Genomic DNA, 109695 nt, shown 5'->3' on the forward strand with positions numbered 1-109695 from the left:
GCGCCGGCGCTTCGCGGAGTTCTCCCCGCACTTTCCCGCCATGGAGCTGCTGGAGAAGGAGCAGATCGCCGCCTGGGAGCCCGCGGTGGCCCTGGTGGACGGAGTTCCCAGGCCGGAGGAGCTGGTGGCGATCGGCATCCGGCGCACCGAGACCGCCGTCGACTACGAAGCGCTCTCGGAGGCCTTTCTGGACCAGGCCCGGGCAGCGATCCTGGGGAGTGATCGCCAGCTGGATCTCCTGCTGGGCACCACAGTGACCCGCATCACACCGGAGGGGGACACCTTCCGGGTGGACCTCCAGCCCAGCACTCGGGGCCCCGGGGCGTCCGGACACCAGGTCCGCGCCCACCATGTGGTGGTGTGCGCCGGCGCCCACAGCCTGCTGATGGCCCAACGGATGGGCCACGGGCTGCAGTACTCCTGCCTGCCGGTGGCGGGCAGCTTCTACTTCACCCCCGACCTCCTGCGCGGCAAGGTCTACACCGTCCAGAACGACAAGCTGCCCTTCGCCGCCGTGCATGGTGACCCGGATGTGCGGGAAGCGGGCAAGACCCGCTTCGGTCCCACGGCCCTGCCGCTGCCGCTGCTGGAGCGCTACCGCCCGGCTTCGTTCTGGGAATTCCTGCAGGTGCTGCGTCTGGACGGGGCCGTGCTGGCGGTCTTCTGGCAGCTGCTGCGGGTGGCTGACCTGCGCGCCTACATCCTGCGCAACCTGCTGTTTGAGGTGCCCTGGCTGCGGCGGCGCCTGTTCCTGCGCGACGCGCGCAAGATCGTGCCAGGGCTGAAGCTGGAGGACCTGCGTGTCGCCGAGGGCTACGGCGGCGTGCGGCCCCAGCTCATCGACAAGCCGCAGCGCAGGCTGATGCTGGGGGAGGCCCGCATCCAGCCCGCCCCTGGGCTGGTCTTCAACGTCACCCCATCCCCCGGGGGCACCTGCTGCCTGGGCAACGCGGCCACCGACCTGGGCGAGATCGTGGCCCGGCTGGGCTGCGGCTTCGATCGGGCCCGCTTCGAGCGGGAGCTCTACGGCGAAGGGGCGGTGGCCGGACGGAACAGATGATCGTGGCCTGACCAGTAGAGCCGGGAGCGGGCCTGGGCCGGAGCCGCCAGGGCCGGACTCACCACGTACAGCGTGGTGCGAATCAGACCCCGCTCGCGGCTGACGGCCGCCATCCGCTCGAGGGGCACCACCGTGAGCCACTGGTCGGGCCAGCTGACGCGATAGCCGATCGCCACAGGGGTCTCGGCGGGGTAGTGCTCCAGCAGCACCTGCTGGGTCTCCTCCACGTGACGGGCGCTGAGGTAGAGGCAGAGGGAGGCGCGCAGGGCCGCCAGCCGGCTGAGGGCTTCCCGCTCGGGAACCCCGGTGCGGCCGGCGGCACGGCTGAGCACGATGGTCTGCACCAGGCCCGGAATGGTGAGTTCGGCCGTGAGGGCGGCCGCGGTGGCCTGGTAGGCGCTGAGGCCCGGCACCACCTCCACCGCCAGGTCGGCCGCGACCAGCCGGCCGACCTGCTCAGCCAAGGCCCCGAACAGACAGGGGTCCCCATCATGCAGGCGCACGACCCGGCGGCCGGCGCGGGATCGATCGATCAGCACCTCCATCACCTGCTCGAGCGTGAGGGTGCTGGTGCGGATGCGCTCGCAGTCCGCCGGCGCCAGCGCGGCGATCTGGGGAGACACCAGCGAGTCGGTCCAGACGAGCACCTCGGCGGCCTCAATGGCGCGCAGGGCCCGCACGGTCATCAGATCGGGCGCACCGGGGCCCGCTCCCACGATCAGAACAGGGGTCACGGGGGAGAACTTCCAGGGGAGGCGGGCAGACCGGAGGGGCCCGGCAAGGGCTGACCACGGCCATAGAGAACCCAGAGGCCGAAGGCGCCGAAGCCGATCAGCAGCAGACTCATCAGCTGGGCCATCCGCAGCCCCCCCTCACAGAAGGGTGGGGTCGAGAACAGGCAGAGGGGATCGATCCGCAGGCCTTCGATCCAGAACCGGCCCAGGCTGTAGCCGATCAGATAGACGCAGCTGAGGGCCCCGGCCGGCAGCTTGATGCGTCCCTTCAGCCCCAGCCGAAACAGCACGAGCAGCAGGGCGAACACCCCGAGATTCCAGAGCGACTCGTAGAGAAAAGTGGGATGGAAGAACTGCTGGTCGATGAAGGGATCGGGCCGGTTGAACACCGGGATGTAGAGCTTCCAGGGCAGGTCGGTGGGCAGCCCGAAGGCTTCTGAATTGAAGAAGTTGCCCCAGCGGCCGATCGCCTGGCCCAGCACCACCGAGGGCACCAGCACGTCGAGCAGGGTCCAGAACGGAAGCTTCCGCCGCCTGCAGAAGAGAATCAGGCAAAGGGTGCCCCCGAGCAGGGCGCCATGGATGGCGATGCCGCCATGCCAGATGGCCAGCACCTCAATCCAGTTCAGCCGGAACTGCCGCCACTCCAGCAGCACGTAATAGAGCCGGGCCCCCACGATCGCCCAGAGCACCAGCTGGGGCAGCAGATCGGCGATGACTCCCGGATCGATGCCCCGCTGGCGGCCCAGTCTCATGGCCAGCAGCAGACCGACCAGGACCGCCGCGGCGATCAGCAGGCCATACCAGCGCAGGGTGAGCCCCAGCAGGCTGGTCACCACCGGCCCCGGGGAGGTGAACAGGGCCAGGAGGGCAGCGGACAAGGAAGGCGCCAACGGAACGATGTGCGCGAAGGGCAGAGCTGGCAGCGATCAGATGCCTTCGGCGGCCTGCACCTTCTCGACCTGTTTCTTCTTGAGCACCAGGAGAATCTGGGCCAGGGCCACGGCGGCGAAGAACGCCAGCATGCCGTAGATCCTCACGGGATTCTGCAGCACGATCTCGGTGTCCAGCTGACCGAAGCCCCCCACGTTGGGGTCATCGGTGAGGAGGGCGCCGGCCTCAAGGATGTCGCCGACGGCGACGGTGACCGTGGGGCCCGCCGGGATGGGATCGCTGACGCTCCCCCCGTCAGCGGTGCGGATCTCCACCACCGAGCCACCCCCGTCGGCAGGGGTCACCGCTGTGACGGTGCCGGCGACGGAGGCGTTGAACGCGCCGTTGTTGCTCTTCTCACCAGTGGGATAGACCTGGCCCCGGCCCCGGTTTCCGCCCACGTGGATGGAGGACTTGCCGAAGTGGATGGCGCTGTCGGTGGCGGGATCGGGGGAGAGGATCGGGAAGACGATCTCCTGGTGCTGATCCCCGGGCAGGGGGCCCACCAGCAGGATGCCGGGATCGGTTTCGCTGTAGGTGGTGTAGTAGATCCCTGCGGTTTCCTCCTTGAGTTCCTCGCTGAGGCGGTCCTGGGGGGCCAGGGTGAAGCCGTCGGGGAGCATCACCACCGCCCCCACGTTGAGGCCTGTGCGGCTGCCGTCAGCCCCCACCTGCTGGAGATCGGTGTCGTAAGGGATCTTCACAACCGCCTTGAACACCGTGTCGGGCATCACCGCCTGCGGCACCTCGATGCGGGTGGCCATCTTGGCCAGGTGGCAGTTGGCGCAGACAAGCTTGCCGGTGGCTTCGCGTGGGCTTTCGTAGTTCTGCTGGGCCCAGAACGGATAGGCCCAGCTGGCCTGGGGAGCCAGCAGCAGGGCAGCGGACACGAGCAGGGAGCTCAGCAGCAGGGAGAAGGAGCGGCGCATGGGGGATGGGCGAGCGGGCGACGGGGGGAGGACTGGGCGGACGGATCAGGCCCACCACGGCTTGTCGCCGGTGCGGAAATCGGTATCGCTCCACTGGCTGAGGAACACGGTGTCGTTCTCGACCGTGACGTTCGCCAGGGCCAGGGACAGGGGTGCGGGGCCGCGCACCACCTTGCCGGTGGCGTCGTACTGGCTGCCGTGGCAGGGGCAGATGAACTTGTTGGAGCCGCTGTTCCAGGGCACGACGCAGCCCAGGTGGGTGCAGATGGCATTGATGCCGTAGCTGCCGATCGCCTCGGAGCCTTCCACCAGCAGATAGGTGGGATCGCCCTTCAGCCCCTGGACCAGGCTGCGGTCACCTTCCTTGTGGGTGCTGAGCCAGCCGCTGGCGGTGACAGTGTTGCCCAGTTCGTCCCTGGCGGTGGTGCCGCCGCCACCCCCGGCCGGCCGGGGCGGGATGAAGTAGTTGACGACCGGATAGAGGGCACCGAGGGCCACGCCGGTGACCGAGCCGAAGGTGAGCAGATTCATGAACTGCCGACGACCCATTCCGGGCACATCGCTCACAGGGATCTGGGTCATACGAGGCGTTCCTTGGTGCCGAAGCGACGTGGCGACATTATGACCGTTGCCCTTCCCGCCACGCTTGGCCACGACAGGGGTCTCATCCGGCGGCGCAACATGCTGTCGTGAGGCGCCCCGGAGCCGCTCCCCGATCCCGCCGTGTCCCCCATGCCGCAGCCTCTCCGGTTCGAGGAAGTGCTGGAGCTGCTGCGCTCCCGCTGGCAGGCCTCCTATGACCTGCAGATCGTGCAGCGCCGCGGCCGGCTCTACCTCCAGGTGATGTGGGCCTACCTGGAGCAGCAGTCGTTTCCGCTTGACGCCAGCGCCTACGAGGCGCGGCTGCGGGAGCTGCTCGAGGTGCTCAATGAGCTGGGGGTGGAGGAGCAGGTGCGCCAGTGGTTGCGCACCACCCGCGAGAAGCCGCGCCTCGGCAAGGCGATGAGCCTGGCCCTGGAGCCCTCCAAGGGGGGCCGCACCAGTGAGTTCCTGCTCTGAACCGGGCTGGCCGGGTCCGGGCGAGGGTCAGCTACCGCCTCAGGCCGGTCGGGGCCGCAGGCGCTCCGCCAGGGCCACCAGCGCCACACCCACCAGGAAGAGGGCGGTGATCGCCCCGGTGAGCAGGAGCATCGTGACCGGATCAGTGGAGGGGGTCAGCACCGCTCCAGCCAGTGCCGCCACCAGCACCACCCAGCGCCAGGCGGCCAGCATGGCGCGTGAGTCGATGAGGCCGAAGGCACCGAGCAGCAACTGCAGCACCGGCAGCTGGAAGGCCAGACCGGTGGCCACCATCAACAGCAGCACGAAGTCGAGGTAGCGCTCGATCGACCAGATCGGCTCCACCACATCGGCGCCATAGCTGACCAGAAAACGCAGCGCCGCCGGCACCAGGGCCCACCAGGCAAAGGCCAGCCCCGCCATGAACAGCACGGCCGAAGCGCCCACCGCCGGGGCCACCAGGCGGCGCTCGCGGCGGGTGAGGCCCGGCAGCACAAACGCCAGCAACTCGTAGAGCACGTAGGGCAGGGCCAGGGTCAGGCCGGCATAGCCCGCCACCTTCAGCGAGACGAACAGAAACTCCCCCGGTGCCAGCTGCAGAAAGCGCATCCCCACCGCCGGAACCTGCAGCAGCCGCACCAGGGGGCGGACCACGGCCAGGCAGACGCCTGCCGACACCAACACCACCAGCAGACTGCGCAGCACGCGCCGGCGCAGTTCTTCGAGGTGCTCCACCAGGCTCATCTCCACTTCGCCGGGGAACTCCTCGGCCGGGGGGGGCAGGGGGATCCGGATCGGCGGCGGTGGGGCCGCGGCTGGGGACTCGATGGGGTCGCTCATGGCCCTGGCTCCACGGGGAGGCTAGGCCGGGCGGGGCCCTCGGGGAGGAGCCGGCTGGCCCGCTGGGGCCGGGCCCAGACCACCTCACCGCCCCGATGGCTCACGGTGCCGGGGCCGGCTCCGGCGATCCGCTGCAGCTGCTCGCTCGGCACCATCATCACCGCCACCCGCCCATTGGCGCGGGCGCGGCTGAAATGCGCCGCCAGATCCGCCGCCGCCTGCAGGTCCTCCTCGCTGGCCGCCGCCTCCGAGGCCTTGAGCATCACATGGGAGCCCGGACATTCCTGGGCGTGGAACCAGAGATCGCCGCGGCGGGCCTGGCGCAGGCTGATCCATTCGTTCTGCCGGTGGTTGCGTCCCACCTGCACCCTCAGCCCGCCCGGGGTGCGCAGTTCCAGGGGCATGGGACGGGCCGGCGGCTGAGCCGGGGGGCGGCGCCGGCGGGCCTGGCGGCCCCCACCCCCCCCGCCGGGAGCGGAGCGGCCGAACAGCTCCTCCGCCTCCGATTCGAGCTGCTCAAGCCCTTCCGGGCCCGGTCCGTCCTGCTGCAGGGCCAGGAAGGCCAGGCTGGCCTCGATCGCCTCGAGTTGGTGGCGCTGCAGCTCCAGACGGGGCGCGATCGCCGCCACCGAACGGCGCAGGCGGCGGGCCCGCTTGTAGAGCGCCTGCGCTTCAGCGACCTGGCCACGGCTGGGGGAGGCCAGGCAGAGCAGGGCATCCGCCTGGCGCTGCAGGGCGTCACTGTTCTCCACCTGGTCGAGCAGGGCCTGCTGCCGGGCGCACTGGCGGCGCTGGCGCTCCCGGGCCTCCAGGAGCCGCTGCTCCAGCTGCCGGCGACGCTGCCGCAGCTCCTCCTGGCCCAGATGCTCGGCGTAATAGGCCTCCAGGGCGGCGCAGAGCGGGCCCGGCGGCTCCACGCCCCAGCAACGGAAGGCTGTGGCGCCACCGGGGGCGAAGCCGAACCGCTCGCTCTCGAGGTCAGAGAGCCAGCGCTGCCAGTGAACCCAGAGTTCCAGCCAGTCGCCTTCGCTGATCGCGGTGACCGGTTGCTCGAGCAGGAGCCGGGAACGCTCGGGCCGGTCTCCGGCCAGCTGCAGGGCCAGGGCCGGACTGATGCCCTGATAGCACTCCTGAAGCGCCTGGCGCAGGCTCACCGGAACCAGCTCCAGCCGGCGCCGCCAGGGCGCCCACGCCTCCTGGCGCTGGGGTGGGTGGCCGCCCAGGGGGGGTGGGGGGCTGTAGGTGTCGCCGCTGCCGATCGGGCGCAGCCGCGACTGCCCCGGCCGCACCTGGCGGGCCAGGGCCACGATCCGCCCGCCACCCTCGAGCAGAAACAGATTGCTGTGGCGCCCCATCAGCTCCACCATCAGCCAGCGGCTGACCGGGTCGCCGGGCCGGGCGGCGAAGCGGAGCTCCACCACCCGCTCCCAGCCGCTCCGCTCGATCGCCACCAGGGCCAGCCCCTGGAGCCCGTGCTGGAACTGCAGGGCCAGGGTGCTGCCGTCCCCCTGCCGGGGGGGCGGAGCGATCCCCAGCAGCCTGGGCGCCCGGGCCAGCCAGCTGATCTCCAGCCAATGGAGGCCGTCCAGCCCGCGCAGTGCGAGTTGCAGAGTGTGGGGGGAGGGCTGCTGGGCCTTCTCGAACCGGCTGGGCACCAGCTGGGGCCGCAACTCGGCCAGCACCCCCCGCAGGGTGGTGACGTCCATGGCCTGGAGGGCCGGGAGGGCCTGGGGCGGCGGGGAATCCATCGGGCTGGGTGGGCGGCCCTCAGTGGACGCGGCTTCTACTCTGCTGGCCAACGCTCACCTCTTCCCATGGCTTCGGCAGCCGGGCCCGTGCGGCTCAGCGTGATCAGCGGGCCCAGTGGCGTCGGCAAGGGCACCCTGGTGCGGAAACTGCTGCGTCGGCACCCCCGGCTCTGGCTGTCGGTGTCCGCCACCACCCGGACGCCCCGTCCCGGTGAGCTGGAGGGGGAGCAGTATTTCTTCCGGAGCCGGGAAGGCTTCGAGCGGGACGTGCGCGAGGGCGGTCTGCTCGAGTGGGCCGAATTCGCCGGAAACCTCTACGGCACGCCCAGAGGACCGGTGGAACAGCACCTGAACGGGGGGAGACCCGTGCTGCTGGAGATCGAACTGGAGGGGGCGCGGCAGGTGCGCCGCAGTTGCCCGCAGGGCTTCCAGATCTTTCTCAAACCCCCCAGCTTCGAGGAACTGGAACGGCGGATCCGCGGCCGGGGCACCGACACGGAGGCGGCGATTCAGCGCCGGCTCGCCCGGGCCGCCGAGGAACTGAAGGCGGAGGGAGAGTTCGACGCCGTGGTGGTGAACGGGGATCTGGCCGTGGCCCTGGCGGAACTCGAAGGGCTGCTCGGCCTGGTCGGCCCCGGCTGATCGGGGCACCCATGACAAAGCGACCCCGAAGGGTCGCCATCGTGCCGGGACCAGGACCCGGTGCCGTGGTGAAGCACCCCGGACGGGGTCCTGTTCAGGCGGTGCACCTCGGCCAACGGGCCTGAGGGAGCCGGCCTGGACTCTGCGGGTCAGAGGGGATGAAAGATCAGATCGGGGAAGAAGCGAAAAATCTCGATGGTGATGCCGGCCGTGAGGGTGAACCAGACAGCGGCCACGACGGGTGCGGTGGTGAGGAATTTCTTCATGGTTTCAGGAATCAGCGGGGGGAAACGGTCACTTTGGAGTCGGCTTCCACCATGGTTCCGCCGGCGAAATCCTTGAAGGCTGCCAGGGGCCAGGCGGCGGCGGACAGAGTGGATTTGAACGCCAGGGGCAGATCAATCTGGATTTCACGCATGGTGGCGTCCTTGCTGCCGCGGATGGCCATCAGGTATGCGCGGCCGGCCCAGCCGATCGTGCCAGCGATGTAGAGGAAGAGGAGGCCCGGGATCAGGAAATCACCGGCATGGCTGAAGCGGCCATCGACGATCAGACGGGGCAGTCCATCGGTGCCACAGAGGGCCTGGCTGTAGCTCGAGAACCGGGCCTTGGCCTGGTCGGTGGTGGCTTGGCTCGCCCGCTGCTGGAAGCGGGGGCTCTCAGCACAGGGGGTCAACCCCGCCACATCGGCGTACGCCACGGGGGCGAAGCCGACGATCAGCAGGGCGGAAAGCAGAACGGCGAAGAGTCGGCGCATCGTGTCCGGGTCCTGAAAAGGCCTGCCAGGGGGCAGGATGTCTCGTGCGGACAGTAGAAGAGAACACCGGAGCCCATGCCCACGGTTCTGGCCGTCGAAACAAGTTGTGACGAGTCCGCCGCCGCCGTCGTGCGGGGCCGCGAGGTGCTCGCCAGCGCCGTGGCATCCCAGATGGAGGAGCACGCCCGCTGGGGTGGCGTGGTCCCGGAAATCGCCTCCCGGCGGCACGTGGAGGCCCTGCCCCAGCTGATCACCACCGTGATGGGCCGCGCCGGGCTGACCTACGGCGACCTGGACGGAATCGCCGCGACAGTGGCTCCTGGACTGGTGGGCGCCCTGCTGGTGGGGTCGATCACCGGCCGCACCCTGGCTCGCCTGCACGATCGCCCCTTCCTGGGGGTGCATCACCTCGAAGGCCACCTCTGCTCGGTGCAGCTCGGCGATCCCCTCCCCGAGGGGCCCTATCTGGTGCTGCTGGTCAGTGGCGGGCACACCGAACTGGTACGGGTGGACGGGGAGGGCGCCTACCGCCGGCTGGGCCACAGCCACGACGATGCCGCCGGGGAGGCCTTCGACAAGGTGGCCCGGCTGCTGGGCCTGGGCTATCCGGGCGGACCCGCCGTCGAGGCGGCCGCCACCACGGGCGATCCGCACCGGTTCCTGCTGCCGAAGGGCCGGATCTCGCGGCCCGGGGGTGGATTCGAGCCCTATGCCTTCAGCTTCAGCGGACTCAAGACCGCCGTGCTGCGGCTGGCCCAGAGCTTTCCGGCCGCCGGCAAGCCGCTGCCGGTGGCCGACATCGCCGCCAGTTTTGAGCAGGTGGTGGCGGAGGTGCTGGTGGAGCGCAGCTGCCGCTGTGCCAGGGATCAGGGGCTCGGCACCCTCGTGCTGGTCGGGGGTGTGGCTGCCAATCGCCGCCTGCGGGCGCGCCTGGCCGAGCAGTGCGAAGCCCTGGGGCTGCACTGGCGAGTGGCGCCGCTCGCCTTCTGCACCGACAACGCGGCCATGATCGGGGTGGCCGCCGCCCAGCGGCTGGCCGGGGGAGCCCGCAGTCCGGCCGACCTGGGAGTGGCGGCACGGCTGCCGCTTGAGCAGGCCGGCCAGCTCTATGGGACACGTTCCTGCTTTTGATTCTCGTATGGTGATGGAACTTCCCCTATCGGGTTGGCCCGATGGCCCCAGCAGAGATCGGCGAGAACTGCCTTGAGCCCGCTCCGGTAGAGCCGGATGAGCTCAACGCCTGGCGGCGTGGGTTCACCCCCCAGGCCGAGATCTGGAACGGGCGTCTCGCCATGCTGGGGCTCTCCCTGGGGCTGGCCAGTCTTGTGCTGATCCGGCTCGCCACCCGCTCCTGACCGCGGCCCCGCTCCCCAACGACGGACGGCGGCTCACGGCACCCGGCCCCGCAGGGTCTGGGCCAGTTCATTCGGCCTGAGGCTGTGCCGGAGGGCTTCCTCGGGCCTGACCCGTCCCTCCCCCACGAGCGCCGCCAGGGACTGGTTGCTGGTCATCATGCCCTCGAAACCGCTGCGGGCCATGATCTCCTCGACCTCATCGAGCTCGCCGCGCTCGAGATAGTCCCGGCAGGCATCGTTGTTGATCAGCAGGTCGTGGTAGGCCGCCCGTCCCCCGTCCAGGGTTCTGATCAGGCCCTGGGAAATCACGGCGACCAGGGATTCGGCCAGATCCTTGCGGATCCGCTCCTTGTCCTGGGGAGGGAACATCCCCATGGCCCGGGTCACGGCCTTCACAGCCGAGTTGGTGTGCAGGGTGCCCAGCACGAGGTGACCGGTCTGGGACGCCTCCAGGGCTGTGGCCAGGGTGTCACGGTCGCGGATCTCACCGATGTGGATCACGTCGGGATCCTCCCGAAGCGCAGCTCGCAATGCCGTGTGGAAATCCCGGGTGTGGCGCCCCACTTCCCGCTGCCGGATCAGGGAGCGGCGGCTGTCGTGCAGAAACTCCACCGGATCCTCGATGGTGACGATGTGTTTCGCCGCCGTGGTGTTGATCCAGTCGAGCATCGCCGCCAGCGTGGTGGTCTTGCCTGAGCCGGTGGGCCCCGTCATCAGGATGAGCCCCTTGGGGACCTCCACCAGCCGCTTGAGCACGGCGGGCATCCCCAGAGCATCGAGGCTGGGAATGCTCAGGGGGATGAGGCGCAGCACGAGGGCCGAGCCCTCCATGGTTTCGAGCAAGTTGATGCGCACCCGCACGAAGGGATAGGCAAAGGAGCCGTCGTACTCGCGCTCGCGGGCGAACCGATCCAGCTCCTCGGGCTGCAGGATCTCCCCCAGCCAGCGGCGGAACTGATCTGGATCGGTGAGCGGCCAGTGGGTGCTCACGATCGAGCCCCTGGCGCGGAAGCGGGGGCGTTCACCCACGCCCAGGTGAACGTCGGAGAAGTGGCGATCGGTGGCGATCCGGACAATCTCCTCCAGATCGGCGGGCACGGGCTCCTCCAGGACGGGCTCAGGTTCCACCGGCTCGGGCGCCGCCGCCGGGGGACCGCCGGGCTCCTCCCCCGGCGGGGGCAGGTCGGGACCGGACGGGACCGGATCACCCGGTCCCCCGGCCTCGGCCGGGATGGCCTCACCCTGGCCAGGAGAGGCCGAAGCCCAGGCCGGGGCCCCGCCCAGGCCGCTGGCTCCGCCCAGATCCATGGTCGAGCCGGGAGGCGGGGGCAATCCGGGGGGCGGGGGCGGTGGGGACCCGGAGTGCACGGTGCCGCGGCAGTGGAACCGGCTCAGGATCCCGTGCAGCGAGGGTCCTGTCACCTCCCTCCGGCCTCGGCGATGGACGGTCCGAAAGGCGTGAGGGAGGGCCCCGGGGCTCCCTAGGATCCGGGCCACTGCTCCGGGCCCTTGATCGGCACCGCACCGCTCGTCAGCATCGTGCTCGGCACCCGGCCTGAAGCGATCAAGCTGGCCCCGGTGATCCGGGCCTTCCAGAGCGCGAGCGGCTTCCGCACCCGCGTCGTGCTCACCGGCCAGCACCGGGAGATGGTGGCGCAGGTGATGGGGCTGTTCGATCTGGTGGCCGACCGGGATCTGGCCCTGATGGCCCCCCGCCAGACCCTCACCCATGTGACCTGCGCCGCCCTCCAGGGCCTCCGTGGGGAATTCAGCGAACACCGGCCCGATCTGGTGCTGGTCCAGGGCGACACGACCACCGCCTTCGCCTCCGCCCTGGCGGCCTTCTACGAGCAGATCCCGGTGGGCCACGTGGAGGCGGGCCTGCGCACCGACAACCTGCTTGATCCCTTCCCCGAGGAAGCCAACCGCCGCCTGATCTCCCAGCTGGGCCAGCTGCATTTCGCGCCCACCACCCTCTCGGAGGCGAATCTGCGGGCCTCCGGGGTGGTGGGGCGCGTGCTGGTGACGGGTAACACGGTGATCGACGCCCTGCTGCTGATGGCCGCAACCGCCCCCCTGCCCCGGATGGGCGGCCTCGACTGGGCGCGCCAGCGCGTCATTCTGGCCACGGTGCATCGCCGCGAGAACTGGGGTGAACGCCTCCTCTCGATCGGCCGGGGCTTCCTGGAGCTGCTCGAGCGCCATCCCGACACGGCCCTGCTGCTGCCCCTCCATCGCAACCCCACCGTGCGGGAGCCCCTGCAGGAGCTGCTGGGGTCCCACCCCCGCGCCGTCCTGACCGAGCCGCTGGACTACGACCAGCTGGTGGGAGCCATCCGCGGCTGCACCCTGCTGCTCACCGATTCCGGCGGCCTCCAGGAGGAGGCCCCGGCCCTGGGCAAGCCCGTGCTGGTGCTGCGCCGCACCACCGAACGGCCGGAGGCCGTGTCGGCGGGCACTGCCCGGTTGATCGGCACCGACAGCGCGGCGATCGTGCGGGAAGCCAGTCTGCTGCTTGACGATGCCGCTGCCTACGCGGCCATGGCCCAGGCCCGCAATCCCTTCGGTGATGGCCAGGCCAGCGGTCGCATTCTGGCGGCCAGCCGGGAGTTCCTCGCCGAACGCGCGGCGGAGGTGGCGAAGGAGGCGGCGAAGGAGCCGGACGTCTGAGGCCGGTTCACTCCTGCCGGCGGCGGGCCCAGGGCGGAAGGTCGATGAACACCCGGGTGCCCTCCTCAAGGCCCTCGAGGATCTGGGTGTCGCGGCCGCTGCTGGAGCCCAGCGTCACCGGCTGGAAGCTGGGCTGGTTGTCCTTGCCCACGAGCAGCACACCGGGACGGCCCTGCTCCGTCACCACTGCCACGGTGGGCACCAGGGTCTGGGTGGCCAGACGACCGGTCTGGAAGTCGATGTCGGCGGTCATGCCGATGCGCAGGACGCTGTTGGGATCGTTCAGCGTCAGCTTCACCTCGAAGGAGGTCACGTTGTTGGTCTTGACCGCCCGCGGGGCAATCTGCCGCACCGTGGCGGCGAAGCGGCGGTCCGGGAAGGCATCCACCCTGACGCTGGCGGGCTGGCCGTTGCTGATGCGGGCGATGTCGCTCTCGGGGACGTTCGCCACCACCTCCAGCCCCTGGGAAAGCTCCACCACCGAGGAACTGGAGGCCCCCGCATTGGCGGAGGCGGAGGTGGTGGGAGTCACGAAGGCGCCGGGATCGGCAAAGCGCTGGGTGATCACCCCATCAAAGGGGGCGCGGATGGTGAGTTCCTCGCGTTCCACGTTGCGCTGGCCGACCCGCTTGCGGGCTGCCTCCAGGAATGACTGGGCCGTGAGGAAGCTGGTGCGGAAGGAGACGATGTCGTCCTGGCTGATGGCGCCCTGCTCGAAGAGCTTGCGGCGACGCTCGTAATCGGAGCGGGCCCGGACGTATTCGGCCTCGGCCTGGCGCACCTGGGCCTCAAGCTCCAGTTCCCGCTGGAGCAGATCGCCGTCGTCCATGCGGGCGATCGCCTGGCCGCGGCGCACCCGGTCGCCCTCGTCGACCTGGAGCGACTCCAGCACACCGCTTCGCTTCGGACTGACGTTGACGCTGCGGGCCGCCTCCAGCTCACCACTGGCCGTCACCACCCCCGGCAGGGTGCCCCGCTGGGCCAGCACCGTGAACGTGTCCAGATTCTTCGCTTTGCCGGCGCTGCGCTGCCGCTGCCAGAGCAGCGCCCCACCGGCCGCCACCACCAGGGCCAGGGCCCCGGCCAGCAGGCGGATGCGGCGGCCGGACGGTGGACGCGGCGGACGCGGAGCGGACGGACGCGCGTCTCCCACCAGTGGGGTCACCGGTTCCGACGGGGTCCGGGATGGAAGGTCGAGCATGCGGGAGGCCATGGCCCTGCCCTCGGATCTCGCTCCAGTCTTCCTGGTTGCGGGAGGAAACGTGGCCGCCGGAAGGGCCCCAGGGCCCCCCGACTAGATTCCGGACCATGCTCAAAGCCGGAATCGTGGGTCTGCCCAACGTGGGCAAGTCGACCCTGTTCAACGCCCTGGTGGCCAACGCCCAGGCCCAGGCAGCCAATTTCCCCTTCTGCACGATCGAGCCGAATGTGGGCGTCGTGGCGGTGCCCGACCCGCGCCTGAAGATGCTCTCGGATGTGTCCAGCTCCCGCGAGATCATCCCCACCCGGGTGGAGTTCGTCGACATCGCCGGCCTGGTGAAGGGGGCCAGCCAGGGGGAGGGCCTGGGCAACAAGTTCCTCGCCACCATCCGCGAGGTGGACGCGATCGTGCACGTGGTGCGCTGCTTCGAAGACGACGACGTGATCCACGTGTCCGGGGAGGTGGATCCGGTGCGGGACGCCGAGGTGATCAACCTGGAGCTGGGCCTGGCGGATCTGGGCCAGATCGAGAAGCGCCGCGAGCGGTTGAAGAAGCAGGCGCGCACCAGCAAGGAGGCCCAGGCCGAGGATGCCGCCCTGGCCCGGATCCAGGCGGAACTCGAGCAGGGGGGGGCCGCCCGCAACGTGGCCCTGGGGGAGGAGGAGGCGCCCATGCTGAAGCCCCTGGGGCTGCTCTCCGCCAAGCCGATCATCTACGCCACCAACGTCTCGGAAGACGACCTGGCCGGCGGCAATGCCCTCAGCCGGGCCGTGGAGGAGCTGGCGCGCCGGGAAGGCGCCGGTGCGGTGCGCATCTCGGCCCAGGTGGAGGCGGAACTGATCGAGCTGGGCGAGGCCGAACGGGCCGATTACCTGGAGGGCCTGGGGGTGAGCGAAGGGGGGCTGCGCAGCCTGATCCGCGCCACCTACCGCCTGCTGGGCCTGCGCACCTACTTCACCACTGGTGAGAAGGAGACCCGCGCCTGGACGATCACCGCCGGCATGACCGCCCCCCAGGCCGCCGGGGTGATCCACACCGATTTCGAGCGGGGCTTCATCCGCGCCCAGACGGTGGGCTGCAGCCAGCTGCTGGAGGCGGGCTCCCTGGCGGAGGCCCGGAATCGGGGCTGGCTGCGCAGCGAGGGCAAGGAGTACGTGGTGGAGGAAGGCGACGTGATGGAGTTCCTCTTTAACGTCTAAGGAGTTGTCGGTTTCAGGGGCTGCCGGGCATCGGCGAGAATCGAAGTCGATGCGGAGCCCTGCCATGTGCCTATCCCAGGAGCCCTCCCCGACCCGGCCCGGCTTGGGGACCGCCGCCGGCGGGGCCGATCCCGCCCCCACGGCGGACCACCCGCACAACTTTGATCTGCAGAAGGACCTGCACCAGAAGATCCGCAACGACCCCGACTACGACGACTGGGAGTACGGCACCGAGCCCCTCCCCCACGAATCGGAGGCCTGGATCGCGGAGCGCTCGCCGGCGGACCCGCTCAACTGAGGCGGATGGTGCGGGGATGGGGGTGAAAGCGGGCGATCTGGGCCACCAGCAGGAGCCCCAGCAGGCACAGACCCCCCATCAACAGCCAGAGGCCCGCCCCATGGCCCTGGCTGTCGAGCATCCAGCCGCCCAGCAGCGGCGCCACCAGGGCACTGATCGCGAAGCACTGGGAGAAGAGCGCCATCGCCAGTCCCTGATGGGCGGGGGGCGTGACCTCGATCACCGCCTCGCTGGCGGTGGGCAGGAAGGCCGCCGCCGCCGCCGCCAGGGGAAGCTGGGCCAGCAGCAACAGGCCCAGACTGTGCCAGCCCAGGCTGGAGAGGGCCAGCAGCAGGGTGCCGGCGGAGAACCCCACCAGGCTCCAGCCCAGACCCACGGCCACCGGTCGCGTCGCCAGGGCGCGACCGAGCGGCCACTGGACCAGCACCAGCAGGGTCAGCTGCAGTCCCAGCAGCAGGGCCCCCAGACTGCCGGGCAGCGGCTCCCGCGCCAGCCCGCCCCGCACCAGATCCAGCGGCAGGGCGCTCTGAAGCAGCGCCACCATGCCGGTGGCGAGCAGCGTGACGGCCAGCAGGGGCAGCAGCGGTCGCACCCAGAGCCACCAGGACAGCCGCCGTTCGGCCGCCAGGGGGGAGGCAGCACAGGGGAGGGCACGGCGCTGCAGCAGGGCGATTACGCCCAGCACGGCGGCCATGTCCACCAGGTAGATGCCCCGCAGCCGGCCCCAGCCGGCCAGCGCCGCCCCCAGCAGCACTCCGAAGGCGATTCCGCAGGCATCGGCGGTGCGAACCAGGGCGTAGCCCCGGCTGGAGCGGATGGGGGGAGAGCTCAGCGGCACCGCCAGTTCGATCGCGGGCCAGTAGATGCCCATCGCCAGGCCGAGCAGGATCTGCCCCAGCAGAAAGGCGGCGAAGGACTGGGCGCTCAACAGCCGGGCGTCCGCCAGCAGGGACAGCAGGGCGGCCAGCAGCACCGGCCGGCCGGTGGCCAGGCCCCGATCCAGCCAGCAGCCGCACAGCAGCCTCCCCACGGTGCCGGCCAGGGCGGCACCCGCCAGACCCTGGCCCACCAGCAGGGCGGAGAACTGGGCCTGGTGGAACACCACCGGAGTGAGATACAGCACGCCTCCGCCTCCGATGCTCCCCACCAGACGGATCAGGGACAGATGCCGAAGCGGCACGGGAAACTGGGCCCACCAGCTCTGGCCCGTTGCTCCCGCGTGAGGCTGTGACAAACCGATCGCCCTGGCTGTGGATTCTGCTCACCAGTCTGCTGCTGGGGGGGAGCCGGGCCCGGGCGTCGGAGCAGCTGGAGGTGCGGCTCGATGGCCTCTCGATTCCCCTCGAGCTGCGTCAGCTGGAGGCCTGGAGCCGCAATCCGGCCGGGAGCCGCACCGAGCTGGCGATCTGGCTCGAACTCCTCGACGAAGCCAGCCGCAGGGACCTCAGAGCCCTGCTGAGAACCCCCCTGCTGCCGGATCGGGACCTGGCGCTGCAACTGCTGCAGAGCTGGGCCGGGCGGCAGGTGCTGGAGGAGGTGGGCGAAGTGCTCGGCACGAACGGGAGCGGCAGTGGTCTGCTGCTGCTCTCCACCCTGCGGGAGCTGCTGCAGGGGGAAGAACCCTTCAGCGTGCTGGATCTGCTGCTGGCGGTGCCCGCCCCGCGCCTCACCCTCGATCTGGACGCGCTGACCCAGCTGGCCGGACGCTGGCGGCAACAACTGGAGGATCAGGCGTTCGCCCTGCGCCGGTTGCGCTCGCTGGGCCTTCCCGGCCAGGCGGGCGCCGGGATCGGCCGCTCCCTCGCCGCCCTAGCCCCGCCACCCCATCCCCGACCGCTGCGGCTGACGGTCGCCCACCGGGACGAGCCCCTGGACCTGCAGCTCTGGCCGGGGGACAATCCGCGCCAGCGCTCCTGGGTGCTGCTGATGCCCGGCCTGGGCGGCAGCGGGGCCCAGCTCGCCTGGCTGGCCCGCGGGCTAGCGGAGCGGGGTTGGTCGGTGCTGGTGGTCGAGCATCCCGACAGCGACGAGGCGGCGGTGCGGCAGCTGCTCGACGGGCGGCGCGCCCCCCCGGGGGCCGAGACCCTGCCCGGACGGCTGGCCGATGTGGAGGCGGTGCTCCGCGCCGAGCGGAGCGGGGCACTGCCGCCCCTGGGCGAATCGGTCGTGCTGATGGGCCATTCGCTGGGCGGCCTCTCGGCCCTGCTGGCCAGCGGACTGCGGCCCTCGCCAGGACTGGAGCAGCGCTGTGATCGGGCCCTCGACGGCATCCCCCTGACCAACCTCTCCCGCCTGCTGCAGTGCCAGCTCACGGAAGTGCCCCTGCAGGCGCCTTCCGCTTCCGATCCCGTCGGGCGGCTGCAGGCGGTGGTGAGCCTCAACGGGTTCGGAAGCCTGCTCTGGCCCTCCGGCGCCCTGGAGCACCTGCCGGCGCCGATGCTGCTGGTGGGCGGCAGCCTGGACCTGGTCACGCCACCGGTGAGCGAGCAGCTGGGACTCTTCCTGCAGCACCGGGATCCCCGCAGCCGCCTGGTGGTGGTGGACGGGGGGAGTCACTTCTCGGCGGTGCGGATGGTGGGGCCCCAGACGCCCTTGCTGCAGCTGGGCGATGGGCTGGTGGGGGTGGAGCCCCTGAAGGTACAGGAGCTCCTGCTGGATCTGATCGGCGCCTTCCTGTTCGGCCTCGAGACCGACGGCAGGCTGCCGGCCCAGCATCGGCTGCGCCAGGGCGTGATGGCCTATGTGCTGGACCGGCCCAGCGCCCTGCGCTGGAGCCGCGAGCTGCGGCACTGAGGGGGGGACCCGGCCGCCGGCTCAGAACCGGATGCGGGGATCCAGCAGGGCCACCAGCACGTCCACCGTGACACTCACGAGCACCACCAGGGCCGCCACCACCACCACGATCCCCTGCACCAGGGGATAATCCCGCTGGCCGATGGCCTCCTGCAGCCGGAAGGCGATGCCGGGCCAGGAATAGGTGACCTCGATCAGCAGGGCCCCGCCGATCAGGGAGGCCACCGTGATGCCCGTGATCGTCAGCACCGGCAGCAGGGCATTGGGCAGGGCGTGGCGGAGCACCACCCGAGTCTCGCTGAGGCCACGGCTGCGGGCGGCCTCCACGTAATCGGAGCGCAGCACCCGGCGAAGGTTGAGCCGCAGCGCGTTGGCGAAGATGCCGCTCAGCAGCAGGCCAAGGGTGGAGGCGGGCAGCACCAGATGGCGCAGGCTGCCGGAAAGCTGCTGCAGGCTGCCGGCCCGCAGGCTGTCGAGCAGGTAGAAGCCGCTGCCGCTGGGAGGCATCAGGGTGGCCGGGAAGCGCCCCCCCACCGGAAACCAGCCGAGCCAGACGGCGAACACCAGCTGCACCACCATCGCCGCCCAGAAGGGCGGCAGGGCATAGGTGCCGATGCCATAGAGACGGCCGGCCAGGTCGAGCCGGCCCTCCGGGCGGGCAATGCCGCTGAACCCCACCGCCAGACCCAGCACGGCCGCCAGCAGCAGGGCGCAGAGGCCCAGCTCCAGGCTGGCTGGGAGACTCTGGCCGATCACCTGGGAGACCGGTGTCTCGTTTGTGAGGGAGGCCCCCAGATCACCCCGCAGCAGCCCCGTGAGGAAATGGGCGTACTGGTGCAGCAGGGGCTGGTCGAGGCCGAGCTGGACCCGCAGCGCCTGCCGGGCAGCCTCCGGGGCACGGGTGCCCAGCAGGGCATCGATCGGATCCCCGGGGGCGAGCCGCAGCAGCAGGAACACCAGGGTGGCGATCAGCCACAGCATCAGGGGCGCCAGCAGCACTCGGCTGGCCAGATAGCGAAGCAGCTGCCGGCGCCGGCTCATGGGGCGGTCGCGGGGGAGACCTGGCGCAGACGGCTGAGCACCAGGCGCCCCGAACCATCAAAGCTCGGCGTGACCAGCCCGGGGCGGGCCCAGGCCCGCGGTGCCACCAGCCAGACGGGGATGTAGGGGGCGGCGGCGGCCGTTTCCCGCTGGATGCTCCGCAGCAGGGCCTCCCGCTCCGCACCCTCAAGGCTCTCCGTGCGGCGGAGCTGGTCGCTCAGGCCGGGACGGGTCCAGAAACTGCCGCTGGCGGCACTGGCACCCTCCAGGCAGCGGTTGCCCTCCCCCTTGTCGCAGCCGAGCAGGGGAATCAGGTAGTTGTCGGCGTCGGGGAAGTCGCCCATCCACTCCAGCAGGATCGAGGCGAACGCCCCCTCGCCGAGCTGACGGTAGGCCGTGGTGGACTCCATGCCGCTCACCTCCAGGGTGATGCAGTCACCCAGGTCACGCTGCAGTTGCTCCTGCCAGACCAGGGCGAAGAGCTTGTCGGCAGGGATGTTGGAGCGGAACGTGAACGGCAGGCTGAGGCGGCGGCCCGAGCAGTAGCCCGCCTGGGAAAACAGCCGGCGGGCCCGGGCCGGGTCGTAGCGGGGCCACGCCTCGGGATCGGAGCCCGGCAGGCCGGGAGGCACCAGGTCCCGCAGGGGCGGGCGCAGGCCATGGGTGACGCGCAGGCTGATCAGCTCGCGATCGAGACTGTGGGCAATGGCCTGCCGCACCAGCGGATCTTCGAGCGGAGGCTGGTCGGAGAGCAGGGTCAGGTAGCCGATCTCCAGGGCCGGCCCCACCCCCTCCCGCAGCTCTCCGGCGGCGGCGGCGCGATGCAGGGAGTTCTGCTGGTCCCCTTCCAGGCTGGTGGAGAGCAGCACGTCCACCTCGCCGCTACGCAGGGCGCCGTAGAGGGCGGTGGAGTTGCTCAGATTGACCAGATCGAGGCCACCGTTCTCCGGCGGTGGCCCCCAGTACCCGGCGAAGGGCTCGAGCCGCTGCTGCTGATCGGTGAAGAAGGTGAGCCGGTAGGGGCCGGTGCCCACGAAGCGGTCGTTGAGGAAGCTGCCGGCATGGGCGCGGTACGCGGTGGGCGAGAGGGGCGTCAGGTTGGTGGCGCTGAGCAGCTGGGGCAGGGCCGTGAACGGGCGTCGCAGCGTCAGTTCCAGCTCGTGGCTACCGCTGGCCCGTACCGCGGCGATCCGGTCCCCCAGCAGGTAGCTGAGCTTGCCGATCCTGAGGAACCGCTCCAGGGTGAACACCATGGCGGCGGCGTCGAACGGGGTGCCGTCGTGGAAGCGCACGCCCTGGCGCAGCGGCACCCAGGCCGTGAGCCGATCGGGACTGAGGCGAGGCGGACCACTGGCCAGGCGGGGTTCCAGCCGCCCGCTGCGATCGATCGTGTAGAGCGGATCTCCGAGGGCGCTGATCAGCTGCATGGCGCCGAAGCTGAAGCTGGCCGCCGGATCGACCGAATCGATGCGGGTGCGGCTGGCCACCACAAGGCGGCCGTCGGGGCGGGCGGGCTGACAGCCGAGCAGCGTGCTCAGCAGGGCACCGAGCAGGGAGAGGATCAGCAGCCGGTTCAGAACGGGCAAGGCAGGCGGGACAGGACCCGGGGCTCAGTGGCGCCCATTCAAGACCGGGCCTGCCGGGCCTGGACACGGCCGGGGTGGAGGAGCCGTACCTGCCCCAGGGACACCTCGAACACCGGCGAACCCTGACGGGCGAGGGGCCAGCGGCGCACCCAGCAGCGATCACGGGCACCATCCACGCCGATCACCTGATAGAGCCGCTCATCGGAGCCGACTCGGTCCTGGGCATGGCTGCCGGCCACGGAGTTGAGCTGGACACACTCTCCCTGGGCCGGGAGTGAAGCCCCGCCGGCAGGACCTGGAACGGCGCATTGAGGGGGGTGGAACGTCATCCGGGCGCGGGGGATCGGGGCGGGACGGGACGCAGACGGAACGGTCGCTGGAGATGCCCCAAGGGTTCCGTGGCCGGGGCCCGCCGGGCGTTCGCCGTGGACCAGGTCAGGACCGGGTCAGGGGATGCCCATCGGGGCCATGGGTCTCGAATTGTGTTCATCCTGCACCATCCGGGACCCCGGCCGGCCCTGGGGCCCTGCCGGTCAGGACCGCTCAGAGCGTCCGCAGGCAGGCGGCCACACTCCGGACGTCCGGCAGGGTTTCGATCGCGCTGAGGGCGGCGCGGAAACGGGCTTCGGTCACCTCATGGGTGATCACCACGATCTCGGCGCATCCTCCGCTGGCTTCCAGCTGCACGATCGACTGGATCGAGACCTCTTCGGCGCCGAAGCAGCTGCCGATCCGCCCGATCACTCCGGCCTGATCCCCGGTCCGGAAGCGGACGTAGTTGCGGTGGCGGGTGAGGGCGGGGTCCACCAGCCGGCAGCGCCGCCAGCGGCTGGCGGCGAGCAGCGGGTCCAATCCGGCGCCGGGCTCCACCACCTGACGGATGCCGGCGATGTTGAGGATGTCGGCCACCACGGCGGACGCGGTGGGACCGGCCCCGGCGCCCGGGCCATAGAACATCACCCGTCCCACCGGATCCCCTTCGACCAGGATCGCGTTATTGACCCCATGCACCCCCGCTAGGGGATGGTCACGGGGCACCAGGGTGGGATGGACCCGCACATCGAGTTGCTCGGTGCCGTCGGGGTCCGATCCCAGCCGCTGCGCCACCGCCAGCAGCTTGAGGCCATAGCCGAGCCTGGCGGCGTAGTCCACGTCGAGGGCATCCAGAGCGCTGATGCCCTCGGTGGGAATCGCCTCCCGTTCCACGGCGCCGCCATAGGCGAGGCCGGCAAGGATGGCGATCTTGTCGGCGGCGTCCCCCCCCTCCACATCGGCGGCCGGATCGGCTTCGGCGTAACCCAGGCGCTGGGCGTCGGCCAGCACATCGCCGTAGGCCGCGCCCTCATCGGCCATGCGGCTGAGGATGTAGTTGGTGGTGCCGTTGATGATCCCGCTCACCCGTTCGATGCGATTGCCGCCCAGCGATTGCTTCAGGGGTTCGATGATCGGGATTCCGCCTCCCACCGCCGCTTCGATCAGCACATAGACGCCTCGGGCGGCGGCGGCGGCGGTGATCTCCTCTCCGTGGCGGGCGATCACCGCCTTGTTGGCGGTGACCACTGATTTACCGGCGGCGATCGCAGACAGGATCAGGGTTCGGGCCGGCTCAAGGCCGCCGATCACCTCCACGACGATCTCGACGCCCGGATCCTGAATCACCTGCTCCGGGTCGGTGGTGAGCAGCTCCGGCTGGATCGTCACCGGGCGCGGACGCTGGAGATCCCGCACCGCCACCCGTCTCAGACGCAGGTCCGCCACCAGCGGATGGCGCCCGTCGGGGCTGGTGAGGATGGCCGCCACTCCGGCTCCCACCGTCCCCAGCCCGAGCAAACCGATGCCGATGGTCATGCCGGGGGCGCCACGAAACCACTGATCCTAGAAATCACCCCTCCCCCGGGCCCAGGGCTCTGGCCTGGGACTGCATCATCCGCAGAATGTTGAGGAATCCGTTCGCCCGGGAGGGGGTGAGGCTGGCCTGCAGACCCGTCTCGGCCAGGAAGGCGGGATCGAGGGCGGCGGCCTGGGTGGGGGTGAGGCCCTCGAGACCGGCGATCAGCAGGGCCAGCAGACCCTTGGTGATCTGGGCGTCGGAATCTCCCTGCCAGTGGAGCCGGCCGTCCACCAGCTGCCCCACGACGTACACCTGGGAGACGCACCCCCTGACCTTGAAGGGCTCCTGACGGAACTCATCGGGGAGGGGCTCAAGCTTGCGGGCCAGCCAGAGGACGTACTCGTAGCGGCGCTTCGGGTCGGAGGTGCTCCGCAGGCGCTCCACCATCCCGTCGAGAACTTCACTGCCGGTGCTCATGGGCCTGGCTGGAACTCGCAGCTGCCAGTGTGGCGCTCGCCCGGCCGGGGCCGTGGGCCCGGGGTGGCCGCGGGCGCCCCCCCGGCGGGTTCAGGGGCGGCGACCCCGGCGATGGCCCAGTGGGCCCAGAGTCCCGAGGCCGGCCACCACACCGATGAGGCTGCCGAGCCCGCCGATCACCAGGGCACCCAGCAGCAGGGGGGAGGACCAGGCGGACGCCAGGGCGGTGGCCAGCACCGGGGGCTGGCCCGCCGGGCCGGACTGGCTCACCTGATCGAGGAGCGGCTGACCCTGCTGGATCGGCACCTCGAGGAAGTCACGGTGGCCCGGACCGGCGTCCACCTGGAGTTCCCAGCTGCCGTCGGCACCCTGGGGCAGCTGGAAGCCCAGCCGACCGCTGGCATCCATCCGGCCCACCTCCACCGCCTCGCCGCCACCGGGGGGCAGCAGCCGGACCACGGCACCGTCGACGGGTTCACCGTTGGAGAAGTGACTCTCAAGCACCAGGCTCTCCCGCAGCGATTCCAGCCGCATCAGGCTGGACTCGATCGCATGGGCCTCGGCCGGGGCGGGAGCGAGGGTCGCCACAGCACCGAGGCTGCCCAGCAGGGCCAGGGCAAGCCGGGTGTGGCGCCTGGGGCGGTGGATCGTGAGGGGCCTGGGGGGCATGGGAACCTCAAGCGGGGATCGGTTCCTCGGGTCTGCGGAACCGGCGGCACCGAGGATAGGCGTCCTTCAGGAGGCCGACCAGCGGCTGCCCGCCGCCTGGGCCCGGCCGGCCTGCACCATCCGCACCATCGAGCTCACCATCATCGAGAGGGCTTCGCTGGGTTGTTCCCGCTGGCGGAGTTCGGCGGCCATGACCCGCTCGGGGAGGGTGCCACCGCCGAGGGGAGCCCCGCTGGCCCGGGTGGCGGGAGAGGGGCGGGAGCCGGTGGAGCGCTCCGCCTGCCGCCGCCGCCGATCGGTGGAAAGTGGAGACTGATCCGGGGAAAGATCCACGTCGGCTGGGATTCGCACCGGGCGATCCTGGCAAATGGATGGCGGAACCGCCCTCAGCGGGGCTCCACCTCAACAGGTTGCAACCATTCCAGCCCCCGCTCGGTCAACCAGCCATCAAAGGGAATGTCCCAGGGATCGGCGGGCAGCCGTTCCACCGCGCAGCGGGCCGGGGCCACGATCAGGGCCGGCACCGATCGCCAGGCGGGGTCTCCACGCAGCCGGTCGAACCAGCCGCCACCGGAGCCCAGCCGGATGCCCCAGCGGTCGAACGCCAGCGCCGGCACCAGGAGGAGGCCGAGGTCGGCGGGATCCAGACCCGCCATCCCCCCCCGGGCCGCCGCCGGGGCCGGAACGCCACAGGCATCGGGGACCAGGGGCTGGCCGGGGCGCCAGCTCTCGTAGCCGAGCCGGCGGGCGGCCCCCTCTCCCCGGATCGCCGGCAGGGCCAGCCGGTCGGCCAGTCGCTCCCCGAGATCACGCAGGTCGGGCTCCCCCGCCAACGGCCAGTAGAGCCCCAGCCGGCGGCCAGGCAGCGGCTCCAGCAGCGGGGGCACCAGCTCCAGGGCCCGCCGGAGCAGCAACGCCCGCCCGGCGGCCGGCTGCTCCCGGCGGCGGCGGCGGCCGATCTCGCGCCAGCGCGGCTTGGTGCCGCCGGAGGAGGCGCCCTCCATCAGCGCTGGAACCAGCCGGTGAGCGCCACCGCCAGGGCGTCGGCGGCATCGTCGGGGCGGGGGGGACGGTCCAGATCGAGCTCCCGCATCACGGCATCGAGCACCGCATCCTTGTCGGCATGGCCCGAACCGGTGAGGGCGAGCTTGACCTGCATGGGTTTCACCTCCACCACCGGCACCCGCAGCCGGGCCAGGGTCATCATCACCACCCCACGGGCCTGCACCACCGCGATCGTGGTGCTGGAGCGGTAGAAGAAGAACTGCTCCACCGAGGCCAGCTGGGGCCGCCAGTGGCGGACCAGCTGGCGCAGATCACGGCCGATCTCCACCAGCCGCAGGCCTTCGGGGGTGCAGGGATCGGTGCGGATCATGCCGCAGTCGAGCAGGCGCTGGGGCGGTCCGGTGTCGATCACGCCGTAGCCGACGCGGGCCAGGCCGGGATCGATGCCGAGGACCCGCAAGCCGGCTAGCCCGCCAGGGCCAGCTGGAAGGCCCCCCGGTCGACCTCACCACGCTCGAACACCCGGCAGAACACCCGGATGACCCGATCCCCGGAATCGATCTGCTCGAGGGGGTCCTTGCGCAGCCGGTGGCGCAGGCAGCAGGCCACCACCCGGGCCACATCGTCGTCGTCGACCTCGGTACGCCCCTCGAAGGCCGCCAGGGCCCGCGCCGCCCGGTTGGTCACGATGTCGCCGCGCAGGCCATCGACATCGAGCTCACCGCAGACCGAGGAGATCCGCAGACGCAGTTCGTTGTCGATCGTCACGGCGGCGAGGCGGTGCTGGGCCTCCACCACCCGGGCCTGCAGACTGTCTTGGCTGGCTTGATGCTGCTGGCCGAAGCCATCGGGATCGGCATCGAAGCCAGTGCGCTGGTCCACCACCTGAACCCGCAGCTCCGGATCCCGCACGGTGCGCACCTCCACGCTCATGCCGAAGCGATCCAGCAGTTGGGGCCGGAGCTCGCCCTCCTCGGGATTGCCCGATCCGATCAGCACGAAGCGGGCCGGATGGCGCACCGAAACCCCCTCCCGCTCCACCGTGTTCCAGCCCGAGGCGGCCGAATCCAGCAGCACGTCGACCAGGTGATCATCGAGCAGGTTCACCTCATCGACATAGAGCAGACCGCGGTTGGCCTTGGCCAGCAACCCCGGCTCAAAGGCCCGCACGCCCTCGCTGAGGGCCTTTTCGATGTCGATGGTGCCGCACAGGCGGTCTTCGGTGGCCCCCAGGGGGAGATCCACCATCGGCACCTGCCGCGGCTCCACCGGCAGGACCTCGCCGGCCTCGGCCCGCTGGCGCACCTCCAGGCTCTGGAGATCGGGATCGGTGGGGGAACTGTTGTAGGGGTCAGCTGCCACCACATCGATCTCCGGCAGGAGATCGGCCAGGGCGCGGATCGCAGTGGACTTGCCGGTGCCCCGATCGCCCATGATCATCACCCCGCCGATGCGGGGATCGATCACATTCAGCAGCAGGGCCAGCTTCATCTCCTCCTGCCCGACGATGGCCGTGAAGGGGAACGCCCTGCGCTTGCGGATCTGACTCACGGACGGGGGGCCGGCACAGATCCGGATTGTTTCACAGCTGCCGGTGGCGCCGGCCGGGCGTCCCTGGAGGTCCCGGCGGGGGCAGGCAACAGGCTGAGCACCTGGGGCGGGGTGGCATCGGCCGGATAGATCAGCCGCACCCGCACCTGGCGACGCTGCCCCGGCTCCAGGGTGATGCGGCCCAGGGCAGGACCCTGCTGGCCCTGGCGCTGCACCAGATGGAACCAGCGGCGACCGGCGGGGCGGCCCCCCTCCCCATCGAGCCCGCTCACCTCCACGGTGCCGCGGAACATGACCGAGCGGGGCGGCTCCGCATTGAACTGCAGGCCGCCGAGGGGGCGATCGGTCTTGCGCGGAGACTCCAGGGCCAGCTCGAGGGCCACTGGAGCGGTGGTGTCGTTGACCAGCGGCAGCACCAGGTCGTACTCCACCCCGTAGTTGCCGTGGGCGGCCCAGGCGGTTCCCGGATAGAAGGCCTTCAGCTCCGCCGTCTGCACCTGGGCGGAGCCCAGGCTGCCGCGCTCGAGGGAGGCGATCGGCCAGGACACGGGCGCCCGGCTCACCGACAGCACCGGAGCGCCGGGATCGGTGAGGGTGGCGCGCCAGCGGCGCCCCTCCTGCACCCCACTCACCCGTGAATAGATGATGCCGCCCGTGCTGCCCCGGGGCGTGGGGGTGTGTTCCTTGGAGCTGAGGCCACCCCGCAGCAGCTCGAGCCAGACCCCGGCCTCGGGCGGCCGTTCCCCGCCGAAGGCCGCCAGGGTGGCCAGTTGCACCGGCCCGTCACTCTCGAGCCGCAGCTGCAGGTTGCGGCCATTCAGGAGGGGATCGAGTCCCTTCACCGGGATCGGCAGAACCAGCAGAGTGGAGAGCTGGCCGGGCGGAAGCTCCCAGTCGGTCGGGATGCCGCTGCCGCGCAGGTTCTGGAGCAGCTCGGCGGCCACGCGGCTGCCCGGACCGGCGAAGGCGGTGGTGCCGTCGTGGGGCAGCAGGGGGGGGAGCGGCAGGAAGGGTGCCGAGGGCTGGGAGGGATCGGTGGCCTGGGAGAGGGCCGTGGAGCCGGCCAGCACCCGCAGCCGGACCGGCTTGTCCCCCCGGGGGGCGGCCACCACCCCAAGCCACAGCACCGAATCGATCGTTTCGGGCCGGCCGGCGTAGACGTGGTGGCTGAACAGGTCGAAGCGTCCCTGCAGCGGCACGTCGAGATGGGCCGACGGCACACCCAGGGGTTGCCCCCCTGGGCTGGAGCGGCCATCGAAGGTGGAGAGAAGGATGCCCGGGGTGGTGATCAGCTCCGGGTTGTTGTCGTTCACCATCAGCACCCGGTCGAGGGCACCGGGAAGGGGGAGCACCTGCTGGGGGCGCAGCAGCACGGCCGGGGCCGGAGTCTGGGCCCGGGATGGGGCCGACAGCAGGGCCGGACATCCGGCCGCCGTGAGGGCCAGGGCGGCGGCCAGTAGCGGATGCGTCATCAGCGGGGGGTCGGCGGAGTACTGCTGCGCCCCACCAGGGTTTCACTGACGGCGGCGGCCATCGATCGGATCAGATCGGTGGAACGGGGATCGTTGAACGGTCCCTTGACCATGAACGCTGCCACAGCCCGCTGGCCGTTGGGCAGTTCAATCAGACCGGCGTCGGCATAGGCGATGCCGATGTCGCCCGTCTTGTTCAGCACCGTCAGGCCCCTGGCCATCAGTTCGGGGTCGGGGTTGCTCGACTCCTGGCCCAGGCCCTTGAGCAGCCCGGCCGGCAGCAGGGTGTTGGTGCGGGACGTGCCCATGATCGTGCGGAAATGATCACGGGCCCGGGGGCTGAGCTTCTCGCCGATCTCCACCAAGGCGATGGAGCGGGCCAGATCACGGGGACTGGTGGTATTGGTGCCCTCCAGATCCGGTAACCAGTTGTTCACCACCGTGCTGGGCAGGCCCATGGCCTGGAAGTGGGCATTGGTGCCCGCCTTGCCGCCCAGCCGCTGGATCAGCAGATTGGTGGCGCTGTTGTCACTCACCCGGATCATCTCGGTGGCCGCCTCATAGAACGGAAACCGGGTTCCGATCGGCCGGCTGGCCATCCAGCCGGCCCCCCCGCCCACCAGCTCCTTGGTGAGCGGCAGGGGTTCGTTCCAGCGGAACTTACCGGCATCGAGGTCGTCGAGGGCGGCCAGCAGGATCGGGGTCTTGATCGAACTGGCCGCCGGCAGCGGCTTGTCGGCGTTGAACTGGGCAAAGCGGCCGTCGTCGAGGACCAGCAGAAAGCCCCCCACCTGGAGATCTTTCTGGGCGGCGGCCAGGGCGGCCCAGCGCTTGCTGAGCTCAGGCAGCTCCCGCCGCGATTCGAACCGTCCCAGGTCCAGGGTTGTTCTGGGGGCGGACGCCGGGGCCGAGGCGTCCTCCGGCTTCGCGGCCTCGATCGCTCCGATGGCCATCCGCGGAGCCAGCTGCTTCAGCACCGTGCCGGTCAGCACCCCCAGCCCGAGGCCCAGCACGAGCAGGCGCAGGATCAGCAGGATGGGCTGAAACCAGCCGGTGGCACCGGCACGGGGAGGGCGACCCGAAGGCACGGCGGGGCGGGGCGGCACAGGGATGGAGCGACCTTAGGGGGTTCCGCGGAGGCTGGCCCAGCGCAGCTGGCGGACCATGCCCCGCAGCAGGGCCAGCTCGCCATCGCCGATCTGGGCCCGCTGCAGCAGGCCCCGCAGCTTGGCCATGCGGGCATGGGCGGTATGGGGCAGCAGAAAACCCACCGCCAGCAGCAGATCCTCGGCGTCAGCCAGGGTGTCCTCCAGGGCCGCGCGGCCCACCGGTTCAGGCCATCCGGAGGAACCGGCGGCGACGGGCACCGAGGGCGGGCCGGCGGCGCAGCGGCGCCATTCATGCAGGGCCACCGCCACCGCATGGGACAGGTTGAGGGAGGGATAGCCGTCGTCGGTGTCGATTCGCAGGATGCGGCCGGCCTGGCGCAGTTCGTCGTTGCTCAGTCCCCGGTCCTCACGGCCGAACACCAGCGCGGCAGGTCCCCCCCCCGGCGGTGCGTCCCGCAGCCAGCCCAGGGCCTGCTCGGGACCGTCCACCGGCAACGGCTCGGCCTCCCTGCGGCCGCTGGTGGCCACCACCCGGCGGCAGTCCGCGATCGCCGCGGCCAGATCCGGGAAGATCCCGGCGCGCTCGAGCAGCGGCCCGGCATGAACCGCCATGCGGCGGGCCTCCCCGTCGCCCGGATCACATCGGGGCTGCACCAGCCGCAGCTCGGCCAGGCCGAAATTGGCACAAAGCCTGGCGACGCTGCCCAGATTGAGGGGGCCGGCCGGCTCCACCAGCACCAGCACCAGAGCGGTGCCGGTCCCGGTGCCCTGGTCGGGTCTCCTCCCGGCGCTCACGCCAGGCCGTGCAGATGGGCGAGCAGGTCGGCCATGGCGCTGGGTTCGGGCTGGAAGCGAGGCATGGGGGGGGTGCGGCCGCTCACCACCTGGCGGATCAGCTGGCGGTCATTGCGGCGCTGGCTCACCCCGATCAGGCTGGGACCCACCAGACCCTGGGCGGCGATGCCATGGCAGCCGGCGCAGTTGATGCGGAACAGGCGGGCTCCGTTCTCGGGGGAACCGACCAGTTCGAGGGTGCGTCGGGTGTAGGGATCGCTGCGGGCTGCCGGCAGCACGAACAGCAGCAGGAGGATGCAGGCGCTGGCTCCGAGCACCACGAGAGCCGGGATGAGCTTCTGGCGCGACGGGGGGAAGGCGACCCCCCCACCTGGGACGGCCTGGGGGTCGGCCTGGGAGTTGGCCTGCAGGACGGAGGAGGGCTCGCCGGTCACGGAACGTTCAGGAGTCCCCCCAGCCTGCCTTGGCCATGGAACAATTGCGTGAAGCGTGCCCCAAGCCCTTTCCCCGAATGATCGAACCCCTGCTCTGCGGCATCGTGCTCGGACTCGTTCCCATCACCATCGTCGGCCTGTTCGTGGCGGCCTGGAACCAGTACCGCCGGGGCAGCGCCCTGGGGGGCTGAGTCTCACCGGCGCAGCAGCACCAGCCCGGAGCCGCCGTAGCGACGCCGGTCCTCCTCATGCCAGTCCGCCGGCAGCTCGGGCCAGGCCCCACTGGAGCATTCCCAGATCAGCCGCCCGCCCGGAGCCAGCCATTGACCCGCCGCCAGCGCCGTGGTGATCGGGGCGTGCAGACCGGAGGTATAGGGCGGATCCAGGTAGATCAGATCAAACGGGCCGGCTGCGGATCGGGCCAGCCAGGTGGGCAGGTCGGCACTCACCACCTCCGCTGTGGTCGGGTGGTTCAGGCCCTGACGCACGGCCTCCAGATTCGCCCGGGCCGTCGCCGCCATGCGCCGATCCCGGTCCACCGCCAGCACGGCGGCGGCCCCCCGCTGCAGGGCCTCACAACCCATCACGCCGCTGCCACAGCAGAGATCCAGCCAGCGGGCCCCGGCCACATCGTCCGCCAGCAGATTCATCACCGCCAGCCGCACCCGCGCCGTGGTGGGCCGGGCCGTCTGGCCCGGCGGGCTGCGCAGCTTGCGCCCGCCGCTGAGTCGCAGGCTCACGCGGTCTGCCCGGCCACCCAGTCGAGCCAGCGGCCCAGCATCCGCTGGCCCTGGGGGCCGGATTTCTCGGGGTGGAACTGGCAGGCGGCGATCGGGCCCTGCCAGACCGCCGCCGTCACCGCCGTGTCCCCGAAGGCGACCCGGGCCGTGCAGCAGGACGGATCGCTCGGATCGGCGGCATAGGAATGCACGAAGTAGACCCAGGCGGCCCGATGGCCCTCCGGCAGCAGGGGGCTGGCGGTGGCGGCCTGCAGCGGTGCCCAGCCCATGTGGGGAATCGGGTGGCCGGGGGTGCGCGGCAGGGCACGCACCGTGCCGGCGAGCAGGCCCAGGCCCGGCGCCCCCCCTTCCTCGCTGGCTTCGAAGAGCAGCTGCAGGCCCAGGCAGATGCCGAGCAGGGGCCGCTGCCGCTCGCTCCAGCTCCGCAGCGGGTCGGCCAGACCGGAGCGCTCCAGCCGCTCCATGGCGGGATCAAAGGCCCCGACCCCCGGCAGGATGAGGGCGTGGCACGACTCCATCGCCGCCGGCTCGGCCACCGGCACCAGCTCGGCCCCGAGCCGCTCAATGGCCCGGGCCACGGAGTGGAGGTTGCCCATCCCGTAATCGATCAGACCGATTCGACTCACGACGCCGCCAGGGGGAGGGACGTGTCGGGGCAGCTGCGCTGCTCCGGATGCTCCAGATCGGGGCCGCGCGGCAGATCCAGGCCGTTGAGGTGATCGATCAGTTCATAGAGCCGGCCGACCCGGCGCTGATCGAAATCGAACTGCAGGGAGGGACGCGGACGGTCATGGTCGTCGCAGCTCTCACCGGTGTCGAACCGACCGCTCGAGAGCAGATCATCGAAACGAGCCTGGATCTCGCTGAGTTCGGCCTCACCGAGGGGAGCGTGCAGCAGCAGCGACAACCCTCCCTCCCGCTGCTGGCTGGTGTGGAACACCCGGTAGAAGCGGCGGATCACGGCCATGGCCCCCGCCGCGGTGCGGGCCTCGCGCAGCAGCTGGCCATCCTCGGGGGCGATCAGACCCTGCCCCGCCAGCCCCACCAGCAGGTCCCGCCGCCAGGATTCCCAGAATTCGTCGCCTGAGGGAGCCAGCAGAACCACCGGGATCGGCGGCGTGCGGCCCGTCTGGATGAGGGTGAGCGCTTCGAACAACTCATCGAGGGTTCCGAATCCTCCCGGCAACACCACCAGCGCATCGCTCTCCCGCAGGAAGAACAGTTTGCGGGTGAAGAAATAGCGAAAATGAATGAGCCGATCGTCCGTGGCTGTGACGAACGGATTGGGATGCTGCTCGTAGGGCAGTTGAACGTTGAGGCCGAAGCTGCGCTCGGGACCGGCCCCCCGATTGGCGGCCTCCATCACACCGGCACCGGCGCCGGTGAGCACGTCGAAACCGGCGGTCGTGGCCTCCCTGGCCAGCTCCTGGGCCAGCTGACAGGCCGGACTGCTGGCGTCGCTGCGGGCCGAGCCGAACACGGTGACCTTGCGGGTGAAGCGATGGGAGTGGAAGGCGCCCAGGGCGTCCTCCAGATCCAGCAGGGTGCCGCAGATCAGCCGCCAGTCGTCCGTGTCATGGGTGATCCGGCTGAGATCCAGCACCGCCGCCAGGGAACGCTCAATGAGCAGGCGATGGGGGTGAACAGCCAGAAGTTCCGCCAGGTGATCCAGCGGGCCCCCGGTTGACGGGGGCGTAGCGGCAGGGGCAGCGGGGGTGCTCAGAGGTATTTGGAGATCGTTCCAGCCAGGGTGGTCTTGGGAACCGCACCCACGACCGTGTCGACCTTCTGGCCGCCCTTGAAGATCATCAGGGTGGGAATGCTGCGAATGCCGTACTGGCTGGCGACGTTGGGGTTCTCGTCAGTGTTGAGCTTGTAGACCTTGAGCTTTCCTTCAAACTCCTTGGCGATCTCATCGACGATGGGGGCGACCATGCGGCAGGGACCGCACCAGGGAGCCCAGAAATCCACCAGCACGGGCACATCACTCTTGAGCACATCCTGCTCGAAGGAAGCGTCGGTGACGGCGGTGGCGCTGGACATCCGAGGGAGGGAGAAGGTCTGCGGAATCTAGCAACGGGTGCCGAGCCCCCCCAGGGCCGTCGGCCGCGAACGTAGGAAGACAAAATGCCCGGACGCGCCGGGCGGGATGGTGTGAGGAGTGTGCGAGCCGGAGCCCCCACAACCTGAGGTTAGCTCCCGTCTCGCCCGGCCTGGGCCAGTCTCAGGGTTGGATCAACCTCCCGGGGATTCTCCTATTTCCCCATGCCCAGCTGCTGGGCCTTCTGATACACCTTTCCTTCCGTGAGCAGGGAAGGGGCCACCACCACCTCCACCCGCTGCATCTCCCGCAGGCTGCGGGCCCCGAGGGTGCCCATCGATGTGCGCAGCGCCCCGAGCAGGTTCTGGGTGCCGTCATCCAGGCCGGCCGGGCCCCGCAGGATGGTCTCCAGGCTGCCGGTGGTGCCCACCTGGATGCGGGTGCCCCGCGGCAGCACCGGGCTGGGGGTGGCCATCCCCCAGTGGAAGCCCCGCCCGGGGGCCTCGGCCGCCCGGGCGATCGGGGAGCCAATCATCACGGCATCGGCCCCGCAGGCGATGCACTTGCAGATATCCCCTCCCGTCACGATGCCGCCGTCGGCGACCACCGGCACGCGGATCCCGCTCTCCCGTTCGTGCTCATCGCGGGCGGCGGCGCAGTCGGCCACCGCGGTGGCCTGGGGAATCCCGACGCCGAGCACCCCCCGGGAGGTGCAGGCGGCCCCGGGACCGATGCCCACCATGACCGCCGCCGCTCCGGCCCGCATCAGCTCAAGGGCCACCTCGTAGGTGACGCAGTTGCCGATCACCACCGGGATACCCAGATCACGGCAGAGGGCGGTCAGATCGAGGCTCTCCCGCCCCGCCGGACCGATGTGTTCGGTCGAGACCACCGTGGCCTGCACGAAGAAGAGGTCGGCGCCCGCTTCCACCACGGCCCGGCCGAACCGGATGGCCGCCGCCGGCGTGGCGCTGACCGCCGCAATACCGCCCTGGGCACGGATCTCGCCGATCCGGCGCCGGATCAGGTCCTCACGCACCGGCTGGCGATACAGCTCCTGCATCAGGGGCACGAAGGCCTCCTTACCCACCGATGTGATCCGGTCGAGCGTCGGGTTGGGATCGTCGTAGCGGCACTGCACACCCTCCAGATTCAGCACCCCGAGGGCACCCAGGCGCGAGAGCTCCACCGCCATGCGCACATCCACCACCCCATCCATGGCGCTGGCGATGATCGGGATCTCCCGTTCGATGCCGCCCAGGGTCCAGCGGCTGTCGGTCACCTCGGGATCGACGGTGCGCCCGCCGGGAACCAGGGCGATCTCGTCAATTCCGTAGGCGCGGCGAACGGTTCTGGATCGACCTAACTGAATGAGCACCGCTGGAGGAGGTCAAGTCGGGCCAAGCTATCAACCGGTCCGGGCCAGGCCCCGGCGCCCCGATCGGGGTCCGGGGGCCGCCACCGGGGGCTTCAGCCGTTGCCGCGGAAGGACTGCCAGCGGCTCCTGAGCGAGGCGACCAGCTCCCGGCGATCGCTGCTGCGCACCAGTCGGGTGAGGGAGAAGCGGGCCAGCCAGATCACCCCGGCGAGTTCCAGGAGCCCCGACACCAGCGGCAGGCTGTCAATGGCCCCCAGCAGGGCGGTGTAGATCCGCAGCACCACCAGCACAGCGAGCAGCAGGCCGAGCAACTGCAGGGGGCTGCGGTAGCGGGCGACCTGCTCCTGAAGCCGGCCGTCGGCCAGCCAGTCGCGGATTCGGGCGACGAGCAGCTCCCACTCGCCCCCCTCCCCGGGAGGCGCCTCGCTGGGGGGCACGATCAGGCTGTCCGCGATGGCGGGATCGGGCGCAGGCTCGGCCAGGGCGGGCACCGGCGCAGGGGATGGCGGCGCAGGGGCGACCTCGGGAGTGGTCTGCGCCTGGGCAGGGGCCGGGGCCGGGACCTCGGCCGGGGCCGCCGGAGCGGGGGGCTCGGCAAGCGGCTCGGCCGGAACCGCGCTCACGGGGGTGTCGGCCGGCGCGCCGGAGAACGGCTCCGGAGGGGTGGACCCGCTGGGTTCGGCTCCTTCGGGCACGGCGGAGGACTCAACCATCGGGGGCCCCAAAGCACCGGGGGAGTGTAAGGCGCTTCCCAGAATCCTGAGCCGGGTCCTCCAGCGCGGAGGACGGACCGGAGGGATCGGCCCCGGAGCGCACAGCGCCCGTCGGCGGGCCACCTCCAGCTCCTCAACCGTCGAGGGGGATCAGCCCCTGGCGTGGACTCAGGGGCTGGAGGGACAGGCGCAACGGGAAGCGGCCGCTGCGCAGCCGATCGACCAGCTCCGCGCCGATCTCGGCGGCCAGGCGCGGGCTGTGGGCGGGAGCGCTGGGCAGCCGCCGCCCATCCACCCGGATCTCACCGGCGAGCAGATGGCTGTAAGGCACGTACCCGAAGCTGGGCCGGATCCGGCGCGGGATGGAGAAATCCAGCACCGGCGCCTCCAGTTCCGCATCGGTGATCGCCGCCTGGCGGGCCACCCGGAGGTCGAGGAGGGGCACCGGCGCGGCGATCGCCACCAGCAGCGCGCTGCCGTGCCCCTCGAAGAAGCAGGGGCGGATCCAGTCGGGCCGCAGCTCGACCAGATCGACACTGACCGCCGCCACCGCCCCCGGCCCCCGGGCATGGCCACTGGGAAGCCGGCGGGTGCCGGGCTGGTGGCCGCTGCCGGCTCCCACCACCCAGCCGGTGGCTCCGGCCACCAGCACCGGGGATCCCGGCCCGAGCTGGGAAAGACCCGGCATCGTCAGGCCGATGCCCCGGCAGCCGCCGGCGCTGTAGAGAGCGCTGGCGCAGGGACCCAGCAGCGGGCCATAGGGGCTGTGGACCACCCCCTCGGCGCTGCTGACCGCCACCACACCGTTCTCGCTGATCGCCCGATGCAGGTGGAGACGGGCCACTCCGATCCGCTCCAGGCTGAGGCGGGTCTGCCATTCACGCCGCGGATGCAGGGCCGTGCCCTCCCCGGTGGCGGACAGGTCCAGCTCCCGGCCGGCTAGCAGCGCGGCGAGCACCTGGGCGCCCCCCTGGCGGGGAGGATCCCCAAGTCCCCCGCCGATGGGCAGGGTGAGGCCTCCGCTGCCACTGCACCCGAGGCCGGCCACCCCATCAAGACGCGCCTCCCGCAGGCGGATCGGCGGATCGGTGGGACCCAGCCCGAGCTGGAGGGTGGCCTGGTCGGTGAACTCGGCACTGGCGGCCACCACCACATCGGTGCCGGCATAGGCCTCCTCCAGGCCCCCGGCCCGCACCCGGGCGCGGAACTCCTCTCCACTGCACACCCGCAGATCGCCGGCACGCTGGCGCCGCTGGAGTTCCTCCTCGCTGCGGGGGACCTGGGTCATCGGGATGGGTCGGGGAAGCGAACGGACACCAAGCGGGAGGCCCAGGGCCAGGCCAGACCTTGGCTGGATTAACGTGACCTTCGGCGGTGTGGTGCGAGATGGCGGATCCAACGGGTCCCGGCGAATCGGACGGACGGATCATCCAGACCGACCTGCGCAATGAGATGTCGCGCTCCTATCTGGAGTATGCGATGAGCGTGATCGTGGGTCGGGCCCTGCCCGACGCCCGCGATGGCCTCAAACCGGTGCATCGCCGCATCCTCTACGCGATGTACGAGCTGGGCCTCACCAGCGACCGGCCGTATCGGAAATGCGCCCGGGTGGTGGGCGAGGTGCTCGGCAAGTACCACCCCCACGGCGACACGGCCGTCTACGACGCCCTGGTGCGGATGGCCCAGGACTTCTCGATGCGGATGCCGTTGATCGACGGTCACGGCAACTTCGGCTCGGTGGACAACGATCCTCCGGCGGCGATGCGCTACACCGAATCCCGGCTGCAGGCCCTCACCACCGACAGCCTGCTCGAAGACATCGAAGCCGAAACCGTCGATTACATCGACAACTTCGATGGCTCCCAGCAGGAACCCACCGTGATGCCGGCGCGGGTGCCCCATCTGCTGCTGAACGGCTCCTCGGGCATCGCCGTGGGGATGGCCACCAACATCCCGCCCCACAACCTCACCGAACTGATCGACGGGCTGCTGGCGTTGATCGCCGAACCCGAGATCGACGACCGGGCCCTGATGGCGATCATCCCCGGGCCCGATTTCCCCACCGGTGGACAGATCCTGGGCCGCCGCGGCATCCGCGAGACCTACACCACGGGACGTGGATCGGTCACGATGCGGGGCGTCGCTGCCATCGAAACCCTCGAAGTACCGGGCCGCCCTGACCGCGACGCGGTGATCATCACCGAATTGCCGTATCAGACCAACAAGGCATCGCTGATCGAGCGGATCGCCGAGATGGTGAACGACAAAAAGCTTGACGGCATCTCCGACATCCGTGACGAGAGCGACCGCGATGGCATGCGGATCGTGATCGAGCTGCGGCGGGACGCCTACCCCCAGGTGGTGCTCAACAACCTGTTCAAGCTCACCCCCCTGCAGAGCAACTTCAGCGCCCACATGCTGGCGCTGGTCAACAGCGAACCGGTGTTGCTCACCCTGCGGCGGATGCTGCAGGTGTTCCTGGAATTCCGCATTGAGACGATCGAGCGGCGCACCCGTTATCTGCTGCGCAAGGCGGAGGAACGCGACCACATCCTGCTGGGTCTGCTGCGGGCTCTCGACCAGCTCGACCCCATCATCGCCCTGATCCGCGCCGCCGCCGACACCGCCAGCGCGCGCCAGCAACTGCAGGACGACCATGGACTGAGCGAGATCCAGGCCGACGCGATCCTGCAGATGCAGCTGCGGCGCCTGACGGCCCTCGAAGCCGACAAGATCCGGCTGGAGCACGAGGATCTGGTCACTAAGATTGCAGATTACAAAGACATCCTGGGGCGGCGAGAGCGGGTGCTCGGCCTGATCGAGGCGGAGCTTCACAAACTTCGTGAGCGCTACATCTCGCCGCGCCGCACCGAGATTCTCGATCTCGAAGGCGGCCTCGAAGACATCGATCTGATCGCCAACGAGCGCTCGGTGGTTCTGCTCACCGCCAACGGGTATCTCAAACGGATGCCGGTCAGCGAGTTCGAGGCCACCAGCCGCGGCACCCGCGGCAAGGCCGGCACCCGCAGCCAGGGGGAAGAGGCGGTGCGGCTGTTCATCAGCTGCAACGACCACGACACCCTGCTGCTGTTCAGCGACCGGGGGGTCGTCTATGCGGTGCCGGCCTACCGGGTGCCGGTGGGCAGCCGGGCGGCGAAGGGCACTCCGGTGGTGCAACTCCTGCCGATTCCGCGCGAGGAACAGATCACCTCCCTGCTGGCGGTGACCGCCTTCGACGACGACATTCAGCTGCTGATGCTCACCAGCGGGGGCTACATCAAGCGCACCCGGCTCTCGGCCTTCGCCAACATCCGCTCCAACGGGCTGATCGCCATCGGCCTGGAGGAGGGCGATGCCCTGCGCTGGGTCCGCCTGGCCCTGCCCGGCGACAGCGTGCTGATCGGCTCGCTCAAGGGCATGACGATCCACTTCCGCCTCACCGACGAGGAGCTGCGCCCCCTCGGCCGCAGCGCCCGTGGCGTGCGGTCCATGGCCCTGCGCGCCGGTGACGAGCTGGTCAGCATGGATGTCCTCCCCGCCGAATTGGCCGACCAGATCGCCAACAGCGCCGACGAGGGCGACGGGGAGTCCGCCGATACCAGCGTGGCCAGTCCGGGGCCCTGGGTGCTGGTGGCCGCCGCCAGCGGCCTGGGCAAACGGGTGCCGGTGAATCAGTTCCGGTTGCAGCGGCGGGCGGGCCTCGGCCTGCGGGCGATCCGCTTCCGCCGTGACGGGGACGTGCTCGTGGGCCTGACGGTGATGGGCAGCGGCGAGGAGCTGCTGCTGGTGAGCGAGCGCGGGGTGATCGTGCGGATGGAGGCCGACGCGATTCCGCAGCAATCCCGGGCGGCCACCGGAGTGCGCCTGCAGCGTCTCGACAGCGGCGACCGCCTCTCCGAGGTGGTCCTGGTGCCACCGGCGGCGGCGGAAGACGACCTGGAGCCCGAGGGACCCGGCAACCCCGACGAGGTGGTCTCCCAGCCCGCCCCATGACGGCGGACGTTCTGGTGGTCGGCGCGGGTCCGGCGGCCCTGGCCATCGCCGGCGAGCTCTGCGAGCGCGGCCTGAACGTTCACGGGCTGGCGGCGGCGGACCCGTCGACCCCCTGGCCGAACACCTACGGCATCTGGGGCACGGAACTGGATCGCCAGGGCCTCTCCCACCTGCTGGAGCACCGCTGGTCCGACTGCGTCGGCTACTTCGGCTCCGAACCGCTTCGCCTCGGCTACGACTACGGGCTGCTCGACAAGACCCGGCTGCAGGCCCACTGGCTGGAGCGCTGTGAACGGGGCGCCATGGTCTGGCACCGGGGCCTGGCCGGCGCCATCGAACACACGCCGGACCGCTCCCAGGTGACCAGCGGCAGCGGGGAGCAGCTCGCGGCCCGGCTGGTGATCGACGCCAGCGGCCACCAGCCCGTCTTCGTGACGCGGCCCGACCAGGGCCCCATCGCCGGCCAGGCGGCCTACGGGATCGTGGGCACCTTCTCGGCGCCACCGGTGGAGGCGGGCCAGTTCGTTCTGATGGATTACCGCAGCGACCACCTCACCGAGGAGGAGCACGGCCAGCCGCCCACCTTCCTGTACGCGATGGATCTGGGCGGAGGCCTGTTTTTCGTGGAGGAGACCTCCCTGGCGCTGGCCCCTCCGCTGCCGTATGAGCAGCTGCGGCAACGGCTGCTCCGCCGCCTCCAGCGGAGGGGCGTGGCGGTGCGGGACATCCTGCATGAGGAGCACTGCCTCTTCCCGATGAACCTCCCCCTGCCCGACCGGCGACAACGGGTGATCGGCTTCGGCGGGGCCGCCAGCATGGTCCATCCGGCTTCGGGCTATCTGGTGGGATCCCTGCTGCGGCGAGGCCCACGGCTGGCCGAGGCGATCGCCCGGGGCCTCTCTGTCCCGGGCCGGAGCGTCGAGCAGGCCAGCCGGGAGGCCTGGGATGCCCTCTGGCCGGCCGATCTGGTCCGCAAGCACGCGATCTACCGCTTCGGACTGGAGAAGCTGATGCGGTTTTCCGAGCAGGAACTGTGCCTGTTCTTCGACACCTTCTTCCACCTCCCTCCGGCCCTCTGGTATGGGTTCCTGGCCAACACGCTCAGCCTCAGCGAGCTGATCGGCGCCATGCTGCGGTTGTTCGCCCAGGCACCCAGGGACGTGCGGCTGGGCCTGGTGCAACTGCGGGGCCGTGAGCCCCAGCTCCTCTGGCGCGCTCTGGCGGGCTGAGCCTGGAGCGTCAGCGAAACACCAGCACCGGCACCGGGGCGTGGGTCAGCACCCGCTGGGTCTGGCTGCCGAGCAGCAGACCGCTGAGACCCCGACGGCCATGGGAGGCCATGAAGACAAGATCGCAGCCGTGGCGTTCCGCCGCGCCGAGGATGGCCCGGTAGGGGAGATCGTCGATCACCCCGTCGTGGTCGGCGGGAACCCCGGCACTGTCGGCCACCGCCTGGGCCTCGCCCAGGATCTGCTCCGCATTCTCGGCGGCCACCGCCGTGAGCTGCTGCAGCGTGCCGCCGTCGAGCAGCTCGCCGGAGCCCACCATCGAGACCGGCAGGGTGGCACGGGCATGCAGAAAGGTGATGCGGGCCCCCATCTCCTTGGCGAAGGCCACGGCGCCGTGAACAGCCTTCACCGACACTTCGGAGCCGTCGGTGGGAACCAGCAGATGGGAATACATGGCCTTGATCCCGAAGCCAGGGGCCCAGCTCCTTCAGCGTAGCGGCGGGGTCCTCGTGGCCCAGTCGGCGGCATTGAGCCGGGGGAACAGACTGTCCTCCCGCTCGAGGGCCTCGAGCCAGGCCGCCGGAGGCGGCGCACCGCTGTCGATCAGATGGAGCAGACGCCAGAAGCGCCCGAGATGGCGATGGATGCGTTCGCGGGCCAGTTCGGTGGTGGTGCCGGCCCGCAGGATGAAGCTCCAGTCAGAACTCTGGGCCAGCAGCAACTCCCGGCCCGCCTGGGTGAGCAGGCGCCGCTGCAGGAGGCTGGCCACCCCGGCATTGACATGCCGCACCATCGCCTCGGAGGCCCGCTGCCATTCGGGCACCACCCAGGCGTTGGTCTCGTTGAGCCAGTAGTGGTGGTAACCCCCCTGGCCCCAGCTGGAGGGGGAGGGATGGCAGACCTGCAGGGCCGGGCCGTCGGCCAGGGCGGAGCGGAGGCTGGAGAAGGCCAACCCGGCCTCCGGAGCGCGGCGAAACAACTCGGCCAGGAAGCGGGGGCCTTCGTACCACCAGTGGCCGAACAGTTCGGCGTCGAAGGGGGCCACCAGAAACGGCGGTCGCTCCATCGCCGCCCCCAGGTCGGCGAGCTCGGCGAGCCGGCCCGCCAGATAAGCCACCGCATGTTCCCCCGCCCGCTGGGCGGCCCGGGCTGGGTCGTAGGGCTGCTTGGCCTCGAGGGGACAGTCGGCGCCGCTGACCCGGTGCAGCTTGAGGCCCAGGGGCCGGGCGGTGGGGATGCCGGCACCGTGGAGCTCCTCCTCCGGCAGATCCCATCCCAGATCCCGGTGGAACTCCCGGTAGGCTCCGTCACCGGGGTAGCCCTCGGCGGCTGACCAGACGGGCAGGGTGGCGGCGCCATCCCTGGCGAAGAAGGCCACGCCCGCTGGAGAACAGATCGGGGCGTAGACCCCGTAGCGCGGCCGCGGCCGGGCGTGGAGCAGCCCATGGGCATCAAGCACGGCGTATCGCAGGCCGCACTGCGCCAGCGGCTGGTCGAGGCCTTCGAAGTAGGCGCACTCGGGCAACCAGATGCCCAGCGGCCGCTCCCCCAGCAGGCGCTCGTGCTCCCGCACAGCGGTGATCAGCTGGGCCCGCACCGCCTCGGGGCTGGGGCGGAGCAGGGGGAGATACCCGTGGGTGGCCGCGCAGGTGAGCAGGTCGAGAACGCCAGCCTCCCGCAGCCGCCGGAAGCGGGCCAGCGGCGCCGGCCCGCCTGCCAGCCAGGCGGCACGGGTGCGCTCGAGCACTTCCCGCTGGGAGCGGGCCGCCTCCAGCAGCTCGGGGGGGGCCTGCTGGAGCAGCCGGATGCGCTGCTCCAGCCAGGTGGGGAACCGATCGACCAGCGGCCCGTCACTGAGCAGGCTCAGCAGGGTGGGGGACAGGCCGAGGCTGAGACGGGGGGTCTGCCGGGAATCCGCCGCGCTGGCCTCCAGGACATCCAGTAGCGGCAGGTAGCACTCCAGCAGGGCCTGGAAGAACCAGTCCTCCTCAAGGGAGCCCGGCTGACTGCAGCGGACGTAGGGGAGATGGGCGTGGAAGACCAGGGCCAGGGTGCCGGCGGCCATCGACGTCCCTTCAGTGGGGGAACTGTACGAGTGGTGCGGCGCAACACTTGCGGGGATCGCTGCATAGGCTGCCTGGAGAGGACGAAGGAGAAAGACGTTGCAGCGTGCCTTGATCGTCGATGGCCACGGCATGTTCTATGCCCAGCAGAAACTCGGCTGGTTCTTCGATCCACGCCGGTTGATCGAGCTCGCCGGCGACGACACCGGCGTGGAGCTGGGCAGCGCCTTCTGGTACACGGGTTTGAAGGATGCCGCCGACCAGAGGCCCTTCCGCGATGCCCTCACCAGCTTGGGCTTCACGGTCCGCACCAAGCCCCTGCGGGAGTTCGGCTCCGATCCCGACCAGCGTCAGTTCGCCCGGGCCAACCTGGATGTGGAGATCTGTCTCGATCTGATGCTGGTGGCGGGACGCACCGATGAGGTCTGGCTCCTGAGCGGCAGCCGCGATCTGGAACGCCCGGTGGAGGTGCTGCGGGCGCGGGGTGTTCGGATCACCCTGCTCAACTGCGAGGGCATGGTCCCCCGGGAGCTGCGCAACGCGGTGGATCGCTTCATCGATCTCGCCACCCTGCGCGACCGGCTGGAGAAGGGGGAGGCGCTGCAGACGCCGGTGTTCCAGCGAAGTGCGGAGCCGGGCGGCCGCGGCGAATCCAGCCGAGCGGAACCGGTGCGCCACGAACTGATCCGGCGGTCGCTGCAGCGACCGGATGGCCCGCCCCGGGAAGTGGTGATCGCCCCCTCCACCTAAGATCGGACTAACTCATAGTCGTTTCGTCTTACTCCGGTCATGGCCAAGGAACTCGGCCGCGTTCTGATCTTCGACACCACCCTGAGGGATGGGGAACAGTCGCCCGGTGCCAGCCTGAACCTGGAGGAGAAGCTGGCGATCGCCCACCAGCTGGCCCGCCTGCGCGTCGACATCATCGAGGCCGGCTTCCCCTTCGCCAGCCCCGGTGACTTCAACGCCGTGCAGCGCATCGCCGCTGCTGTCGGCACCCCCGACGGTCCGGTGATCTGCGGCCTGGCCCGGGCCGCCCGCGGGGACATCAAGGCCTGCGCCGAAGCCGTGGCCCCCGCGGCCCGCCAGCGCATCCACACCTTCATCGCCACCAGCGACATCCATCTCGAACACAAGCTCCGCAAGAGCCGCTCCGAGGTGCTCGCGATCGCCGAGGAGATGGTGGCCTACGCCCGCTCCCTCGTCGACGACGTGGAGTTCTCCTGTGAAGACGCCGGCCGCTCCGATCCCGCCTACCTCCACGCGGTGATCGAAGCCGCCATCCGCGCCGGCGCCACCACCGTGAACATCCCCGACACGGTTGGATACACCACCCCGGCCGAGTTCGGTGCCCTGATCGCCGGCATCCACCGCGAGGTGCCCAACATCGATCAGGCGGTGATCTCGGTGCATGGGCACAACGACCTGGGTCTGGCGGTGGCCAATTTTCTGGAGGCGGTGAAGAACGGCGCCCGCCAGCTGGAGTGCACGATCAATGGCATCGGCGAGCGGGCCGGCAATGCCGCCCTCGAAGAACTGGTGATGGCCCTGCACGTGCGCCGCAGCTACTTCAATCCCTTCCTCGGCCGCCCCGCCGCCGCCGGCGAGCCCCTCACGGGCGTGCGCACCGAGGAGATCGCCAAGACCTCGCGGCTGGTCTCGAACCTCACCGGCATGGTGGTGCAGCCCAACAAGGCGATCGTGGGAGCCAACGCCTTCGCCCACGAATCGGGCATCCACCAGGACGGCGTGCTCAAGAACCGCCTCACCTACGAGATCGTGGACGCCCGCACGATCGGCCTGGCCGACAATCGCCTCTCCCTGGGCAAGCTGAGCGGCCGCAGCGCCTTCCGGGCCCGGCTGGAGGAGCTGGGTTACACCCTCGAGCGCGACGACCTCGATGAGGCCTTTGCCCGCTTCAAGGAACTGGCCGATCGCAAACGTGAGATCACCGACCGGGATCTGGAGGCGATCGTCAGCGAACAGGCCCAGCAGATTGAAGCCCGTTACAGCCTCAAGCTGGTGCAGGTGAGCACGGGCACGAACCTGCAGCCCACCGCCACCGTCACCCTGGTGACCGCCGACGGGGCCGAACTCACCGAGGCGGCGATCGGCACCGGCCCGGTGGATGCGGTCTGCCAGGCGCTCAATTCCCTGGCGCGGGTGCCCAACGAGCTGGTGGAGTTCAGCGTCAAATCGGTGACCGAAGGCATCGATGCGATGGGCGAGGTCACGATCCGTCTGCGCCACCTGGGGGTGCTCTACTCCGGCCACGCCGCCGACACCGACATCGTGGTGGCGGCGGCCCAGGCTTTCGTCAACGCCCTCAACCGCCTCGTGCAGGGGACGGAGCGCCCACCCCTCCATCCCCAGATGGCCCCGCTGCCGGTGGCGGAGCTGCCCCGCCTGTGAGGAGCGAACGGCCGCTGTGGGCCAGCGTCCTGCAGCTGGCCGTCCTGCTGCTGCTGGCCCTGCTGCTGCTGGTGCCCCTGCTCTGGCTGGTGAGCACCTCCCTGAAGGGTCCAGCCGAGGACATCTTCTCCAGCCCACCCGCCCTGCTTCCCGCCGCCCCCAGCCTGGAGGCCTACAGCCGCCTGTTCGCCGACCATCCCCTCGCCCTGTATCTGGTCAACAGCACGGTGGTGAGCCTGGTGGCGGTGCTGGGGAATCTGCTGTTCTGTTCCCTCGCCGCCTACCCCCTGGCCCGCATGCGCTTCGCCGGCCGGGGGCTGGTGCTGGCCCTGGTGGTGGCCACCATCCTGATTCCCTTCCAGGTGGTGATGATCCCGCTCTACCTGCTGATGGTGCAGCTGGGCCTGCGCAACACGCTCTGGGCCCTGATCCTGCCCCAGGCGGCCACCGCCTTCGGCATCTTCCTGCTGCGGCAGAGCTTCCTGGGGGTGCCGGTGGAACTGGAGGAGGCAGCCCGCATCGATGGCTGCACGCCGCTGGGGGAGTGGTGGAACGTGATGCTGCCCGCTGCCCGGGCGGATCTGATCACCCTGGCGATGTTCGTGTTCATCGGCACCTGGAGCGATTTCCTCTGGCCCCTGATCATTTTGGATGATCCCGATCTCTACACCCTGCCGCTCGGACTGCAACAGCTGGCCAGCAGCTTCTCGCTGGACTGGCGCCTGGTGGCGGCCGGCTCGGTGGTCTCGATCCTGCCGGTGCTGGCGCTGTTCATCGTGCTGCAGCGCTTCATCCTTCCCAGCGCCAGCGGCGACGCCGTGAAGGGCTAGGGGGCGGGGCCTGGGCCGGAGGGGCATGTCGATCTGTGCGGATCACCCCGGCCGGCTGAAGCACACCGGAGCCGGTCGGTAGCGTCGCCCTGCGAAGTCGGATGCGGAACACTCGCCTGATGGAGACCGGCCTGGTTCTGCAGAACCTGCTCTCGCCGCCGGTGCTGTTCTTCGCCCTGGGCGTGGTGGCGGTGCTGGTGGCATCCGATCTGGAGATCCCGGCTCCGCTGCCGAAACTCTTCTCCCTCTACCTGCTGCTGGCGATCGGCTTCAAGGGGGGCGTCGAGCTGCTCCACAGCGGCCTGGGCCCCCAGGTGCTGAGCACGATCGCCGCGGCGATGCTGATGTCGGCACTGGTGCCGCTCTACAGCTACGCCGTGCTGAGGCGGCGGCTCGACCCCTTCAATGCCGCCGCGATCGCGGCCACCTACGGCTCGATCAGCGCCGTCACCTTCATCACGGCGGAAACCTTTCTCGGCCTTTCCGACACCCCCCATGACGGGTTCATGGTGGCAGCCCTGGCCCTGATGGAATCGCCGGCGATCATCATCGGTCTGCTGCTGGTCCAGCTGCTCGGCGGCCGGAAGCCGGCCCAGCCGAGCGACGGCCAGGGCCTGCGCTGGGGCGCACTGCTGCGGGAGGCCTGTCTGAACGGGTCCGTGCTGCTGCTGATCGGCAGCCTGGTGATCGGGGCGCTGGTGGCGGCCTTCAGCCCGTCGGGGCTGGAGAAGATGGAGCCCTTCACCGGTCAGCTCTTCTACGGCACCCTCAGCTTCTTCCTGCTGGACATGGGCATCGTGGCGGCCCAGCGGCTGGGCGACCTCCGGCAGGCGGGGGCCTTCCTGATCGGATTCGCGCTGCTGATGCCCCTGTTCAATGCCCTGGTGGGGCTGGGGGTCTCATGGCTGCTGGGCCTGCCCCGGGGAGATGCCCTGCTGTTCATGGTGCTCAGCGCCAGCGCCTCCTACATCGCGGTGCCGGCGGCGATGCGGATGACCGTGCCCCAGGCCAACCCCAGCCTCTACATCTCCACCGCCCTGGGGGTCACCTTCCCGTTCAACATCGTGGTGGGCATTCCCCTCTACATGGCGATCGTGGATCGGGTCATCCCCGCCCGCTGAGAGCCGAACCCACCATGCGACGCCTCGATCTGATCTGCAGCGAACGGGAACTGGAACGGGCGGTGCGGCTGATCGATGCCGCCGGAGCCCCGGGGTACTCGGTGATGCGCCATGTGACGGGCCGCGGCCCCCATGGAGCGGTCTCCGAATCGATGGAGTTCAGCGGCTTCGGCGCCAACGCCCACGTGATCGTGTTCTGCGAGGAGGAGGTGCTCGAGCGGCTCCGGGACGCGCTCCGGCCGATCCTGGAGTACTACGGCGGGGTGGGCTTCGTCTCCACCGCCGAGCCGTTCTGAGCGCCAGCCCCTTTCCCCCGCATGGCCACCGATCCAGCCCTCGCCGCCTTCGGCTCCAGCTTCACGGCGATCACCCTGGCGGAGCTGGGCGACAAGACATTCTTCGTGGCCCTGCTGCTGGCCGCCCGCCACCGTGGCCGCTGGGTGTTCCTGGGAGCGTTCCTCGCCCTGGCGGCCGTGACGCTGATCTCGCTGGGGGTGGGCTACGGCCTGCGCACCCTGCTGCCCGCCGCGGTGGTGCCATGGCTGGCGGCGGCCCTGTTCGGCGGTTTCGGCCTCAAGCTGCTGGTCGATGCCCAGACCATGGGCGGCGAAGCGGCGGAGCAGGAGGCCCAGGAAGCCGAGGATCTGGTCAACGCGGCGGAGGGGGACCAGACGATCCGCGGCGGCGGGGCGGTGGTCCGGGAGGCCTTCCTGCTGGTCTTCCTGGCCGAGCTGGGGGACCGCACCCAGTTCGCCACCGTGGTTCTGGCCACGGCGCCGGCCTTCACCTTTTCGGGTCTGCTCGCCGGCACCCTCGCCGGCCACGCCCTGGTGACGGGCCTGGCCGTGGGGGCCGGCAAGTGGATCGGCCAGCGAATCTCCGAACGCCTGCTCTACCGCCTCAGCGGGGGCCTGTTCCTGGTCTTCGCCGCCGTCGCCCTGCGGGAGGCCCTGCTCTGAGTGCCCCACCTGCGTGGGGCATCAGCCGCCAGCCGGGCCGTAGTGAGAGCAGCGGTCGCAGGGCCCCTCGGGGAGCACCGCGCAGCGGAGCAGGGGGGTGCGGGCGTTGAAGCGGCAGCTGGGATCCCCGATCACCCAGCGGCCGTTCCACCAGCGGGCATCCGCGGGACGGTACTGGGGCTTGACCTGCAGTGCCACCGCAGCGAGTTCATAGCGCCCGTTGCGCAGCTGATACCGATGGTGACGCTGCAGCACCAGGAAGCTGCGCTCCCCATGGAGCAGCCAGCGGCCCGGCTGGGGCACGGATCCCAGATCGGGAAGATCGAGGTGATCCAGCAGCCGGTCGCTGCCCGCCTGACGCAGTTCGACGCGGAGGGGGGGCTGGGGGAGCGGATTCAGGGGGTCACCTCATGGGTCTCGGGAACCAGGCGACGGGAGAATCCCCAGAGGAAGAGAGTCCCCACCAGCAGCAGCAACGTCCACTCGGGCGGCACGAGCTGGGGAAGACCCAGCCGCAGCAGCAGGCGCAGCCCCACCAGACCCACGGCCAGGTAGCCGGCCCGCTCCAGATTCGGATAGATGGCCAGCCAGCGGATGAACAGTTCTGCGGTGAGCCGCAGGGCGATGACACCGATCACCCCGCCGGTCATCACCAGCCAGAGGCGATCGCTGACCGCCACCGCCGCGGCGACGCTGTCGAGGGAGAAGGCGAGATCGGTGAGCGCCAGCGTGGCCACCACCCGTCCCAGACCGGAGGAGGGCGGCAGGCCGTGGGCCTGGCCGTCCTCACTGGCCAGCGGCGGGGAAGGCCCCCCCGGGACCGCCTCCCGCTCCACCTCCGCCTCGAGGGTCGCCGGAGCTGGGCTGCCTGCGGCGGCGGCGGCGGGTCGCCACAGATTGGTGCCGCTCAGCCAGAGCAGATACGCGGCGGCGGCCAGCTGGAGCGGCCAGAGATTCAGCACCCAGCGGGCCAGCAGGATCAGCCCGAGCCGGAACAGCAGGGCCAGCAGCAGGCCCAGGTTGAGGGCCTGCCGCTGCCGGAGCGGATCCTGCAGCCGCCGGGAGATGGCGGCCAGGGCAATGGCGTTGTCGGCGGAGAGCACCGCCTCCAGGGCGACCAGCAGGGGCAACAGGAGCAGAAGCTCCCCCCACTGGTCCGCGCTCTCCAGCAGAGGTGTGAGGGAGGAGATCGACTCCGCTTCCATGGATGTGCGGCGGGCGCGTCTCTGGGCCACTCTAGAAACTCCCTGGTCCGCCCTTCGCCCATGCAGCTCCAGGCCCGACTGGTGCATGCCGACGCCGGAGCGCGGGTGGTGGAGGTGAGCGCCTGGCGGGAGGGCATCTGCCTGGGCCAGTCCCTGGGGGAGGCGGCCACGGCCGAGGCCGCCGAGGACCGCGCCGTCGCCCGGCTGCGGCAGCGGCTCGGCGGTGGGGCGGGCCCGGCACCGGACCCTGGAGCCCGCGAGGGCCCGGCGGCGGGATCAGGGGCCGCCAGCCCCCGCCGGCTGGAGAGGACGGCGACCCCAGCGCCGGCGGCCGTTGCGGCCGCCGCTGAGCCGGCCGCGGCCGGGAGCACGCCGCCACCGCCCCCCCCGGAGCCGACCGACGCCCCCGCCGACCCCGAGGACTGGAGCGAGGAGCTGGCCGAGCTGGATCTGGAACTGGCGCGTCTGGGCTGGGCCCGGGAGCAGGAGGCCCTCTATCTGGGGCGGGTTTTCGGCCACCCGAGCCGCAGCCGGCTGATCCGCTATGCCGACCTGATCGCCTACCGGAGTGTCCTCAGGAGCCTGGCCGCCGGCGCCGATCCGGCCACGGCTCCGGCGCCCCTGCGCCGGGCCGATCTGCTGGAGGCGAGCGACCGGCTGCTGGCCCAGCTGGGCTGGGGTGCCGCCGAGGGCCGCGCCGTCCTGCAGCGGCAGTTCGGCCGCAGCAGCCGCCAGCTGCTGGGGGACGAGGAACTGGCGCGCTTCAACGGCCTGCTGGGCGACGCCCTGGGGCGGGGCGGCGATCCGTCGGCGCAGCCTGGGCTGGCCGCCGGCGCCCCCTGAGACCCCTCAGCGGGGGGAGTGGCACTCCGAGAGCAGCAGCCCCGGACCCAGCTGGAGGTTGGTCTGATTGGCATAAGCCTCGCGCTCCAGGCGCAGTTCGAGGGCACCGGCACGGGCATAGACGGGATCCTCCAGATAGCGCTGCCCGGCCGAATTCAGCACGGTGGAGAGCCCGAGGGGCCGGGGCCGCGCCACCAGCCCACCCGTCCGGCAGCTCTGGGCCACATGGATCGTCTCGTGGTTGAGCACCCGGGCGAACTCCAGAGACCCCTTCTCCACCACCGCCTCGCCCATGCGGATCGTGCGCGCGCCGGGATCCCACTCCCCGGCAGCCCCCCGCTTGCGCGGTGGTCCGATCACCACCTGAACCCCCACCCGCTGCAGCCCGTCCACGAGCGTGGCGATGGCCCGACGCTCCTCGGCATGGGTCGGCGGCTCGCGCATCAGCTGCCGGATCTGGTCGAGGCTGAGCAGCGGTTCGTCGAGGCGACGCCGGTAGAGATACCGGGTGGATCCATCCGGCTGCCGCTCGGCCCGGGGGATCCAGCTGCGATCAGCCTCCTCCAGCCGGGCGAACAGCTCGGGCAGACCCGCTGGCGTCAGCACCTGCTCCCCCCGCTGCGGTGGGGCGGGCCGCTGCGACAACAGTGCCTCCCGCAGCGGTTCGGGCAGCACCTGCAGGGCCGCGAGCGTGTCGGGATCGCGGGGGAAGGGGCGGAGCAGGGCCAGGGAGGCCACACCGAGGCCGGCGGCGCCCAGCAGACCCGCCAGGGCGCAGATGAGAAGCCGTCCAGGCGCTGCGACCGGAGGCCTTGGCACCGGCAATGGGGCGATGGGGTCAGGCAGTATCGCGCCGCAGGCGACGGCCGGTTGCGAAGATCGGCATTCGTCCGTGCCGCCCCGTCCGATGCCCCTCACCGCCCTGGTGCGCCAGCTGGAGCAGGTGCCCCTCACCGGTGAGGTGCTGGAGCGCAGCCGCCGGCCGCAGCGGCTGCGGCTGAGTGGCGCCGGCCGGGCGGCACGGGCCCTGATCGCCAGCGCCCTGGCCCGGCTGGCCGGGGGACCGCTGCTGGTGGTGGTGCCGACCCTGGAGGAGGCGGGCCGCTGGAGCGCCCTGCTCGACCTGATGGGCTGGCCCAGCGCCGCCCTCTACCCCACCAGCGAGGGCTCCCCCTACGAACCCTTCGATCCCACGAGCGAGATCACCTGGGGACAGCTTCAGGTGCTCAGCGAGCTGGTGGAGGGGGGCCAGTGGCGCGGAGCGATCGTGGCCACCGAGCGGGCCCTGCAGCCCCACCTGCCCCCGCCGGCCGCCCTGACCGCCCAGTGCCTCAGCCTGCGCAAGGGCGACACGGTGGACCTCGAGGCCTTGGCCGAGCGGCTGAGCCGGCTCGGCTACGAGCGGGTGCCCACGATCGAGCAGGAGGGCAGCTGGAGCCGCCGCGGCGACATCGTCGATCTGTTCCCGGTCAGCGCCGAGCTGCCGGTGCGGCTGGAGTTCTTCGGTGACAGCCTCGAGAAACTGCGGGAGTTCGATCCCGCCAGCCAGCGCTCCCTCGATCCGATCGAGGCGGTGCGGCTCACCCCCACCGGCTACGGCCCGCTGGTGGCCGACGCCCTGCGGGAAAGGATGCCCGACGGCCTCGACGACCTGCTGAGCCCCGAGGCGCTCGAGCAGCTGCTGGAGGGCGGCACTCCCGAGGGGATGCGACGGTTGATGGGGCTGGCCTGGTCCCAGCCCGCCTCCCTGCTCGAGTACCTGCCCGCCGCCACCCTGATCGCCGTGGACGAGCGACGCCAGTGCCTGGCCCACGGCCAGCAGTGGTTCGACCATGCCGCCGATCACCTCGCAGAGATGACAACGGAGCAGACGGGGGAGCTGCCGGCCCGCCTGCACCGCTCCCCGGCCACGGCCCTGGAGGCGGTGGAGGCCTTCGCCGGTTTTGACCTCGCCGAACTGCACGAGAGCGACGCCCACCCCAACAGCTTCGATCTGGCCGGACGGTCGGTGCCGGCCCATCCCAACCAGTTCGGTCGCCTGGCCGCCGTGGTGAAGGGCTGCCAGCAGGACCGCTCCAGGGTCTGGCTGTTGTCAGCCCAGCCCAGCCGCACCGTGGCCCTGCTGGAGGAGCACGACTGCATCTGCCGCTTCGTGCCCAACCCCCAGGATTTTCCCGCGATCGAGCGGCTAATCGCCCAGAACACGCCCGTGGCGCTCAAGCTCAAGGGCACCGCTGAGCTGGAGGGTCTGCAGTTGCCGGCCTGGAAGCTGGTGCTGCTCACCGACCGGGAGGTGTTCGGGCAGAGCAGCCTGGCGGCCTCGGGCTTCATACGGCGGCGGCGCAAGGCGGCCAGCCGCACGGTGGATCCGAACAAGATGCGGCCGGGCGACTTCGTGGTGCATCGCAACCACGGCATCGGCCGCTTCCTGGGGCTGGAGAAGCTGGCGATCAGCGGCGAGTCCCGCGATTACCTGGCCGTGCAGTACGCCGACGGTCTGCTGCGGGTGGCCGCCGATCAACTGGGCAGCCTGGGCCGGTTCCGGGCCAGCACCGACACCCCGCCGGAACTCAACCGCATGGGCGGGGTGGCCTGGAGCCGGGCCAAGGAGAGGGCCCGCAAGGCCGTGCGCAAGGTGGCGCTGGATCTGGTCAAGCTCTACGCCGAGCGCCACCAGGCCCCGGGCTTCGCCTTCCCGGCCGATAGTCCCTGGCAGCCGGAGCTGGAGGACTCCTTCCCCTACGAGCCGACCCCGGATCAGCTGCGGGCGATCGCCGAGGTGAAGCGGGACATGGAGAAGCCCCGGCCGATGGACCGGCTGGTCTGCGGTGACGTGGGCTTCGGCAAGACCGAGGTGGCGATCCGGGCCATCTTCAAGGCCATCACCGCCGGCCGGCAGTGCGCCCTGCTGGCCCCCACCACCGTGCTGGCCCAGCAACACTGGCGCACCCTCAGCGACCGCTTCGCCCCCTACCCGCTCAAGGTGGCCCTGCTCAACCGGTTTCGCACCGCCGCCGAGCGCCGGACCATCCTCGACGGCCTCCGGGGCGGCACCGTGGACGTGGTGGTGGGGACCCACCAACTGCTGGGCAAGGGCACCAGCTTCGACAAACTCGGGCTGCTGGTGGTGGACGAGGAGCAGCGCTTCGGGGTGAGCCAGAAGGAGAAGATCAAGGCGCTGCGCAAGGACGTGGACGTGCTGACCCTCTCGGCCACTCCCATCCCCCGCACGCTGTACATGAGCCTTTCCGGGGTGCGGGAGATGAGCCTGATCACCACTCCGCCACCCCTGCGCCGGCCGATCAAGACCCATCTGGCCGCCCGCGACGAGGAGGCGGTGCGCAGCGCCATCCGCCAGGAGCTCGACCGCGGCGGCCAGGTGTTCTACGTGGTGCCGCGGGTGGAGGGCATCGAGGAGGTGGCCGGCACGCTCCGGGAGATGCTGCCGGGCCTGAAGCTGCAGGTGGCCCACGGCCAGATGCCGGAGGGGGAGTTGGAAAGCGCCATGGTGGCCTTCAACGCCGGTGAGGCCGACGTGATGCTCTGCACCACGATCATCGAGAGCGGCCTCGACATCCCGCGGGTGAACACGATCCTGGTGGAGGATGCCCACAAGTTCGGCCTCGCCCAGCTCTACCAGCTGCGCGGTCGGGTGGGCCGCAGTGGCGTGCAGGCCCATGCCTGGCTGTTCTATCCGGGGGATGCGTCGCTGAGCGAAGCGGCGCGGCAGCGGCTGCGGGCGATCCAGGAGTTCGCCCAGCTCGGCAGTGGCTACCAGCTAGCCATGCGCGACATGGAGATCCGCGGCGTCGGCAATCTGCTGGGGGTGGAGCAGAGCGGCCAGATGGAGGTGATCGGCTTCGACCTCTACATGGAGATGCTGCAGGAATCGCTGGCGGAGATCCAGGGCCAGGACATCCCCACGGTGGACGAGGCCCAGATCGATCTGCCGATCACCGCCTTCATTCCGGCCGACTGGATCACCGAGAGCGACGAGAAGATGGCCGCCTACCGGGCGGCCGCCGACTGCCACACCCGCGCCGAACTGCTCCAGCTCGCCGCCGACTGGATCGACCGCTACGGCGCCCTGCCGGCCCCGGTGAACAGCCTGCTGCAGCTCATGGAGCTCAAACTGCTGGCCCGACGCTGCGGCTTCTCCCGCATCCGCCCGGAGAAGCCCAACATCGCGCTGGACACGCCGATGGAGGAACCGGCCTTCCGCCTGCTGCGCCAGGGTCTGCCGCCCCATCTGCACGGCCGGCTCGTGTACCAGGGCGGTAGCGGGAGCATCGCCCGGGTGCTGGTGCGGGGGCTGGGGGGGCTGCCGATCGAGAAGCAGCTGGAACAGCTGATGGCCTGGCTGAGCGCCATGGCCGGCCAGATTCCCGCTGGGGATGGGATCACCGCGGAGCAGCGGCAAACCGAGCAGCGGCAGGCGGACGCAGCAGTGCTGGTGGTCTGAAGCCGCGCCGCGGCCTGGGGGCGGGGATCTGCACGTGCACGTCCTCGATCCGGTTGTCTCCGTTCCGCAAAAGTTCGTTACACTTCCCGAAACGGCGGAACACCATGGGCGAACTGGTCGGTGCAGGGGCGACGGGATGGGAAGCAGGTCTTCCCGGCGGTTTCGGGGTGGTCTCGGCCCTGATCAGCATGGTGGCTCTCGGTCTGTTCGCCCTCTTCCAGGAGGACCAGGAAAACGACGATGACGACTCCAACCCCGGTGGCGGTCTGATGCAGCCGGTGGCCTGAGCGCCGGGCAACCGGCGTCACCCGGATCCAGACTCGGCCGGCGGGTCCCCGGTTTCCGGGGCTCGGCCACCTGAGGGCATTTGACCATGGCGCGGCCAGATCACCCACGGCCCCGACGCACCCACCACCGGCCGTCAACGGTGGTCCGGTGGTGGGTCAGGACCCTGGTGCCCCTGGCCCTGCTGCTGCTCCTGCTCGGGATATTTGGACTGGGGCCGACCCTCCCCCTGGGCGCCGCCCCGGAGCCCCCCAGCCCCTCCGCCGAGGTGGAACTCGACGGCCGTCCACTCTTCCGGGTACGCGCCTCCAACGACTACAGCGCCGACCAGCGGGTCGATGGGGTCAACCAAGCCCTCCAGCGGCTGGCCGATGCCGGTGGGCTGGCGCCGGTCACGGTGGAGGAGCGCAACAACCTGCCGGTGCTCCACCTCAGCGGCAAACCCCTGCTCACGGTGACCCGCCGGGACACCCCGGAAGGCCTGAGCCCGGACCAGCAGGCCGAGAACTGGCGCCGCACCCTCAGCGCTGCCCTGGAGAACGCCCGCCGGGAGCGACAGCCCCAGGAGGTCCGTCGCCGGCTGGGGCTGGCCCTGGCCTGGATGCTGCTCGCCGCGGTACTCCAGCGGGCCCTGGCCCTGGTCTGGCGGCGGCTGTTCCGGCGCCTGCTGGCCGAGCGATCCGGCGATCCGGAGGCCACGTACCGGACCCAGGGTCTGCGCTTTCTGCTGCGGGCGGCCCTGCGGGCCCTGCAGGGCGCCGTCTGGCTGACGGCCCTGGGGATCATCGCCGGACTGTTTCCCCTCACCCGCATCTGGACCAGCCGGGTGATCGATGCCCTCTGGGACGGCCTCTCCTCGCCGTTCCTGCGGCTGGGGGAGCGCAACTATTCGATCATCGACGCCTTCATCCTGCTGGCGCTGTTCATCGCCCTCACCCGCCTGGTGGGCCTGCTGCAGCGGCTGCTGCGCAGCCGGGTGCTGGGTTACACGGGGATCGGAGTGGCGGGCCAGGAGACGATCGCCTTCCTGGTCCAGTACGGACTGCTGTTCATCGGCAGCCTGGTGCTGCTGCAGCTCTGGGGGCTGAACCTGAGTTCCCTCACCCTGTTCGCCGGCGTCCTCGGCGTGGGGGTGGGTCTCGGCCTGCAGGGCATCGCCAAGAACTTCGTCAGCGGGCTGGTGATCATCTTCGAGCGGCCGGTTCAGGTGGGCGACTTCGTGGAGATCGGCGATCTGCAGGGAACGGTGCGGCGCATCAATCTGCGCAGCACGGAGGTGGTCACTCTCGATCGGATTTCGATCATCGTTCCCAATTCCGAGTTCCTCGAATCCCGGGTGGTGAACTGGAGCCACGGCAGCCCGGTCTCGAGGCTGGTGGTGCCGGTGGGCGTGGCCTATGGCTCCGATCCCCTGGCCGTGAAAGCGGCGCTGCTGCAGACCTGCCTCAACGATCCGGCCATCCTGGCGGCCCCCGCCCCCAGCGTGCTCTTCAAGGGATTCGCCGACAGCGCCCTAGAGTTCCAGCTGCTGGTCTGGATCGGCCAGCCCACCCACCAGTACCAGATCATCAGCGATCTCAATGTCCGCATCGAAGCGGTGCTGCGGCAGGAGGGAATCACGATTCCGTTCCCCCAGCGGGATCTGCACCTGAGCAACGACGGGCTGCGGCTCAGCCTCCCCGAGGAGCTGACGACCCTGCTGCGGGAGCTGGCCCAGCCGAAGGACCAGGGGGACGTGGACCGCTGATCCCGTCGTGGCCGGATCAGGGCGTGGCCAGAGCCGCCGGCAGATTGGCGGTGCCGGGCCGGTAGGTGGTGCCGGCCGCACCCACCTGGCGGAGCCGCTGGATCAGGGTGGATTCGGCCACCCGGTACTGGGGATCCTTGCTGGTGCCGATGTCCTCAAGGCGCAGCTTGAGGGCGTCCTGCTCGCTCAGCTTGACGGGCACATCGGGATCGATGCCGTGCTTGTGGATGTCGCGGCCACTGGGGGTGAGGTACTTGGCGATGGTCACGGTCATGCCGGAGCCATCCGAGAGCCCCCGCACCGACTGGACCAGCCCCTTGCCGAAGGTCTTCTGGCCCACCAGGGTGGCGCGTTTGTTGTCCTGCAGGGCGCCGGAGAGGATCTCACTGGCACTGGCGGAGCCTTCGTTGACCAGCACCACCACCGGGGCCTTGGTGAGGGCGCGGCCGTTGGCGCGGCGCACGTCCTGAATGCCGTCACGGGTCCGGGTGGAGACGATGATGCCCTCGTCGAGCCATTGGCGGGCGATCTCCACACTCGCCATCAGCAGGCCACCCGGGTTGCTGCGCAGATCGAGCACATAGCCGTCGACCTGCTGGCCCTCCAGGTCGCGCAGGGCGGCCCGCATGTCCTTGGCGGCGTTGGCGTTGAACTGCTTCAGCCGGATGTAGCCGATCTTGAGCCCATCGGGGCCGGTGTTGATCTGGTGCTCCACCGCATGGAGCTCGATGCGGGCGCGGGTGAGCGGCACGGTGACCAGCTGACCCTTGCGGCGCAGCTGCAGGGTGACCTCGGAGCCGGCCTGCCCGCGGATCAGCTTGACGGCGTCCTCGGTGGTCATCCCCTTGGTGCTCTTGCCGTCGATCGCGACGATCACGTCCTTCGGCTGGACCCCGGCCCTGGAGGCCGGCGATCCGTCGATGGGGGAGACCACCATCAGTTCCTTGGTGTCCTTGTCAAGGCTGAGCTGGATTCCCACCCCGGAGAGTTCTCCGGAAGTGTCGATCTGCATCTCCTTGAACTCCCGCGGATCCATGAAGCGGGTGTAGGGATCATCGAGGGTGCCGAGCATGCCCCGGATCGCCTCATAACTTTCCTTGGTGCTGCCATAACTCCTGGCCAGCAGGTCACGGCGGAGCTTGCGCCACTGCTCCGGTGTGTAGGTGCCGGTGGTGTCGAGATAGTCGCGGAAGACGATCTGCCAGGCCTGATCCATCACCTCCTTGGGGCTGTCGCTGATCAGGGAGGCGGCGCTGGGCGCCATCAGCCATTCCCCCCCCGTGACCACCGCCGTGGCACAGGCGCCGAGACCAGCCAGAAGAAGGATGCCGGTGCGACCCCTGGCCATTGGCTGTGTCCCCATGGAGCTGGATTGTTGTTTCAAGCTAGCCCGCATCCGGGGGGGAGGCGAGGCGGGGAAACCGGTTCGAGGCGCGTCCGGATGGGGCCATCCGGGGTGGCGGACCTGCCGGGACGAGCGGGCGGGCGATCAGGGATCCACCCAGCGGCCGTCCTCCTTGATCAGGGCGATCAGGGCCTCCACCCCCTCGGCCTCCGGCACCCGGCGGATCTCGTCGCGGCCGCGGTAGAGGGAGATGGTGCCCGGCGTCTTGCCCACGTAGCCGTAGTCGGCGTCGGCCATCTCGCCGGGGCCGTTGACGATGCAGCCCATCACGGCGATGTCGAGGCCGGTGAGGTGGGCGGTGGCGTTGCGCACCACGTGCAGCACCTCCTCCAGGTTGAACAGGGTGCGGCCGCAGCTGGGGCAGGCCACGTACTCCACCATCGTTTTCCTCAGGCCCAGGGCCTGCAGGATCGAATAGCAGACAGGAATCTCCTTCTCCGGTGCCTCGGTGAGCGACACCCGGATCGTGTCGCCCAGGCCCTCGGCCAGCAAGGTGGCGATGCCGGCGGTGCTCTTGATGCGGCCGTAGTCGCCATCACCGGCCTCGGTGACGCCCAGGTGCAGGGGGTAGTGGAAGCCCTCGGCGTCCATGCGGTCAGCCATCATCCGATAGGCGGCCAGCATCACCGGCGCCCGCGACGCCTTCATCGACACCACGATGTTGTGGAAGTCGAGGCGGTCGCAGATGTGGATGAACTCCATGGCGCTCTCCACCATGCCCAGGGGCGTGTCGCCGTAGGTGAACAGCATCCGCTCGGCCAGGGAGCCGTGATTCACGCCGATGCGCAGGCCCTTGTCCTGCTCCTTGAGCAGGCTCACCAGCGGCTCGAGCGTGGCCTGGATGCGCTGGCCGATCGCCGCCACCTCCTCAGGGGTGAATTCGGTGCGGTGGGGATCGGGCTTGTCGAACACATACAGCCCCGGGTTGATGCGCACCTTGTCAACGTGCTGGGCCACCTCCAGGGCGATCTTCATGCCGTTGTGGTGCACATCCGCCACCAGTGGCACCGGCTGATAAGTGTCTTCCAGGCGCTGGCGGATCTCCTTCACCGCCTTGGCATGGGCCAGGGAGGGCACCGTGAGCCGCACGATCTCGCAGCCCGCCTCGTGCAGGCGGCGGATGCCGGCCGTGGCGCCCTCAATGTCGAGGGTGTCCTCGTTGATCATCGACTGCACCACCACCGGGTGCTCGCTGCCCACCCACACGTCGCCCACCCGCACACTGCGGGTCTTGCGGCGCCGGATCAGGGTGTCGTAGCGGGGGTTGCTGGCCCAGTCGGCGGGGAGGCCCGCCGACTGGGCGGCGGCGTCGGGGCGAGCCAGAGTACCGGTCATGGCGGAGGGCCGGAGGGTGGCCAAAGCCTGTCACAGGAGAGGCCTCAACCGGCGGGTCAGCGCGCCAGCTGGTCGAGGCGGCGGCGCACGTCCTGGAGGTCCTGCCAGGTGAGCCACTTGGGGCTGCCCTGCTGCCGGGAGGGATTGCGCAGCAGATAGGAGGGGTGAAAGATCGGCATCAGCCAGCGCCCCTGCAGCACCCCATCGCGGCCCTGGCGCCACTGGCCGCGCAGCCGCGTGATGCCTCCCTTCACCCCCAGCACCCCCTCCATGGCCGTGGCGCCGGCCAGCAGGATCACGCCGGGATCCACCAGGGCGATCTGGCGCTCCAGCCACGGCAGACAGGCGGCCATCTCCGCCCCGCTCGGTTTGCGGTTCTCGGGAGGGCGGCACTTCACCACATTGCCGATGTAGGCATCACGGTTGGAATCGATGCCCACGCTGGCGAGCATCTGATCGAGCAACTGGCCGGCCCGGCCCACGAAGGGCTGGCCGCTGGCGTCTTCCTGGGCGCCGGGGCCCTCGCCGATCACCATCAGGCGGGCGGCGGGGTTGCCGCGGCTCACCACCACCTGCTGGCGGCCCGCCGCCAGGCCGCAGCGGCGGCAGGCGCCGCAGGCGGCCGCCAGCTCATCCAGCCCCAGCGGGCCGGCTTCGCCTGCGGTGGGTGCGCTCCAGCTGAAGAGATCCGGCTGCTGGGCCTCTCCGGTCATGGGCGGCAAGGCAGGGAACGGGCGTGGCCATCCTGTGACAGAGCTGGACAAAACAGGGGGTTTCGTGCCAGCTCGAACCTCTCGGCAGGGGAAGGGTGTTGCAGGATGGCCTCTTGATGTAGCCGAGCTCACCAAATGCCGGCCCAACGCCGATGCCGAACCCTGGGATGTTGGCCGCTGTGGCCCCGACGACGGCCCTGACGATGGCCGCTCCGCTCCACCCCTCCCTCGATTCCACGGCGCCGCCGCTTCAGCCCCGGACGGAAGCCCTCCAGCTCTCCCAGCGGGCCCGGGCTCTGCAGCCCTCCCTCACCCTCGCCATCGCCGCCAAGGCGCGGCAGTTGAAGGCCGACGGCCAGGACATCTGCAGCCTCAGTGCCGGCGAACCGGACTTCGACACCCCCGCCTTCATCCGCCAGGCGGCGGCCCAGGCCCTCGAAGCGGGCCACACCCGTTACGGCCCCGCCGCCGGGGAGCCCGCCCTGCGGCAGGCCATCGCCAGCAAGCTCAGCCAGGAGAACGGGGTGCCCACCGGCAGTGGCCAGGTGCTGGTCACCAACGGCGGCAAGCAGGCCCTGTTCAACCTGTTCCAGGTGCTGCTCGACCCCGGCGATGAGGTGCTGCTGCCGGCCCCCTACTGGCTGAGCTACCCCGAGATGGCCCGCCTGGCCGGAGCCAGCGTCACCCTGCTGCCCTGTGAGGCCGCCGCTGGTTTCCGGCTCGACCCCCAGCAGCTGGAGCAGGCGATCAGCCCAGCCACCAGGCTGCTGGTGCTGAACAGCCCCGGCAATCCCACCGGCATCGTGATCAGCCGCGGCGAACTGGAGCAGCTGGCCGCGGTGCTGCGGCGCCATCCCCGGGTGGCCGTGGTGTGCGATGAGATCTACGAATCCCTGCTCGCTCCCGGCCTGGTCCACCACAGCCTGGCCGCCGTGGCCCCCGACCTGGCCGATCGGATCTTCATCGTCAACGGCTTTGCCAAGGGCTGGGCCATGACCGGCTGGCGGGTCGGCTGGCTGGCCGGCGCCGAACCGGTGATCAAAGCCGCCTCGGCCCTGCAGAGCCAGTCCACCAGCAACGTCTGCAGCTTCGCCCAGTTCGGCGCCCTGGCCGCCCTGCAAGGCCCGCGCGACTGTGTGCAGGCCATGGCGGCTGAGTTCAACCGCCGGCGCAGCCTGCTCAGCGAGGGCCTGCGCCGCCTCCCCGGAGTCACCCTGCCCGAGCCCCAGGGCGCCTTCTACGCCTTCCCGGATGTGAGCGCCTGCGGGCTCGACTCCATGACCCTCTGCGACCGCCTGCTCGACAGGGTGGGGCTGGCGGTGGTGCCCGGCGTGGCCTTCGGCGACGATCGCTGCATCCGCCTCTCCTGCGCCGCCTCCCCGGCGGCGATCGAGGATGGCCTGCAGCGCCTGGAGCGCTTCTTCGCGGCGCTCTGACGAGGGGCCTGAGGACGGGAGGGCAGGATCATCGGGTCGTTGCCTCTCCTGGACCCTTGACCACCCGAGAACGCTGGGCCGTTGCGCTTGCCGGCCTCCTCCTGATCGGCCTGCTGCCAACGGCCTGCACCCCCCGCCCCGAAGGCGCCACAGCCCCGAACGGCAGCAACAGTGAGGCCGCCCGGCCCAACGAGAAACGGGTGCTGCGCATGGGCGCCATCCCCGATCAGAACCCCGAGAAACTCAACCGCCTCTACAGCCTGGTGGCCGAAGAGCTCAGCGAGCAGCTCAAGGTGCCCGTGCAGTTCGTGCCCGTCACCGACTACACCGCAGCCGTGAGTGCCTTCCGCACCGGCGACCTGGATCTGGTGTGGTTCGGCGGCCTCACCGGCGTGCAGGCCTGGCTGCAGAAGCCCGGCGCCCGCGCCTTGGCCCAGCGCGACATCGACCGCTCCTTCCACAGCGTGTTCATCGCCAACCCGAACAGCGGCCTCAAGCCCTTCAGCGCCCAGAGCGACCTGCAGCAACTCAAGGGCAAGCGCTTCACCTTCGGCTCGGAGAGTTCCACCTCCGGCCGGCTGATGCCCCAGTACTTCCTCAACCAGGCGGGGGTGCAGCTGGGCGACTTCGCCGGCGGCAACCCGGGCTTCAGCGGCAGCCACGACGCCCTGATCGCCCTGGTGCAGAGCGGCACCTACGACGCCGGCGTGGTGAACGAGCAGGTGTGGCGCAGCCGGATCGAGGAGGGCAAGGTGGACACCACGAAGGTGGTGGAGCTCTGGCGCACCCCGGGCTACGCCAACTACACCTGGGTGGTGCAGCCCGGCCTCGACAAGGACTACGGCGAGGGCTTCACCCAACGGCTGGAGCAGGCCTTCACCGGCCTCAACCCCAAGGATCCCCGCCAGGCCCAGATCCTGGAGCTGTTTGGTGCCAAAACGTTCGTACCCGCCACCAACGCGCAGTACGAGGCCATCGAGGCCGTGGGACGCCAGGTGGGCAAGATCCGCTGAGCGGGACCACCGGCGGCCCCTACCCTGGCAGTTCGTGCCGGCAGCGCCATGGAGTTCAAGGGCAGCCTGGAGGAGCTCCAGGCCCTCGTCGCGGGTCTCGGCCAGCGGGGCCACTGGGTGCACGAGGGCAGCTTCGAGATGTTCGTGGTCGACGACGCGGAGACCAACCTTCGGCTGAACTGGTGGCCCGGCAGCGGCCAGTTGCAGCTGGTGGGGGATCCGGCCCAGCGGCTCACTCTGCTGAAGCAGCTGGAGCAACGGCTGGCCGAGGGGCGATCCAGCTGATCCAACCGGCCGGAGCCCCGTGCTGAGCGCCCGGGACGATCGGGCCGTTCTGACCCTGGAGGGCATTACCGTGCCCGGTCGCAGCGCGCCCCGGCTGGAGGGGGTGTCCCTGCGGCTACAGCCGGGCGAACGGGTGGCCCTGGTGGGTCCGAGCGGAGCGGGGAAGAGCACCCTGCTGGCGGTGGCCAACGGCCTGCTGGCCCCCGCCGTGGGGACGGTGCTCTGGCACGGACAGCCGCCGGCGCGCAACCGGCGGCGCCGGCGCCGCCAGCAGGCCCGCATCGGCACCCTCTGGCAGGACCTGCGCCTGATCGAGGAACTCACCGTGCAACAGAACCTCAATGCCGCCCGTCTGGCGAGCTGGGGCTGGCCGAAGGCGGTGCTCAACCTGCTGCTGCCGCTCGAGACTGCGGCCAACGCCGCCGCCCTGGCCGCGGTGGATCTTGAGGCCGGCCTGCTGGCGCAGCCGGTCACGGCCCTCTCGGGCGGCCAGCGGCAACGGCTGGCCCTGGCGCGGCTGCTGCGGCAGGAGAGCGACCTGCTGCTGGCCGATGAACCCCTGGCCCACCTGGATCCCCGCCTGGCCCTGGAGCTACTGGCGCTGCTGCTGGCCCAGGCCGGGCCGGGCCGGGCCCTGCTGCTCAGCCTGCACCGCCCCGATCTGCTCGATGGTTTCGACCGGGTGGTGGCACTGCGTCAGGGCCGGCTGGTGCTGGACGCCCCCCCAGCGGCCCTTGAAGCCGGCTGGCTCGAGGCCCTCTACCGGTCGGGTCCATGAGCCTGGCCCTGGGCCACCGGCGGGCCTGGCTGCGGCCCGCCGCACCGTTGCTGGTGCTCCTGCCCGCCCTGGTCTGGCTGCCGCTGCTGGCTGTCCTGCCCGGACTCGTGCACGGGGGTGGCTGGGCCCTGATCGGCCGGTTTGCCCTGGCGGCGCTGACGCCCTCCCTCGATCCGCTGGTGCTGGGATCGGCCCTGAACGGCCTGGGCGTCACAGTGGGCATCGCCCTCCTGAGCTGGACGCTGAGCCTGGCGCTGGGGGTGCTGGGGGGCCTGCTGAGCTCCCGGACCGTCTGGAGCATCGGCATCGGCAGCGCCTGGCCTGCGGAGGGGATCCGCCGGCTGCTGGCGGTGCCCCGGTCGATCCACGAGCTGCTCTGGGGGCTGCTGCTGCTCCAGCTGGTGGGGCTGCAGCCGGCGGTGGCGGTGGTGGCGATCGCCATCCCCTACGCCGCCCTGGTGGCGCGGGTGGTGGCCGACCTGCTCGACGCCCTGCCCACCAAGGGACTGGTGGGGTTGCGGCTCGCCGGCGCCCCGGCCCCCGCCGCCCTGCTCACCGCCCTCGGGCCCGCCCTGCAGCCCGGGGTGATCAGCTACGGCGGCTACCGGCTGGAGTGCGCCCTGCGCAGCGCCACCCTGCTGGGTGTGTTCGGACTGGGGGGTCTGGGCACCGATCTGAGGCTGACGCTGCAGTCGCTGCAGTTTCATGAACTCTGGACGGGGTTGTGGCTGCTGCTGCTGGTGATGCTCGCCCTGGAGGGGGGGCTGCGGAGCCTGAGGCGGCGCTGGGGCATGCCCGCCCGTTTCGGGCTGGGGGCCGCTGGAGTCGGGCGGGGCGGACGGGAGGTGCTGCTGGCCCTGCTGGCCCTGCTGCCGCTGCTGGCGGGGGTGGCGGTGGCCCTGGGGGTGCATCCTGGCCAGCTGCTGGACCTGCAGGCGCCGCCTCCCCTGGTGGCCGACTGGCCGGCGGTGCTGGCCCTGCCCTGGTTCCGACTGGTGGCGACCACCGTGGGGCTCACACTGCTGGCGGCCGCCCTGGCGGTCGGCACCGCACCCCTGCTGCTCCTGCTGGTGGCCCCCTGGCCCCTGGGGCGGCTCCTGCTGCAGGGGATCTGGGCCCTGGGCCGGCTCTGGCCGCCACCGCTCACCGCCCTGCTGCTGCTGTTCGTGCTGCAACCGGGGGTGGTGACCGCCGCCCTGGCGCTGGCCTTCCACAACCTCGGTGTGCTGGGCCGTCTGCTGCTGGAGGCGGGGGAATCGGCCGACACCGGCGCGGAGCGGGCCCTGGCCCAGGCCGGCAGCGGGGCGCGGCTGGCCCTGCTGTATGGCCGCTACAGCGCCCTGGCCCGCTCCTACCTGGCCTATGGCGCCTACAGGGCCGACGTGATCCTGCGCGAAACCGTGGTGGTGGGGCTGGTGGGGGCGGCAGGACTGGGCAGTCTGCTGATGGAAGCCCTCAGCTCCTTCGCCCTTGATGAGCTGATCGCCCTGGTGGCGGTCTATGGGTTTCTCACACTGGTGGGAGAAGATCTCAGCGACCGTCTGCGCCGGCGCCTGCTGGCGGCCTGAACCGTCCAGCCCATGCCCCCCTTCTCCCCTGAGCGGCCCGCCGAGCCGGACTCCCGGATCCGAGCCGCGGCGGCGCCCCGCAAGCTGATCGTGCTGGGGGACAGTGGGGTCTACGGCTGGGGGGATCCGGACGGGGGAGGCTGGTGCGAGCGGCTGCGCCGCCAGTGGATGGCCCAGCCCCAGGGACCGGTGCTCTACAACCTGGGGGTGCGCGGGGACGGGCTGGAGCGGCTGGCGGCGCGCCTGCCGGCCGAAGTGGGCTGCCGGGGCGAACTGCGGCGGCAGCGACCCCAGGGGATCCTGATCGGGGTGGGTCTGAATGACACGGCCCGGGTGGGACGGCCGGACGGCCGCCATCAGCTGGATCCGGACGCGTTCCTGTTCGGCCTCGAGCAGTTGCTCCAGCAGGCGAGGGCGATCGCTCCGGTGCTGGTCCTGGGTCTGACCCCCGTGGACGAGGCGCTGATGCCCTGGGCGGAGTGCCTCTGGTATGACCTGGCCACGGCCCGGCGCTACGAGGGCCTGCTGGAGGAGGCCTGCCTGGAGGCCGACGTGCCCTTCCTGCCCCTGCTCGACGGCCTGCTGGCCGACCCCCGCTGGCTGCGACTGCTGGGCGGCGACGGGCTGCACCTCAACGCCGACGGGCATCAGGTTCTCTATGAGCGGGTGCGGCAGTGGCCCGCCCTGCTCCGCTGGGCGGGCCTGGAGCACCAGGGGGCCGTGACGCCGGCGCTGTAGCACCTCCCCCTGGCGGGACGGGCGCCGTCACCCGGATGGGGGACCCGGACTTCACCCCGGCGGGGGACCCGGTTTCACCGGCCCGGGGGAAGCGCCGAAGCGGCCTTGCGGACGACCGTGAAAGGACGGACCTCGCGGCTTCCCCATGCCCCGCTCCACCAGCCCCCGGCGCCCCGCCAGCACCCCCGAACCCAGCCCGACCAGCGGTTCCGGCGCCTCCGCCCCCCGAAGCACCGGCCACCGGGACAACACCCACCTGCTGCGCCGCTACCGCGGCAGCGGTGACCTCCAGCAGCGCAACCACCTGGTGGAGCTCAATCTCCCCCTGGTGCGTCGGGTGGCGGCGCGCCAGAGCCAGCGGACCAGCCTTCCCTACGAGGACCTGGTCCAGCTGGGATGCCTCGGGCTGATCCGGGCGATCGAGGCCTTCGATCCCAGTCGCCACACCGCCCTGAGCAGCTATGCCGTGCCCTTCATCCAGGGGGCGATGCTGCACCACCTGCGCGATCAGCATCCACCCCTGCGCTGCTCGCGCCAGCTGCGGGATCTGCACGCCCGGGGCCAGCGGCTCCAGCAGCAGCGACAACACCAGCGGCTGGCGCCCCTGACGGAGGCCGCCCTGGCCGAGGCCCTGGGCTGCCGGCCGGAACGCTGGCGCGAAGCCTGCGACCTCCACACGGCCCTGCAGCTGCGCAGCCTCGACACCCCCTGTCAGGACGGGGAAGAGGGCGGCTTCAGCCTGCTGGATCTGCTGCCGGCCAGCGAGCCGCCGCACCCCTGCCGGCCCGACCACCACGACGACTCCCCCTGCCGCGAGCCCGCCACCCAACGGCGGCTGCGCCACCGGCTGGAGCGGCTCGATCCGATCCTGCGCCAGCTGCTGGAGCGGCGGGTGCTGGCGGGCAGGTCCTGGCGGCAGCTGGCGCAGGGCCTGGACCTGCCCTCCCGGGCCTGCCGCCAGCGCTTCGAGGAGCTGCTGATTCAGCTGCGGGCTGACCTCCGCCAGGACCAACCCGGCTGAATGGCCCCGGATCAGGCTCCCGCTGGCGGCACCAGCCCCAGGGCCACGGCGAGTCCCATGGCCAGCGCCGCCGCGATCAGGGTCTGCAGGGCGTTCACCAGCTCATTGCTGAGCCAGATCAGGCGGCGCTGCAGGGTCGCGCCGATCACGCTCTCGATCAGGGTGGCCGCCAGCCCCACCGCCGTGACCAGAAGCCAGCCGGCGGGGCCGGAGAGCAACCCCAACGCCAGCAGCAGCAGGGCCATCCCGGCGCTGCCGGCCAGGCTGGCCAGGGAGCCCTCCAGGCTGATCGCCCCCTCGGTGCCGGGGGGCACCGGGCGCAGGCTGGTGATCAGCACCGTGGTGCGCCCCCAGCGCTTGCCGATCTCGCTGCCGCAGGTGTCGGCCAGCTTGGCGGCGAAGCTGGCCGAAAACCCGATCAGCAGCAACGGCACCGGCGCGGCCGGTGCGGTGGTCAGCAGGGCCAGGGCGGCCCCGGTGGCGGCCGATCCCCAGACGTTCTCCGGGCCGCGGCGCCCGCCCCTGGCTTCGGCCAGACCCTCGTCGCGCTTGCGGCGGTAGCCCAGCCGGGTCACCAGGGAGCCGAGGGCGAGATACAGCACCACCGCCAGCCAGCCGCGCCAGCCCAGGGTGCCCCAGAGCAGGGTGCCGAGGATTCCGGCGTGCAGCCAGCCGGCGGGGGTGAGCAACGGCAGCCGCTGGGCGAAGGCGATCAGCACCGCGTTCAGGGCCAGGGCCACCCACCAGCCCGCAGCCCCGCCGGGGCCGGGGGCGGGCGGGGGCAGAACGGCGAACCAGACCAGGGGCACGGCAGGTCGGAGGGCAGGGGACCTCCAGTCTTCCCACCCGCCCCTCTGTTGCACTCCCCTAAGGGGCCGCGGGGCCGGGACCGACGCAACGGATAATCAGCCCACTCGCCCTGCACAGCCGGCGTCATGATCTTCAAACGCAAGGGGTTCTTTCTCAACTTCGACAAGGACTCGGCCGCCCAGGACCCCAAGCCCGTGACCGTGGCGCCGCTGGAGCCGGCGTCCCCGGAACCGGCGTCCGTCGAGGCCGATCCGGCGGCGGACCCGGCCGTTTCGGCCGCCCCCCCCCTCGCCACGGAGGGCACGACCCTCACCACCGCCGAAGCGATCGCCCTGGAGCTGCGGCGTGAGCAGGAGAGCCGCCCCGCCCCCACCAGCATCACCTTCGCCCCCGAGCGCCTCGTTCCTGGCGGCGCCCTGCCCCGGCGGCGGCGCCGGGCCGGCGCCGACATCGGCCCCTTCCGCGCCATTGCCGCGAGCCTGATCAAGAGTTGAGGACGGTGCGGCGCACGGATCAGCCCGCTGCGCCTCCGTCACGCCAGGTGGCCAACAGGGCCAGGGCCGCCACCGCGGCGGTGGACGTGCGCAGGATACGGGGCCCGAGGCTGACGGCCCGCCAGCCTGCGGTAATCGCCCCCTCCTCCTCCGCCGGGCTCCAGCCCCCCTCCGGGCCGATCGCCACCTGCAGGTGGGGCGGGGAGCCTTCGGGCGCGGGCGCTGCAGCCAGCGGTGGCAGCGCTCCGGTCAGCGGGACCAGCCCCGCCCGGCGGGGGGTGGCCAGCAGGGCCACTCCGGCGGGGGGGGTGGCCAGCCAGGCGCCGGCGGGGACGGGATCACCGAGCCAGGGCAGCCAGAGCCGCTCGCACTGCTCGGCGGCCTCCCGCAGGATCGCCTGCCGGCGGTCGACCTTCCCCTCCCCCCGCAGGACCCCGCGCTCGGCGGTCAGGGGCTGGAGCCGGTCCACCCCCAGTTCGCAGGCCATGCGGATCAGGGTGTCGGCATCCCGGCGGGGTAGGGCCACGGCCAGTTCGAGGGCCGGAACGGGGGGGGGCTGGCGCTCCAGCGGTGCCTCCAGCGGCTGCTCCAGCCTGGCCCGGCCCCCGTCGAGCAGGGCGGCACTCCAGAGCCGGCCCGCCCCATCGAGGACGGCGAAGCGATCACCGCAGCCAAGGCGCAGCACCCGGCCCAGATAGCGCCGCTCCTCGCTCTGCAGGGTCAGCAGCGGCGGGTCCCCGGGCGCCGCGGCGGCCAGGCGGGCGGGATCGATCAGCAGGCGGCGCAGTTCGCGGCTCACGGCCGGCCTCAGGGGCCGCCGGAGGGGAAGGCGGCGTCGGGATTCTCCTCCACCGGCCAGTCGTCGTTGACGCCGCCGACCAGCACCGCCTCGATCTCGACCACGTCGTTGTCGAGCTGGCGCAGGACGTTGAGGAGCACATCCAGGGCCACCCCGTCGCTGGTGCCCAGGTCGACCCAGCAGCGCCCCCACTCCTGGCGGTACTCCGGCTGGCCCATGTTGTGCATGAGCGCGGGCAGGGCCCGCTCGGCCGCCTCCAGGTCGTAGGTCATGCCGCTCAGGTCAATCCCCTCCTCGTGCACCTGAAGGTTCTCAGCATTGAAGCCGCCGAGCTTGCCGAGCACGAACCAGCTGTCGAAGACGGTGTCGACATAGCCGCGCTCTCCCGGACCGGGTGGCGCGGCGAAGCGCAGCCAGATCCAGCAATTGAACGGGTCCATCTCACGAAAGCGAATCTCCATCCGTCCGGCTGCCACGGTGATCGGCCCTGGAGCCTGCCACTCCATCAAACACGCCTGCGGCAAGCTGGGTCGAGTCCAGCCGCCCCATGCTCGAGCTCCGCTCCGTCCGCTACCACCCGGCCACCAGCGCCGCGGCGGTGCTGGACGACGTGAACCTGCGTCTGGCCGTGGGCAGGCCGGCTTTGGTGGCGGGCCGCAGCGGCTGTGGCAAGACCACCCTGCTGGAGGTGATCTGCGGCCTGGCCGACCCGAGCGGCGGCACGATCCTCTGGGACGGCGAGCCGGTGCGGTCCCGCCAGCGGCGCTGGCTCTGCGGTCTGGTCTTCCAGTTCCCCGAGCGCCATTTCCTCGGACTGAGCGTGGGGGAGGAGCTGAAGCTCGGCCAGCGGCGCCTGCCGACGGAGCGGGCCGAGGCGGTGCTGCGCCAGGTGGGACTGGCGGATGTGTCGGCCCAGCAGGCCCCGGAGCGGCTCAGCGGCGGGCAGCAGCGGCGGCTGGCCCTGGCGGTGCAGCTGCTGCGGGATCCGCGGGTGCTGCTGCTGGATGAGCCCACCGCCGGCCTCGACTGGTCGGTGCGGCAGGAGGTGCTGGAGCTGATCGGCCAGCTCAGCCGCGACCGGGCCCTGCTGGTGGTGACCCACGAACCGGAGCTGTTCCGCGGCGTGATCGATGGCGGCTGGCGCCTGAGCGCTGGGGGTCTGACGCCCTGGCCGGAGCTCCGGCCGGAACTCCGGCCCACGCTCCCTACGATGCCCTGAGTCGGCGGGGAAGCGATGCCCGATCAGTTGCTGCGGGCCACCGCGGCCCAGGGGGGAATTCGCCTGGTGGCGGCGCTCACCACCGTCACCACCCGCTACGCCCGGCGGCGCCACCAGCTCTCGTACCTCAGCACCGCCCTGCTGGGCCGGGCGATGACGGCCGGCCTGCTGCTGGCCAGTTCGATGAAGGTGGCCCATGGCCGCGTCAACCTGCGCATCCAGTCGGACGGGCCCCTGCGGGGCCTGATGGTGGATGCGGGGCGGGACGGCAGTGTGCGGGGCTACGTGGGCCATCCCGGACTGGAGCTCGACCTGGTGGCGGACTCCGACGGCACACCCCACTTCGATTTCCGCACCGCCACCGGCACCGGCTATCTGCACGTCGTGCGCGACAAGGGCTCCGGTGAGCCGTACAGCAGCACCGTCGAACTGGTGAGCGGTGGCATCGGCGAGGACGTGGCCTCCTACCTGCTCCACTCCGAGCAGACCCCTTCGGCGGTGTTCGTGGGGGAGCGGATCGACAGCACCGGTGTCCGCTGCGCGGGCGGGGTGCTGGTGCAGGTGCTGCCCAAGGCGGCCCAGGAGCCCGCCCTGGTGGCCCTGCTGGAGGAGCGTTGCCGGGAGATCAGCGGCTTCAGCAGCCGGCTGGCGGCCTGTCAGGACAATCTCAAGCTGCTGCTCGAGGACATCTTCCCCGACCTCGATCCCCAGCCCCTGGAGGACGCCGAGGCCCGCCAGGAGGTGACCTTCCACTGCCCCTGCACCCGGCGCCGCAGCGTCAACGCCCTGCGCCTGCTGGGCCGGGACGAACTGAATGCGATCCTGAACGAGGACGGGCGCGCCGAGCTGACCTGCCACTTCTGCAACGAGGTGTACAGCGTGGAGGCGGCGGAGCTCAGCGAGCTGATCGCCGAGCTGGCGGTGGCTTGAGCAGCGGGCCGGAGCGGGCACAGGCGATCTCCGGGCGGCGGTTCGCCGGGCTCAGACGATCAGCAGGGCTCCCAACAGCAGCAGCAGCAGGGCGGGCAGGCTCTGGAGCTGCGGCGGGGCCAAGGGCAGCCCCAGGGGTAGGGACGGATCCAGCAGACCCACCAGCAGGCCGCCGATCAGCAGGCCGACGCTGAGCAGGGCGAAGCTCCAGCCGATGGCGGCCAGGAACCGGCCGCGGCGCCGCTGCAGGTTGATCACCGTGACCCCGGTGGCCACCGCCAGCAGCAGCTCAGCGGAGGCGGTGGGTGCCACCAGCAGGAGGAGCAGCAGCAGGCCGTCGGCCACCAGGGGGAACCAGCGCTCCCGGCCATCGGCCAGCTCGAGGGCCGGCATGGACAGGCTGGGGGCCTGGAGCTTGCCGCCCGGCAGCTGGGGCAACGACGGCAGGGCCGGCAGGGCCGGCCGCGCCGGGGGGCGGGCCGCCGCCGCCGGCTTGGCTTCCTCCCGCTTGGAGGCACTCACGGCGGCGCTGCTGACGCGGCCCTGCTGGCGCTCCTTCAGACGCTCCATCAGGACGGCGTCATAGGCGGCCTCGATCCGGGAGCGGGCCTGGGGATCATCGCCAACGGCCTCCAGCCGCTCGTTGCGGGCCGCCTGAACCTCATCGAAGCTGGCATCGGGGGTGATGCCGAGCCGGTCGTAGGGGCCGGACGGGCCGGCACTGGGCGATGGGTCGGGTCGTTCGGTCATGGCCTCCGGAACCAGGGGGCATCCTGGAGCGAGCGTATCGAGGCGCGGACCGAGCGGAGGTTCGAGGCGGGAGATTCGAGAAACGGATCAGAACAGCGGTTCGCTGTGGCGATAGCCAGCCTCCTGCTGGAGCTGCCGGCGGCGGGCCTCGGCCTCCTCGGCCGCCAGCCAGTGACGGCTCTTCAGCAGGGGCATCTGGGGGGGCAGGTGACTGCCTTCCCGCACCTCGACGGTCTCCTGACTGGGGAGAAAGCGGACGTAGTCGGATCCACCGTCATGACGAGGACGTACCAGCCAGAAGGGTTCAGGCATGGCTTGTGACCTTTCGTTGCAATCCAGTCTGGCGGCGGCGGCGGCGGGACGCGAGGGGGGGATCCGCCCGCCCCGCCGGGCTCAGAGGGCGATCGGCTCCACCCCGCTCACCACCGGTGCCACGGCGCTCAGCTCCAGCTCGGGATGGTCCTCGCCCAGCTGACGCAGGTTCCACGCGTTGCGGAACAGCAACACCGGTCGGTCCCAGGCATCGCGCACGGTGCGGCAGTTGAAGATCCGCCCCACCCTCTCGAGGGCCGGCCAGCCGCCCCCCACCCAGCGGGCCATGCTGAACTCCAGCGGCTCCAGCCGGGTCTGCACCCCGTACTCGTGCTCCAGGCGGTACTGCACCACCTCCAGCTGCAGCTGACCCACCGCCGCCAGGATCGGATCCCGCTTGCTGGCATCGGTGTCGTAGAGGACCTGCACCGCCCCCTCCTCGCGCAGCTCGTTGACCCCCTTGCGAAAGCTCTTGAACGCGGAGGGATTGGGATTGCGCAGCCAGGCGAAGATCTCCGGGCTGAAGCAGGGAATGCCCTCGTATTCCACCTTCGGACCCACGTAGAGGGTGTCGCCGATGGCGAACATGCCCGGGTTGTTGAGGCCGATCACGTCGCCGGGGTAGGCGTCGTCGACCACCTCCCGGTCCTGGCCGAACAGCTTCTGGGGCCTCGAGAGCCGGATAGTGCGGCCGGTGCGCGCGTGGCGCACGGTCATGTCCTTCTCGAAGTGGCCGGAGCAGACCCGCACGAAGGCGATCCGGTCGCGGTGGCGGGGATCCATGTTGGCCTGGAGCTTGAACACGAAACCGCTGAACTCGGGCCGCAGCGGATCGACCGGTCCGTCCTGGCCGCTGCGGGCCACCGGCCGCTGGGCCAGCTCCAGGAAGGCGTCGAGGAAGGGCCGCACCCCGAAATTGGTCATGGCGGACCCGAAGAACACCGGGCTCAGGTCCCCGGCATGGACCCGCTCGAGATCCAGCTCCGCCCCGGCCCCATCGAGCAGCTCCAGTTCCTCGAGGGCCTGAGCCAGGAGCTCGGGCTCCACCAGGTCGGCCAGGTCGAGGCTGCCGGCGGCCAGACGCTGCTCGGTGGCCTGGCGGCCCCGTTCGGCCCGCGTGAACAGGATCACATCGCGGCTGCGGCGGTCGATCACCCCCCGAAAACGGTCGCCGCTGCCGATCGGCCAGTTCACCGGCCAGCAGGTGAGGCCCAGCTCGCTCTCGATCTCATCGATCAGCTCCAGGGGGTCGCGACCCGGCCGGTCCATCTTGTTGATGAAGGTGAAGATCGGAATCCGCCGCAGCCGGCAGACCTCGAACAGCTTGCGGGTCTGGGGCTCGAGGCCCTTGGCGGCATCCTCGAGCATCACCGCGTTGTCGGCGGCGGCGAGGGTGCGGTAGGTGTCCTCCGAGAAGTCCTGGTGGCCGGGGGTGTCCAGGAGGTTGACCGTGCTGCCGGCGTAGTCGAACTGGAGCACGGTGGAGGTGATCGAGATGCCGCGCTGCTTCTCCAGCTCCATCCAGTCGGAGGTGACCTTGCGCTGCTCCCCCTTGGCCTTCACCGCCCCGGCCTGCTGGATCGCCCCGCCGTAGAGCAGCAGTTTCTCGGTGAGGGTGGTCTTGCCCGCGTCGGGGTGGGAAATGATCGCGAAATTGCGGCGCCGGGCCACGGCCTCGGCCAGGGAGGTCAGGCCGAAGGCCGCTCCGCTGCCCTGGGAGGTGCCGCTGCCGGCGTCGGGCTCGGTGCTGCTGCTGGTCATGGGGCCAGCCTGCCAGCCGGCTCAGCCGGGCTCGAGGTCCCCGTCCGCCCCACCGCTGTCGCTGGTGCCAAGGCCACCTTGCCGCCACCACTGGTGGCGTTAACCTGCTTGCACCAGTCCAGCCGCGCCGCCGTGACCCTCACTCCCATCCGCGTCGATCTGGCGGACCCCACCCGGCGCGGCACCAGCGAGCGGCCCGATTTCCCGGCCACCGCCCCGGCGGCGAACCCCGTCTTCTACCGCACCTACTCCCGCCGCACCGCGGACGGCCGCGAGAGCTGGCACCAGGTGTCGGAGCGCAACCTCGAGGGTCTGCGCCAGCTCGGAGGGCTCAGCGGCGAGGAAGTGGCCCTGATCCGCCGCCTGCAGACCCACCAGCAGGCGCTCCCCTCGGGGCGGTGGCTCTGGATCGGCGGCACCCCCTGGATCGAGCAGCGCCACAACTTCTCCGGGGCCTACAACTGCACCTCCACCAACCTGGTCGACTGGGACGCCTTCGCCCTGATGATGGACCTGGCGATGATGGGCTGCGGCACCGGCGCCATCATCGAACCGCGCCTGATCGAGCGGCTGCCGGTGGTGCGCAACCAGCTGGTGGTGGAGCGGGTCAGCCCGATCGGGCTGACCCCCGCCGGGGCGCGCCAGGAGGCCACCACCCACACCATCGAGGGCAACCGGGTCGCCATCAAGGTGGGCGACACCCGCCGCGGCTGGGTTGATAGCTACCAGCTACTGCTGGAGCTCAGCAGCGATGAGCGCTTCGACGCCCAGCGCCCGATCACGGTCACGGTGGACCTCTCCGATGTGCGGCCGGTGGGGGAAACGCTCAAGGGCTTCGGCGGCATGGCCAATCCGGTGAAGCTCGGGGATCTCTACGGCCGGGTCGCCCAGATCCTCAACAAGGCCAACGGCCGCCGGCTCACCTCGGTGGAGTGCTGCCTGCTGATCGATGAGGCGGCCGTCACGATCGTGGCCGGCAACATCCGGCGCAGCGCCGGCATGCGCCAGTTCGCCGCCGAGGATCTCTCGGCCGCCGGCGCCAAGGAGAACCTCTGGGAGCAGGACGCCGAGGGCAACTGGCGCATCGATCCCGAGCGCGACGCGCTGCGGATGGCCAACCACACGCGGGTGTTCCACCACCGCCCCTCGAGGGAGGTGGTGCTGGAGGCCGTCACCAAGCAGTTCCAGAGCGGCGAAGGCGCGATCCAGTTCGCCCCCGAGGCGATCGCCCGCTCCAACGCCGACCTGCTGCCCACCCCCGAGCTGCGCCGCGAGTTCATCGAGATCTACGTGGACCAGGGCCGCGAGGAAGCCGGCCGCTGGCTGACGCTGCACCACCCGGAGATCGGAGCCGCCGAGCTGGAGCACCGGCTGGGGCGCTATGGACTCAATCCCTGCGGCGAAATCCTCGGCGCCGATTTCCACTGCAACCTGGCCGAGATCCATCTCAACCGCATCGATCCTTCCGACCACCAGGCCCAGGCCGATGCCTTCCGGGCCGGTGGCCTGGCGGTGGCCTGCCTGCTCAACCACGACTTCGAAGTGGAACGCTACCGGCAGAGCCGCGCCTGGGATCCGATCGTGGGGGTGAGCTTCACCGGCCTGTTCGACTTCTTCGTGCATGCCTTCGGCACCCCCTGGCTGCGGTGGTGGGAGCAGGGCCGCCCCGAAACCGAGGAGGGGCTGGCCTTCAAGGCCCGGGAAGCGGAGTATCTGGGCCGCTGGAAGCAGGGGGTGAACGAGGCGGTGTGGGACTACTGCGACCGCCATCGCCTGCGCCGCCCCAACCGCTGCACCACGGTGCAGCCGGCCGGCACCAAGAGCCTGCTCACCGGTGCCAGCCCGGGCTGGCATCCACCCAAGGCCCAGCGTTTCATCCGCCGGATCACCTTCCGCAAGAACGATCCGGTGGCCCTGGCCTGCATGGACTACGGCTACACGATCGTGCCGAGCCAATCCGACAAGGACGAGAACGGCCGCCTGCTGGATGATCCCTTCGATCCACGCTGCACCGAATGGCTGGTGGAGATCCCCACCGAAGTGAGCTGGGCCAACATCCCCGGCGCCGATCTGGTGGAGATCAACAACTTCTCCGCCCTGGCCCAGTTCGACTTCTACATGCAGGTGCAGTCGCACTACACGGCCCACAACACCTCCGCCACGGTGGAGTTTCGCGAGCACGAGATCGAGCCCCTGGCCGCCGCGATCCATCGGGCGATCGATCGCGGCGAGGGTTACATCTCGGCGGCCCTGCTGGCCCGCTTCGATGCCAACGCCACCTTCCCCCGGCTGCCGTTCGAGCCGATCGATCAGGCCACTTACACCCGCCTGAGCGCGGAAGTGATCGCCCGCCGCCGCACCGACGACTTCTTCGAAGCCCTGCAGCGCTATGACCGTGGCGAACTGGTGGAGGCGGGGCCGGCCGGCTGCGATTCCGACAAGTGTCTGCTGCCCCTGGCGAAGCCGGCCCCATGAGGAGTCCAACCCTGGCGCTGGTGATCAGCGCCTTGATGCCCCTGGCCCTGCAGGCCGGGTCCGTCAGGGCCGGCAATGCACTCAATCCCGAGATCGAGCAGATGTGCCAGGGGCTGGCCGTGATCAACACGGAGATCGGCGCCACCGCCGCCCCCGGCACGCCGATGGGTGCCCGGATGCAGACGGAGCTGTCGCTGTCACCCGCCCAGTACGGCGCGCTCTGGTCGTTGATGAAGCTCACGCCCACCCCCACCTGCACCACCTTGTTCTGAGGGCGCGCACCGCCAGGGCGACCCGTGGGCGGATGCGAGGCCACCCCTTTCGCCTTGCAGCCTGACCTGCGAGCCCGAGAAGGATCACCGCTGGCCTGCCCTGGCCCTGCGGTTGCCGCCCCAACGGTTCAGGTCCCCGGTCCGGAGGAGTCGTTGAGCCGGCCGGCGGCCAGGGCTACGGATCCGGCCAAGACCGTGTTGGCGCCCCTGCTGTCGTTGGGCTGGAGCGTCCAACGTACCCAGGCTCTCCCCAGAGATCTGCTCACCATGATCGCCACGCCTGCGTCTTGGCGGTCCAGGCCATCGAGCCGATCGGAGCGCGCAGGGGCGAGATCGGCCAACCCTGCCCTTCACCAGAGCTGCTTCCCGGCGATGGGGTACGACGGCGGCACGGCCCCGCTTCCACCAGGTCGGCGCCATCGCCCTCGCTGGTTCGTTGAGCGACGAACACAGACAGGCTCTTCGTTGGACATGGACAGGCGCTTCGTTCCGCTGGCTCGACGACAGCCGTGTGGACCGGCTTGGTTCTCTCTGCGACGGGTCGCCCGACCTGAGCTCACCCTGGCCTTCCCGGACCCGGGCGACCCGTCCTCCTGGGATCACTCCATGGGGATGCGCCGGATGGGCTGGTTCATGCCAGGCTGCGCAGGGCTCCACGCCCTGGTCGCAACCCGCCTCCAGACTCGAGCCCGACATCCATCGTGATCTTCGACGGCAGCGAGGACCAGGCGAAACGGATCCTGGCCGCGATGGCCGAGGTGGCCCGAGCCGGTGGCCGCCCCCTCACCGCCATGGATCGAGGAGCCCTGACGTCGGCGGCCTTCCTGGTGTTCGGCATCAAGGAACCCCTCGAGGTCGACTCCCTCCCCGCCGTGTCACCGGTAGGTCTCGCCGATTCGCTGGGATCCAGGGGCTCCGAAGCGATCGTGCCGCTCGTGGTCATCGCCACCGTCGACGGCACGATCGCTCCCGCTGCGGCTGACCTGGTGGGGGAGTACGCCCGGGCCCTGGGAATTGACGAGCCCGCGGTGGGCGATCTGCACGAACTGGTCCGTGGGCAGCTCGCCGCAGCACGGGCCGACATGCTGCGCCGCAACCGGGCCAGCCTCACAGGCGACTGGGTCGAGGACGTCTCGACCTATGGCGCCTGGATCTTTCCCTACCGGGATTCGCCGGATCCGCAGCTGACGGCCCGGTATGCGGCATTGGGCGACAAGCCGGTGGGGTCGTTCGGGCGGGCCTTCCACGACTTCTACCGCGACAACGGCTTCGGCTTCGCCGGCCAGGAAGCCTCCGCGGCCGAGTCCTTCACCACCCCCCACGACTCCGCCCACATCCTCTCCGGATATGGCACCTCCGTGCAGGGGGAGCTGCTGGTGAGCACCTTCACCGCAGGCATGCACGTGGTCGAGGGACTCGCCGGGCACATCCTGCCGGTGATCGTGAGCTGGCACCTGGGCGTGCCGCTCGTGGAGCCGGCCGGCAGCGCCACGGGCGCGCTCGATGCCCGCAAGTTCTGGGTGGCCTGGACCCGGGGCGACGCCACCACGGGTGACACGTTTGACGCCGACTGGGACTTCTGGCAGCAGGTTGATGCGCCGCTGGATGACCTCCGGTCGGCGATGGGGGTGCCGACCCTGGATCCGGCGGACGCCGCGGACGGCCGATCTCCGGAGGGGTACGAACCGACCGCATGAACCCGGCCATTCAGCCCGGAGGCCCAGGCCCCGCCTCTGCACCAGCGGGGAGGCCCCTCAGTCCCCCGGTTGAAGCTCCCACCGCTTGCCCATAGCGTTGGGATCACATCCCGCATCTCCCCAGCCATGCCAACGGAGGCCCCGCCTGCCGCTGCCCCCGCGCCGGAGGAGATCAACGGTGTGCTGATGCAGGTCTTCCACTGGTATACCCCGGCCGATGCCGGGCACTGGCGGCGGCTGGCACAGCAGGCGGCCGCCCTCGCCCAGGCCGGTATCACGGCCCTGTGGCTCCCCCCGGCCGGCAAGGGCCTGGCCGGGGGCCAGGACGTGGGCTACGGCCTCTACGACCCCTACGACCTCGGCGAGTTTGACCAGAACGGCACGATTGCCACCAAGTACGGCACCCGGGCGGAGTATGCGGCGGCCGTGGCCGCCTGCCAGGCGGTGGGCCTCCAGGTGCTGGCCGATGCCGTGTTCAACCACCTGATGGGCGGCGACGCCGAGGAGGACGTGAACGCCACCCCGTTCGACCCCCAGAACCGGTTCCGGTCGATCGGGGCGGAGCGGCGGATCCGCGCCTGGACCCACTTCCACTATCCCGGGCGCGGCGGCACCCACTCCGCCATGGAGTGGCACTGGTGGCATTTCGATGCCGTGGATTTCAACAGCCTCGATCCCGGTACCCGGGCGGTGTGGCGCATCGAAGGCAAGGCCTTCGATGACAACGTGGATCTGGAGCGCGGCAACTACGACTACCTGATGGGCTGCGATCTTGACATCGACCACCCCGAGGTGCGCGACGCCCTCAAGCACTGGGGCACCTGGATGCTGGACACGGTGGGGGTGGATGGATTCCGCCTCGATGCCATCAAGCACATCAACGGCGGCTTCTTCCCGGACTGGATCGCACACCTGGAAGCCCATGCCGGCAAGGACATCTTCGTGGTGGGGGAGTACTGGACCAAGAGCCTCGCCACCCTCCGCTGGTACGCCTCCCACACGGAAGGCCGGATTCATCTGTTCGATGCCCCCCTGCACCACAACTTCCATCTGGCCAGCCGACTGGGCTCGGGATACGATCTGCGCCGCCTGCTGGACGGCACCCTGATGCGCCACCTGCCCCACCTGGCCGTGACGCTGGTGGAGAACCACGACACCCAGCCCCTGCAGGCGCTGGAATCGGTGGTGGAGCCGTGGTTCAAACCGCTGGCCTATGCCTTCATCCTGCTGCGCCGGGAGGGGTATCCCTGCCTGTTCCTGCCCGACTACGAAGGGGCCCACTATCGGGACCGCGGCCAGGATGGCCAGCACCACGACGTGTGGCTGCCAAGCCACCGCTGGATCCTCGATCGCCTGCTGGGGGCCCGCCGGGATCACGCCTACGGCGAGCAGCTCGACTACCTCGACCATCCCAACTGCATCGGCTGGACCCGGCTCGGCAGTGCCACCCACCCACGCGCCTTGGCCGTGCTGATGAGCAACGGCAGCGACGGCTGGAAGTGGATGGCCACCGGCCGCCCCCATGCCTCCTTCCTCGACGTCACCGACCACCGGCGCGAGCGGATCCGCACCAATGCGCACGGCTGGGCGGAGTTCCGCTGTCCGCCGGGGTCCCTGTCGGTGTGGGTGGAAACAATCTCCTGACCGGCGGCTGGCGGAGGAAACGCGGTGTCGCCGGGCCAGCCGGGTAAGCTCCGGCCCGGGCCAGCAGAAACGAGGGCAGGATTGATGATTCACCGGTCAGCGATGCGTCCCTGGTGGTCACTCCTGGGGACGGTCCCCCTGATCCTCGGTCTCGCTCCGTCCTGGGCGGCTCCATTCCCTCCGGGTGACTACGCCGTCACGCTGAGTCCCCAGGATCTTCCGGTCGCGTTGACCAATCGGACCGGCTCCCTGCGGGGGCTGTGGCTGATCAGCTTCAGCCCAGACGGACAGTTCACGGTGACCCGTAACGGAGCAGCCATGGTGGCAGGAGAGTATGCGGCTGAGGGTGACATCGTCAGGATCGGCGATGAAACGGGATTGGCGGCCTGCACGCCGCAAGGACATGGCGCTGGCGTCTACACCTGGTCCACGGATGGAGAGGGCCTGATCTTCACAGCCGTGGAGGATTCCTGCACGGGACGACGGGCCGTCCAGACGAGTCGCCCCTGGGAAGCGGTGAGCCCCTGAGGCCTGCACGGGACTAGGGTGCCGGGCGTGGGCACCCGGAAGACCACGGTTGCTCCCGGACACTGAACCCTGTTCCAGCATCAGAACGGGGCTGTTCAGGATCTGCCAAGCCTGCTTCATTGAGCGAACTGGAAACAGATCGAGAGCACTTGGATCCACGGAAATTGCATGCCGATGCGTCGACAAATCAATAGCTACTCGGTCATCGTCTTCGCGGGGGGACGCAGCGGTGAACCTATGCGGCCGTAAGAACAATCATCACCATGGAAGAATTACCCCAGATCGTTGATTCCATGGTGAAGGCTGATCCCGAATGCTTTTACTACTATCATGATATCGAAGAAATTTCCCGCCAGTACTACATCACCCCAATCGGCTAGATGAGCAGCAACACTCCGGGCACCCGTTGCGAGACCGGGTGGGTGGTGGCCCTCGTGCTGCTGCTGGCTGGATTCGCGGGCCGGGGCGCCTGGCGGGCCTATTCGTTCTGGAAGGACGAACTGTTCACTGCCACCGCCGTGGGGCAACCCTGGGGGGAGATGCTCTCCGGCTGGGTGCTGCCCGACACGGCCCCGCCCCTGTATCCCGTGCTCCTGAAGCTCTGGCGGCTGGGCAGCGGTGGCGGGGAGGTGGGCCTGCGCGCCTTCAGCCTGCTGCTGGCCCTGCTGACCCTGGGGGCGGCGGCGTGGTTCGTGGGCGGCGGCGGCCGGGCCCGCAGCCTGCTGGTGATCGGCTTCCTGGGCACCAGTCCGTTGCTGGTGGTCCACGCCCAGGAGGTGCGCAATTACGCCCTCACCCTGCTGCTGGCCACGCTGCTCACCGGGGCCAGCCTGCGGCTCCGGCAGGGGCTCGGGCCGGAGCCCGCCGGAGCCCCCGGCCGCGGCCCCGTCCGCCTGGAGGCGCTCTACGACGCCTCGGCCCTGCTGCTGTCCCTCAGCCACTATTTCGGGCTGCTGTTCGCCCTGACGCTCACGGTCCTCGATGCCACGGCCGGGCCCCGGCAGCTCCAGCGGCGACGCTCGATCACCCTGCTGGGGGTGATGCTGGTCTGGCCGGCGCTTCACTTTCTCCTGCTGGGCTCGGCCAGCGGCAGCCTCGAGAAGGTGAAGTGGATCCGGGTCGCTCCGGTGATCGGCACCCTGCAGGAGTTCCTGGCCGGGCTGTTCCCGGTTCTTGGGATCCAGGCGGCCCTGGCGGTGGGGGTGGTGGCAGGGGTGGCCGTGCTCCGGCGTCCGGGCGGAAGGGCCCGGCTGTGCACTCTCCTGCGGGAACCGGGGGCGGGGCCCGGGGAGGGGGCGGGCACGGATGGCCTGGCGGCGGAAAGCCGCGTGCTGATCCGGCTGCTGCTGGGCTTTGCGCTGGTGATGATCGCGATCGATCTGATCCGGCCGATCTCCACCGCGCGCAACTACATCGTGGCGTTGCCCGCTGCCGCCGTGCTGTTCGCGGATGTCGCCCTGCTGCTGCGGCGCCGCCTGGGCCAGCGGGGCTGGATCGCCACCGGGGCGGCGGTGCTGCTGCTGGCCCTGCTGCTGGCCAACGCCGAGCGGGCCCAGGCCCTGCGGCAGGCGCCGCTGATGAACTACAAGGCGATCGCCGCCTTCCTCTCCGATAGCTCCGCCTGCCGCCACGGCTGCCTGAGCACGAGCACCTCGGATCTGCTGCAGACCTACTTCGGCGGCCTCGACCTGCGGCCCTATCCGGACGAGGCGCCGGCCGCTTCCGGCGCAGCTTCCCGGCCGATCCTGGGGCTGGGGGAGAACCCCGAGAGCGCCGCCAAGCTGATGGCGGATCATCCCGAACGGAGCTGCTGGGAACCGCCCCAATCCAAGCCGTTGAGCACCCTGCTGCTGCTGGAAGCCGGTGCGGAGCCCAGTCCGACGCGCTGGGGATTCAGGCCCTGCGCCCCCTGATCCCCGGCCTGGGGACATGGGAAACTGAAGCCGCCGGGGCCCGGATCCGGGCCCGGCGATGCCCCTGGAGGGGTGGTCGAGTGGTTGATGGCTCCGGTCTTGAAAACCGGCGAGGCGAAAGCCTCCGCGGGTTCGAATCCCGCCCCCTCCGTTGTTCCACCGTGGTGCAGAGATCGAGCCCAGGATGGTGGCCCCAGACGGCACCTGATCCACTCCAGCCCCCCCGGCTCAGGATCCTGCCGTGGCCCCCAGGTTCTGATGGCTCCCATCACAGAAGGGCAGGGTGGCCGTGCCGCCGCAACGGCACAGGTGGATCGTCTTCGCCTCATTCAGGCTGAGGATCTCGGGTCTCGAAGCACTCCCCTGGTGGGAGCCATCACAGAAAGGGCCCGTCTGGCTCTGTCCGCAGGTGCAGAGGGCATGGGTTCCGGCTGCGCGGTCGATCGCCGTGGGGAAAGCGGATGTCATCAGAGGAAGCGGCGGGATGGGGCGCTCCCTGGGTGCTGGCCCAGGCACGCTGCAGGCGAGTTTGGGGGAGAATCACTTCTGGGCACAAGGACGCACCGAGAAGTAACCCGCTTTCCATCCCGTAACCATGGCGTCATCCCAGGATTTTCTGAACACGAATGACCATCACAACTGCCCCGCTGAACTGGCCCTGGACGTGATCCAGGGTCGCTGGAAAGTTCCGATCCTGCGTGTGTTGGCCGAAGGAGTTCGGCGGTTTTCCGAGCTAAGGAGAGCCCTTCAGGGCGTCAGCCCGAAGGTGCTGACCAGCAAACTCAGAGAGCTTGAGCGCGTCGGTGTGGTGACACGCACGATCTACAACGAGATCCCTCCGAAAGTGGAGTATCGTCTGTCTAGTCAGGGTCGATCACTGATTCCGATTCTGGAAGGAATACATGTCTGGGGCCAGTTCCAATCGGATGGAAGAGAGGGCCTTTTCCCACGCTCTGATTAATTTTGGTTCTGCGAACTTCTTCCCTCCTTCCGATCCACAGCTACAAGTCTGTATCTCCCCCCTGCTCGATCCCCACTCAAATTTCGGGACGCGTGCTCGCCATCGCTACCGTGAGCGGGTCGTCTTGTTTCCGAGGATTGCTGGTTGCCATGTCAACGTTTCGCATTCTGCTCATCTCCCTGTGGACCGTTCTGGCCGGTTACACAGTTCTGGTCCTCCGGGGCCATGGCCCGGGCCTGATTGGGGTCTTTCTGGGTGACATCCGTCAGATGGGTTGGGCTGGTCAGTTCGATGTGGACTTCGCGATCCTGCTGATACTCTCCGCCCTCTGGGTGGCCTGGCGGCATCACTACTCGGGGCTGGGTCTGGGCCTGGGGAGCGTTGCTCTGGTCGGTGGGAGCCTGTTTCTGATCCCCTACCTGGTCCTGATGATCTGGCGGTGCCAGGGGGACATGAAACAGCTGCTGCTGGGCCCAGCCCGCCTGACTCCCTGACCCCCCAGGTCATCCGCGGGACCTCAGCAGGAGGCGGCGGGCGATTCCGGGCTGGGGCCGGGACGAAGCTCGCCCCCCACCACGTGCCAGTCGTGCAGGTCCCACTCCACGCATCCCGAGAGGATCAGGGGATCGGCCTGCACGATCGCCTCGGCCTCGGCCCGATCACGGGCCTGGAACAGCAGCATCCCCCCGGCGCCGTTGCCGCTGCGGCCCTTGGCCTCGGCCCAGTAGCCGGTGCTGGCCCGGTGCCCCCGGGCCTGCAGGTCCCGCACCCAGTCGAGATGGGCGCGCAGGTGCCGATCGAAGACAGCCCGGTCGACCACTCCACGCTCGAGCTTGACGTACCAGCCCACGGGCGCGATTCGGTGAAGGCGGGAGCCACGCTAGGCGACCTCAGATCGGTTACATTTCTTAAGACGTTCCTCGGGGCGGGTCCCCCGGGTCCGCTCCTTTTTTTTGGGCGCCCTCCGCGGTGGTGGAGCCAGCCGCCCCCTACTCGCTCGCCTCAAACAACAGCAGGGTGCGGCCGGAGGCCTCCTGGAGCCGCAGGCGGCGTTGCTCGAGGCTCCAGCGGCGCACCTGCTCGAGGGCCTCGGTGTAGCGCTGCTCGAAGGCCATCGTCTCGGGGGCGCAGGCCATCCTAGTGCCGGCCAGCGGGCCGAAGCGCAGCCGCTCGCCCTCGAGTTCGAAGCCGCCGATCAGGCGATTGCAGCCGCCACGACCCGCCACCCGGTCCGCCTCCCGGTCGAACACCAGCTCGGGTGGCCCATCCGGTGGCTCACTCCCGTTCGTCGGGGCGGCATCCTCCAGCATGAGCAGGCGCCAGGTGGTGCCGCGCAGGGGGAGCGGGAGGCAGTCCTGGCCGGGCTGGAGGCTCAGGAACCGCTCCACCACCAGGGTGCTGCGCGGGGGCTGGCCCGGCTCGGCCGAGGGGCGGCTGGTGATGCGGCCATCCAGGCTGACCAGCAGCGGCAGCCCGGGCCGATCGGCCGGCAGTGCCTCGAGGTAGGCCCGCTCCAGCGCGAGGTAATCGCGTTCCATCGCCACCGGCAGGCTCTGACCGGTGGCACAGAGCCGCAGGAACGCCGCATCGGCCAGGTAGGTGACCATCCCCTGAAGCGGCAGGCGCGGGTCGATCGGGGCTGACCTGGGCAGACGCTGCAACCGGTCGTTGAGCTCCGAGTCGATCGGCTCGCCCTGGAGATCGAGCTTGCGCAGGCCCCCCCCCGTCGCGAGCGGCTGCAGCAGCACCGGCGCCTCCCGGCCACGCCGCAGCACCAGGCGGTTGGTGCCGGGCTCGAGCTGCCAGCGGCCGATGGCATCGAACCGGTTGGGGAGCGGCCGGTCCAGGTAGGTCTGACGCAGCTGGTAGCTGCCATCGGGGGCCAGGTCCAGGTGCCAGCGGCTGGTGCCTCCGGCATCGGGCAGCTCCCCCTGCCAGCTGGCGGGCAGGGGGCCCAGCCCCGGCCCGGTGCGGCTGCCGGAGCTGTCGCCCCCGGCGAGGGCCGGAGCGACCAGCATCACCAGGCCGCTGAAGACGGCGGCCAGGGCTGCAGGGGAGCGGGACGGTCCCGGCGGCCTGGGGAACAACGGCATGGGAGGTGGTGCGGATCGACTCCGGATTCAGCGGCCGGACTCAGGACGTCCCTTCGCAACCGCAGCCCGCATGACAGGGCACACCGCCGGGATGGCCCTGGGCACAGGCCTCGCAGCAGAACCGCTGATCGCCCAGGCGGTAGGGGGACTCCCCCGTCACGGTGCAGTGGCAGCTGGGGCAGGCGCACTCCAGGCTGACGGGCTTCTCGAGGGTGGTGGCGGGCATGACGCTGGGGCGAGCTGACGGAGCAGCACTCTGGCCCGTCGGGCCGGCAACGGGGGGAGACCTGCTGCAGATCGACCCGGAAACGGAGAGGGTGGGATTCGAACCCACGGAAGGTTGCCCTTCAAACGATTTCGAGTCGTTCGCTTTCGACCACTCAGCCACCTCTCCAGGACCCGGCGGGCCGAACCCGGCCGGGAGCCGGCGTCACTGTAGGGATCGTTCAGCCGGCGGGACCCTGGAGCGATCCACTCACCCCGCTGGTGGACCAGCCCGCCGGCGCCTGTGCCCAGGCCCCGCTGATCCAGACCCGGGCCGCCCCGGCCCCCTCCAGCAGCTGCCGCTCCCGCCGAGCGGGCCGGAAGCCGAGCCAGACGCCCCGGGGCGCCCCCGCCCCCGCCCAGTCCGCCTCCCGCCGCCAGGCCCAGAGCGCCTGGGGATCGGGCAGGAGCACCCAGGGGTGGCGGCCCACGGCCAACTCCAGGGCGCGGCTGTCACCACTGAGGGGACGCAGGGCCAGACCCGGACTCTCCAGCCGCTGACCTGGGCGCAGGACGTCGCCGCCCGTGTCGCCGGCCAGCAGCAGGGAGGTCTGGCGGCTCCAGCAGAGTGGATCGGCCGGCGCCACCGGATCGAGCAGGGTGATCCAGTCGTAGCGGGCGAGCCCCAGCCCGGCCGCCAGGCGGGCAGCGTTGGCGCAGCTCAGGCCATCGGCCCGGCTGCTGATCAGGGCGCCGCGGCCCCGGTGACGCGCCAGCAGCAGATCGCCGCCCCACTGGTGGATCAGCAGCAGCTGGTCGGCGCCCAGCAGGGCCAGGTGCACGGCCAGGGCCAGGGTGAGCCCGGCCGCGCCGAGCCGGCGGGGCGACAGCCAACCCAGCGGGCCGACCAGCCCCGCCGGCCAGCGCAGGGCGGCGAGGGTCTCGCGGGGCAGCAGCCAGGGCAGCAGCGCCAGGGCGAACAGCAGCACCAGCCCCGGCAGGGGGCGGCCCACCTGCCCCTGGGCCATCGGCAGGGCGGCAATGCCGCGGGTGATGGCCAGCAGCAGATCGGTGAGGGGCAGCAGGGGCCAGGCCAGCGGCGTGAGCAGGGGCGGCAGCAGCACCGCCGCCAGGGCCAGCGCCATCGCCCCGAGGGTGAGCGGCGTCAGCAGCGGCGCCACCACCAGATTGGCGGGCACGGCATAGAGCGGCACCACCCCGAAGTGGAGCAGCTGCAGGGGCAGGGTCCAGAGGGAGGCCGCCAGCGGCACCGCCAGGCCCGCCGCCACCCAGCCCGGGCAGCGCCGGGCCAGCGCCGCCTCCAGATCGCCGGCACTGAGGATCAGCCCTGCGGTGGCGGCCACTGAAAGCTGGAAGCCCACATCGAGCAACCAGACGGGGCGCACCAGCAGCATCACCAGCACACTGAGCAGCAGCACCCCGAGCGGCCGGCCGCGGCCTCCGCTCTCGAGCACGGCGAAGGCCAGCCCGCCCATCAGCACGGCCCGCACCACCGAGGGCTGGGGGCCGGCCAGCAGCAGGAACAGCAGCATCGCAGCGGCGGCCAGGGCGCAACGCGGCGGCCGCGGCAGACGGCGGCCCAGCGCCATCACGGCGCCCAGCAGCACGCTGAGGTGGAAGCCGGAGGCGGCCAGGGCATGGGAGAGGCCCGCCGCCCGAAACGTCTCGCGCACTTCCGCCGGCAACGGCACCACGGCACTGCCGAGCACGAGGGCGGCCAGCACCCCGCCCCGCTCGGGGCCGCCCCGCTCCAGCAGGGCGGCGGCCATGCGGCGGCGCAGGTCGGCCACCGGAGCCGGCGGCCGCTTCAGCACGCTGAGGGCTCCCTCCGGCGGGGGCGCCACCCTCAGCTGGCTCCAGATGCCCCGGCGAGCCAGACGCTCGGCCGCACCCCCCAGTAACGGGTGGGGACCCCCGAGCGGGCGCCGCAACTGGCCGCTGGCCTCCACCACCCAGCCCTGGCGCAACTCGGGGCAGGATTCGAGAATCAGCTCGCTGGTGCCGCCGGCCAGCACCAGGGGCACCACACAGGCACCGTCCGGGCCGCGGGGGCGGGGATCGGCGGCGAGGTGTCCGCGCAGCAGCACCGGCCGGCTCCCGTCACCGGAGAGCAGCCGCACCGGATCGGCGGGACCCGGCTGGGGCTGGCGCGCCAGGGCCCAGAGCAGCAGCAGGGGGGCGAGGGCGAGAACCGCCAACCGCCCCGCAGGTGGGGCCCCGAGCTGGACCGCCCGGCCGAGGCCGGCAGCGGCCACGGCCAGGAGGGCCGTCAGGCGCAGCGGCCAGGGCAGCGGCAGGACTCCGAGCCCGAGGCCCGCCAGGGCGATCGAGACCAGCAGGAACGGCATGGAGCGGTCGTCTCTGCCCCCAGGGTTCCCGCCGGCGACGATCTGGGAAGATCCCCTCCAACTTTTCCCCGAACGGCGGCCAGGCATGCCAAGGCTCTCCACCGGCTGGATCCCCCCCGGGGCTGGCATGGTCCTGGTGGCCCTGCCGCTGCTGCCGGCGGGGCTGCAGGCCGCGTCGGTGCCCCCGCCCCGCACGGCGGCGACCTGGATCGGCCAGGAGAGCTGGCTGGAGCGCGCGGCCGAGCCCGATCCCGACCCGGAGCGGGCCCCGGACCCCGGCGACCCCCCCCGGCCGAGAGCCCCTGGAGCGGCACGCTGGAGCTCTATGGCTTCGCGCCACTGCGGGCCACCGGCGCCACCACGATCCGGGGCAGGGTGGAATACGGGCGGGTGGGCCTGCAGGGCGACATCTGGTACACCGACCTGGCCAGCCTGAGCAGCCGCGCGGTGGGGGCCCGCCAGCGGTTGCGGGCCAGCGCCTGCGTGGGCCAGCAGCTGGGCATCGACGACCTGGCCCTGCGCTACCGCTTCGGCCCCCGGGAGGCGGCCCTCGGCACCCCGGGGTCGTTCACGGTGATCCCCTACGCCGGCGCCCGGCTGATCGAAGGCCAGCTGGATCTGGCCGCTTCGCTGGGTGGCCCGGACGGGCTTCGCTCGATCAATGCCGCGCGGAGTTTCGGACACACCTGGGTGCAGCCCCTGCTGGGCACCCAGGCCAGCCTGTTTCTCTCGCCGCGCCTGCGGGACTTCGTGCGCGGCGATGGGGGCGGCCTCGGTCTGAGCGGTCGGCAGGATCTCAGCGGCAACGCGCAGGTGGGTCTCGGCTACGCCATCGGCGACAACACCGACCTGAATCTCTCCTGGCGCTCTTTCACCCTGGAGTGGAACAACGGCGGCGACCCGGACAACGGCTTCACCACCTACCAGAACGGGATCGAACTGGGGGTGAAAGTGTTCTTCGGCGGCGCCCCCCGAGCCAGGTCCCTCCCCGACGGGACGCCCACCCAGGAGCCCTGAGCGGGCCTGGTCCGGCGCGACCGCTGTCAGAAGCTGGGCAGCTTCAGCATCAGCTCACAGAGTTCGGGGCTGGGCAGCTCCTGGCCCAGCAGAGGGGCCACCAGGGCGGCGACCGGCCGCAGGCGGCAGGGCCAGATCGCCCGCTCGGTGAGCCGGCCGGCCTGGAAGCTGCCGGCCAGCAGCACCACGACCAGCAGGGTGCGTCTCATCGGAGGGCGGGCATCGGCAGGGCCTCAGGCAAGGGCCGCCTCCGCCGGCAGGGCGAGGCGCTGGGCCTCGCCGAGCAGGGGGAAGCCGAGGGCACGCCGTTCCTGGAGCCAGGCCTCGGCCACCTGCCGGGCCAGGTGGCGGATGCGGGCGATCGTGGCGGTGCGCTCGGTGACCGAGATCACGCCGCGGGCCTCCAGCAGGTTGAAGGTGTGGCTGCACTTGAGCACGTAATCGAGGGCCGGGGCGGGCAGGTTCGCCGCCACCAGATCGGTGGCCTCCGCCTCATAGAGCGCGAACAGCTGCTGCAGGCGTTCAGGGTTGGAGACTTCGAAGTTGTAGGCGCACTGCCCCTTCTCGAAGGCGAGCCAGAGATCGCCGTAGCTGCGCTCCCCATTCCAGCTCAGCTCCCAGAGACTCTCCACGTCCTGCAGGTACATGGCCAGACGCTCGAGGCCGTAGGTGATCTCGATCGACACCGGCCGGCAGTCGAGCCCGCCGCACTGCTGGAAATAGGTGAACTGGGTCACCTCCATGCCATCGAGCCACACTTCCCAGCCCACCCCCCAGGCCCCGAGGGTGGGGGACTCCCAGTTGTCCTCCACGAAGCGGATGTCGTGGTCCCGCTGGCGGATGCCGAGGGCTTCGAGGGAGGCCAGGTAGGTCTCCTGGATGCCGTCGGGGGAGGGCTTGATCAGCACCTGGTACTGGAAGTAGTGCTGGGCCCGGTTGGGGTTGTCGCCGTAGCGGCCGTCGGTGGGGCGGCGGCAGGGCTCGGGGTAGGCCACGGCCCAGGGCTCGGGGCCAATCGCCCGCAGCACCGTGTGGGGGCTCATCGTGCCGGCCCCCTTCTCGGTGTCGTAGGGCTGCAGCAGCAGGCACCCCTGATCGGCCCAGAAGCGGTTCAGGCGGCCGATGATGTCCTGGAAATGCACGGAGAACGCTACGGAGAAGGCGACAGAAAACCCGGCGGAGGCCGGCGCGGCGGGAACTCGGACAGAAGACTGACGGTATGGTGCGGAGGCGGCGACGGCCGGTTCCCGGACGGATCATTCCACAGACCCGGGGAGCACCGGAGTGAGGCCGCCCCCCGGCGCTCCCCTGTCCACTCCCTCTTCCGTTCTGCGTCGTAACCGTCCATGGGCCAGCCCAGCCTGGATCTTGAGGTTCTGATCATCGGCTTCGGATTCAGTTCGGTGCCGCTGATCCGTGAGCTGGAGCGCACCGGAACCGACTTCCGGGTGATCTCCGCCGGGGAACAGAGCGTCTGGGATCGGCTGGAAGAACGGGACCGCCTGGATTTCGACCTGGTGTCGAGCTACCTGACCAGTTTCTATTCCTTCGATCTGGCCAGGGACTTCGAGACCGACTTCTACCCGACGGCGGGACAGTTCTTCGCCATGCACAAGCGCTGGCGCGAGCAGCACCGCCGACACCTGATCCAGGATGAGGTGCTCAGGATCGACAACTTCGCGACCCACAGCCTGGTGCACACCGCCTCGGGGCAGCGGCTGCGGGCCCGGAACGTGGTGGTGGCCACGGGCTATCAGCGCAAGGTGCTCTCCCACCTGCTCGACACCGACTACAGCGTGACCGGCCAGACGATCCTGTTCGACATGATCGGGGATTCCGTAAACCTGATGATCTCGAAGCTGATCGCGGGCGGCAACCGGATCATCATCCGCTGCGGCGGCTTCAACCCCAGGGACAAGGTGGTGCCGATCGGCGACAAGACCTTCACCCTCGACCAGCTCGAATATCACAACCTCCGGTATGTGTCCCACGAGCTCTACTCGAGCATCTACGAGGCCTCCTTCGCCCCCGACAATCCCGCCCTGCTGGGCAGCCAGTTTCCGGCCATCGTGCGCGACAACCGCAAGGCCGGTGCGGCCGCCAGCCCCCACAGCGGTTCGGTGGCGATCAAGTACTGGCCGGTGGACGCCTACTGCGCCAGCTTCGGCCACCGGCTCGAGGAGGCGATCGCCCAGGGCTACCTGCTCAACGACATTGCCCTGTGGATCCACACCGGCCGGGTGGTGGTGGTGCCCCGCGAGACACCGGTGGACCTGGAGGCGCGGGTGCTGCACCACGACGGCCTGGAGATTCCCTTCGATCAGCGCTTCAGCGGGGATGCGGAGCAGCCGAGGCTGCCGCCCATCCGGATCGACGGCACCACTCCCTACACCTACCGCTACCGCCACAACTTCCTGGGGGTGCTGCCGAAGGATCTCCACCGCATCCATTTCCTCGGGCTCACCCGGCCCTACACCGGCGGCCTGGCCAACATCGCCGAGATGCAGAGCCTGCTGGTGCACAAACTGATCGTCAACGAGACCTTCCGCGAGCGCATCGCCGGCAACCTGGAGGAGCGGATCTCCGCCTACAACCGCCACTATTTCGGCGATGCCCCGCCCTCCGGCCACGATCACCTCGTGTACTACGGCTTCTACACCGACGATGTGGCCCGGCTGGTGGGAATCGATCACCGGCCGGGCGACTGCCGTACCCTGGCGGACCTGCTCTTCTATTACGCCTTCCCCAACAACGCCCTCAAGTACCGGCTGAAGGGGGAGTACGCCGTGGAGGGGGTGGCGGGGCTGATCGAGCGGATCAATGCCAACTTCGACCACTTCGTGCTCGCCTACGCCTTCGTGATCCGCGCCGGTCTGCGGGAGCCCGAGCCGCGCACGGCCTGGATCAATTCCCCCTGGCGGGTGTTCTTCAACGACATGCGCCACAAGAGCCGGCACCTGCCCTTCCTCGACAGCTACCTGGCCGCCTACCGGCGGGTGCACGGCATCGACCCGGAGGCGCCGGTAGGCGGGGACCCGAAGGCCCTGGCCTGGCAGGCCCTGGTGGAGAGCACGGCCCGGGTGCGGGACACGGTGGCGGCCCGGATCGAGACGCCGGAGGTCTTCACCTACGGGGAGGAACTGAACCGGGAGATCGGCGATCTGCTCGAGCGAATGCGGCGTGAGGCTGCGGGAGAGGCCGACCCCCTGGACGGACTCGATCCGGCCCGCCGGGAGCTGCTCGAAGCCATGTTCGCCGCGCCCGAGCACGCCCTGGCCTTCCTGGACCCCTGAGCGCCGGCCCGGCCCCCGGATCGCTCAGGCCACCAGTTGCAGCAGGCCCATCTGGCCAGCGGCCAGGGTGCGGTGGCGGGCCAGGTGGAAGCCGGCGGCGCGGGCGAGCTCCTCCTGGGCGGAGCCGCCGGGAAAGCGCTGCAGGCTGGCCTCCAGGTAGGCGTACTGGTCGGGGAGATCGAACAGGCGGGCGGTGGGCACCACCAGCCGGCGCAGATAGAGCCGCTGAAAGCCTGCGGCCAGCGCCCCGGCGGGGGTGGAGGGATCGGGGCGGTTGAAATCGAGCACGGCGGCGCGCCCCCCCGGCCGCAGCAGGCGGCGGAGTTCCTGGAGACCGGCGGCGGGATCGGCCAGGTTGCGCAGTCCGTAGGCCATCACCGCCCCGTCGGCGGACCGGTCCGGCAGGCCGGTGGCGAGGGCATCGCCCTGGCACCAGCGCAGGGGCAGCCAGCTACGGCGGGCGGCGCGGCGGCGGGCCAGTTCCAGCGGAGCGGCGGCGGCATCCAGGCCGGTCACCCGGCCGCCTGGACGCACCCGGGCGGCCAGCAGCAGGGCCAGATCGCCGGTGCCGCAGCACAGATCAAGCAGCCGCTGGCCGGGGCGGGGACGCAGCCAGAGCACGGCCTGGCGTTTCCAGAGGCGATGCAGACCGAGGCTGAGCAGGTCGTTGAGCTGGTCGTAGCGGGGCGCGATCGCCTCGAACAACGCCTGGACCGCCCTGGGATCAGCGGGGTTCACGGGCCGGGCGGGCGACGGGGATCGATCAGAACGATCGCAGGTCGAGGCAGCGGCCCGGATCCACCAGGCAATCCAGGGACCGGTCGCTGGGAAGCCGGATCGCGTCGAGGGTGATGCCCGAATCGGGCAGGGGGCCCGACAGCGGGATCGTGCTGGCCGCCAGCCGGGTGGGACCGGTGAGGGTGAGCACCATCACGGTGGCCAGGCCCACCGCCGCCGAGCAGACCATGCAGCCGGCCAGCATCAGCGAGAACTCACGGCGGTCGTTGGCGGCCTGCATGAGCTGGAGGGCCCAGGCCACCAAGGCAATCACCAGCCCCACCATCAGGAGGCCGAGCGGACGGGCGATGGAGGGCGGAAGGGCCTGCACGGGGGGTGACCTGGGGGGCTGGGAACGGGGTCGGTGAACGGGTCGCGCTGGGGGGCCGCGCCGAGGCCTGGAAATCCTCTCGGATCCGTGGATTGACCTGGTGGTCGCCACACCCTGTTGTCAACTGTAACGAGCGGGCGGCTCCAGCGGGCGCAGCTCCAGGCCCCGGGCCAGCAGATCGCCCTTGATCTCCTCCACGGTCAGCACCCCGTCGTGGAGCAGGGAGGCGAGCAGGGCAGCGGCGGCACGGCCCTCCCCCAGGGCGGCGGCGATGTGATCGATGCAGCCGGCACCGCCGGAGGCGATCACGGGCACCTCCACGGCGTCGGCCACGGCGCGGGTGAGGGCCAGGTCATAGCCGGCATGGGTGCCGTCGCCATCCATGGAGGTGAGCAGGATCTCGCCGGCGCCCAGCGCCACCACCCGCCGGGCCCAGGCCACGGCATCAAGGCCGGTGGCCTGGCGGCCGCCCTGCACAAACACCTCCCAGCCCTCCTCCCCCTGGCGGCGGCGGGCGTCGATCGCCACGACGATGCACTGGCAGCCGAACTGGCGGGCTCCCTCGGCGACCAGTTCGGGACGGCGCACGGCCGAGGAGTTGAGACTCACCTTGTCGGCACCGGCGCGCAGCAGGGCGGTGATGGCCTCCACGCTGGCGATGCCGCCGCCGACGGTGAAGGGAATCGTGACCGCCTCGCTGGTATGGCGCACCAGCTCGATCAGGGTGCCGCGGCCCTCGTGGCTGGCGGCGATGTCGAGGAAGACCAGCTCGTCGGCACCGGCGGCGTCGTAGCGGCAGGCGAGCTCCACCGGGTCGCCGGCGTCGCGCAGGCCGACGAAATTGACCCCCTTCACCACCCGGCCGTCGGCCACGTCGAGACAGGGAATGATGCGCCGGGCAACCATGGGCTCGCTGTTAAGGTTGCGCCACTCGATCCAGTCGCGCCGGTCATGTCCCAGGCTGCCACCTCCGGCTCCTCGAACGGAGTGCGCATCGGTTCCCAGGTGCGGATCACCCGGGTGCGGGACCGGATCCCCGCCGATCTGGTGGAGGTGCTGCAGAGCAATGCCACCGGCACGGTGCGGGATTTCAAGATGACCGACGGCAGCGGCATCGGTGTGGTGGTGGAGCTGAGCAACGGCAGCAGCGGCTGGTTCTTCGACGACGAGATCGCTCCCGCCTGACGTGAGCGACGCACCCGATCCCACACCCTCCGAGCAGCCCGGGGGAAGCAGAGGTGCCGCCCGCCAGCTGCTCGGCATGAAGGGGGCGAGCGGCACCGCCAGCGTCTGGAAGCTGCGGCTGCAGCTGATGAAGCCGGTCACCTGGATACCCCTGATCTGGGGGGTGATCTGCGGCGCGGCGGCCTCGGGCCGTTTCGGCTGGACCCTGCCGGAGGTGGGCGCCTCCTTCGCCTGCATGCTGATGAGTGGTCCGCTGCTGGCCGGCTACACCCAGACCCTCAACGACTTCTACGACCGCGAGATCGACGCGATCAACGAGCCCTACCGCCCCATCCCCTCCGGCGCCATCGGGCTGGGGGCGGTGAAGGCGCAGATCTGGGTGCTGCTGCTGGCCGGTCTGGCGGTGGCCTGGGGGCTCGACCTCTGGGCCGGCCACCGCACCCCGGTGCTGCTGCTGCTGGCCCTGGGGGGCTCCTTCGTGAGCTTCATCTATTCGGCCCCACCGTTGAAGCTCAAGCAGAACGGCTGGCTGGGCAACTACGCCCTTGGCGCCAGCTACATCGCCCTGCCCTGGTGGGCGGGCCAGGCCCTGTTCGGCCATCTCACCTGGACCACCGCCGCCCTCACCCTGGCCTACAGCCTGGCCGGGCTCGGCATCGCGGTGGTGAACGACTTCAAGAGCGTGGAGGGTGACCGGGCCCTGGGGCTGCAGAGCCTGCCGGTGGTGTTCGGCATCGGCCGGGCCAGCTGGATCAGTGCGGCGATGATCGATGGCTTCCAGCTGGCGATGGTGGTCGTGCTGATCGCGATCGGGCAGAACTTCGCGGCGGTGCTGCTGGTGCTGCTGATCGTGCCTCAGATCACCTTCCAGGACATCTGGCTGCTGCGGGACCCGGTGGCCTTCGATGTGAAGTACCAGGCCAGTGCCCAGCCGTTTCTGGTGCTGGGCATGCTGGTGACGGCCCTGGCGATCGGCCACAGCAGCCTGATGGTGGGCCTATGAGCGGCCGCCGCCGCCAGCTGGTGGTGGTCGGCGCCCTGGCCCTGATGGCCGGAGGAGGGGCAGCGTTCGGCGTCAACGCCCTGGTGGAGGGGCTCGACCGGCTGCTGCCCGATGCCAGCCGGATCAGCACGTTCAACCGGCCCGGCACCGTCACCATCCTCTCGGCCGATGGCGAGGTGCTGCAGAAGCTGGGGCCGGCCACGCGGGACAAGGTGGCCAGCGGCACGATGCCGAAGCTGGTGCAGGAGGCCTTCATCGCCGCCGAGGACCGGCGCTTCTTCCAGCACGGCGGCGTCGATCCGATGGGCATCGCCCGGGCGCTGGTGCGCAACGTGCGCCGCGGCGCCGTGGAGGAGGGGGCGAGCACGATCACCCAGCAGCTGGCCCGCACGGTGTTCCTCAGCCAGGACCGCACCCTGATCCGCAAGCTCAAGGAGGCGGCCCTGGCCAGCAAGCTCGAGCGCCAGCTCACCAAGCAGCAGATCCTCGAGCAGTACCTCAATTTCGTTTATCTGGGCTCCAGCGCCTACGGGGTGGCGGATGCCGCCTGGATCTACTTCTCCAAAACCCCGGACCAGCTCACCCTGCCGGAGGCGGCCCTGATCGCCGGGCTGCCGCCGGCGCCATCGGTGTACTCACCGCTGGTGAACGAGGACCTGGCCCTGCAGAGGCGCTCCCTGGTGCTGCAGCGCATGCGCCAGGAGGGCTACATCGACGACACCGAGCTGGCGGAGGCCCAGGCGGCCCCGCTCGATCTCCAGCCGGCGCTGCCGAAGTACTGGAACAGCCGGGCGCCCTACTTCACCGGCTGGGTGGCCCAGGAACTGCCCCGGGTGCTCACCCCCGAGCAGCTGGAGGTGGGCGGGCTGACGATCCGCAGCAGCCTCAACCTGGCCTGGCAGGAGGAAGGCCAGCGGGTGATCAATGCCAGCGCTCCGGGCAGCCTGGAAGGGGCGCTGGTCACGATGGAGCCCGGCACCGGCCTGGTGCGGGCACTGGTGGGGGGCACGAACTTCGAGCAGAGCCAGTTCAACCGCGCCACCCAGGCGCTGCGCTCCCCCGGCTCCACCTTCAAGCTGTTCGTCTATCTGGCCGCCCTGAAGGCGGGGATGAAACCGGAAACCACGATTCTCGACAAGGCCCGCTGTTTCGCGGGCTACTGCCCGAAGAACTTCGGCAACCGCTACCTGGGCCAGGTATCCCTGGCCACGGCGCTGCAGAACTCCCTGAATGTGGTGGCCGTGTCCCTGCTGCAGCAGGTGGGCTTCGACAAGGTGATCGCCACCGCCCAGAGCCTGGGCATCACCCGGGAGCTGGGCCGCTTCTACCCGATGGCGCTGGGGGCCTACGAGCAGACGGTGCTCGACATGACCGCCGCCTACGCCGGGGTGGTGAACCGGGGCATCTACGTGCCGCCCACGCCGTTCGAGGAGATCACCGGTCCGAACGGCGAATTGCTCTGGAGCCGCCGCGTGGACGGCGAACGCGGCCGCCGGGCCGTGGACAGCGACATCGCCGACGCCATGGTGTGGATGCTGCAGCGGGTGGTGAGCGGCGGCACCGGTGGGGCGGCGGCGCTGCCGGGCCGGCCGGTGGCGGGCAAGACGGGCACCTCGGAAGGGGCGCGCGACCTCTGGTTCATCGGCTCGATCCCCCAGCTCACCACCGGCATCTGGCTGGGCTACGACAACAACCGCAAGACCGGCAGCGACAGCGGTGCGGCGGCGGCGGCCTGGGGCCGCTACATGCGGGTGGTGGTGAAGGATCTTCCCGTGCGGCCGTTCCCACCCAAGCCAGCCCTCACCGGCAGTTTCAAGCCGAACCGGCCGGCGGCCCCCGAGGCGCCCCGCAACGCCCCGAGCCGCCCCGACGACGCGCCCAGGCCCTGGGAGCGGCCCGAGGAGGAGGCCCCGCCGGCCCCGGCCGGCGAATGGAGCCCCGGCGACGTGCCGCCCCCCAGCCGTCCGCCGGAACCCGGCCCCGGCCGCCCGCCGCGCGAGCAGCCCCCCGCACCCGCACCGGCTCCCGCCCCCGCTCCCGCCCCTGCCCCAGGGCCGGTGAATCCCTCCTTCCCGGTGACGCCCCCGCCGCCGGTCGCCCCGCCACCGCCGCCACCGCTCTGAGCAGCGCCACTCGGAGGCCGGCTCAGCCGGGGGTCTGCAGCACCGCCGCGTAGAAGCCGTCCCCGCCGCCATCCGCGCCGGCGGCTTCCCCCGGCCAGTGCTGCTGCTGGGAGAGCAGGGTCCAGCCGGGGTGGTCGGCCAGGAAGGCGGCGATCAGCCCAGTGTTCTCGCGGGGATGCAGGGTGCAGGTGGCATAGACCAGCCGGCCGCCGGGCACCAGCAGGGCCTCCATCGCCTCGAGCAGCTCCCGCTGCAGCGCCACCAGGCCGTCGATGGCGGCGGGCGTGATGCGCCAGCGGGCATCGGGATGGCGGGCCAGGGTGCCGAGGCCGGAGCAGGGGGCATCGAGCAGCACCCGATCGAACCGGGGCTGCTCGCCGAGCCGGCCGGCCAGGGCGGCGGCATCGGCCTCAAGCGGTTCGATGGCGCTGAGCCCGAGCCGCTCGGCATTGGCCACGACGCGCCGCAGCCGCCCCCCGGAGCGATCCACCGCCAGGATGCGGCCCCGGTCGTCGATCAGTTCGGCCAGGTGGGTGCTCTTGCCGCCGGGGGCGGCGCAGGCATCGAGCAGCCATTCGCCGGGGAGGGCCTCGAGCAGGGGGGCGATCCGCTGGGCCGTGCGGTCCTGCACGCTCCAGTGGCCTTCGGCATAGCCGGGCAGGGCACGAAGATCGCCGCTGCGGCCGCCGAGGCAGAGCCCATCGGGCAGGCCGGCCAGGGGCGTGGCCCCGAGGCCCGCCGCCGTGAAGGCGGCCAGCAGGGGGTCGCGGCTGCAGCGAAGGCGGTTGACGCGCAGATCGAGGGGGGGCGGCTGGTTGGCGGCCACCGCCACGGCCTCGGCCCGATCGGGCGGCAGCCACTCCAGCAGGGCGGCCGCCAGCCAGGGGGGCAGGGAGCGGCGCACAGCCAGGGATGCGGCGGGATCGGCGGGCAGCGGCAGGGACTCCCAGGGGGGGGCGCCGGGGGGGGCGCCGGCCCGGCGCCGCAGGCAGGCCCGCAGCAGGCCGTTCACCACCGGCGCCAGGCGGGCCAGGCCCCCACGCTTGGCCAGCTCGACGCTGGTGCTCACCGCCGCCGAGGCCGGCACACGATCGCTGAACAGCAGCTGGTAGAGGCCGAGGTGCAGCAGCCAGCGCAACGGTGGTGGCTGGCGCTGGGCACTCACCTTGCCGAGGGCATCGATCCAGGCATCGAGCAGGCCCCGCTGGCGGATGGCGCCGCAGGCCAGTTCGGTGGCCAGGCCCCGATCGGCCGGCGCCAGGGGCGTGCGGCGCAGCTCCCGATCCAGGGCCAGATCGGTGTAGGCGCCGGCCGCCACCGCCTGCAGCACTCGCCAGGCCAGGCGGCGGGGCTCCAGGCCGATCGCCACCGGCTCGGCATCGGGCCCCGGGGGGCGGCGGGCGGGTGTGGCGCTCAAACGGCGGGGGGCGGCGGGCTCCAGAGATAGCGCCGCAGCGGCAGGCGGCCCCGCTCGTCCACGGGAATGCCCTCGGCCAGCAGCAGCTCCCGCTGGATCCAGTCGCTGCCTTCCCGGGCCGGGCTCAGGCTGATGCAACCGCGGGCGTTCACCACCCGGTGCCAGGGCACGGCGGAGGGCAGGGGCAGCCGGCGCAGGGCCCAGCCCACCTGGCGGGCGCAGCCATAGGCGCCGATCCATTCGGCGATCTGGCCGTAGGTGACCAGCCGGCCGGCGGGCACCCGCGCCACGGCGGCCCAGACCCGCTGATCGAAGCCGGCGCCGGCAGCAGCCATGACCAGATCCAACCGCGGACTCGGGCGGGAAGATCCTGTCATCAGCGGCGCCGCAGGCGGTCTCCGCCGGAGGCCGGAGTCCGCGTAGACCGATGGTCAGAACTCTGTCATTCCCTGTCGATGGCCCCCCTGTCCTCCGATGATCGGCCCCGCCGCCCTGGGAAGGGCCGGGTGCCCTGGACGGCCCTCGGGGCCACCGGCCTGGCCCTGGCGCTCTCCAGCTGCGCGATGGTGCGCAGCACCGGAACGGCGCGAACCCCCCAGCTGGCGGCGGCCACGGCCCCACCGGCGGCGAAGGCCGCGGCGGCGGGCCCGGAGCGCAGCTGCAGCGCCCGGGACCAGAGCGCCGAGCAGGTGTTCGCCGCCGCCAAGGAGGGGGTGGCGGTGGTGTCGAGCGGCACCAGCGTGGGCAGTGCCTTCGTGGTGGCCCATGAGGAGGGGCAGACCTTTCTGGTGACCAACGCCCATGTGGTGCGGGGCCGGGAAACGGTGCGGCTGAAGTGGGTGGATGGCCGCACCGATGCCGCCCAGGTGGTGGCCCGGGGCCGCGGCGACACCCCCACCACCGACCTGGCCCTGCTGGCGGTGCGGGGCACCCGGGGGGTCCCCCTGGCGATGAGCGACCAGCCCTCGGCGGTGGGGCAGGAGGTGTTCGTGATCGGCGCCCCGAAGGGGCTGGAATTCAGCCTGAGCCGCGGTGTGGTGAGCAGCCTCCGGGACCAGGACGACATCCTGCAGATCGACGCGGCCGTGAACCCGGGCAACTCGGGCGGACCGGTGCTGGATGCGGGCAACTGCGTGGCGGGGGTGGCCACCTTCAAGTTCCGGGACAGCGAAGGGCTGAACTTCGCGATCTCCGCCTCGGTGGTGCGTGACTTCCTGGCCAATCTCCCGGCGGCCTCCTCCTCCGCTGATCAGGCCGGCGGGGCGCCACCGCCCGAGCGCACCGCCGGCGGAAGCGGCGGCACCACGCTCTGCCTGTTCAAACCGGCCCAGAGCGCGGGGGCCGAGCGGATCCCCTGTCGGATCAGCCGCGCCGAAACCCCCGCCGGCCAGACGATCTACCAGCTCGCCTGGGCCGACGGCTCCCGCAACGCCTATGCCTTCCTCGGCAACGGCCGGGTGGCCATCCAGGCGGAGAGCGGCAGGGGCCACCGGGTGGCCGACCAGGGCACCTTCCGCCGCGCCGGCGACGGGGTGGCGGTGCGCAGCAGCAGCGACGCGATCGCCGTGATCCCCGGCCTCGATCCGGTGCTGAACTGAGGCCCGCCGGGCGGCCTACGGTCGCCCCTGCCGCCCCCCGCCCATGCCCCTGCTGCCCCGCCGCTTCGAGCGGATCCGCACCGTGCTCGACCGCCGCATGGCGGACCTGACGGTGCTGCTCGAGGCGGTGGACAAACCCCACAACCTCTCGGCGATCCTGCGCAGCTGCGACGCGGTGGGGGTGCTCGAGGCCCATGTGGTGAGCCTGAGGGGCCGGCCGCGCACGTTCAACAGCACGGCCCAGGGCAGCCAGAAATGGGTGCCCCTGCGCCCCCACGACCAGGTGGAGGAGGCGCTCGCCGGCCTGAAGCAGCGGGGCTTCCGGCTCTACGGCACCCACCTGGGCGGAAACGCGGTGGACTACCGCCAGTGTGATTTCACCGGCCCCACGGCCTTCGTGCTGGGGGCGGAGAAGTGGGGGCTGAGCCCGGCGGCGGCAGCCACGGTGGACCAGGCCCTGTTCATCCCGATGGGCGGGATGGTGCAGTCGCTGAACGTGTCGGTGGCGGGGGCGGTGCTGCTGTTCGAAGCCCTGCGGCAGCGCCAGACGGCCGGGCTTGTGCCCCAGGCGGGGGAGGGCCTGCCGCCGGGATGCCGCGACCAGCTGCTGTTCGAGTGGGCCTACCCCCAGGTGGCCGACTGGTGCCGGCGCCAGGGCCGGCCCTATCCGGCGCTCAACGCCGACGGGGAGATCGAGGAGGACCTGCCCCGAACGCTGCGGATCCGTTGCTGAAGCCGGGGGGCCGGCGCTCGGCCGCCTGCTGCGTTCAGACGAAGGGGATCAGCACGTCGTCGCGGTGGGGCGGCGGCGGCAGGTCGGATCGGCCCCGGGCCCGGGGCAGCCAGAGGGCGAGGCCCACGCCGGCCAATTCCAGCGGCAGCGGCCGGGCGCCCAGCACCACCACCATCAGGCACCCCACGGCGATCATGTGCTCCAGCAGACCGATCACGTCATCACGGTTGGAGGTGCCCAGGCACCAGAGCACCGCGGAGAGCGGCAGCAGGATCAGGGTGAGCCAGGGGGGCATGGGCGCCGGGAAGCGAGGCCTGAAGGGGCAAGGGATGTCAGCCTAGGGAGAGCGCAGCCGCCGGTGCAACCACAGCAGGCCCTCCCCACGCGGGACGGCGGCGATCCTGGAATCTCCGATTGGACACCAAATCAGACAGGCCAGCGGAGGGATTGTGACGGAAGCCTTGATTAACATTTGGTGAGAGTTTAACAAGTATCGCCTTCACTTGGGGGGAAAGAATATTCAATAGTGCCACCGATTTCGACTATAGCGACAAACCTCGACTCCGAAGATGTCTTGTGCTGCAGTGGGTCTCAGATTTCTCGCCTTCCTGGGCGGCCCGATCAGACCTGAACCCTACGCCAATTAGAAGCCTGAACCACGGTCATACTGCTTGGTTGAGAACATCCTTTGATTCGGCCATGCGTACAACGATCCAACTGGAGCTGCTCCGCAAGCTCCGGGAGAGGAAGGGAATGTCCAGGGGCTTCACTCTGGTCGAGCTGATGATCGTCGTGGCGATTGTTGGCCTCCTCTCCGCCGTCGCTCTGCCCCTGTATCTACAAGCACGCAACGCTGCTGGCGCTGGGGCCCGTGTGGGTGAGGCCGTAGGACTGGCCAAGGAATGCGCCACGTTTGTGGCCTCCGGCGGGATCGGTGTGGCACCCACCACGGCCGGCAACTCCATAATCACCTGTGGAGTGGGAGGAGGTACCGTGACAGCCACCTTCACCGCTGGGGCCGGGGGTATCCGTTGCCTCACTGACACCACCACAACTTCGAGCTCCACGGTCACGGTGACCATTGCCTCAACCGGTGCTCTGAGCTGTGCCTTCACCTGATCAACGGACGATGGCTTGATTGCGGACAGACCCAATCCGGTTGTTTTCAGGCCAGCTCCAACGAAGGAGTTGGCCTGTTTTTTGTTGTGGGAACATCCAGCATCCGTCGGAAAGCATTCTCCAAGTGACTGGTCAAGTCGCCTGCGTCGAAGAGTGGGCCACTCAGCACTTGGCTCTGAAAGCTTGCTTTGTTTTCACGATGCCGGAGATAGTCGGAACCGAGTTCAAAGACAATCTCAGCAAAGGCTTGGGGGGTATCAGCAATCCAGTCTGAATGCCCCACGGCCTTCACCAGAGAAGAACTCATGCGAGCTGAGGTTTTCTCACCGCGAATTGCTACCAACGGAACCCCCATTCCAAGGGTATCAATGCCCGTTGTCGCACTACTCCAAGGCGTAGCATCAAGAGCAATGTCAATTAAATTATAACAGTCCATATGCTCTTGCCAGGAAGCCGTTAGCGGCAGATAAAGCAGACGATTTGGATCCACACCATACCCGGCAAGAGTGGTCTCAATGCGGTCTCGAACCAGTGCGGAGGCCGTGAGCCGATCCTTAAGTATCAGAAGGCTCTCCGGCAACTTCATCAGAGCTGCTCCCCAGTAGGCCAACGTCTCCTCCCTCACCTTGGTGAGTTGGTTGAAGGATCCCAGCAAAGGTCCAGGGCGAGTTGCATGCGACTCAGCCTTGGGCAGAGGCATGAACGGTGTGCAGGCCAACCACGGGCGAGCCAAGGGCCACAGCGTTTCGTTGAATTGCCAGGCGAACTCGGCAGGAATGGTTTCCTGATCTCCGATGAAATAGTCGATCGTGTCTAGCCCTGTGCTGGCGTGATAACCGATGTAGTGGCACTGGACGGGAGCGCAGCGCTCAGCCAGTAGATCGATGGCTGTATTAACAGTGAATCCAGACGTTTCCAACAGAATGTCGTAGTCACGGTCACGCAGTCGATTGCGAGCAACGGATGGATGAAGGCCCTGCAGCGAAACAATCGAATCGGCCAGCTGAGCCAACTCTTCTGAGCGTTGCTGATAGCGGATTGATGGAGAGATCAGCTCGACCCAAAACGCGGTCCGGTCATAATGCTTCAAGAACGACTCGATAAATTGACTGACGCAATGCACACCGATCTCAGCGCACAGGATTCCGACGCGAATCCGGCCAGGGGTCCGATTGTTTTCCGGAGTGCATAAGGAGCTTTGGCTGGACCAGGTCTTTTCCCGCAACACAGACCAGTATTTTTTAGCTGCGATGGCAGCTTCAGAGACAGAATCAACATCTGCAACCGAGTAGCAAAACTGTAGGGATTGATGGGTGCAAAGGTTCTGAGGATGAAGATGAAGAACCTCCTTCAAACCATCAACTGCACGCCGAAGGTCTCCCTGCTTGAAGTAGGCCATGGCCAGATTTGCAGCAGGTTCTGCGATCGCAGGAGCCAGATCAACGGCCAACCTGTAACTCTGAATAGCAAGGTCGAGATCGCCTTTCGAAACCAGAGAGTTGCCAAGGTGATAATGGATTTCAGCATCATCATGCTCAAGCTCAATCGCTTGCCGGTAGAGGTCAATGGCTTGATCAGTCTCCCCAATCTCATCCAGAGCACGGCCGATCAGGAAGATCAGCCTGGCATTGTTTGGATAGAGAGCAATCGCCTGCAGGTAATGAAGAATCGCTTCGTCCGCCCTTCCGAACAGCTGCATGGCAAGGCCATAGTTCATGAGCATGAGTTCATGGTCTGGCTGAAGGGCTAGGCCCTTTTCAAGAATGACGATCGCCTCTTCATAGGCTCCTTTACTGAACTTGAGGCGTGAAAGGTTCGAATAGCCTGAAACAAGGTATTCATTGAGTTCAATAGCCTTCTGATAGCATCTTTCAGCCTCGTCCAGCCTCCCGTCTTCTTGGTAAGCAACGCCAAGATTCAGCCATGCCTCTGGATGACCTTCGTCAAGCGCAACAGCATGCTCTAGCAGCTTCAGCCGTTCACTCACCCGACCGTCCAGGCCACAGATCAAGGCGAGGTTGGAGAAAACTTTTGATTGTTGAACTCCCTTCTCGATCAACAATCGATAAATTTTCTCTGCTTCAGAAAAATCCTCCTTATCAATACAGGATTTTGCCAAGACAATCAGACTGGATTCTTCTTCAGGACTGGCAGGTTGACCTTGCATGGAATGGCCGGAACAACGTTTCGTCAAGCAACATGGAATTGCTGACGCAGCTTACGTGCTAACGAAGCCGATGTCCATAACTTCTTGTGCGCCTCTTCAAAACGACCACACTACAACACCGATTGCATACATGAGAAGCCTGGACGGGCTATGCTAACGGCTGAATAAAGGATGTGAGAATGGGAAGAAAGCTGCACATCGGCGGCAAGTCCGCCTCTCCGGGCTGGGAAGTTCTAAACGCGAATCCTGCCGACTACGTCGATCACCTTGGAAATGCCAACGATCTATCACGCTTCGAAGACAATACTTTTAGCAAGATCTATGCATCCCATGTAGTTGAACATCTGGATTACTCAGCCGAATTGATTCTTACTTTGGTCGAGTGGAGCAGGGTGCTCGAGCCTGGCGGATCCATCCACTTGAGCGTTCCGGATCTAGATATCTTAGCCAGGCTGATTCTCCAGAAGGAGAATCAGACGCTGGAGGAGCGTTTCATGGTCATGCGCATGATCTTCGGAGGGCATACTGATCCATATGACTATCATTTGTCTGGTCTCAATGCAGAGTTTCTCACTGAATTTCTCACCAATGCCGGCTTCATTGATATCGAAAGAGTGGATAGCCTTGGCTTCTTTTCGGACACCAGCGAGATGGAGTTCAAGGGCGTCCGAATCAGCCTCAACATGAGAGCCAGAAAACCGACTGCCGATCCCTTGGAATCCTGAGCCAACATTCGATCGCTGCTCACCCAACCCTCCCCTCCCCTCCGCTCACCCAGGCCTCCAGCCCCTCGCCCAGGAACGACAGCCCCAGCACCAGCACGAACATCGCCAGCCCCGGATAGAGGGCTGTCCACCAGATGCCGGTGGGCACCGCCGTGAGGGCCTGCTGCAGGTCGCTGCCCCACTCCGGGATGGATTCCGGCAGCCCCAGCCCCAGGAAGCCCAGGCCCCCCAGCACCAGCACCGCATCGGCGGCGTTGAGGGTGAGCAGCACCGGCACCGACACGATCACGTTGCGGAACAGGTAGCGCCGGATGATCCACAACGGCCCCGCCCCCAGCGACTGGGCCGCCTCCACGTAGAGCTCCGCCTTCACCTGGGCGGCCTGGTTGCGCACCACCCGGAAGTACTGCGGCACGTACACCACGCACAGCGCAGCGGCGGCGTTGGGCAGGCCCCGCCCCAACAGGAAGGCCAGCACCACCGAGAGCAGCAGCACCGGCAGCGTGTAGAGCGTGTCCATCAGCAGCACCAGGATCCGGTCGAGCCAGCCGCCCAGGTAGCCGCTGAGCATGCCCAGCGGCACGCCGATCAGCAGGGCCGTCACCAGGGCCAGCAGCACCACCTGCAGGGCCACGCCGCTGCCGGCCAGGGTGCGCACGCACACGTCGCGGCCGAGGCGGTCGGTGCCACACCAGTGCAGCAGCGACGGGGTGGCGTAGATGTCGTTGGCGAGGCCGGCATTGGGATCGGCCAGCACGCCGAGCTGGATCAGCAGCGGGGTGGCCAGGGCCACCAGCCCGTAGAGCAGCACGATCGCCAGGCCCCAGCGGGCCATGCGGCCCGAGAGGTCGGTGGGACGCCACCTTCTCAGCAGGCTGGTCATGGGCGCAGGGCCTTCCGTGGCGTGCTGCGGCAGTTTGACGCCGCCGGGGGGCGCTGGACGGGTGCCACCGGGCGGCCGGCCCGGAGCTAGGTTGAGAATGATCAAGATTCCCAATGGCGCCCCCCCACGTTCTGATCGTCGATGACGACCCCGAGCTGCGCCGTTTCCTCGCCGGTGAACTCACCGTGGAGGGCTATGCCGTGGAATCGGTGGGCTCGGGTCAGGATGCCCTCTGCAGCCTGCGGGAAACCAGCTGGGATCTGGTGTTGCTGGATTGGACCCTGCCCGATTTCAGCGGGGTGGAGGTCTGCCGCCGGCTGCGCGGCAGCGGCATCACCATCCCCGTGCTGATGCTCACCGCCCGCGACGCGGTATCCGAGCGGGTGAGTGCCCTCGATGCCGGCGCCGACGACTACCTCACCAAACCCTTCTCAATCGAGGAGCTGCTGGCGCGCATCCGCGCCCGGCTGCGGCGGGACAACGGCACCAGCCTGGTCGGCGCGGAGGTGCTGGCCCTGGAGAGCCTGGAGGTGAACATCGCCAGCCGGGAGGTGACCCGAAGGGGGGAGCCCATTCACCTCACCGTGCGCGAGTACGACCTGCTGCTGGCCCTGCTGCGGGAACCCAACCGGGTGCACGAACGTCAGGACCTCCTCAACACCGTGTGGGGGGAGCACTTCGTGGGCGACGCCAACCTGCTCGACGTCTACATCCGCTATCTGCGCAAGAAGATCGAGCGGCCGGGCCAGCCCACCCTGATTCAGACCGTGCGGGGCGTGGGCTTCATGCTCAAGGAAGGTCCTCCGGCCCCCTGAGGGGGCATCCCTACGGCCTCGTTGACCAACCGCGGCAGCAGCAGCTGGAAATCGGCACCACCGCCCGGAGCATCCCGCACCCGGGCCTCTCCGCCCATGCGCCGCATCAGCAGCTGCACCACCGACAGGCCGATGCCGCTGCCGCTGGCCTCGGTGGAGGCCCGCTCGAAGCGCTCGAAGATCCGCTGCCTTGCCGGGCCGGGCACCCCCCGGCCCTGATCACGCACATGGGCCACCACCCACGGGCCGCTGGACGAGCTGCACAGCTCGATCCGGCTGCCGGCAGGGGTGTACTTCAAGGCGTTCTCCACCAGGTTGGTGAGGCACTGCTGCAGGCGCTCAGCATCGCCGCAGGCCAGGGGCAAGGGACCCTCCTCCCCCGGGGCGGCGAGCACGAGGCGGCCGGGGGCCAGCGGATCCAGCCGTTCGAAGGCCTCCAGCAGACACTCCTCGAGGTCGAGGCTGGAGGAGGTGAGCTCCAGCCGTCCGGCGTCGTCGCGGGCGATCATCAGCAGATCGCCCACCAGGCGGCCCATCCGGCCGGCCTCCTCCACGATCCGCCCCACCATCCTCTGCCGGGTCGCCGGATCCTCGGGCTGAGCCCAGCTGGTGGCGGAGCCCCGGCGCAACAGGCCCTGGGCATAGCCGCTGATCAGCGTCAGCGGCGTGCGCAGTTCATGGGCCACCCCGTCGACGAAGGCCTGCTGGCGGTTCCGCTCCACCGCCAGCCGCTGCAGCAGGTCGTTGAAGGCCCGCACGATCGGCAGCAGTTCCTCGGGCTGATCCAGGGCCGACAGCCGCCCCTCCGTCAGCCGCTCCCCATCGATCGCCGCCAGCTGGTCGTCGAGCCGGTCGAGGGGCTGGAGCCCCTCGCGCAGCACCAGCCGCAGCAGCAGGGCCGTGACCAGACAGGCCAGGCCCGCCATCACCAGCAGCAGCAGCTGGGTGGTGCGGCGGATGGCCATGTCGTCGGTCACGTCCTCCAGCACCCGCAGGTGCAGGCTGCGGCTCCCCAGCTCCAGGGGCTGGCTGCTGGAGAGATAGGAGCGGCCGCCCAGCGAGAAGTAGCGCAGCTGGTCCCCGTCGGAATGGTTCATCAGGGCGCTCTGCATCAGCTGGCCGAACGGCACCGGGAGGGGCGGCAGGGATGCGGCGGCCTTCGGCAGGCGATAGGGACGGCCCGGCTGCAGCTCCAGCCAGATCAGCTTGCCGGGAACGAGGGTCGTCTCGAGTGTGGCCTGGAAGCTGGCCGGGCTGGTCGCGTTCAGCGACCGGCTCTGCAACTCATCGCGCAGGAACTCCGTCGCCGCCAGATGGCGCAGCAGGCGGGCCCGGTGGGAGAGATCCTGCTGGGCGAAGATCAGCACCCCATAGCCCGCCAGCACCGCCAGCAACCCGCCCGCCTGCAGGCGGCGGCGCAGCGAAGGATGGGAGCGGCTCCCCCCCCGTGACAGCCGCAGCCATGGAAAGGCCAGCCGGGCCGACACGCCGGGGGCGGGTGGGGTGGCCGTGCTCGTCGGCTGCCCTTCGCTCACAAGGGCATCCGTCGGACCCATGGGGTCGGTGACCGTTGAGAATCGCGGTCAGAGTAGGTCGATTCGGCGGCGGCGCCACTCAGCCCGCCCCCGCCACCGCCTCGCTGCTCAGCCGCTGGGGGCGCTCCCCCGCGCTCTCGAAGCGCTGCTCCAGCCGCAGGGCCACCAGCTGGCCGCCTGGATCGAGGCAGGCCGTGAACGGCAGCGCCGCTGACCCGTTCAGCACGGCGGCGCCCGGCAGGTCGCCGCAGGCGCTCCAGGCCGGCGGATCGGACGCCAGCCGATCCAGCACCACCCGGCTCTGGAAGCTGGCGTCGGGGTTGACGCCACCATCAAGGCCGTAGGCGGGTCCGCAGCGCACCAGCACCTGCCCCTGCCAGATCCCGCTGGGTGGCGCCCCCACCGCGTAGGTGACCGCGGCCTCTCGCCGGCCGGCGCCCTGGCCCGTGACCGTGCGCAGCTGCAGCACCGCCCGTCTCCCCGCCAGGCCGCAGACCACCGCCTGGGGGCCCTCCTCCGGGCGCACCACCGCCACGGCGCGCTCCAGATCCGAGCGGATCAGCGCCAGGGCCCGCCGCTGGTGCTCCCGCTCCCGCACTGCCCGGCTGAAGCGCTGGGCGGAGCGGCCCTCCCCCAGCAGCGCCTGGATCACCACCCCGCAGAACGCCAGCCCCAGGCCCATCGCCAGCAGCAGCTCCACCAGCGAGAACCCGCCATCGCGGCGGCTGCCGCCGCGCCGTGCCGTCCCCGATCCCATGCTCACAGCTCCGGATCCGGCTGGCAGGCGGCGCTCTCGGGTGGGCCGTCCGCCGCTCCGGCGTAGCGGCCCAGCCGCACCACCCCCAGGGGCAGGGCCATCACCAGGCAGCGCCCCAGCGCCGTGCCCGCGCTGGTCAGCACCACGGTGCCGCCATCGAGCACCAGGCCGTTGCTGCTGAAGCGCAGCACCGGCGGCAGGGTGTGGCGCAGAGCCACCACCCCCGGCTCCACCCCCTCATCGAGGCTCCGCACGCCGGAGCTGCAGGGCTCCAGCTCCCCCCCGGCAGGCTCCTCCCAGCCGCCGGCCCCCAGGCTCAGGCCGCAGGGCCGGCCGCGCTCCTCCGCCTCGGCCCGACCCCGCTCGAGGCCCTGGGCCAGCCGCCGCGTGGCGGCCTCCAGCCGCTGCTGCGCCAGCGTTTCGCTCCCCGCCAGCAGCGCCAGAGAGGCCAGCACTCCCAGCACCGACACCCCCACCATCAGCTC

Annotated in this window: 112 protein-coding genes and 2 tRNA genes (2 of these 114 cut by a window edge); 49 read left to right on the plus strand and 65 right to left on the minus strand. The window is 70.4% G+C overall.

The genetic code is table 11. The features are described 5' to 3' along the window. A protein-coding gene (locus ACWJI7_RS01720) for an FAD-dependent oxidoreductase (protein ID WP_479934765.1) crosses the window boundary here: on the plus strand, positions 1 to 1060 show its 3' portion. Its footprint begins 383 nt before the window's first position; 1060 of the gene's 1443 nt are visible here — the last part of the coding sequence; the start codon falls outside the window, past its left edge; the stop codon is at positions 1058 to 1060. On the opposite strand, the gene cobM is transcribed toward ACWJI7_RS01720, so the two are convergent. From cobM to petC, 4 genes are read right to left on the minus strand one after another with little or no spacing between them, the layout of a single operon-like run. Continuing rightward, positions 1024 to 1794 (minus strand): precorrin-4 C(11)-methyltransferase, encoded by a 771-nt coding sequence (gene cobM, locus ACWJI7_RS01725; protein WP_479934767.1) that lies wholly within the window; start codon positions 1792 to 1794, stop codon positions 1024 to 1026. The two genes, ACWJI7_RS01720 and cobM, sit on opposite strands and share 37 nt — an antisense overlap. Then, entirely contained in the window at positions 1791 to 2675 is an 885-nt protein-coding gene (gene lgt / locus ACWJI7_RS01730) for a prolipoprotein diacylglyceryl transferase (RefSeq protein ID WP_479934769.1), read from the minus strand. Before lgt ends, cobM begins: the two co-directional genes overlap by 4 nt. A 48-nt stretch (positions 2676 to 2723) precedes the next feature. After that, complete coding sequence (gene petA, locus ACWJI7_RS01735; RefSeq protein WP_479934771.1) at positions 2724 to 3656, minus strand: cytochrome f; 933 nt, start codon at positions 3654 to 3656, stop codon at positions 2724 to 2726. A 45-nt stretch (positions 3657 to 3701) separates the two neighbouring features. Beyond that, a complete protein-coding gene (gene petC, locus ACWJI7_RS01740) occupies positions 3702 to 4238 on the minus strand; it encodes a cytochrome b6-f complex iron-sulfur subunit (RefSeq protein WP_479934772.1) in 537 nt (178 codons plus the stop codon). 150 nt (positions 4239 to 4388) lie between these two features. On the opposite strand from petC, the gene ACWJI7_RS01745 reads away from it, so the two are divergent. Continuing rightward, positions 4389 to 4715, plus strand: coding sequence for a DUF3067 family protein (locus tag ACWJI7_RS01745; RefSeq protein WP_479934773.1), 327 nt, complete (start codon positions 4389 to 4391; stop codon positions 4713 to 4715). A gap of 39 nt (positions 4716 to 4754) precedes the next feature. On the opposite strand, the gene tatC is transcribed toward ACWJI7_RS01745, so the two are convergent. Then, complete coding sequence (gene tatC, locus ACWJI7_RS01750; protein WP_479934775.1) at positions 4755 to 5555, minus strand: twin-arginine translocase subunit TatC; 801 nt, start codon at positions 5553 to 5555, stop codon at positions 4755 to 4757. Beyond that, complete coding sequence (locus ACWJI7_RS01755) at positions 5552 to 7303, minus strand: Rqc2 family fibronectin-binding protein (RefSeq protein WP_479934776.1); 1752 nt, start codon at positions 7301 to 7303, stop codon at positions 5552 to 5554. Before ACWJI7_RS01755 ends, tatC begins: the two co-directional genes overlap by 4 nt. 66 nt (positions 7304 to 7369) lie before the next feature. Here ACWJI7_RS01755 and gmk point away from each other — a divergent pair, with 66 nt between their 5' ends. Continuing rightward, a complete protein-coding gene (gmk, locus tag ACWJI7_RS01760; RefSeq protein WP_479934777.1) occupies positions 7370 to 7945 on the plus strand; it encodes a guanylate kinase in 576 nt (191 codons plus the stop codon). Between the two features lie 149 nt (positions 7946 to 8094). On the opposite strand, the gene psaJ is transcribed toward gmk, so the two are convergent. Together psaJ and ACWJI7_RS01770 are read right to left on the minus strand one after the other, a co-directional pair. Next, positions 8095 to 8211 carry a photosystem I reaction center subunit IX gene (gene psaJ / locus ACWJI7_RS01765; RefSeq protein ID WP_255102190.1) on the minus strand — a complete coding sequence of 39 codons (117 nt, stop codon included), beginning with the start codon at positions 8209 to 8211 and terminating at the stop codon, positions 8095 to 8097. 11 nt (positions 8212 to 8222) lie between these two features. Further along, complete coding sequence (locus ACWJI7_RS01770) at positions 8223 to 8702, minus strand: Photosystem I reaction center subunit III (protein ID WP_479934780.1); 480 nt, start codon at positions 8700 to 8702, stop codon at positions 8223 to 8225. Between the two features lie 75 nt (positions 8703 to 8777). Here ACWJI7_RS01770 and tsaD point away from each other — a divergent pair, with 75 nt between their 5' ends. Then, positions 8778 to 9833 (plus strand): tRNA (adenosine(37)-N6)-threonylcarbamoyltransferase complex transferase subunit TsaD, encoded by a 1056-nt coding sequence (tsaD, locus tag ACWJI7_RS01775; protein WP_479934781.1) that lies wholly within the window; start codon positions 8778 to 8780, stop codon positions 9831 to 9833. Positions 9834 to 9874: 41 nt separating this feature from the next. Then, positions 9875 to 10057, plus strand: coding sequence for a high light inducible protein (locus ACWJI7_RS01780; RefSeq protein ID WP_479934782.1), 183 nt, complete (start codon positions 9875 to 9877; stop codon positions 10055 to 10057). A gap of 33 nt (positions 10058 to 10090) precedes the next feature. On the opposite strand, the gene ACWJI7_RS01785 is transcribed toward ACWJI7_RS01780, so the two are convergent. Further along, complete coding sequence (locus tag ACWJI7_RS01785; protein WP_479934784.1) at positions 10091 to 11479, minus strand: type IV pilus twitching motility protein PilT; 1389 nt, start codon at positions 11477 to 11479, stop codon at positions 10091 to 10093. An 87-nt stretch (positions 11480 to 11566) separates the two neighbouring features. Here ACWJI7_RS01785 and wecB point away from each other — a divergent pair, with 87 nt between their 5' ends. Continuing rightward, complete coding sequence (gene wecB / locus ACWJI7_RS01790; RefSeq protein ID WP_479934785.1) at positions 11567 to 12727, plus strand: non-hydrolyzing UDP-N-acetylglucosamine 2-epimerase; 1161 nt, start codon at positions 11567 to 11569, stop codon at positions 12725 to 12727. 7 nt (positions 12728 to 12734) lie between these two features. Here the strand turns inward: wecB and ACWJI7_RS01795 are convergent, their stop codons facing one another. Further along, the gene (locus ACWJI7_RS01795) at positions 12735 to 13940 is read right to left on the minus strand and encodes an efflux RND transporter periplasmic adaptor subunit (RefSeq protein ID WP_479934787.1); all 1206 of its coding nucleotides are present in this window, start codon (positions 13938 to 13940) and stop codon (positions 12735 to 12737) included. A gap of 95 nt (positions 13941 to 14035) precedes the next feature. Between ACWJI7_RS01795 and ychF the strand changes: the two genes are divergently transcribed. Next, on the plus strand, positions 14036 to 15127 hold the full coding sequence (gene ychF, locus ACWJI7_RS01800; protein WP_479934789.1) for a redox-regulated ATPase YchF: 1092 nt from the start codon (positions 14036 to 14038) through the stop codon (positions 15125 to 15127). Positions 15128 to 15230: 103 nt separating this feature from the next. Continuing rightward, positions 15231 to 15425 carry a hypothetical protein gene (locus tag ACWJI7_RS01805; protein ID WP_479934790.1) on the plus strand — a complete coding sequence of 65 codons (195 nt, stop codon included), beginning with the start codon at positions 15231 to 15233 and terminating at the stop codon, positions 15423 to 15425. On the opposite strand, the gene ACWJI7_RS01810 is transcribed toward ACWJI7_RS01805, so the two are convergent. After that, a complete protein-coding gene (locus ACWJI7_RS01810; protein WP_479934792.1) occupies positions 15418 to 16572 on the minus strand; it encodes an MFS transporter in 1155 nt (384 codons plus the stop codon). The two genes, ACWJI7_RS01805 and ACWJI7_RS01810, sit on opposite strands and share 8 nt — an antisense overlap. An 80-nt stretch (positions 16573 to 16652) precedes the next feature. Here ACWJI7_RS01810 and ACWJI7_RS01815 point away from each other — a divergent pair, with 80 nt between their 5' ends. Further along, entirely contained in the window at positions 16653 to 18218 is a 1566-nt protein-coding gene (locus ACWJI7_RS01815) for an alpha/beta hydrolase (RefSeq protein WP_479934794.1), read from the plus strand. A 21-nt stretch (positions 18219 to 18239) separates the two neighbouring features. On the opposite strand, the gene ACWJI7_RS01820 is transcribed toward ACWJI7_RS01815, so the two are convergent. The 14 genes from ACWJI7_RS01820 to ACWJI7_RS01885 form a co-directional block, all read right to left on the minus strand. Then, positions 18240 to 19259, minus strand: coding sequence for an ABC transporter permease (locus ACWJI7_RS01820; RefSeq protein WP_479934795.1), 1020 nt, complete (start codon positions 19257 to 19259; stop codon positions 18240 to 18242). Then, complete coding sequence (locus ACWJI7_RS01825; protein WP_479934797.1) at positions 19256 to 20845, minus strand: ABC transporter substrate-binding protein; 1590 nt, start codon at positions 20843 to 20845, stop codon at positions 19256 to 19258. The genes ACWJI7_RS01820 and ACWJI7_RS01825 overlap by 4 nt, the downstream gene beginning before the upstream one ends. A gap of 38 nt (positions 20846 to 20883) precedes the next feature. Next, on the minus strand, positions 20884 to 21084 hold the full coding sequence (locus ACWJI7_RS01830) for a hypothetical protein (RefSeq protein WP_479934799.1): 201 nt from the start codon (positions 21082 to 21084) through the stop codon (positions 20884 to 20886). A gap of 304 nt (positions 21085 to 21388) precedes the next feature. After that, on the minus strand, positions 21389 to 22693 hold the full coding sequence (locus tag ACWJI7_RS01835) for a homoserine dehydrogenase (RefSeq protein WP_479934801.1): 1305 nt from the start codon (positions 22691 to 22693) through the stop codon (positions 21389 to 21391). A 34-nt stretch (positions 22694 to 22727) separates the two neighbouring features. Beyond that, a complete protein-coding gene (locus ACWJI7_RS01840) occupies positions 22728 to 23153 on the minus strand; it encodes a SufE family protein (RefSeq protein ID WP_479934802.1) in 426 nt (141 codons plus the stop codon). A gap of 90 nt (positions 23154 to 23243) precedes the next feature. Next, on the minus strand, positions 23244 to 23822 hold the full coding sequence (locus ACWJI7_RS01845) for a hypothetical protein (protein WP_479934803.1): 579 nt from the start codon (positions 23820 to 23822) through the stop codon (positions 23244 to 23246). A gap of 66 nt (positions 23823 to 23888) precedes the next feature. Then, complete coding sequence (locus tag ACWJI7_RS01850; protein ID WP_479934804.1) at positions 23889 to 24155, minus strand: hypothetical protein; 267 nt, start codon at positions 24153 to 24155, stop codon at positions 23889 to 23891. A 53-nt stretch (positions 24156 to 24208) separates the two neighbouring features. Next, complete coding sequence (locus ACWJI7_RS01855) at positions 24209 to 24826, minus strand: 5-formyltetrahydrofolate cyclo-ligase (protein ID WP_479934806.1); 618 nt, start codon at positions 24824 to 24826, stop codon at positions 24209 to 24211. Continuing rightward, a complete protein-coding gene (ruvC, locus tag ACWJI7_RS01860; RefSeq protein WP_479934808.1) occupies positions 24826 to 25287 on the minus strand; it encodes a crossover junction endodeoxyribonuclease RuvC in 462 nt (153 codons plus the stop codon). Before ruvC ends, ACWJI7_RS01855 begins: the two co-directional genes overlap by 1 nt. 5 nt (positions 25288 to 25292) lie before the next feature. Next, the gene (gene bchI, locus ACWJI7_RS01865; protein WP_479934810.1) at positions 25293 to 26378 is read right to left on the minus strand and encodes a magnesium chelatase ATPase subunit I; all 1086 of its coding nucleotides are present in this window, start codon (positions 26376 to 26378) and stop codon (positions 25293 to 25295) included. Further along, positions 26375 to 27850 (minus strand): DUF3370 domain-containing protein, encoded by a 1476-nt coding sequence (locus tag ACWJI7_RS01870; protein WP_479934812.1) that lies wholly within the window; start codon positions 27848 to 27850, stop codon positions 26375 to 26377. The genes bchI and ACWJI7_RS01870 overlap by 4 nt, the downstream gene beginning before the upstream one ends. Next, positions 27850 to 28938, minus strand: coding sequence for a serine hydrolase (locus ACWJI7_RS01875; protein ID WP_479934813.1), 1089 nt, complete (start codon positions 28936 to 28938; stop codon positions 27850 to 27852). The genes ACWJI7_RS01870 and ACWJI7_RS01875 overlap by 1 nt, the downstream gene beginning before the upstream one ends. Positions 28939 to 28971: 33 nt before the next feature. Beyond that, positions 28972 to 29754, minus strand: a complete 783-nt coding sequence (locus ACWJI7_RS01880; RefSeq protein ID WP_479934815.1) for an RNA methyltransferase — start codon at positions 29752 to 29754, stop codon at positions 28972 to 28974. Beyond that, positions 29751 to 30188 carry a c-type cytochrome gene (locus ACWJI7_RS01885; protein ID WP_479934817.1) on the minus strand — a complete coding sequence of 146 codons (438 nt, stop codon included), beginning with the start codon at positions 30186 to 30188 and terminating at the stop codon, positions 29751 to 29753. Before ACWJI7_RS01885 ends, ACWJI7_RS01880 begins: the two co-directional genes overlap by 4 nt. A 77-nt stretch (positions 30189 to 30265) precedes the next feature. On the opposite strand from ACWJI7_RS01885, the gene petG reads away from it, so the two are divergent. Continuing rightward, positions 30266 to 30379, plus strand: coding sequence for a cytochrome b6-f complex subunit V (petG, locus tag ACWJI7_RS01890; RefSeq protein ID WP_479934819.1), 114 nt, complete (start codon positions 30266 to 30268; stop codon positions 30377 to 30379). Between the two features lie 3 nt (positions 30380 to 30382). On the opposite strand, the gene rsmD is transcribed toward petG, so the two are convergent. The 7 genes from rsmD to ACWJI7_RS01925 all read right to left on the minus strand — a co-directional run bounded on the left by rsmD (position 30383) and on the right by ACWJI7_RS01925 (position 36348). Next, positions 30383 to 30928 (minus strand): 16S rRNA (guanine(966)-N(2))-methyltransferase RsmD, encoded by a 546-nt coding sequence (gene rsmD / locus ACWJI7_RS01895; RefSeq protein WP_479934821.1) that lies wholly within the window; start codon positions 30926 to 30928, stop codon positions 30383 to 30385. Beyond that, entirely contained in the window at positions 30925 to 31554 is a 630-nt protein-coding gene (gene hisH / locus ACWJI7_RS01900; RefSeq protein ID WP_479934822.1) for an imidazole glycerol phosphate synthase subunit HisH, read from the minus strand. The genes rsmD and hisH overlap by 4 nt, the downstream gene beginning before the upstream one ends. Next, positions 31551 to 32531, minus strand: a complete 981-nt coding sequence (locus tag ACWJI7_RS01905) for an LOG family protein (RefSeq protein WP_479934824.1) — start codon at positions 32529 to 32531, stop codon at positions 31551 to 31553. The genes hisH and ACWJI7_RS01905 overlap by 4 nt, the downstream gene beginning before the upstream one ends. A 116-nt stretch (positions 32532 to 32647) precedes the next feature. Then, complete coding sequence (gene trxA / locus ACWJI7_RS01910) at positions 32648 to 32971, minus strand: thioredoxin (RefSeq protein ID WP_479934825.1); 324 nt, start codon at positions 32969 to 32971, stop codon at positions 32648 to 32650. A gap of 212 nt (positions 32972 to 33183) precedes the next feature. Next, positions 33184 to 34347, minus strand: coding sequence for a GuaB3 family IMP dehydrogenase-related protein (locus ACWJI7_RS01915; protein ID WP_479934826.1), 1164 nt, complete (start codon positions 34345 to 34347; stop codon positions 33184 to 33186). A 92-nt stretch (positions 34348 to 34439) separates the two neighbouring features. Beyond that, a complete protein-coding gene (locus ACWJI7_RS01920) occupies positions 34440 to 35060 on the minus strand; it encodes a CAAD domain-containing protein (protein WP_479934828.1) in 621 nt (206 codons plus the stop codon). Positions 35061 to 35193: 133 nt separating this feature from the next. After that, entirely contained in the window at positions 35194 to 36348 is a 1155-nt protein-coding gene (locus ACWJI7_RS01925) for a homocysteine biosynthesis protein (RefSeq protein ID WP_479934829.1), read from the minus strand. 98 nt (positions 36349 to 36446) lie between these two features. Between ACWJI7_RS01925 and gyrA the strand changes: the two genes are divergently transcribed. Together gyrA and crtL are read left to right on the plus strand one after the other, a co-directional pair. Next, the gene (gyrA, locus tag ACWJI7_RS01930; RefSeq protein ID WP_479934830.1) at positions 36447 to 39053 is read left to right on the plus strand and encodes a DNA gyrase subunit A; all 2607 of its coding nucleotides are present in this window, start codon (positions 36447 to 36449) and stop codon (positions 39051 to 39053) included. Continuing rightward, complete coding sequence (gene crtL, locus ACWJI7_RS01935) at positions 39050 to 40282, plus strand: lycopene beta cyclase (RefSeq protein ID WP_479934832.1); 1233 nt, start codon at positions 39050 to 39052, stop codon at positions 40280 to 40282. The genes gyrA and crtL overlap by 4 nt, the downstream gene beginning before the upstream one ends. Positions 40283 to 40292: 10 nt before the next feature. On the opposite strand, the gene ACWJI7_RS01940 is transcribed toward crtL, so the two are convergent. Beyond that, positions 40293 to 40736 carry a universal stress protein gene (locus tag ACWJI7_RS01940; protein ID WP_479934834.1) on the minus strand — a complete coding sequence of 148 codons (444 nt, stop codon included), beginning with the start codon at positions 40734 to 40736 and terminating at the stop codon, positions 40293 to 40295. A 33-nt stretch (positions 40737 to 40769) separates the two neighbouring features. Beyond that, the gene (locus ACWJI7_RS01945) at positions 40770 to 42347 is read right to left on the minus strand and encodes a glycoside hydrolase family 57 protein (protein WP_479934837.1); all 1578 of its coding nucleotides are present in this window, start codon (positions 42345 to 42347) and stop codon (positions 40770 to 40772) included. Positions 42348 to 42456: 109 nt separating this feature from the next. Between ACWJI7_RS01945 and ACWJI7_RS01950 the strand changes: the two genes are divergently transcribed. From ACWJI7_RS01950 to ACWJI7_RS01975, 6 genes are all read left to right on the plus strand, one after another. Beyond that, on the plus strand, positions 42457 to 43095 hold the full coding sequence (locus ACWJI7_RS01950; protein ID WP_479934839.1) for a LabA-like NYN domain-containing protein: 639 nt from the start codon (positions 42457 to 42459) through the stop codon (positions 43093 to 43095). A gap of 39 nt (positions 43096 to 43134) precedes the next feature. Beyond that, positions 43135 to 44757, plus strand: coding sequence for a 2-isopropylmalate synthase (locus ACWJI7_RS01955; protein WP_479934841.1), 1623 nt, complete (start codon positions 43135 to 43137; stop codon positions 44755 to 44757). Continuing rightward, positions 44754 to 45587, plus strand: a complete 834-nt coding sequence (locus tag ACWJI7_RS01960; RefSeq protein ID WP_479934843.1) for a carbohydrate ABC transporter permease — start codon at positions 44754 to 44756, stop codon at positions 45585 to 45587. Before ACWJI7_RS01955 ends, ACWJI7_RS01960 begins: the two co-directional genes overlap by 4 nt. 119 nt (positions 45588 to 45706) lie before the next feature. After that, on the plus strand, positions 45707 to 46708 hold the full coding sequence (locus ACWJI7_RS01965; protein WP_479935132.1) for a sodium-dependent bicarbonate transport family permease: 1002 nt from the start codon (positions 45707 to 45709) through the stop codon (positions 46706 to 46708). 14 nt (positions 46709 to 46722) lie between these two features. Continuing rightward, on the plus strand, positions 46723 to 47004 hold the full coding sequence (locus tag ACWJI7_RS01970; protein WP_479934845.1) for a P-II family nitrogen regulator: 282 nt from the start codon (positions 46723 to 46725) through the stop codon (positions 47002 to 47004). A 21-nt stretch (positions 47005 to 47025) separates the two neighbouring features. After that, positions 47026 to 47667 carry a TMEM165/GDT1 family protein gene (locus ACWJI7_RS01975; RefSeq protein ID WP_479934846.1) on the plus strand — a complete coding sequence of 214 codons (642 nt, stop codon included), beginning with the start codon at positions 47026 to 47028 and terminating at the stop codon, positions 47665 to 47667. Positions 47668 to 47688: 21 nt separating this feature from the next. Here the strand turns inward: ACWJI7_RS01975 and ACWJI7_RS01980 are convergent, their stop codons facing one another. Both ACWJI7_RS01980 and ACWJI7_RS01985 read right to left on the minus strand, forming a co-directional pair. Next, positions 47689 to 48066: a DUF6464 family protein gene (locus ACWJI7_RS01980; protein WP_479935134.1), complete on the minus strand. Its 378-nt coding sequence runs from the start codon at positions 48064 to 48066 to the stop codon at positions 47689 to 47691. Further along, entirely contained in the window at positions 48063 to 48872 is an 810-nt protein-coding gene (locus ACWJI7_RS01985) for a TerC family protein (protein WP_479934849.1), read from the minus strand. Before ACWJI7_RS01985 ends, ACWJI7_RS01980 begins: the two co-directional genes overlap by 4 nt. 60 nt (positions 48873 to 48932) lie before the next feature. On the opposite strand from ACWJI7_RS01985, the gene ACWJI7_RS01990 reads away from it, so the two are divergent. Next, complete coding sequence (locus ACWJI7_RS01990; protein WP_479934851.1) at positions 48933 to 49715, plus strand: hypothetical protein; 783 nt, start codon at positions 48933 to 48935, stop codon at positions 49713 to 49715. A 6-nt stretch (positions 49716 to 49721) separates the two neighbouring features. Here the strand turns inward: ACWJI7_RS01990 and ACWJI7_RS01995 are convergent, their stop codons facing one another. Further along, the gene (locus ACWJI7_RS01995; protein WP_479934853.1) at positions 49722 to 50534 is read right to left on the minus strand and encodes a hypothetical protein; all 813 of its coding nucleotides are present in this window, start codon (positions 50532 to 50534) and stop codon (positions 49722 to 49724) included. An 88-nt stretch (positions 50535 to 50622) separates the two neighbouring features. Between ACWJI7_RS01995 and mfd the strand changes: the two genes are divergently transcribed. Further along, entirely contained in the window at positions 50623 to 54177 is a 3555-nt protein-coding gene (gene mfd / locus ACWJI7_RS02000; RefSeq protein ID WP_479934855.1) for a transcription-repair coupling factor, read from the plus strand. A 454-nt stretch (positions 54178 to 54631) separates the two neighbouring features. Next, complete coding sequence (locus ACWJI7_RS02005; RefSeq protein WP_479934857.1) at positions 54632 to 56209, plus strand: mechanosensitive ion channel family protein; 1578 nt, start codon at positions 54632 to 54634, stop codon at positions 56207 to 56209. A gap of 16 nt (positions 56210 to 56225) precedes the next feature. Here ACWJI7_RS02005 and ACWJI7_RS02010 read toward each other — a convergent pair whose 3' ends face one another. From ACWJI7_RS02010 to ACWJI7_RS02020, 3 genes are all read right to left on the minus strand, one after another. Further along, positions 56226 to 57572 (minus strand): S41 family peptidase, encoded by a 1347-nt coding sequence (locus tag ACWJI7_RS02010; RefSeq protein WP_479934859.1) that lies wholly within the window; start codon positions 57570 to 57572, stop codon positions 56226 to 56228. 126 nt (positions 57573 to 57698) lie between these two features. Then, entirely contained in the window at positions 57699 to 58949 is a 1251-nt protein-coding gene (gene ispG, locus ACWJI7_RS02015) for a (E)-4-hydroxy-3-methylbut-2-enyl-diphosphate synthase (protein ID WP_479934861.1), read from the minus strand. A 56-nt stretch (positions 58950 to 59005) separates the two neighbouring features. Beyond that, a complete protein-coding gene (locus ACWJI7_RS02020; RefSeq protein WP_479934863.1) occupies positions 59006 to 59662 on the minus strand; it encodes a uracil-DNA glycosylase in 657 nt (218 codons plus the stop codon). Positions 59663 to 59829: 167 nt separating this feature from the next. Here ACWJI7_RS02020 and ACWJI7_RS02025 point away from each other — a divergent pair, with 167 nt between their 5' ends. From ACWJI7_RS02025 to ACWJI7_RS02055, 7 genes are all read left to right on the plus strand, one after another. Continuing rightward, positions 59830 to 61098 carry a pyridoxal phosphate-dependent aminotransferase gene (locus ACWJI7_RS02025; RefSeq protein ID WP_479934865.1) on the plus strand — a complete coding sequence of 423 codons (1269 nt, stop codon included), beginning with the start codon at positions 59830 to 59832 and terminating at the stop codon, positions 61096 to 61098. A gap of 56 nt (positions 61099 to 61154) precedes the next feature. Then, positions 61155 to 62111: a putative selenate ABC transporter substrate-binding protein gene (locus tag ACWJI7_RS02030; RefSeq protein ID WP_479934867.1), complete on the plus strand. Its 957-nt coding sequence runs from the start codon at positions 61155 to 61157 to the stop codon at positions 62109 to 62111. 48 nt (positions 62112 to 62159) lie between these two features. Further along, a complete protein-coding gene (locus ACWJI7_RS02035; RefSeq protein WP_479934869.1) occupies positions 62160 to 62396 on the plus strand; it encodes a hypothetical protein in 237 nt (78 codons plus the stop codon). 22 nt (positions 62397 to 62418) lie between these two features. After that, on the plus strand, positions 62419 to 63174 hold the full coding sequence (locus tag ACWJI7_RS02040; protein ID WP_479935136.1) for an ATP-binding cassette domain-containing protein: 756 nt from the start codon (positions 62419 to 62421) through the stop codon (positions 63172 to 63174). Continuing rightward, positions 63171 to 64742 carry a phosphonate ABC transporter gene (locus ACWJI7_RS02045; RefSeq protein ID WP_479934871.1) on the plus strand — a complete coding sequence of 524 codons (1572 nt, stop codon included), beginning with the start codon at positions 63171 to 63173 and terminating at the stop codon, positions 64740 to 64742. Before ACWJI7_RS02040 ends, ACWJI7_RS02045 begins: the two co-directional genes overlap by 4 nt. A 12-nt stretch (positions 64743 to 64754) precedes the next feature. Continuing rightward, a complete protein-coding gene (locus ACWJI7_RS02050) occupies positions 64755 to 65480 on the plus strand; it encodes a GDSL-type esterase/lipase family protein (protein WP_479934873.1) in 726 nt (241 codons plus the stop codon). 145 nt (positions 65481 to 65625) lie between these two features. Beyond that, complete coding sequence (locus ACWJI7_RS02055) at positions 65626 to 66501, plus strand: sigma-70 family RNA polymerase sigma factor (protein ID WP_479934875.1); 876 nt, start codon at positions 65626 to 65628, stop codon at positions 66499 to 66501. Between the two features lie 11 nt (positions 66502 to 66512). Here the strand turns inward: ACWJI7_RS02055 and ACWJI7_RS02060 are convergent, their stop codons facing one another. Continuing rightward, positions 66513 to 67304, minus strand: a complete 792-nt coding sequence (locus ACWJI7_RS02060) for a DUF92 domain-containing protein (RefSeq protein ID WP_479935138.1) — start codon at positions 67302 to 67304, stop codon at positions 66513 to 66515. Between the two features lie 132 nt (positions 67305 to 67436). Between ACWJI7_RS02060 and ACWJI7_RS02065 the strand changes: the two genes are divergently transcribed. After that, positions 67437 to 67805, plus strand: coding sequence for a hypothetical protein (locus tag ACWJI7_RS02065; protein WP_479934877.1), 369 nt, complete (start codon positions 67437 to 67439; stop codon positions 67803 to 67805). 19 nt (positions 67806 to 67824) lie between these two features. On the opposite strand, the gene ACWJI7_RS02070 is transcribed toward ACWJI7_RS02065, so the two are convergent. Beyond that, positions 67825 to 68604, minus strand: a complete 780-nt coding sequence (locus tag ACWJI7_RS02070; RefSeq protein ID WP_479934879.1) for a 16S rRNA (uracil(1498)-N(3))-methyltransferase — start codon at positions 68602 to 68604, stop codon at positions 67825 to 67827. 8 nt (positions 68605 to 68612) lie between these two features. Then, complete coding sequence (locus ACWJI7_RS02075; RefSeq protein ID WP_479934881.1) at positions 68613 to 69065, minus strand: DUF3531 family protein; 453 nt, start codon at positions 69063 to 69065, stop codon at positions 68613 to 68615. An 86-nt stretch (positions 69066 to 69151) separates the two neighbouring features. Here ACWJI7_RS02075 and ACWJI7_RS02080 point away from each other — a divergent pair, with 86 nt between their 5' ends. Beyond that, positions 69152 to 69823 carry an ABC transporter ATP-binding protein gene (locus ACWJI7_RS02080; protein ID WP_479934883.1) on the plus strand — a complete coding sequence of 224 codons (672 nt, stop codon included), beginning with the start codon at positions 69152 to 69154 and terminating at the stop codon, positions 69821 to 69823. Between the two features lie 15 nt (positions 69824 to 69838). Then, the gene (hslO, locus tag ACWJI7_RS02085) at positions 69839 to 70753 is read left to right on the plus strand and encodes an Hsp33 family molecular chaperone HslO (protein ID WP_479934885.1); all 915 of its coding nucleotides are present in this window, start codon (positions 69839 to 69841) and stop codon (positions 70751 to 70753) included. 51 nt (positions 70754 to 70804) lie between these two features. Here the strand turns inward: hslO and ACWJI7_RS02090 are convergent, their stop codons facing one another. From ACWJI7_RS02090 to ACWJI7_RS02100, 3 genes are all read right to left on the minus strand, one after another. After that, the gene (locus ACWJI7_RS02090; protein ID WP_479934887.1) at positions 70805 to 71503 is read right to left on the minus strand and encodes a CPP1-like family protein; all 699 of its coding nucleotides are present in this window, start codon (positions 71501 to 71503) and stop codon (positions 70805 to 70807) included. Positions 71504 to 71590: 87 nt separating this feature from the next. Continuing rightward, positions 71591 to 71815: a hypothetical protein gene (locus ACWJI7_RS02095; protein WP_479934889.1), complete on the minus strand. Its 225-nt coding sequence runs from the start codon at positions 71813 to 71815 to the stop codon at positions 71591 to 71593. Between the two features lie 81 nt (positions 71816 to 71896). Next, complete coding sequence (locus tag ACWJI7_RS02100; protein WP_479934891.1) at positions 71897 to 73576, minus strand: peptide chain release factor 3; 1680 nt, start codon at positions 73574 to 73576, stop codon at positions 71897 to 71899. Positions 73577 to 73708: 132 nt separating this feature from the next. On the opposite strand from ACWJI7_RS02100, the gene nrdJ reads away from it, so the two are divergent. The 6 genes from nrdJ (at position 73709) to ACWJI7_RS02130 (ending at position 82256) form a co-directional block, all read left to right on the plus strand. Further along, complete coding sequence (nrdJ, locus tag ACWJI7_RS02105) at positions 73709 to 76051, plus strand: ribonucleoside-triphosphate reductase, adenosylcobalamin-dependent (protein ID WP_479934893.1); 2343 nt, start codon at positions 73709 to 73711, stop codon at positions 76049 to 76051. Then, positions 76048 to 76323 carry a hypothetical protein gene (locus tag ACWJI7_RS02110; protein ID WP_479934895.1) on the plus strand — a complete coding sequence of 92 codons (276 nt, stop codon included), beginning with the start codon at positions 76048 to 76050 and terminating at the stop codon, positions 76321 to 76323. Before nrdJ ends, ACWJI7_RS02110 begins: the two co-directional genes overlap by 4 nt. A gap of 701 nt (positions 76324 to 77024) precedes the next feature. Continuing rightward, on the plus strand, positions 77025 to 78020 hold the full coding sequence (locus ACWJI7_RS02115; protein WP_479934897.1) for a hypothetical protein: 996 nt from the start codon (positions 77025 to 77027) through the stop codon (positions 78018 to 78020). Between the two features lie 126 nt (positions 78021 to 78146). Beyond that, complete coding sequence (locus ACWJI7_RS02120) at positions 78147 to 79664, plus strand: alpha-amylase (protein WP_479934899.1); 1518 nt, start codon at positions 78147 to 78149, stop codon at positions 79662 to 79664. 908 nt (positions 79665 to 80572) lie between these two features. Next, positions 80573 to 82105 carry a hypothetical protein gene (locus ACWJI7_RS02125; RefSeq protein WP_479934901.1) on the plus strand — a complete coding sequence of 511 codons (1533 nt, stop codon included), beginning with the start codon at positions 80573 to 80575 and terminating at the stop codon, positions 82103 to 82105. A 66-nt stretch (positions 82106 to 82171) separates the two neighbouring features. After that, a tRNA-Ser gene (locus ACWJI7_RS02130) sits at positions 82172 to 82256 on the plus strand. A 77-nt stretch (positions 82257 to 82333) separates the two neighbouring features. On the opposite strand, the gene ACWJI7_RS02135 is transcribed toward ACWJI7_RS02130, so the two are convergent. Further along, on the minus strand, positions 82334 to 82573 hold the full coding sequence (locus tag ACWJI7_RS02135; protein WP_479934903.1) for a CDGSH iron-sulfur domain-containing protein: 240 nt from the start codon (positions 82571 to 82573) through the stop codon (positions 82334 to 82336). 127 nt (positions 82574 to 82700) lie between these two features. Between ACWJI7_RS02135 and ACWJI7_RS02140 the strand changes: the two genes are divergently transcribed. Beyond that, positions 82701 to 83066, plus strand: coding sequence for a winged helix-turn-helix transcriptional regulator (locus ACWJI7_RS02140; RefSeq protein WP_479934905.1), 366 nt, complete (start codon positions 82701 to 82703; stop codon positions 83064 to 83066). A 149-nt stretch (positions 83067 to 83215) separates the two neighbouring features. Next, complete coding sequence (locus tag ACWJI7_RS02145; RefSeq protein WP_479934908.1) at positions 83216 to 83560, plus strand: hypothetical protein; 345 nt, start codon at positions 83216 to 83218, stop codon at positions 83558 to 83560. A 23-nt stretch (positions 83561 to 83583) separates the two neighbouring features. On the opposite strand, the gene ACWJI7_RS02150 is transcribed toward ACWJI7_RS02145, so the two are convergent. The 5 genes from ACWJI7_RS02150 to ACWJI7_RS02170 form a co-directional block, all read right to left on the minus strand. Beyond that, positions 83584 to 83916: a YciI family protein gene (locus tag ACWJI7_RS02150; RefSeq protein ID WP_479934910.1), complete on the minus strand. Its 333-nt coding sequence runs from the start codon at positions 83914 to 83916 to the stop codon at positions 83584 to 83586. Positions 83917 to 84055: 139 nt separating this feature from the next. After that, positions 84056 to 85159 carry an META domain-containing protein gene (locus ACWJI7_RS02155; RefSeq protein WP_479934911.1) on the minus strand — a complete coding sequence of 368 codons (1104 nt, stop codon included), beginning with the start codon at positions 85157 to 85159 and terminating at the stop codon, positions 84056 to 84058. Positions 85160 to 85199: 40 nt separating this feature from the next. Further along, positions 85200 to 85385 carry a conjugal transfer protein TrbI gene (locus ACWJI7_RS02160; protein ID WP_479934913.1) on the minus strand — a complete coding sequence of 62 codons (186 nt, stop codon included), beginning with the start codon at positions 85383 to 85385 and terminating at the stop codon, positions 85200 to 85202. Between the two features lie 83 nt (positions 85386 to 85468). Next, a tRNA-Ser gene (locus ACWJI7_RS02165) sits at positions 85469 to 85553 on the minus strand. A 52-nt stretch (positions 85554 to 85605) separates the two neighbouring features. Then, positions 85606 to 87732, minus strand: coding sequence for a ComEC/Rec2 family competence protein (locus tag ACWJI7_RS02170; RefSeq protein WP_479934915.1), 2127 nt, complete (start codon positions 87730 to 87732; stop codon positions 85606 to 85608). Between the two features lie 375 nt (positions 87733 to 88107). On the opposite strand from ACWJI7_RS02170, the gene ACWJI7_RS02175 reads away from it, so the two are divergent. Beyond that, the gene (locus tag ACWJI7_RS02175) at positions 88108 to 88749 is read left to right on the plus strand and encodes a hypothetical protein (RefSeq protein WP_479934917.1); all 642 of its coding nucleotides are present in this window, start codon (positions 88108 to 88110) and stop codon (positions 88747 to 88749) included. Positions 88750 to 88775: 26 nt separating this feature from the next. Here the strand turns inward: ACWJI7_RS02175 and ACWJI7_RS02180 are convergent, their stop codons facing one another. Both ACWJI7_RS02180 and glyQ read right to left on the minus strand, forming a co-directional pair. Beyond that, positions 88776 to 88958 (minus strand): hypothetical protein, encoded by a 183-nt coding sequence (locus ACWJI7_RS02180; protein ID WP_479934918.1) that lies wholly within the window; start codon positions 88956 to 88958, stop codon positions 88776 to 88778. A 24-nt stretch (positions 88959 to 88982) separates the two neighbouring features. Further along, positions 88983 to 89891 carry a glycine--tRNA ligase subunit alpha gene (glyQ, locus tag ACWJI7_RS02185; RefSeq protein WP_479934920.1) on the minus strand — a complete coding sequence of 303 codons (909 nt, stop codon included), beginning with the start codon at positions 89889 to 89891 and terminating at the stop codon, positions 88983 to 88985. Between the two features lie 204 nt (positions 89892 to 90095). Here glyQ and ACWJI7_RS02190 point away from each other — a divergent pair, with 204 nt between their 5' ends. After that, the gene (locus ACWJI7_RS02190; RefSeq protein WP_479934921.1) at positions 90096 to 92042 is read left to right on the plus strand and encodes a hypothetical protein; all 1947 of its coding nucleotides are present in this window, start codon (positions 90096 to 90098) and stop codon (positions 92040 to 92042) included. Between the two features lie 24 nt (positions 92043 to 92066). On the opposite strand, the gene ubiE is transcribed toward ACWJI7_RS02190, so the two are convergent. The 3 genes from ubiE to hisF form a co-directional block, all read right to left on the minus strand. Further along, positions 92067 to 92780 carry a bifunctional demethylmenaquinone methyltransferase/2-methoxy-6-polyprenyl-1,4-benzoquinol methylase UbiE gene (gene ubiE / locus ACWJI7_RS02195; protein WP_479934923.1) on the minus strand — a complete coding sequence of 238 codons (714 nt, stop codon included), beginning with the start codon at positions 92778 to 92780 and terminating at the stop codon, positions 92067 to 92069. Positions 92781 to 92805: 25 nt separating this feature from the next. Beyond that, positions 92806 to 93150 carry a hypothetical protein gene (locus tag ACWJI7_RS02200; RefSeq protein ID WP_479934925.1) on the minus strand — a complete coding sequence of 115 codons (345 nt, stop codon included), beginning with the start codon at positions 93148 to 93150 and terminating at the stop codon, positions 92806 to 92808. A gap of 120 nt (positions 93151 to 93270) precedes the next feature. After that, entirely contained in the window at positions 93271 to 94056 is a 786-nt protein-coding gene (gene hisF / locus ACWJI7_RS02205; protein WP_479934927.1) for an imidazole glycerol phosphate synthase subunit HisF, read from the minus strand. A gap of 45 nt (positions 94057 to 94101) precedes the next feature. Here hisF and petP point away from each other — a divergent pair, with 45 nt between their 5' ends. From petP to ACWJI7_RS02220, 3 genes are all read left to right on the plus strand, one after another. Then, positions 94102 to 94335 (plus strand): cytochrome b6f subunit PetP, encoded by a 234-nt coding sequence (gene petP, locus ACWJI7_RS02210; RefSeq protein ID WP_479934928.1) that lies wholly within the window; start codon positions 94102 to 94104, stop codon positions 94333 to 94335. A 76-nt stretch (positions 94336 to 94411) separates the two neighbouring features. Then, positions 94412 to 95338 carry a chlorophyll synthase ChlG gene (gene chlG / locus ACWJI7_RS02215; RefSeq protein WP_479935139.1) on the plus strand — a complete coding sequence of 309 codons (927 nt, stop codon included), beginning with the start codon at positions 94412 to 94414 and terminating at the stop codon, positions 95336 to 95338. Then, entirely contained in the window at positions 95335 to 97461 is a 2127-nt protein-coding gene (locus tag ACWJI7_RS02220) for a transglycosylase domain-containing protein (RefSeq protein WP_479934930.1), read from the plus strand. The genes chlG and ACWJI7_RS02220 overlap by 4 nt, the downstream gene beginning before the upstream one ends. Positions 97462 to 97483: 22 nt before the next feature. On the opposite strand, the gene ACWJI7_RS02225 is transcribed toward ACWJI7_RS02220, so the two are convergent. Then, positions 97484 to 98878, minus strand: coding sequence for a 16S rRNA (cytosine(967)-C(5))-methyltransferase (locus ACWJI7_RS02225; protein ID WP_479934931.1), 1395 nt, complete (start codon positions 98876 to 98878; stop codon positions 97484 to 97486). Next, a complete protein-coding gene (locus ACWJI7_RS02230) occupies positions 98875 to 99213 on the minus strand; it encodes an MGMT family protein (RefSeq protein ID WP_479934933.1) in 339 nt (112 codons plus the stop codon). The genes ACWJI7_RS02225 and ACWJI7_RS02230 overlap by 4 nt, the downstream gene beginning before the upstream one ends. Before the next feature lie 120 nt (positions 99214 to 99333). Here ACWJI7_RS02230 and ACWJI7_RS02235 point away from each other — a divergent pair, with 120 nt between their 5' ends. Further along, positions 99334 to 100476, plus strand: coding sequence for a S1C family serine protease (locus ACWJI7_RS02235; RefSeq protein ID WP_479934935.1), 1143 nt, complete (start codon positions 99334 to 99336; stop codon positions 100474 to 100476). A gap of 43 nt (positions 100477 to 100519) precedes the next feature. Continuing rightward, on the plus strand, positions 100520 to 101209 hold the full coding sequence (trmH, locus tag ACWJI7_RS02240) for a tRNA (guanosine(18)-2'-O)-methyltransferase TrmH (protein ID WP_479934937.1): 690 nt from the start codon (positions 100520 to 100522) through the stop codon (positions 101207 to 101209). 34 nt (positions 101210 to 101243) lie between these two features. Here trmH and ACWJI7_RS02245 read toward each other — a convergent pair whose 3' ends face one another. Continuing rightward, positions 101244 to 101504, minus strand: coding sequence for a hypothetical protein (locus ACWJI7_RS02245; protein WP_479934939.1), 261 nt, complete (start codon positions 101502 to 101504; stop codon positions 101244 to 101246). Between the two features lie 404 nt (positions 101505 to 101908). On the opposite strand from ACWJI7_RS02245, the gene ACWJI7_RS02250 reads away from it, so the two are divergent. After that, entirely contained in the window at positions 101909 to 102328 is a 420-nt protein-coding gene (locus ACWJI7_RS02250) for a pilin (protein ID WP_479934941.1), read from the plus strand. Positions 102329 to 102374: 46 nt separating this feature from the next. Here the strand turns inward: ACWJI7_RS02250 and ACWJI7_RS02255 are convergent, their stop codons facing one another. Then, positions 102375 to 104495: an O-linked N-acetylglucosamine transferase, SPINDLY family protein gene (locus tag ACWJI7_RS02255; RefSeq protein ID WP_479934943.1), complete on the minus strand. Its 2121-nt coding sequence runs from the start codon at positions 104493 to 104495 to the stop codon at positions 102375 to 102377. A gap of 179 nt (positions 104496 to 104674) precedes the next feature. Between ACWJI7_RS02255 and ACWJI7_RS02260 the strand changes: the two genes are divergently transcribed. Then, positions 104675 to 105220 (plus strand): class I SAM-dependent methyltransferase, encoded by a 546-nt coding sequence (locus ACWJI7_RS02260; RefSeq protein ID WP_479934945.1) that lies wholly within the window; start codon positions 104675 to 104677, stop codon positions 105218 to 105220. A 19-nt stretch (positions 105221 to 105239) separates the two neighbouring features. On the opposite strand, the gene ACWJI7_RS02265 is transcribed toward ACWJI7_RS02260, so the two are convergent. Further along, positions 105240 to 106103 (minus strand): ABC transporter permease, encoded by an 864-nt coding sequence (locus ACWJI7_RS02265; protein WP_479934947.1) that lies wholly within the window; start codon positions 106101 to 106103, stop codon positions 105240 to 105242. A 113-nt stretch (positions 106104 to 106216) separates the two neighbouring features. Between ACWJI7_RS02265 and ACWJI7_RS02270 the strand changes: the two genes are divergently transcribed. Then, positions 106217 to 106918 carry a response regulator transcription factor gene (locus ACWJI7_RS02270; protein ID WP_479934949.1) on the plus strand — a complete coding sequence of 234 codons (702 nt, stop codon included), beginning with the start codon at positions 106217 to 106219 and terminating at the stop codon, positions 106916 to 106918. Here the strand turns inward: ACWJI7_RS02270 and ACWJI7_RS02275 are convergent. The 3 genes in view from ACWJI7_RS02275 to ACWJI7_RS02285 are tightly spaced (at most 58 nt apart) and all read right to left on the minus strand, a layout consistent with a single transcriptional unit that may run on beyond the window. Continuing rightward, positions 106864 to 108474: a sensor histidine kinase gene (locus tag ACWJI7_RS02275; protein WP_479934951.1), complete on the minus strand. Its 1611-nt coding sequence runs from the start codon at positions 108472 to 108474 to the stop codon at positions 106864 to 106866. The genes ACWJI7_RS02270 and ACWJI7_RS02275 overlap by 55 nt on opposite strands. A gap of 58 nt (positions 108475 to 108532) precedes the next feature. Next, a complete protein-coding gene (locus tag ACWJI7_RS02280) occupies positions 108533 to 109210 on the minus strand; it encodes a prepilin-type cleavage/methylation domain-containing protein (protein ID WP_479934953.1) in 678 nt (225 codons plus the stop codon). 2 nt (positions 109211 to 109212) lie between these two features. After that, a protein-coding gene (locus ACWJI7_RS02285; RefSeq protein ID WP_479934954.1) for a GspH/FimT family pseudopilin crosses the window boundary here: on the minus strand, positions 109213 to 109695 show its 3' portion. 57 nt of this gene lie beyond the right edge of the window; the window shows 483 of its 540 coding nt (coding positions 58–540); its start codon lies beyond the right edge, outside the window; the stop codon is at positions 109213 to 109215.

The sequence above is a fragment of the Cryptocyanus atlanticus LEGE 06306 genome, assembly GCF_056633155.1.

What these genes read in the sequence shown, in the direction of transcription:
- petA (WP_479934771.1), bottom strand. Translation starts at nt 3,656, where the DNA reads ATGCGCCGCTCCTTCTCCCTGCTGCTGAGCTCCCTGCTCGTGTCCGCT.
- petC (WP_479934772.1), bottom strand. Translation starts at nt 4,238, where the DNA reads ATGACCCAGATCCCTGTGAGCGATGTGCCCGGAATGGGTCGTCGGCAG.
- ACWJI7_RS01745 (WP_479934773.1), top strand. Translation starts at nt 4,389, where the DNA reads ATGCCGCAGCCTCTCCGGTTCGAGGAAGTGCTGGAGCTGCTGCGCTCC.
- tatC (WP_479934775.1), bottom strand. Translation starts at nt 5,555, where the DNA reads ATGAGCGACCCCATCGAGTCCCCAGCCGCGGCCCCACCGCCGCCGATC.
- ACWJI7_RS01755 (WP_479934776.1), bottom strand. Translation starts at nt 7,303, where the DNA reads ATGGATTCCCCGCCGCCCCAGGCCCTCCCGGCCCTCCAGGCCATGGAC.
- gmk (WP_479934777.1), top strand. Translation starts at nt 7,370, where the DNA reads ATGGCTTCGGCAGCCGGGCCCGTGCGGCTCAGCGTGATCAGCGGGCCC.
- psaJ (WP_255102190.1), bottom strand. Translation starts at nt 8,211, where the DNA reads ATGAAGAAATTCCTCACCACCGCACCCGTCGTGGCCGCTGTCTGGTTC.
- ACWJI7_RS01770 (WP_479934780.1), bottom strand. Translation starts at nt 8,702, where the DNA reads ATGCGCCGACTCTTCGCCGTTCTGCTTTCCGCCCTGCTGATCGTCGGC.
- tsaD (WP_479934781.1), top strand. Translation starts at nt 8,778, where the DNA reads ATGCCCACGGTTCTGGCCGTCGAAACAAGTTGTGACGAGTCCGCCGCC.
- ACWJI7_RS01780 (WP_479934782.1), top strand. Translation starts at nt 9,875, where the DNA reads ATGGCCCCAGCAGAGATCGGCGAGAACTGCCTTGAGCCCGCTCCGGTA.
- ACWJI7_RS01795 (WP_479934787.1), bottom strand. Translation starts at nt 13,940, where the DNA reads ATGGCCTCCCGCATGCTCGACCTTCCATCCCGGACCCCGTCGGAACCG.
- ychF (WP_479934789.1), top strand. Translation starts at nt 14,036, where the DNA reads ATGCTCAAAGCCGGAATCGTGGGTCTGCCCAACGTGGGCAAGTCGACC.
- ACWJI7_RS01820 (WP_479934795.1), bottom strand. Translation starts at nt 19,259, where the DNA reads ATGAGCCGGCGCCGGCAGCTGCTTCGCTATCTGGCCAGCCGAGTGCTG.
- ACWJI7_RS01835 (WP_479934801.1), bottom strand. Translation starts at nt 22,693, where the DNA reads ATGACCATCGGCATCGGTTTGCTCGGGCTGGGGACGGTGGGAGCCGGA.
- ACWJI7_RS01840 (WP_479934802.1), bottom strand. Translation starts at nt 23,153, where the DNA reads ATGAGCACCGGCAGTGAAGTTCTCGACGGGATGGTGGAGCGCCTGCGG.
- ACWJI7_RS01845 (WP_479934803.1), bottom strand. Translation starts at nt 23,822, where the DNA reads ATGCCCCCCAGGCCCCTCACGATCCACCGCCCCAGGCGCCACACCCGG.
- ACWJI7_RS01855 (WP_479934806.1), bottom strand. Translation starts at nt 24,826, where the DNA reads ATGGAGGGCGCCTCCTCCGGCGGCACCAAGCCGCGCTGGCGCGAGATC.
- ACWJI7_RS01870 (WP_479934812.1), bottom strand. Translation starts at nt 27,850, where the DNA reads ATGACGCATCCGCTACTGGCCGCCGCCCTGGCCCTCACGGCGGCCGGA.
- petG (WP_479934819.1), top strand. Translation starts at nt 30,266, where the DNA reads ATGATCGAACCCCTGCTCTGCGGCATCGTGCTCGGACTCGTTCCCATC.
- trxA (WP_479934825.1), bottom strand. Translation starts at nt 32,971, where the DNA reads ATGTCCAGCGCCACCGCCGTCACCGACGCTTCCTTCGAGCAGGATGTG.
- ACWJI7_RS01920 (WP_479934828.1), bottom strand. Translation starts at nt 35,060, where the DNA reads ATGGTTGAGTCCTCCGCCGTGCCCGAAGGAGCCGAACCCAGCGGGTCC.
- ACWJI7_RS01925 (WP_479934829.1), bottom strand. Translation starts at nt 36,348, where the DNA reads ATGACCCAGGTCCCCCGCAGCGAGGAGGAACTCCAGCGGCGCCAGCGT.
- gyrA (WP_479934830.1), top strand. Translation starts at nt 36,447, where the DNA reads ATGGCGGATCCAACGGGTCCCGGCGAATCGGACGGACGGATCATCCAG.
- crtL (WP_479934832.1), top strand. Translation starts at nt 39,050, where the DNA reads ATGACGGCGGACGTTCTGGTGGTCGGCGCGGGTCCGGCGGCCCTGGCC.
- ACWJI7_RS01940 (WP_479934834.1), bottom strand. Translation starts at nt 40,736, where the DNA reads ATGTATTCCCATCTGCTGGTTCCCACCGACGGCTCCGAAGTGTCGGTG.
- ACWJI7_RS01945 (WP_479934837.1), bottom strand. Translation starts at nt 42,347, where the DNA reads ATGGCCGCCGGCACCCTGGCCCTGGTCTTCCACGCCCATCTCCCCTAC.
- ACWJI7_RS01955 (WP_479934841.1), top strand. Translation starts at nt 43,135, where the DNA reads ATGGCCAAGGAACTCGGCCGCGTTCTGATCTTCGACACCACCCTGAGG.
- ACWJI7_RS01965 (WP_479935132.1), top strand. Translation starts at nt 45,707, where the DNA reads ATGGAGACCGGCCTGGTTCTGCAGAACCTGCTCTCGCCGCCGGTGCTG.
- ACWJI7_RS01970 (WP_479934845.1), top strand. Translation starts at nt 46,723, where the DNA reads ATGCGACGCCTCGATCTGATCTGCAGCGAACGGGAACTGGAACGGGCG.
- ACWJI7_RS01975 (WP_479934846.1), top strand. Translation starts at nt 47,026, where the DNA reads ATGGCCACCGATCCAGCCCTCGCCGCCTTCGGCTCCAGCTTCACGGCG.
- ACWJI7_RS01985 (WP_479934849.1), bottom strand. Translation starts at nt 48,872, where the DNA reads ATGGAAGCGGAGTCGATCTCCTCCCTCACACCTCTGCTGGAGAGCGCG.
- ACWJI7_RS01990 (WP_479934851.1), top strand. Translation starts at nt 48,933, where the DNA reads ATGCAGCTCCAGGCCCGACTGGTGCATGCCGACGCCGGAGCGCGGGTG.
- mfd (WP_479934855.1), top strand. Translation starts at nt 50,623, where the DNA reads ATGCCCCTCACCGCCCTGGTGCGCCAGCTGGAGCAGGTGCCCCTCACC.
- ACWJI7_RS02010 (WP_479934859.1), bottom strand. Translation starts at nt 57,572, where the DNA reads ATGGGGACACAGCCAATGGCCAGGGGTCGCACCGGCATCCTTCTTCTG.
- ispG (WP_479934861.1), bottom strand. Translation starts at nt 58,949, where the DNA reads ATGACCGGTACTCTGGCTCGCCCCGACGCCGCCGCCCAGTCGGCGGGC.
- ACWJI7_RS02020 (WP_479934863.1), bottom strand. Translation starts at nt 59,662, where the DNA reads ATGACCGGAGAGGCCCAGCAGCCGGATCTCTTCAGCTGGAGCGCACCC.
- ACWJI7_RS02025 (WP_479934865.1), top strand. Translation starts at nt 59,830, where the DNA reads ATGTTGGCCGCTGTGGCCCCGACGACGGCCCTGACGATGGCCGCTCCG.
- ACWJI7_RS02035 (WP_479934869.1), top strand. Translation starts at nt 62,160, where the DNA reads ATGGAGTTCAAGGGCAGCCTGGAGGAGCTCCAGGCCCTCGTCGCGGGT.
- ACWJI7_RS02045 (WP_479934871.1), top strand. Translation starts at nt 63,171, where the DNA reads ATGAGCCTGGCCCTGGGCCACCGGCGGGCCTGGCTGCGGCCCGCCGCA.
- ACWJI7_RS02050 (WP_479934873.1), top strand. Translation starts at nt 64,755, where the DNA reads ATGCCCCCCTTCTCCCCTGAGCGGCCCGCCGAGCCGGACTCCCGGATC.
- ACWJI7_RS02055 (WP_479934875.1), top strand. Translation starts at nt 65,626, where the DNA reads ATGCCCCGCTCCACCAGCCCCCGGCGCCCCGCCAGCACCCCCGAACCC.
- ACWJI7_RS02065 (WP_479934877.1), top strand. Translation starts at nt 67,437, where the DNA reads ATGATCTTCAAACGCAAGGGGTTCTTTCTCAACTTCGACAAGGACTCG.
- ACWJI7_RS02075 (WP_479934881.1), bottom strand. Translation starts at nt 69,065, where the DNA reads ATGGAGATTCGCTTTCGTGAGATGGACCCGTTCAATTGCTGGATCTGG.
- ACWJI7_RS02080 (WP_479934883.1), top strand. Translation starts at nt 69,152, where the DNA reads ATGCTCGAGCTCCGCTCCGTCCGCTACCACCCGGCCACCAGCGCCGCG.
- hslO (WP_479934885.1), top strand. Translation starts at nt 69,839, where the DNA reads ATGCCCGATCAGTTGCTGCGGGCCACCGCGGCCCAGGGGGGAATTCGC.
- ACWJI7_RS02090 (WP_479934887.1), bottom strand. Translation starts at nt 71,503, where the DNA reads ATGACCGAACGACCCGACCCATCGCCCAGTGCCGGCCCGTCCGGCCCC.
- ACWJI7_RS02095 (WP_479934889.1), bottom strand. Translation starts at nt 71,815, where the DNA reads ATGCCTGAACCCTTCTGGCTGGTACGTCCTCGTCATGACGGTGGATCC.
- ACWJI7_RS02100 (WP_479934891.1), bottom strand. Translation starts at nt 73,576, where the DNA reads ATGACCAGCAGCAGCACCGAGCCCGACGCCGGCAGCGGCACCTCCCAG.
- ACWJI7_RS02110 (WP_479934895.1), top strand. Translation starts at nt 76,048, where the DNA reads ATGAGGAGTCCAACCCTGGCGCTGGTGATCAGCGCCTTGATGCCCCTG.
- ACWJI7_RS02120 (WP_479934899.1), top strand. Translation starts at nt 78,147, where the DNA reads ATGCCAACGGAGGCCCCGCCTGCCGCTGCCCCCGCGCCGGAGGAGATC.
- ACWJI7_RS02125 (WP_479934901.1), top strand. Translation starts at nt 80,573, where the DNA reads ATGAGCAGCAACACTCCGGGCACCCGTTGCGAGACCGGGTGGGTGGTG.
- ACWJI7_RS02135 (WP_479934903.1), bottom strand. Translation starts at nt 82,573, where the DNA reads ATGACATCCGCTTTCCCCACGGCGATCGACCGCGCAGCCGGAACCCAT.
- ACWJI7_RS02140 (WP_479934905.1), top strand. Translation starts at nt 82,701, where the DNA reads ATGGCGTCATCCCAGGATTTTCTGAACACGAATGACCATCACAACTGC.
- ACWJI7_RS02145 (WP_479934908.1), top strand. Translation starts at nt 83,216, where the DNA reads ATGTCAACGTTTCGCATTCTGCTCATCTCCCTGTGGACCGTTCTGGCC.
- ACWJI7_RS02155 (WP_479934911.1), bottom strand. Translation starts at nt 85,159, where the DNA reads ATGCCGTTGTTCCCCAGGCCGCCGGGACCGTCCCGCTCCCCTGCAGCC.
- ACWJI7_RS02160 (WP_479934913.1), bottom strand. Translation starts at nt 85,385, where the DNA reads ATGCCCGCCACCACCCTCGAGAAGCCCGTCAGCCTGGAGTGCGCCTGC.
- ACWJI7_RS02170 (WP_479934915.1), bottom strand. Translation starts at nt 87,732, where the DNA reads ATGCCGTTCCTGCTGGTCTCGATCGCCCTGGCGGGCCTCGGGCTCGGA.
- ACWJI7_RS02180 (WP_479934918.1), bottom strand. Translation starts at nt 88,958, where the DNA reads ATGAGACGCACCCTGCTGGTCGTGGTGCTGCTGGCCGGCAGCTTCCAG.
- ACWJI7_RS02190 (WP_479934921.1), top strand. Translation starts at nt 90,096, where the DNA reads ATGGGCCAGCCCAGCCTGGATCTTGAGGTTCTGATCATCGGCTTCGGA.
- hisF (WP_479934927.1), bottom strand. Translation starts at nt 94,056, where the DNA reads ATGGTTGCCCGGCGCATCATTCCCTGTCTCGACGTGGCCGACGGCCGG.
- petP (WP_479934928.1), top strand. Translation starts at nt 94,102, where the DNA reads ATGTCCCAGGCTGCCACCTCCGGCTCCTCGAACGGAGTGCGCATCGGT.
- chlG (WP_479935139.1), top strand. Translation starts at nt 94,412, where the DNA reads ATGAAGGGGGCGAGCGGCACCGCCAGCGTCTGGAAGCTGCGGCTGCAG.
- ACWJI7_RS02220 (WP_479934930.1), top strand. Translation starts at nt 95,335, where the DNA reads ATGAGCGGCCGCCGCCGCCAGCTGGTGGTGGTCGGCGCCCTGGCCCTG.
- ACWJI7_RS02230 (WP_479934933.1), bottom strand. Translation starts at nt 99,213, where the DNA reads ATGGCTGCTGCCGGCGCCGGCTTCGATCAGCGGGTCTGGGCCGCCGTG.
- ACWJI7_RS02235 (WP_479934935.1), top strand. Translation starts at nt 99,334, where the DNA reads ATGGCCCCCCTGTCCTCCGATGATCGGCCCCGCCGCCCTGGGAAGGGC.
- trmH (WP_479934937.1), top strand. Translation starts at nt 100,520, where the DNA reads ATGCCCCTGCTGCCCCGCCGCTTCGAGCGGATCCGCACCGTGCTCGAC.
- ACWJI7_RS02245 (WP_479934939.1), bottom strand. Translation starts at nt 101,504, where the DNA reads ATGCCCCCCTGGCTCACCCTGATCCTGCTGCCGCTCTCCGCGGTGCTC.
- ACWJI7_RS02250 (WP_479934941.1), top strand. Translation starts at nt 101,909, where the DNA reads ATGCGTACAACGATCCAACTGGAGCTGCTCCGCAAGCTCCGGGAGAGG.
- ACWJI7_RS02255 (WP_479934943.1), bottom strand. Translation starts at nt 104,495, where the DNA reads ATGCAAGGTCAACCTGCCAGTCCTGAAGAAGAATCCAGTCTGATTGTC.
- ACWJI7_RS02260 (WP_479934945.1), top strand. Translation starts at nt 104,675, where the DNA reads ATGGGAAGAAAGCTGCACATCGGCGGCAAGTCCGCCTCTCCGGGCTGG.
- ACWJI7_RS02265 (WP_479934947.1), bottom strand. Translation starts at nt 106,103, where the DNA reads ATGACCAGCCTGCTGAGAAGGTGGCGTCCCACCGACCTCTCGGGCCGC.
- ACWJI7_RS02270 (WP_479934949.1), top strand. Translation starts at nt 106,217, where the DNA reads ATGGCGCCCCCCCACGTTCTGATCGTCGATGACGACCCCGAGCTGCGC.
- ACWJI7_RS02275 (WP_479934951.1), bottom strand. Translation starts at nt 108,474, where the DNA reads ATGGGTCCGACGGATGCCCTTGTGAGCGAAGGGCAGCCGACGAGCACG.
- ACWJI7_RS02280 (WP_479934953.1), bottom strand. Translation starts at nt 109,210, where the DNA reads ATGGGATCGGGGACGGCACGGCGCGGCGGCAGCCGCCGCGATGGCGGG.